Below are 115,343 nucleotides of genomic sequence, written 5' to 3'. Positions count from 1 at the left end.
GGCGGCCCGGTTGGCATATCGAGTGTTCGGCGATGTCGACCTGTTGCCTGGGCGATACCTTCGATATTCATGGCGGCGGGCCGGACCTGACTTTCCCGCATCACGAGAACGAGATCGCTCAGAGCGAGGCGGCGACGGGCAAGCCCTACGTCAACGTGTGGATGCACGCTGGCGCGGTGCGCGTCAATCAGGAGAAGATGTCCAAGTCGCTGGGCAACTTCTTCACCATTCGCGATGTATTGGAAGTGCACGATCCGGAAGTGGTCCGCTACCTGCTGGTCGCGAGCCACTATCGAAGCCCGATCAACTACGCGCCGGAGTCGCTCAGCGAGGCGCGCAAGTCGCTGGAGCGCTTCTATCATGCGCTCGATGGCGTCGAGCTGGCCCATGGAGATGTCGAAGGAGTCTACGCCGAGCGATTTTCGGCGGCGATGAACGATGATTTCAATACGCCGGAAGCACTATCGGTACTGTTCGATCTGGCCCGGGAGATCAACCGGTTGCGCGATGCCGAGCCGGCCCATGCCGGGGCGCTGGGGCAGGAGCTCAAGCGACTGGCCAGTGTGCTGGGGCTGCTTGGGCGCGAACCGGCCGAATTCCTCAAGGCGGGGGCTGCCGGTCTGCCGCTGAGTGAAGCCGAGATCGAGACGCGTATCGAGGCGCGGGCCGCGGCCAAGGGCAATCGGGATTTCGCCGAGGCCGATCGGATCCGCGACGAGCTGGCAGCATTGGGTATCGTGCTCAAGGACTCTCGCGAAGGTACCCGTTGGAGTTTCGAGGCGCCTCCGGCCTGATGCTGTCATGGCCTTGAAACGACGAACCCCGCNNGCGGGGTTCGTCGTTGAGGGCGTCATGATTCGGGAAACGGGATCATTGCCCGGCCAGGCGAGCGAGGATCGCATCGACCATCTTGGCGGAATGCGTCGCGGCCCGTTCCAGGAAGGCGTCAAAGGAGAGTTCGGACTGCTTGCCGGCGATATCCGACAGCGCCCGAATGACCACGAACGGGCACGCGAACAGATGGCAGGTCTGGGCAATCGCGGCGGCTTCCATCTCTACTGCCAGCATCTGGGGGAAATATCCGCGCACGGTGTCGACCCGTGTCGGATCGGCCATGAAGCTGTCGCCGGTACAGATCAGGCCTTCGTGGACGCGTAGATCCCCGAGGCTTTCGATGCAGGCGCGCGCGGTCTCGATCAGCCCGGGATCCGGGGCAAAGCCTGCCGGCATGCCGGGAACCTGGCCCATTTCGTAGCCGAAAGCGGTGACGTCGACATCGTGATGGCGCACCTCGCTGGAGATGACCACGTCGCCGACTTCCATGGCCGCACCGAAGCCGCCGGCAGAGCCGGTGTTGATGACGGCGTCCGGCTGGTAGTGGGTCATCAGCTGCGTTGCGCCCACCGTGGCATTGACTTTGCCGATGCCTGACTGGAGTAGTACGACCCGAAGCCCGTGGCGCTCACCGACGTGAAAAGTGCCGCCGGGATGATGTTCGATGCGGGCGTTGTCCAGATGAGAGGCGAGCAGGGCGACTTCCTGCTCCATGGCGCCAATGATACCGATAGTCTGCATGCGTTATCCGTCCTGGTCCGTCAGATCAGTGCGTAGAGTTGAGGTGTCGTCGGTGCGTCATTGTGCATCGTGAAGCTCGGCCGCTTGCAGGGTGTTCTGCAGCAAGGTGGCAACCGTCATCGGTCCGACACCGCCGGGCACCGGGGTGATCCAGCTGGCGCGCTCGGCTGCGGTGTCGAAATCGACATCGCCCACCAGGGTGCCGTCTTCCCGACGGTTGATGCCGACATCGATGACAATGGCGCCGGGCTTGACCCAGTTGCCATCGATCAGGCCGGGCTTGCCGGTAGCAACCACCAGCAGATCGGCCTGTCGGACCTTGTCTTCCAGCCCCTGAGTGAATCGATGACAGATCGTGGTGGTACAGCCGGCAAGCAGCAGTTCCAGCGCCATCGGCCGGCCGACGATATTGGAAGCGCCGACGATGGTGGCGTCCAGCCCCCGGAGCGGGATCCCGCTCTGTTCGAGCAGCGTGATGATGCCCTTGGGCGTGCAGGGGCGCAGCAGCGGCAACCGCTGCGCCAGGCGGCCCAGGTTGTACGGATGAAAGCCGTCGACATCCTTGTCCGGACGAATGCGCTCGAGCAAGGGATTGGCATCGAGATGTGCGGGTAGCGGAAGCTGTAGAAGGATGCCGTCGACGGCAGGATCGGCGTTCAGGCGATCGATCAGCGCTTCCAGGTCCTGCTGCGTCGTGGTGGTCTCGAGCCGGTGGCTGAAGGAGAGAATGCCGGCGTTCTCGCAGGCTCGGTGCTTGTGGCTGACGTAGACCTCCGAGGCCGGATCGTGGCCGATCAGTATGACGGCCAACCCCGGGCGACGCAGCCCGCGCTGGGTTCGATGTTCCACGTCGACTTTCACTCGATTGCGGATTGAGCCGGCAATGGCCTTGCCATCGATCAACTGAGCGGTCATCGACTTTCCTTTCTGAGTGCTGAGGGGGTCGGCGGAAGGCCGACTGAGGTCGGCAATTTTCGCACGCCCAGAGATGCAGTCAACGCGCGACGGGGCGTCAGTGCCATTTGCGGCATTTTTGATGCTGCGCTGCGAGATGCAATCGAGGTTAAGTGCACGTAAGGGCTTGACCCGACAGAAAGGATCCGTAGAATACGCAGCGCATCGAGGGGCTCGTAGAGTCATCGGGCACGAATGGGATCAAACGGGGTATAGCGCAGTCTGGTAGCGCGCCTGCTTTGGGAGCAGGATGTCGGGGGTTCAAATCCCTCTACCCCGACCATGATGATACCGCTCGTGTCGGTGAAAATGCAGCCGGTGTTGGAATGCGCCTATAGCTCAACCGGATAGAGCAACGGCCTTCTAAGCCGTAGGTTGCAGGTTCGAGTCCTGCTGGGCGCGCCACTCGTTACCTGGTGATGTGGTCCCGGTCGATGCGAAAATCGGTATGGTGGGTGTAGCTCAGTGGTAGAGCCCCGGATTGTGGCTCCGGTGGTCGTGGGTTCGATCCCCATCATCCACCCCATGCCGATCAGCTTTGAGAAATGGTGGGTGTAGCTCAGTGGTAGAGCCCCGGATTGTGGCTCCGGTGGTCGTGGGTTCGATCCCCATCATCCACCCCATTTCTTCCTCGGTGATAGTCCTTTCTTTTCGGTACTGCCTCCTTTTACTGCGCGTCGCCATCTCTGTCGAATGTTGTGGTTCGATGTTCGAGATGCGTGTCAGGTTAGCCTTAAGTCGATATTTATGGCTTCGGGCTTGTATTTCGTCCCGATTGGCACCATTTACCGCCCTAGTCTGCTTGCCAGTAGGCATGGGGATTCATAAAATCGCCCCCTGTTTAGAAATGAGCGCTTTGAAATGACAGTTTTGAAGCCTGGTTTTTGAGTTGCAATCACAGAACGCCCCCGTCGGTAGAGGATCATCTATGCAAGTTTCCGTTGAGACGACATCCCAGATCGAACGTCGCATCACTGTTCAGGTTCCGGCAGCCGAGGTTGACGAGGCCGTTGCTGCTCGCCTGCAAGACACCGCCAAGCGCGTTCGTCTGAATGGCTTTCGTCAAGGGAAGATCCCGATGGCGGTCGTGCGTCAGCGCTACGGTCAAGACGTGCGCAACGAAGTCGTCAGTGAGCTCATGCGTCAACACTACGTGCGGGCGATTACCGAGCAGAGCCTGAACCCTGCAGGCTATCCGTCGATCGAGCCCAAGATCGATCAGACCGGCAAGGATCTGGAGTTCGTTGCCACGCTGGAAGTCTATCCCGAGATCGAACTGAAGAGCATCGACGGTACGGTCGTGGAGCGTCCCAAGACAGAAATCACGGACGCCGATATCGACACCATGATCGAAACGCTGCGCGGTCAGCGGGCCAAGTTCCAGCCGGTTGAGCGCGCGGCGGAAAATGGCGATCAGGTCAAGATCGATTTCCAGGGATTCCTGGGCGACGAGCCGTTCGAAGGTGGCGCCGCCGAAGGGCATGAGCTCGAGCTGGGGTCCAACCGTTTCATCCCCGGCTTCGAAGAACAGCTGATCGGTGCCAAGGCTGGTGAAGAGAAGCGCATCAGCGTGACCTTCCCGGAAGATTACCAGGCCGAACATCTGGCGGGTCAGGAAGCGACCTTCAAGGTGACGGTTCATGAAGTCTCCGCCAAGGCGCTGCCGGAAGTCGATGCCGACTTCATCAAGGAATTCGGTGTGGAAGACGGCGATGCCGACAAGTTCCGTGCCGAGATCAAGAGCAACATGGAGCGCGAGGTCAAGCAGGCGGCGCAGAATCGCGTCAAGCAGCAGGCTCTCGATGCGCTGCAGAAAGCCAATGACGTCACCGTGCCCCAGTCACTGGTCGACCAGGAGACCGAGGGGCTCAAGCGTCAGGCGGCTCAGCAGTTCGGTCTTGGCGAAGACTTCGATGTCAGCCAGTTGCCCAACGAGCTGTTCGCCGACCAGGCCCGTACTCGCGTCAAGGTCGGTCTGCTGCTGGCGGAAGTCATCAAGCAACACGAGCTGGACGCCAGCGACGACGAGATCCGTGCTCGCGCCGAAGAGTTGGCATCTCAGTATCAGCAGCCCGAGCAGGCCGTCGAGCAGTACATGCAGAACGACGAGCTCAAAGGGCAGATCAAGTCGGCGGTGCTGGAAGACAAGGCCGTTGACAAGCTTCTCGAGCAGGCCCAGGTTAACGACGTCAGCATGAGCTACGAGCAAGTGCTTCAGGCGGCTCAACAGGCCGAGCAATCGGCTGAAGAAGCTGAAGAAGACGAGGCCGAGGAAAGCGATTCCAAAGCATGATGGGTGCTTGGTAAGCGAGCGGCCCGGCCGAAGCCGGGCCGCTAGTCGATGGGCCTGACAATCACCAGCTGTAAGGAAATCGCGATGCGTAACGAGTTCGACATCAGTAATGCTGGCGGCCTGGTCCCGATGGTGGTGGAGCAGAGTGCGCGCGGCGAGCGGTCGTACGATATCTACTCTCGTCTGCTCAAAGAACGTGTCATCTTCCTGGTCGGCCCGGTCGAGGACTACATGGCCAACCTGGTCGTGGCACAGCTGCTATTCCTGGAGTCCGAAAATCCTGACAAGGATATTCATCTCTATATCAACTCGCCGGGTGGTTCAGTGACGGCGGGCATGTCCATTTATGACACCATGCAGTTCATCAAGCCGGATGTCTCGACGGTCTGTATCGGCCAGGCGGCCAGCATGGGCGCGCTGTTGCTGGCTGGCGGCGCGAAGGACAAGCGCTTCTGCCTGCCGCATTCGCGCATGATGATCCACCAGCCGCTTGGGGGTTATCAGGGGCAGGCAGCGGACATCGAGATCCACACCCGTGAAATCCTGACCATTCGCCAGAAGCTGAATCGCATCCTGGCGAACCACACGGGTCAGGATATCGACAAGATCGCTCAGGACACCGACCGTGACAACTTCATGGATGGTAGTCAGGCCGTCGAATACGGCCTGATCGACGCCGTGCTGGATAAGCGTCCGGTATCCTGATAGCGTTTGAGTCAAGGTTTCACACGACGGCGTGCTGCGCCGTCGTCCTGACGAGGTACACGAATGGCCGACGGTAAAGGCAAAGACGACAACGGCAAGCTGCTGTACTGCTCGTTCTGCGGCAAGAACCAGAACGAAGTGCGCAAGCTCATCGCAGGCCCGTCTGTCTACATCTGTGACGAGTGTGTCGATCTCTGCAATGACATCATTCGCGAGGAGGTTCTGGAAGCCGACGCCGAGAGCGATGAAGACCGTCTTCCCGTACCCCGAGAGATTCGTAATACGCTCGACGACTATGTGATTGGCCAGGATCGCGCCAAGATGGTGTTGTCCGTTGCGGTCTACAATCACTACAAGCGTCTACGCAGTGGTGGCAAGAGCGACGGCATCGAGCTGGGCAAGTCCAACATCCTGCTGATTGGCCCGACGGGCAGCGGCAAGACGCTGCTGGCGGAAACGCTGGCACGCCTGCTCAATGTGCCGTTCACGATCGCAGACGCCACGACGCTCACCGAAGCGGGCTACGTGGGCGAGGATGTCGAGAACATCATCCAGAAGTTGCTGCAGAAATGTGACTACGACGTCGAGAAGGCCCAGCGCGGCATCGTCTATATCGACGAGATCGACAAGATTTCGCGCAAGTCGGACAATCCCTCCATCACGCGTGACGTGTCCGGTGAAGGCGTGCAGCAGGCGCTGCTCAAGCTGATCGAAGGGACGACGGCTTCCGTTCCACCGCAGGGCGGCCGCAAGCATCCGCAGCAGGAATTCCTGCAAGTCGACACCGGCAATATCCTGTTCATCGTCGGCGGCGCCTTCGCTGGCCTGGACAAGGTGATTCGTGACCGTGCCGAGAAGGGCGGAATTGGTTTCAATGCTGCGGTGAAGAGCAAGGAAAGCAACAAGGGTGTCGGTGATGTCCTTGCCGACGTCGAGCCCGAGGATCTCGTCAAGTTCGGATTGATTCCCGAGTTCGTCGGACGCTTGCCGGTGATCGCGACATTGACCGAGCTGACCGAAGATGCGCTGGTCCAGATCCTGACCGAGCCCAAGAACTCGCTGGTCAAGCAGTATGCGCACCTGTTCGAGATGGAAGGGGTGGAGCTGGACTTCCGTGAAGATGCCTTGCGAGCCGTGGCGCACAAGGCCATGGAACGCAAGACGGGCGCGCGTGGGCTACGTTCGATTCTGGAATCGGTACTGCTGGAGACGATGTACGACGTGCCGTCGCTCGACGGCGTTACCAAGGTCGTGATCGACAGCTCAGTCATTACCGGCGATAGCGAACCGCTGCTGATCTACTCCAAGCAGGAAGAGAGTCGTGTCGTCAATAAAGACGGGTGATCGGGACGTGTCGTTCCGTTCAGCTATCTAGCGAGGGGGCCTGATGGCCCCCTTTTTTATGGATTCGGTCTTTCAGGGATTCGCTAGTCTATCGGATGCTACTTGTATCTGGCTGATGACGCCCCCACGTACCTTTCATATTGATATTGCCGCTCTGGTGGCTCACCCATCCGAAAGTTTGTCGAGGAAATGCTGTAATGGCGCAGAGCTCTGACCAGACATTGACGCTTCCGCTCTTGCCGCTACGTGACGTGGTAGTCTATCCGCAGATGGTCATACCACTGTTCGTGGGGCGGGAAAAATCGATCCGGGCGCTGGAAACCGCGATGGAGCACGACAAGCGCGTGCTATTGGTCGCGCAGCGTGAGGCGGCTCATGACGACCCCGGTGTCGACGATCTTTTCAGTATCGGCACGGTGGCCGATATCATGCAGCTGCTCAAGCTTCCCGACGGTACGGTCAAGGTGCTTATCGAAGGGAGCTTCCGGGCCGATATCCAGGAGGTTTCGCAGGACGAGGACGGCTTCATCAGCGCGCAGGCAGTGGCGCGGGATAGTGAGCCGCTGAGCGAACGTGAGCAGGAGTCTCTGGTTCGCGTGCTGCTCAATCAGTTCGAGCAGTACGTCAAGCTGTCCAAGAAGGTGCCTGGCGAGGTTCTCTCTTCGCTGCAGGAGATCGAAGATCCCAGCCGGCTCGTCGACACGATCTGTGCGCACCTGTCATTGAAGATCGATGACAAGCAGGAGCTGCTCGAGATGGATCGTGTGCGCGATCGGGTCGAACACCTGATGGCGCTGATCGAGTCCGAGATCGATCTGCTGCAGGTCGAGAAACGCATCCGGTCGCGGGTCAAGGACCAGATGGAGAAGTCTCAGCGCGAGTACTATCTCAATGAGCAGATGAAGGCCATCCAGAAGGAGATGGGCGAGCTCGAGAACGTGCCCAACGAGGCGGAAAAGTACGAGCAGCGCATCAAGGAAGCCGGGATGCCCCAAGAAGCCGTCGACAAGGCTACTCAGGAGCTCGGCAAACTCAAGATGATGTCGCCCACCTCTGCCGAGGCGACCGTCGTCCGCTCGTATCTGGATTGGGTCCTGTCCGTGCCATGGAAAAAGCGGACTCGGGTGAAGCATGACCTGCCGCACGCTGCCAAGGTGCTGGACGAGGATCATTATGGCCTGGAAGAAGTCAAGGAACGCATTCTTGAGTATCTTGCCGTACAAAAGCGGGTCAAGAAGCTCAAGGGGCCGGTGCTGTGTCTTGTCGGCCCGCCCGGCGTAGGCAAGACATCACTGGGCCAGTCGATTGCGCGCGCCACCAACCGGCGCTACGTACGCCTGGCATTGGGTGGCGTGCGTGATGAATCCGAGATCCGCGGTCACCGGCGCACTTACATCGGCTCGCTGCCGGGTAAGCTGATTCAGCGCATGAGCAAGGCGGGAGTACGCAATCCGCTGTTCCTGCTCGATGAAGTCGACAAGATCGGCATGGATCATCGTGGAGATCCTTCCTCTGCGCTGCTGGAAGTGCTGGACCCCGAGCAGAACGACAAGTTCAACGATCATTATCTCGAGCTCGATTACGATCTGTCGGACGTGATGTTCCTCTGTACGGCCAATTCGATGAACATTCCCGGTCCGTTGCTGGACCGTATGGAAGTCATTCGTCTGCCGGGGTATACCGAGGACGAGAAGCTCGCCATCGCCAAGCGCTACCTGGTTCCCAAGCAGCTCAAGGCGAACGGGCTCAAGGAAGGCGAACTGACGTTCAGCGACGAGTCCGTGCTCGAGCTGATCCGCTATTATTCCCGCGAAGCCGGGGTGCGTGAACTCGAGCGCCAGGTCGCCAAGGTCTGCCGCAAGGTGCTTCGTGAACGTCTGGAAACGGAAAAAGGCCAGGGCGCCCAGGCCGGGCAGACTCTGTCGGCCGATGATATCGAACGCTACGCTGGCGTGCGCCGCTACAGCTATGGCCTGGCGGATCAGGAGCATCAGGTCGGCCGCGTCACCGGGCTGGCCTGGACTTCGGTCGGCGGCGAACTGCTGTACATCGAGTCTGTCGTGACGCCGGGCAAGGGGCGGGTCAACAAGACTGGCTCACTGGGCGACGTCATGAAGGAGTCCGTCAGTGCCGCTCACACCGTGGTGCGGGCGAGAGCGCGCCAGTTCGGTATCGACCCCGAGCGCTTCGAAAAGGAAGACCTGCATATCCATGTTCCCGAGGGCGCCACGCCGAAGGATGGCCCGAGCGCAGGCATCGGCATGGTAACGGCCATGGTGTCGGCCTATACCGGGCGGCCCGTACGCTGTGACGTGGCAATGACCGGCGAAGTCAATCTGCGTGGCGAAGTCATGCCGATCGGCGGGCTCAAGGAGAAATTGCTGGCTGCACGGCGCGGTGGTATAAAGACCGTACTCATACCGGAAGAGAATCGTCGGGACCTCAAAGAGGTGCCCGAGAACATCAAGAATGCATTGGACATTCGTTCGGTGAAGTGGATTGATGACGTGTTGTCAACGGCATTGACGAACCATGTCGACGACGATGACAAGCTCGCCGAAGATGTAGCTTCTTCGCAAACCAATGTCAGCACACATTGATCTCATCGATGCGTAAATTTCGTGCGCCAGGCCCGATATGACGCGGTTTTTCTGATGATCTCGATTGACAGCAGAAACTCGGCATTGCTATAAAATGCCCACTTGTTGAAATCGTGATCGCGTCTCTGATTGCGCATCGATGTCCTGTTAATTTCGTATACAGTCAAGGGGTGAAGTGTGAATAAATCCGAGCTGATTGAAGCCATTGCTGCGTCTGCCGACATTCCCAAGGCGGCTGCAACACGCGCTCTCGACGCGATGATCGAGTCCGTGTCAGACAGCCTGAAGAAGGGTGACTCTGTAGCACTGGTAGGGTTCGGGACTTTTGCGGTGAAAGAGCGCGCAGCGCGTACTGGCCGTAACCCGCAGACTGGCAAGCCGATCGAGATTAGCGCTGCCAAGGTGCCGAGCTTCAAGGCAGGCAAGGCGCTCAAAGACGCGGTGAACTGAGTTTCGCTCCGTCGCGCGGGCCGATGTTCCGGCGTCCATGGAAGACTTAGGTTTTCCAGTCGGTGAGAGTCCGCAAAACATAAGCGCATCGCCTCAGCGATGCGCTTTTTTATTGTCGTGCTGCAAGAGCGAACCTTTTGCAGAAAGGATAGCCAGTGTTCGTGCACGGATGCGCCGTGGTGGCATGGCGGTGTACGATACGCGCGCGACACATGGGTAATCGACATGCGAGGACAGCATGCTGCAACGAATTCGTGAGGGCTCCCAAGGGTGGGTGGCAAAAGTCATCGTGGGGGCCATCATCGTGACGTTCGCGCTTTTCGGCGCGGAATCCCTGGTCAGTTACTTCTCGGCAGGTAGCAACGATGCGGCGACGGTCAATGGTGAATCCATCAGTCGTCAAGCGGTCGAAACGCAAGTGCAGCGCGGTATTCGTTCGGGGCAAGTGCCGCCCGAACAGGAGCGGCAGTTTCGCGGTCAGGTGCTCGATCAGCTGATTCGTCAGCGTACGCTGGACCAATACGCGAGCGAGGGCGGGCTTCATATCTCGGATAGTCAGCTGGATCGATTGATCGTCTCGCTGCCCGAATTCCAGGATCAGGATGGTCGCTTCTCCGACGAACTATTCACCAATCGACTGGCGCAGGCCGGTTACACGCCTGCCTCCTTCCGTCGCGAACTGCGCGCAGACACGCTGCGCCGGCAGGTTCAGCAGGGGCTCGCGGCATCAGCCTTTCTGTTGCCGTCGGAAAAGGCGCGATTGGCATCGTTGCAGCAGCAGCAGCGGACGTTCCGCTATGCGGCATTGACCGCCGCGGATCTCGAACAGCCCGTCACCCCGAGCGATGCCGATCTCCAGCAGTACTATGACCAGCATCAGGATGATTTTCTTCGTCCGGAGCAGGTCAAGGTCAACTATCTGGTATTGAACCAGGAGGACGTGGCCAAGGATGTCGAGATCACCGACGAGCAGCTGCGCCAGGCCTATGAACAGGCCAAGGCCGCGGCCCCGCGTGAGGTTTCCCATATTCTGGTGACGTTCGGCGACGACCGGACCGAACAGGAAGCCCGCGACCGCATTGCCGAAGTGCAGCAGCAACTCGAGCAGGGAGCGGATTTTGCCGCGCTGGCGCGTGAGTATTCGGATGATTCCTCGTCTGCCGGCGACGGGGGCGATCTTGGCGCGATCCAGAAAGGATTCTTTGGCGACAGCTTCGATGACGCCGCGTTCTCGCTCGATCCGGGGCAGGTGTCCCAGGTCGTGCAGACTCAGTATGGCCTTCATCTCATCAAGGTGACGGGCATCGACATTCCTTCTTTCGAGGAGGATCGCGAGACGCTCGCCCGGCAAGTGAAGCTCGAGCAATCCGAGTCGCTGTTCAACGAGCGGGTGCAGAAGCTGACCGACGATGCGTATCAGGCAGACGATCTCGAGTCGGTCGCCGACGAGATGGGATTGACGGTTCAGACCAGCGACTGGTTTTCTCGGGATGCCGGTGGTGAGGGCGTACTCTCCAACCCTGATGCTGCCGCTGCTGCGTTTTCCTCGGATGTGCTAGAGGATGGCTATAACAGTGACGTCATCGAGACGGACGACCAACAACGTGTCGTGCTGCGCGTCGTGGACCATCGTGAGGCGAGCACGTTGCCGCTCGACGAGGTTCGCGACCAGGTCATGGCGGCGGTCAAGGGCGAGCAGACTCAGCAGCAGTTGCAGAAACGAGCGGAAGAGGTATTGGCGACGCTGCGCGACGGGGATGCCGTGTCGGGACTCGACTGGCAGCAGGCCGATAGCGTGACTCGCGATGCCGATAGCGTACCCGCGTCGATTCTGCAGGAAGCTTTCCGTCTTTCCCGCCCGCAGGCCGACACCGTCACCTGGGGGCAGACCGAAAGGCAGAACGGCGTTGCCATCGTCGGCCTCGAGTCTGTCACGGCAGGCGATACCAGTTCGGACGATGCGGATTTCGTGACACGCCTGGCGCAGCGGCTGCAAGCCCAGATCGCCATTCAAGGCTTGACCCAGACGTTGGAAGAAGAAGCCGACGTCGAGCGTCACTGACGCATCGAGGCAGGGCGGGGCGTTAGTCTGGGTTGACCGGCCCGTCACTACGACCTTGCCCGACTCTTGTTGCTCTCCTAGGCTGAACGGCATATCTACCGTTGGCCAGGAGGGTTTTTCATGACCGTCACCCGATACTTCGTACTGCGCGAGATCCCCCATGGATTACCGCAGCCGAATCAATTCGCTATCAAAGAAGAGGCATTATCGGATCTGGCACCTAACGAAGTGCGCATCCGCAACCACTGGCTGTCGGTCGATCCCTACATGCGCGGCCGGATGAGTGGTGTCACGACCTATGTCGAGCCCTACGCGCTTGGCGAGCCGATGTCTGGTGGCGCCGTGGGAGAAGTCATCGCCTCCCGTCATCCGCACTTTCAGCAGGGGGACCGGGTTCGGCATATGGCCGGTTGGCGGGATGTCGCTCAATTGCCCGGAGAAGAGGTCGAGCCGCTGCCGAAGTTCGACGTGCCGGAACAGGCTTACCTCGGCGTGCTGGGAATGCCGGGCATGACGGCCTGGACCGGGCTCAACCTCATTGCCGAACTACAGCCACAACAGCGCGTCCTCGTGAGCGCGGCTTCGGGCGCCGTGGGCTCGTTGGCCGTGCAGCTCGCCAAGGCGGCGGATTGCCATGTCGTCGGCGTTGCTGGCAGTCCGGCCAAGTGCGAGTGGCTGGAATCGATGGGCGTCAAGGCAGTCAACTACCGGGGCAAGGATGTCGACGCGCTGACACAGGCGCTTCACGAAGCCTCTCCCGAAGGGTATGACATCTACTACGAAAACGTGGGTGGTCCTCTGCTGGAGGCGGCGCTCGCCAATCTTCGCGATCATGCCCGCATTGCGATCTGCGGGATGATCGACCGTTACAACGCGACAGGGCCGTCGGGTGGTCCCGGCAATCTCAACCAGCTGCTGTTTCGCAAGGCGCGCATGGAAGGGTTCATCGTCGGCGAACATTGGAGTCACTATCAGACGTTCCTGGAGCAGGTGGCCCCTGAAGTCGAGCGCGAGGCGATCCGTTACCGCGAAACTGTCGTCGAGGGCCTGGAGCAGATGCCTGACGCCTTTCTGAAGCTTTTTTCGGGAGAGAACGAGGGCAAGATGCTGGTCCGCCTCCCCTGAACCCGACAACGTCAGCGATGGGGAGGGCGCCTACCGAGTGGCGCGCTCCCATTCTGCCAAAATGCTGAGCGCCTGTTCGCGATCATCGCTGCATAGCTGTCTGTCGTATTCGAATTGATGGCAGACGGCCGGACGCCGAGGATCGCCAAACAACCGGCACAGATTGTTTTCGTCCAGCTGTACGCAGCGCTCCCCGGCGGGTTTGCCGTTGGGCATGCCGGGGATGGGCGAGGTGATCGAAGGCGCGATGCAGCACGCGCCGCAGCCGGCTCGACAGCTCATCGTGTCTTCCTAATTTAGCGTCGTCGTACCGCGGCTCTCGGCGAGCGCACCCTTGTCGATCCCTTCGAATGCCTGCACCCGGATATGCGCACCGATGGATTGCGCAATCTGATTGGCCAACCAGGTCGCGATGTTTTCGACGGTCGTGGGCGCAGGCAAGATGTGACAGCGCTCTTTCGGCAACTGGAGCTGAAACTGCCCTTGGCCGGAGCGGTAGCGAACGCGCATGATCTCATCGTTGCGGCGAGGGTCGACGATATCGGCGTCGTCGACGAGATACCCGTTGTCCAGACGTTGCGCCCAGAACGCTTCTAGCTCCGGATCACGTTGGCCGTCGCGCCAGATTCTCAGGTGCGAGCGGTGACCATGGGCGATGCGCTGGCAGTTCCCCTTGTGGTGCTTGAGGCCATGGCTGTAGCTATAGATCGCGCCATCGGCCAGTTCCTCCCGCAGACGAATGCGGATCGCCTCGACGCGAGGTGGCGGTCTTTTGCTGAGCTCGTTACTGAGATGTGCTCCCAGCCGCTCCGCAGTGATTTCCCCCCACGGGAACAGCGTGAAGCCTTGGCGCGGAGCGCGCACCTCGAAGGGGAAGGGGAGTTCCGCCGCCATGTGCAGCCCTTCGCTGCACTCCTCGATCCTGACGCCCGCCGCCTGGGTTGGCACGAGCAAGGTGTGGTCTAGGCCGGCGTCGAGACGTGACTTGATCCAGGGTTTGACCTCACCGAAATCGAACAGCATGCCGTCTTCCCCCAGTTCGCCGTCGAGTTCGACATCGACGTGCCAGCTGGCGCCGCTCAGGCCGCGTTGGGGTGACCAGATCGAGGCGTCGATATTGGTCAGGTTGTTCACGAACAGGGTCATCAATCGATTCCTGCAATCTTGTGGGTCTGCAGCGACAGTCGCCATTGAGGATGGCGCATGCAGTACTCGACCGTCGCCTCCATCGGGCTGCCATCGGTAACGATGGCGCCTGGCGCGAGATCCATCGGCTGCAGAAAGAAATGGGTGAAATTCAGTCCAGCGAACGTTTCGGGGTCGACGCCGGCCTGGGGATAGACCAGCTTGAGCTCGTTGCCCCGGGTCTGGCGCAATGCCGTGTCGCCTTTCGGGCTGACGCAGATCCAGTCGATGCCGTCGGGTGCCTGAATCGTGCCATTGGTCTCGACGGCGATCTCGAACCCTCTGGCATGCATGGCGGCGATCAGCGCCGGGTCCAGTTGCAGCAGAGGTTCGCCACCGGTGAAGACCACATAACGCGTGAAGTCGCCTTGAGCAGGCGTCGGCCAGAGTTGTTCGAGATGTGAAGCCAGGCCGTCGGCATCGTTGAATTGGCCGCCATTCTGGCCATCAGTGCCGACGAAGTCGGTATCACAGAAAGTGCACTGGCTGGCGGCACGGTCCCGTTCCCGACCCGACCAGAGGTTGCAACCGGCAAAACGGCAGAAAACACTGGCGCGACCGGCTTGGGCGCCTTCCCCCTGCAGGGTGTAGAAGGCTTCTTTGACGCTATACATGCAAGTTTCCGTTCTGGGCTGTCAGACTCGACGCACTGGATGTCGACGACATTCTAGGCGTTACCTTTGGCGCCAGGTCTTGCCTGGCATCAGGTCTCGTCGCGAGATTGTCGTGAGATTCGGATATCAGCGTTTGGCATACGGCAGTGGGTCCGTCTTTCCCTGGCTGGCAAACGCAGCGAGCCGCTCTCGACAGCTGCCGCATTCGCCGCAAGCGGTGGCTTCGCCCAGGTAGCAGGTCCAGGTTTGGGCGTAATCCAGGCCCATCTCGATCCCGTCGGCAAGAATCTGCGCTTTATCGCTATGCAAATATGGGGCTTCGATCCTGACGGCCTCGAAGTTGGCGATGGCGGCCACATCGTTCATGCGTTCGACGAAAGCCGGGCGACAGTCGGGATAAAGGACGTGATCGCCGCCATGGGCGCCATAGAAACAGATCGGTGCCCCGATATTGACGGCATGACCGATCGCCAGAGACAACAGGATCATGTTGCGATTGGGGACCACGGTATCGGCCAGATTGTCCTCGGCGTAGTCAGCCTTGGGCATGGCTCGATCGCTGTCGGTCAGCGCCGAATTGCCGATCAACTGATGAATGGCACGGATATCGACGATTCGGTGCGAGACACCCAAATCGCTGCATACCTGGCGAGCGACATCGAGCTCGCGAGCATGGCGCTGACCATAGTGAAACGATAGCGCATGGACGTCATGGCCCTCGCGCAACGCTCTATGCAAGACCGTGTAGGAGTCCATGCCGCCGGAATAGATCACGACGGCCGGTCTGGACCTAGTCTGGGAAGTCGAGGATGTCATGCTGTCAACCTATAACAAGCAAGCTGTCTGGAACTTGAAGTGATGGAAGGACGGCCGACGCGGCGTACGATCACGTCGCGAAGGCGCCTCTTTCGCCGACCAGGGGGGTTAGAAAGCGTTGTCTCAGCGTCTCTCGGGACAATTCCTGGGCGAGCAGATGAATGAGCTTGCAGTGGGCTGCTTCCGGCGTCATGTCATCGCCGGACAAAATGCCGATTTCCTCGAGTATTCGACCAGCGGCGTAGGTGCCGAGATGGACGCCGCCGAAGGGGCATTGGCTGATGGCGACCAGCACCTTGCCTTCCGCGCTGGCGCGGGCCAGCACACCGAGTAGTGCTTCGTCTTCCGGCAGATTGCCGCTGCCCCAGCACTCGATCACGACGCCCCGGATGCGGTCGTCATCCAGCCATCGATCCACGTCCTGAGCACGAATGCCCGGCCACAAGGTCAGGCGAACGACCACCGGCGTCGGGCCGGTGGCCAGTTCGAAACGAGGAGCACCCTGAATGCCACTGCAGCGTGCAGCGTAAATGACCGGGGCGTGATCCACTATTTCGCCCAATAGCGGCCAATTGGGGCTTTCGAAGCCCTGAGCGTCCTGAGTGTACCATTTTCGTGTCCGGCACCCTCGCATCAGGCGATTTGCGAAACTCACGCAGACTTCTCGCAAGTCGGTTTGTGTCGCGAACATCAACGAGGCTTCCAGATTGTCGAGTGCATCGCTGCCCTCGATACCCAGTGGCTTCTGCGAACCCGTGACGATGACCGGTTTGGACAAGCCTTGAAGCTGAAATGCCAGACTGGACGCACACCAGGCGAGGGTATCGGTGCCGTGAAGCACCACGAACCCGGCATAATCCTGATATCGCTCGGTGATCAGCAGTGCCAGCGCAGCCCAGTCTGCTGGCGTGGCACTGCTGGAGTCGATCGGGCGAGGCGTCTCCCAGACCGTGTATCGGGGAAGTTTGCCCTGTCGGTCGGGCGGCAGTGTCGACAGCGCTGCCGCCATGCGGGAACCGAAATCGCCGGCGGCAACCAGGCCGCGGTCGCTGTCGCGCATGCCGATGGTGCCACCGGTGTAAATCACCAGAATAGGGAGAGGGGCTTGGTCGTTAGCTGTGAGGCACATGGCTGTCTAGAGATCGTGACCCAGGAGGACCTGACAGATCGACGAGAAGGTACGTGCTTCCGGCGGGTGGTTCAGGTCGACGCCCAATGCTCGGCTGATATTGGAGGCCGAGATGATGCCGCGGATCCTGCTGCCGCCGCTGCCGTCCGGCTCGGTAATCAACACGTGCTGATCGCCCGAAGACTTCAGCGTTTCGACCAGATCGCCGACGCTGGCATGGGAGATCTTGGCATACGAGAGCGAATGCAGCTCGCTGCGCGGGGTCTGGATCATCTCTGCGGTGACTTCGTCCCGGCCGATCTGGTGTTTCTGCATCGCCAGTGTGATGCGACGCCCGCCAATCAGTTCGCGGGCATTGACCACGCCGGTGAAATTGCCGCTGGCATTGACCAGCATCAGCAGGCGTACCCCGGCCTGCTTCATCGTTTCCAGCGCTTGCGCAATAGAGCTCCCGGTAGGCAGGGTATACGGATGACTGACGCTGAAATCTGTGACCAGCATGGTGGCGGAGCTTTCCAGCGTCACGGATTGCGTCTGGGTTACCGGCTGTACAATGCCGCTGACACCATCCAGGTTTTCCAGGGTCAGCGCCGAAAAATGGACCTTTGAAGGGTGAAGTGTGTTGGCCATCGAGAAATCTCCAGCAAGCCAAAATGTTGAAATCGAGATTGGGAGGTCAGGTCCGAAACTGGATTGAAGCGTTACAGATACTGACGTAGATCGCCGCGCACGCTGTCCAGGAAAGTGATGAAACGAGTATCGCGTTCGTCGTCCTGACGATCGATACGGCAACCCAGTTTCATGGTCTTCTGGACCAGAAGTTCGTCGTAAATGTCCAGCGTGACCTTTTTGGTGCTCTCCGCGGAGGGGGTGATATCGCCGTCTTCTAGGGTGAAGGTTTCGAAAAGTGTGGCGCGAACTCGCGTCGTGCCACCTTCGGCCAGCACGCGACGCACGAACAACCAGCCTTCGCAGGCGAAATTGTCGCCGTTTTCACGTTGACGCTGGAACACCGTGCGATAGCTCGCTCCCTCTTTCGCGGCGCGATCCGCCATGCTGCGATAGGCTTCGGTAACGCGAGACGCCATCGCACCGGTATCCGCCAGCTTGCGCAGTGCCGCCTGGTGTTCGCGCCCCAGTTGTTCCTGGCGCTGAAAACGCTGCCATAGGCGATAATTGGCATGCAGGGAGTTCGCGTCCATGTTGTCTCCGGATAGTGGCGAATAGTTCGGTGGCCTATGATCGCTTAAATGGCGGCTACCTGACCACCCACGGTTCGCCTTTCCCCACACCGGCGGAGCGAAAAAAGAAGATCAGTCAGCGCTAAAGTTTACGGATCATCGGCCGATCAGGAAATCAACATACTAAAGTGCGCCTAAATCGGCGCCTGCTGTCGTGATCGGCGTGTTACAAATTGCGCCAGGCAAAGAGAGGTTATATGGCTTCCATATCGTCACTAGGTATCGGTTCCGGACTGGATCTGAGCGGGTTGCTCGATGACCTGGAAAGCGCAGAGCAGGAAAAGCTCACGCCGATCGTCTCGCAGCAGCAGAGTTACAAGACCAAGCTGTCGGCCTTCGGTACGCTCGAAAGCTCGTTGACCGCGTTGCGCGACGCGGCAACCAAGTTGAGCGATCCCGAGACGTTTACCGCGGTCAAGAATTCGATGACCGGCGATGCCGTGACGGCCAGCACCACCGGCGATGCGGTCGCGGGTCGCTATCAGGTCAGTGTCTCGCAGCTAGCGCAGTCCCAGTCGGTAGTATCGAAGGGCTACGGGCTCGAAGACTCTCTGAAAATGTCTGGCACGCTGACTTTTAGCGTTGGAGAAGATAGCTTCAACGTAGAAGTGGCGGATGGCGACACCCTGGCGGATCTCCGCGATGCGATCAATGCTAAAAAGGGTGGGGTGAGCGCCACGATCATCAACGACGGAACGGCTTCTCGCTTAGTGCTTTCGTCAACCGAAACGGGAACTGACTCGGTGATGTCGGTTAAGTCGGCAGCCGACGGGGATGCGTTAGATCAGGCCTTTGGGTTTACAACGGCTGTCTCGACTGACGAGGCGACGGGCGAAAAGACGACGACTTTTACCGCTGCTTCCGGTGGTGCTATGGAAGAGGCCGTTAAATCGCAGAATGCTGAATTGACGGTCAACGGTATCGATATCACCAGTCAGTCCAATACGGTCGAAGATGCCCTTCAGGGCGTGACGTTCAATCTGACCTCGACCACGGAAAGCGCAGAGACGCTTAGCGTATCCAAGGATACGGCTTCGATGACGAAGGCCGTCAAAGCCTTCGTCGATGTTTACAACAGTTTCCAGAGCACCGCCGACAATCTGACCTCCTACGATTCCGAGTCGGATACCGCAGGGACACTGCTGGGCAACTCGACCATGCGCAGTATCGAATCCCGGTTGCGCAGCGTTCTCAGCTATAGCGATAGCGAGGGTACGTTCTCGATGCTGTCGGATCTCGGGATCGAGCGGCAGTTGGACGGCACGCTGGAAATCGACGACGACAAGCTCAGCGACGCCATTACGAACGACAGTGATGCCGTCAGCCAGTTTTTCTCTGGTGCCGATGGCGAGAGTGGTCTGGTCGCCAGTATCGACGACACCATGGGGTCGATCCTCGACGACGGCGGCTTGCTGCAGACTGCCACCGACGGTATCGATACCACGCTCAGCAGTCTGGATGATCGATATACCCGGATGCAGGAGTCCATCGACGCCACGGTCGAGCGTTATCGCACGCAGTTCGCCAGTCTGGATTCGCTGGTGTCACAGATGAATTCGACCAGCAGTTACTTGACTCAGCAGTTCGATGCGTTAAGTGCGCAGCTCAACCAGTAATAGGCCATGATGATGATGAATTCTCGACGAGGAGCAGGCGCCTACGCGCGGGTTGGCGTCGAGTCGGCGGTCATGTCCGCCGATCCCCACCAATTGATCGTCATGCTTTTCGATGGTGCGCAAGCAGCCATCAATAGCGCCCGTCTGCATATGCAGGATGGGAACCGTGCAGCCAAGGGGGCCGCTATCTCCAAGGCGATAGACATCGTCAATAATGGTCTGGCGGCAGCGCTGGACCATGAGCGCGGTGGGGATATCGCTGCCAATCTCGGTCAACTTTACGATTACATTGCGCGACTGCTGTTGCAGGCCAATCTGCGTGACGATATCGCCAAGCTGGATCAGGCGGCGGCATTGCTCGACGATATCGGTTCCGGCTGGCGCGAGCTTCGACATTCGTCGGCCGAATTGGCTGGAGGAGTGTGATCGTATGGCACCAGGCTCGCCAGTGATTGATCAGTATCGTCAGTTGCTTGAAGTGTCGACCCAGATGCTGGATCTGGCACGTGAGCAGCAGTGGGAGGCTCTCGTCCAGTGCGAGGCGGGCTACCTGGTGTCTTTGCAGCGTGTGAAGTCTCTGGATCATGAGCAGTCGCTGAATGGCTCGGAGCTTGAGCAAAAGCGCGATTTGCTCGAACGGATTCTGGAGCAGGATGCAGAGACTCGCCGCATGCTGGAGTCACGCCGGGAAGAGCTGAGCCATCTCATCGGAAGCTCGCGGCGGCAGCAGGCGCTGGGGCAGGCGTATCAGGCGGGACGAGGCAGTATCGCGTCGCGCCTGCGTGCGGTGCCAACCGATGAGCGACCGTGAGCGGCATCACGCCGATAATCGATACCCTGCTGCATCAGGTTCTCGGCAGGCGGGTCGACACGCCGGTTGTCAGGGATCAGCCACTGCCGGTTTCGGCGACGGCGTCGACGGATGCCATCCAGCCGGCACGTAGCGACTCGAGATTGCATCAGCAGGGCGGAGAGAGAATTGCCCTCATGCCCTCTGGCACGGGGCGTGAAGGCGTTGCTCAGCCACCGATGGCGCCAGGGTTGGCAAAGGTCTCTTCGGCCCAGTTGCACTTGAGTAACACCGCGACCGAGATTGCCGATATTCTCTCGCGCTTTCCTGCGACTCAAACCCCCTCGATTCGGCCGCTAATGTCGCTTATGGCCCATCCGGTAGAGGGGCCCGACATGCTGGCGGCGGCGCTTTCACAGAGCGTCCGGGAAAGTGGGGCTTTCTATGAGTCGCATCTGTTGCGCTGGATGTCCGGTCAATATCCTCGTGCCTCGTTGATGCGTGAGCCCCAGGCCTGGCTGAGCCTGACTTTTCGACCTTTTACGCCAACTTCTTTGCTGACGAGTTACGGTTTTCCCTTCGCCGCAAGCGATGGTCGAGCAGCGCCTCGGCCCGGCGCTTCGTCCGGGGCGATGACCGGGTCGAATACCAGCGCTCAATCCGCCCTGTCAGCGAGCGTGGGCCGTGGGGGTGATGCTCTCACCGCTTACATGGTTTCCAACCGAGGCTTGCCGTCCGTCGCGCGGAGCGGTGCTGCCGGGGAGTGGGCGCCCTCGGTGAGGGGGATGGCGGAGGAACCATCTTCGCTTTCGATGACGCGCGCCCACCAGTTATCGCAATCGCCATCGGATACGCTGCAATCGCTGGTTCGGCAACAGTTGGAACTGATCGCGGCACCCAATCTGCGCTGGGAAGGGCAGCTTTGGCCCGGCGTGTCCATGACGATGATGCTGACCGAGCTGCCGCGCGAGAGCGTTCATGACGACGCCGGCGGCTCTGCCGGTCGGTCCGAGCAAGAGGAGGGCGCCAGCGACTGGCGCGCCGAAGTTCAGGTTCGTCTGCCATCTCTGGGCGTTATCGATATCGTCTTTATGACTCGTCGCAATGCCGCGCTGCAGGTAGAGGTCAAGCCTGCCGAGGAGACAACCCGGGTTCAGCTCCGTCAGGAGTTGATACCCATGCGCGAACGGTTGGCGTCACTGGGAATGAGCGTGGAGCTGATAGTAGGAGAATCGGAGCATGAGTGACGACGATAGCGTGTCCGACTCTCGGCGACGTGCGGTCGCTCTGGCTTATAGCGGCGAACGCACGGATGCGCCACGGGTGGTTGCCAAAGGCTACGGGAATCTGGCTGATCGTATTCTCGAGCTCGCCAATCAGGAAGGGGTCTTCGTCCATGAGTCCCCTGAGCTGGTCGCTCTCCTGATGCAGGTCGACCTGGACGCCCGTATCCCTGAGTCGCTCTATCAGGTGATAGCAGAGTTGCTGGTGTGGATCGGGCAGATCGATCGCTCGATAGCATCTGCGGCAGACAAACAACGTTGATTTAGGCCTGCAGGATTCAACGATCGAGTATCTCAATGTATCCCTACGCTTTAACCCCCCTGTGTAACGTACATGTTCTTACATGTGATGTAATTTTGATATTTATCCAGTAATAACAATGTGTTATATGGGCATGGGTTCCGATATGCGAGATCAATCCGTTACTTAGATACAAATTTGGTTACGGAGCTTGATTTTTTTCATCAAAAAGTCGCAAACTAGCTCCATCATAAAGAGCTGATGTGGCCGATGGCTGCAGGCAGATGAAGCATCCGGTCAACGGGTGCCAATAAGACGATACGCAGGGAATCCAAGCATGCACTCGAATAGTCTTCTGGATGACATCCAGGATCTCAATCTTTCCTATCTTCTGCTGGTTCAGCGCCTGCTGAACGAAGATCGCGAGACGGCCATGTTTCGACTGGATCTGAATGCGGATCTGGCGGATGTCATTGGCAGGCTGTCGATCAAGCAGTTGACTCAGCTGTCGCGTAGCAACCAGTTGCTTTGCAACTTGCGCTTCACCGATGCGGACCAGCTGAATCTGTTGATTCACAATCCGCGTGCGCAAGGGCTCGAGCAGACTCATGCCTCGCTATTGATGGCGGGCGCGAGCCATGCCCGGTCTTCTGTTCAGCAGAGGAACTGAGTCATGGCAGATAAAAGTCTCGTTGCGGAAATGCTCCAGGTCCAGCTGGCAATTGAATTGATCGAGTTGGGTGCCCGCTTGCAGGTTCTCGAGACAGAGACCGACCTGAGTCGCGGCCGTTTAATCAAGCTGTACAAGGAAGTCAAGGGGATGTCACCGCCCAAGGGAATGTTGCCGTTCTCTGCTGACTGGTTCATTACATGGTTGCCGAATATCCATTCGTCGCTGTTTTACAACATCTATCGTCGCCTCAATGAAGAGTTGGGGTGCGAGCGGATGCCGGCCTTCGTCAAGGCTTACCGCCTTTATCTCGAACAGGTCGAACTCGATGGCGTGGAGCCGACTCTGGGTCTGACGCGTGCCTGGACGCTGGTGCGTTTTTTCGAGAGCGATCTGCTGCAGTTATCCCGATGCAAGGGATGTCACGGCGACTTCGTGGCACACGCGCATAGTCCCGTGCACGATTATGTCTGTGGTATCTGTCAGCCGCCGTCTCGCGCAGGCAAAACGCGCAAGGCCAAAGAAGTGGCTAAATCGGCAGGGCGTACCTTCATTCCCGTGGAGGTGCCGCTGGCTCGTCGCCTGGCGGTCTAGTCCAGCGATGTCTTCCCAAGGCGGGCCATCATGGCCCGCCTTTTTTGCCTTTGCGGTTCCCATTCCAGGCATGAGCATGATGTCGGATTCGTCGCACTATTGTCGACGAATCACGCTTTTCTGATATTTCTACCCTCAAGAGCAGAGGTCCCGCTGCCGATACAGTTATCAGGTTTGCCACGCACTGTATTCGGGAGCATTTCCGTGCTGATTCTATTGGGCTACATCATCGTTTTGGGTAGTGTGTTCGGTGGCTATGTCGCCATCGGCGGGCACCTTGGTGCCCTGGTGCAGCCTGCCGAGTTCGTCATGATCATCGGCGCTGCACTTGGGGCTTTCGTATGCGCCAATAATGGTAAGGCGATCAGGGCAACGCTGCGTTCATTCTCGAAGCTCAAGCGCACCAAGCGCTACAACAAGATGATGTACATGGAGCTGATGGCGCTTCAGTACCGGCTTCTGACCAAAGCGCGTCGCGATGGCATGCTGGCGATCGAGCGAGATATCGATTCGCCGCAGGACAGCGCCATTTTTGCGGATTATCCCAAGATTCTGTCGGATCCCATGATCATGGCATTCCTGACCGATTATCTGCGCCTGATGGTCAGTGGCAACATGGATCCGTTCGAAATCGATGCGTTGATGGAACATGAAATCGAGACCTTTCAGCATGAGGCAGAATTGCCGTCGCATTCACTCGCTGCGGTTGGTGACGGCTTGCCGGCCTTCGGGATCGTTGCTGCGGTCATGGGTGTCGTCCATGCGCTAGGGTCCGCCGACCAAGGCGCCGCCGTAATGGGACAAATGATCGCCCAGGCGCTCGTGGGAACCTTCGCCGGCATTCTGCTGGCTTACGGCTTCGTAACGCCTATTGCTCACCACATCAACCTTCAGGTAACTGAAGCGACCAAGATGCTGCAATGTATTCGCGTGACGCTGATGGCCAGCCTCAACGGCATGGCGCCGCAGTTGGCGGTCGAATTCGGTCGCAAGGCACTGTTCACAGCAGTCAGACCTTCGTTCAGTGAACTCGAGGAGCACGTGCGTTCGAGCGGTCAAACCTTGAGAAGTACGGGGACGGATAACTCATGAGTGCCGGTAGTGAACGGCGCCCCATCATCGTCAAGCGCAAGCGCGTCCGGGCAGCCGGGTATCACAGCGGTTCATGGAAAATCGCCTACGCGGATTTCATGACGGCGCTGATGGCTCTGTTCCTCGTGTTGTGGATATTGTCCACCGTCAACGATCACGAACTCGAAAGTATCGCCGAATACTTCCGTACCCCGTTGGCCGTCGCCTTGACGGGTGGGGACAAAACGACAGCGAGCACCAGTGCTATCCCGGGTGGCGGTAAAGACCCGACCAAGACCGAGGGTGAAGTGCGCCGTGTGAGCCCTCATGAGCAGACACGCCCTAGCGATGAGCAGCGTGACTTGCGCTTCCTGCGCGATCGTCTGGAACGCGTAATCCAGAATGACCCGCAGCTTCGCGAGCTGCGCTCGCAGCTGCGTATGGATTTTTCGCCGGAAGGACTGCGAGTGCAGATCGTGGACAGTGACAAGCGGCCGATGTTCGAACTCGGTAGTGATCGGCTGGAGCCCTACATGCAGAAGATACTCCGGCGGATCGCACCGGTGCTCAACGAAATGCCCAACCCGATCAGTATCAGTGGTCACACCGATAACCTCCCTTATGCCGGGGGGGAGAAGGGATACAGCAATTGGGAGCTTTCCGCCGATCGTGCCAATGCCTCGAGACGTGAGCTGGTGGCCGCCGGTCTTTCTCCCGACAAGTTGTTGAGAGTGGCGGGCATGGGGTCGCGCGTCACACTCCCGAATACTCGCCCCAGCGATGACGTCAATCGGCGTATCAGCATCGTGGTGCTGGACAACCGGGCGGCCAAGGCAATAGAACAGCAGGAACAAGCGCCGCTCTCCGAAAGCGTGCCGATGCCCGCCGAGGAAAGTGAGGTGACGGCGGCCGGGCAGATTTCAGTGGACTGACGCAAACGCGTTCACGCCCTTATTTGCGGGCTTCTATGGCAGGTGCTCATGGATATTTCAGATTTTTACGAGACATTCTTTGAAGAAGCCGAAGAGCTGCTGGCGGATATGGAGCGCCTGCTGCTGGATCTCGATGTCGACGATCCGGATGTCGAGGATCTCAACGCGATCTTTCGCGCCGCACATTCCATCAAAGGTGGCGCAGGTACCTTCGGATTTACCGTCCTGCAGGAGACGACCCACCTGCTCGAGAACTTGCTGGACCATACTCGGCGTGGCGAACTCAGTCTGCGGCGCGATATCGTCGACACGTTTCTGGAAACCAAAGATATGCTTCATGACCAATTGGATGCCTACCGTAATGGCGGCGAACCCGATGCCGAGGCGTTCGAACGGATTTCACGTGTCCTGCAGCAGATAGCGCTGGATGAGTTGGGTCAGCAGAAGGCGGTAACCAAAGCAACAGCGGAACCGGCCGCCGAACCGGCACCTGCGCCGACGCCTGAGGTCGAGGCTCCTTCGCAGCCTGCCGATGAGCAGGCGACTCAAGATGGCGCAGAGAACGCAAAGCGGCGGCTATCGATCGCTTTGATCGGCGTCAATGACAAGGATCGCGCCCTGCTAGTGGAAGAGTTGCAGCATTTCGGCACGATCGTTTCGCAGTCGGGGGATGCGCAGCGCTACCAGGTGTCTCTGGAAAGTGCCGAGTCCCAGGATGATATCGAAGCCGTTCTCTGCTTCATCATCGAGCCGGAGCAGCTGTCTATCGAAGTCGACGGCAGCACCTCTCCCGGCGCTGGTAAGGAGGCCCCGGAGGCCTCGGCTCCTGCAGAGCGCGAGCCAGCCGAGGAAGCGCCAGCGCCGGTAAGCGAATCGGCAGCACCAGCAATTCCCGAACAGACCGCCAGTTCTGAGCCAGCCAAGGGGCAGGCCGCTCCGGCTCGTGCTGCCGGCAAGTCCGGTGGCAAGAGCGCCAAGGGCAGCGAGTCCAGCACGATCCGGGTGCCGGTCGACAAGGTGGACCAGATCATCAATCTGGTCGGTGAGCTGATCATTACCCAGTCCATGCTAGAGCAGACGGCCAGCGATCTGGATATCGTTTCTCACGGCCCCTTGGTCAACGGCATGAACCTGTTGCAGCGCAACGCGCGGGATCTGCAGGAAGCGGTAATGTCGATTCGCATGATGCCTATGGACTACGTTTTCAGCCGCTTTCCTCGCCTGGTCCGGGATCTGGCCGCCAAGCTGGACAAGGACGTCGAACTGGTGACGGAAGGCAAGTCCACCGAACTCGACAAGAGTCTGATCGAGCGAATCATCGATCCCTTGACCCATCTGGTGCGCAACAGTCTGGACCACGGGCTGGAATCGCGGGAGAAGCGGAAGGCCGCCGGCAAGTCGCCGACCGGGCGCCTTACCCTTTCTGCCCAGCATCAAGGCGGCAATATTCTGATCGAAGTGATCGACGACGGTGCCGGGCTCAACCGGGACAAGATTCTGGCCAAAGCGAGATCCAACGGCCTGGCGATCAGCGATACCATGAGCGACGACGAGGTCTGGCAACTGATCTTTGCGCCAGGTTTCTCGACCGCCGAGCAGGTCAGCGATGTTTCCGGGCGTGGTGTCGGTATGGATGTCGTGAAGCGCAATATCCAGGAAATGGGCGGGCACGTCGAGATCCTGAGCAAGCCCGGCGAGGGCACGACGACGCGGATCGTGCTGCCTTTGACGCTGGCGATTCTGGACGGCATGTCCATTCGCTGCGGTCAGGAAACGTTCCTGTTGCCGCTCAATGCGGTGCTCGAATCGTTGCAGCCTCAAGCCGAGGACGTCTACTCGATGGCAGGCGACGACCAGCTCCTCAAAGTCCGCGACGAGTATTTGCCAATCATCGCGCTACACCATGCCCTGGACGTGGTCGGCGCCAAGACCGAGCTGACCGAGGCCATCGCGGTCATCGTGCAGGGCGAGGGCCGCCGTTATGCATTGCTGGTCGACGACCTGATCGGCCAGCAGCAGGTGGTGGTCAAGAACCTCGAAACCAACTATCGCAAAGTGCCGGGGATTTCCGCCGCTACCATTCTCGGCGATGGCAGCGTTGCGCTGATTCTCGATATCGCCGATCTCCATCGTCTCGATAGGCGCAAGTCGCAGCAGCGCCACGAGACGAAACGCCAATATCTACAAGAGGTATCGCAAGTATGAGTCAGCAAGCGAGCACGGGTGTCCTCGTCAATGAAGCAGCGAGCAGCGAATATCTGGTCTTCTCTCTGGGCGACGAGGAATACGCGGTCGATATCCTGAAAGTGCAGGAGATCCGCGGTTACGAGAACGTCACCCGGATTGCCAACGTGCCCGAGTTCATCAAGGGGGTGACCAACCTGCGTGGGGTCATCGTTCCCATCATCGATCTGCGACTGAAATTCCATCTCGACAAGGTCGAATACGGCGGTCAGACGGTCGTAATCGTGGTCAATGTCGACGATCGCATCGTCGGTATCGTCGTGGATGGCGTCTCGGATGTGATGAGTCTGTCGCCGGATCAGATCAAGCCGGCTCCGGAATTCGGCGTCACGCTATCATCGGATTATCTCAGTGGCATCGGCAGTCTGGACGATCGCATGCTGGTACTGGTCGACATCGAAAAGCTGCTGACTCACGAAGAAATGCAGCTCGTTGAACGTACGGCGGAAAGTGCCTGACTTTCGATACAAAGAATGCATTATCGACCGCAGCTTCGGCTGCGGTTTTGTATCCAAGGAGCTTGCATCGATTTTTTTTAAGACTCTGCCTTAATAAAGATAAAGGTAATCCATCGGCGGGCCGATAAAACCTTTGCTGCGCTCAAAATTCCGCTTCACGAGGGACGAGCGTGGCACCTATCAAGCAACTTTTCGAGCAATTCGGGTGAGATGCCATGCTGAGTTTTCGCGAATGGACGATGCGGCGGAAGTTATGGACCACGTTGGGATTGATGTGGATCGGCCTGGTCATGGTAGCGGGCTGGTCGCTTTATTCCATGCGGGAAAACCTGCTGGAGCAGCGAGTCCAGAGCCTGCAGTACTTCATCGGTAGTGCCAAGCAACTGGTCGACAATTACGTCGACCAGTCGGAACGTGGCGAATTGAGTGAAGCGGATGCCAAGCAGCAGGCGCGCAATGCCCTTGCCCATCTAGGATTTGGTGCCGACGGCTACATTTTCGTCTTCGATTCCGATCTCGAGATCGTCGAGCATCCGAGGCGCGCGGTGGGAGACAGTATGCGGGATTATCAGGATCCCAATGGTGTCTATCTCTATCGGGACATGTTAGCTGCCGCCCAGCAACCCGAAGGCGGACTCGTCTCTTATGCCTCGCGTCGCAGCGATGGCGACGCCATGTACGACAAGCTCAGCTATGCCATGCGCGTGCCGCAATGGGACTGGCAGATCGCCACGGGCGTCTACATTGATGACATCGACGCCATGCTGATCGATGGGGCCGTGGTCTATCTAGCACTCATCGCAGCAATCGGCGGCCTGCTATCTCTCATCGTCGCCTGGATCATCCGCAACGTGCTTGGCCGGCTGGGAGGCGATCCCGGACATGCCCGCAACAGCATCCAGAAGATTGCCGAGGGAGATTTTTCCCAGGCATTGGTACTCAAGACGAAAGATACCGACAGCCTGCTGTTCGCGATAGAAAGCATGCGTCAGCGACTCTCGAGAACCTTTGCCGACATCCGCTCCAGCGCTGAATGGGTCAATGTCGGTGCCGGACAGATCGCGAGCGGCAATCAGGACCTGGCAGTACGCACCGACCAGCAATCCGCGGCCATTGTCGAGACGGCCTCCAGCATGGAGCAACTGACCCAGACGGTTCGTCATAACGCCGATAACGCCGAAGCGGTGACCCGAGCCGCAGCGCAGACACGTCAGCGCGCACAACAGGGCGGCGACATGATGCGAGATATCGAAACCACGATGTCGCACATCCAGGATGGCTCGCGTCAGATGGCGGAAATCGTCGACATGATCGACAACATTGCGTTCCAGACGAACATCCTGGCACTGAACGCCTCCGTGGAGGCTGCGCGTGCCGGCTCCGCCGGGCGCGGATTCGCTGTCGTTGCCGAAGAAGTTCGCAACCTGGCCAGCCGCAGCGCAGAAGCTTCTCGAGATATACGGACGTTGATTACCGGCTCGAGCGAACAGGTGGACAGCGGTGCCACGCTGATCGAACAGGCGGCGCGCACCATGGAGGAGATTGTCTCCTCTGTGACCAGCGTCAGCGGTCTGATGGACGAGATCGCCAATGCCTCGCGCGAACAGCGTAGCGGGATCGAACAGGTCAATCAGGCGATCACGGAACTCGATCAGGTCACCAGCCAGAATGCCGCTCTGGTACAGCAGACGGCCAATGCCTCGCAGTCATTGTTGAGTCAATCGCAAAAGCTCGAATCGACGCTGGAGCAGTATCGCGTCGCAGCAACCGACATTGATCGCAATACAGAGCTGGCGCAGTGGCAACCGAACGCTCACCCAGAGCGTCATGACGCTAAACAGCTCGTGTGAGCCGTATTGCCGCGGAAGGCTCAAGAGTATTTCCAATCGGCCGATAACAATCCGCGACGACAACGTTTGATCTGCCCTTGTCTTTCGGCAGATCACGAGTGGGCATAACAACACCAGGAATGCTGTGATGCGAAACAATCAGCCTGTCACCGACCAGGAATTCGTGATAAGCGAATCGGATTACCTGATCTCGCGAACCGATCTGAAAGGCAGGATCACCTACGCCAATCCGGCTTTCGTCCGGATCAGCGGCTTCAGCCGCGAAGAGCTGATCGGTGCACCTCATAACATCGTTCGCCACCCGGACATGCCTCCGGCGGCTTTCGAGAATCTCTGGAAAACGCTGCAGAAGGGCGAGAACTGGTCTGGGGTCATCAAGAATCGTCGCAAGGACGGGTCGCATTACTGGGTTCAATCGACCGTTACTCCCATCGTCGAAGGGGGCAAGGTCGTGGGCTACACCTCGGTGCGGGTCAAGGTCACCGATAAATCGCGCCGTCTGGCGGAAAAGCACTATCCACAGCTGCTGGCGGGGCGCAAACGGGGCGTCAAGCTCGACCATGGCGAGTTGAAGCCGCGAGGAGTGCTCCCGGCGATCCGGCGTCTCAACTTGCGTTCGCTGAAAGGGCGGCTGGTTTCGATGACGGTGCTGGCGTTGGTCGTGCTGGCGGGTAGCGGTGGCGTTTCGCTGTATGCGCTGCATGAAAGTGGCCAACGATTGCAGCAGTTGACCAACGACGGGCTGGAGGATCTGGCACGTCTACAGAAGATCGATCAGTTGATGTCGAAAGGGCGAGATCTGGTCGACAAGCCGGTCAGCAATCCGATGGCGGCTGACCTGGCGCCGGTCAACAAGCAGGTCGATGCACTCATCGCCGAGCTCAACAATACCTGGGATGCCTACTATCAGGATCGTCCCGCCAACCAGACGGCGGCGGCGGAAACCTTTGCCGCCGATCTCCAGAGCTACCGGGACGATGGCCTGAAAGGCGTCATGGCGGCGCTCAACGGGGGAGATTTCTATCAATCCTACGTGGCATACAACGACGTGCTGGAGGCCAACAGCGATAAGATCAGCAGTGATCTGAATGTTCTGGTGGAAGCGAAGCGTGCGAGCGGGGCGGAGATGGCAATCAGCGCTGCCGAATCCCAGCGCACCACGATGCTCATCTTTATCTCGTTGCTGGCAGTAGGCGCCATCCTGCTGATTGCGGTGGGGTGGACGACGATACGCGCGACACTGAAGCCCGTTCGCGAAGCCCTGGAATTTTCACTGCAGATCGCTTCGGGCAATCTGGGTGCCACGTTGAAGCAACGCGGTGATGATGAGGTCGGGCGTCTAGTCGGCGCACTCAATCGCATGCGCCAGAGCCTGGGCACGATCGTGGGCGACGTCAATTCGAACGTGGCGGTTGTGGTCCCGGCCACGCGGGATATCGCCAGCGGTAACGAAGACCTCTCCTCACGTACCGAACAGCAGGCTGCTTCACTGGCGGAGACCGCGACCAGCATGGAGCAGATGACGGCGACCGTGAAACAGAATGCCGACAATGCTCGCCAAGCCAGTCAGTTGGCTGATGGCGCGACCGACACCGTACGCCGAAGCGGCGAGGTGATGGGGCAGGTCGTTGGCACCATGGATCGTATTACCGATAGCTCGCGCAAGGTCGCCGATATTATCGGCGTGATCGACTCGATCGCGTTCCAGACCAATATCCTGGCACTCAATGCCTCCGTCGAGGCGGCGAGAGCCGGCGAACAGGGTCGTGGTTTTGCCGTGGTGGCCGGCGAAGTGCGCAACCTTGCCAGCCGCAGCGCCGATGCCGCGAAGGAAATTCGCAATCTCATCGATAGTTCGACCCAGGAAGTGGGGCGCGGTGCCGACCTGGTACGTCAGGCCGAAGGATCGATCGAGGAAGTGATCAGTGCCGTGACGCGCGTCAACGATATCATCAGCGAGATCTCCGCAGCCTCCGAGGAGCAGACCAGCGGGATTCAGCAGATCAGCCAGGCGGTCACGCAAATGGATCAGGTGACCCAGCAGAACGCCGAGCGTGTGCAAATCACGGCAACCACGGCCGCCGAGTTGCGGGCCAGCGTCGAACATCTGACCTCGTCCATTGCCGTATTCCGCCTGGCGGGTAGCGGTGACGAGCGCGTGATTCGAATCGGATACTCTGCCTCCGACGCGCATGCAGACGACCGGCAGCATAAAGCCAAGCCGGCGAAACCCCTGGCCAAGCAACCAGAGGTCGGTCGTCGCGCGGTGACGGATGACAATGAGGAGTGGGAGGCATTTTGAAAACCGAGGCAGCCATGTTTTCGAGCCCCGGATCTCAGGGTGGCAACGGTGACAATGGCACAGGTTTCACGCGAGACCTCGATTTCACCTCGCGCGATTTCGAGCGGGTTCGAGACCTGATCTACCGCCGTGCCGGTATCGTCATGGCGGACAATAAGCGCGAAATGGTCTACAGCCGCCTGGCCAAACGGCTGCGGGTGCACGGCATGAATCGTTTCAGCGATTATCTGGACAGGCTCGAGCGTCGGTCAGATTCCAAGGAGTGGGAAGCCTTTACCAACGCCTTGACCACGAACCTGACAGCTTTCTTCCGTGAAGCCCATCACTTCCCGGCATTGGCCGAAGAGGTGTGTCGGCGCGGGCCCGGCATCAAAATCTGGTGTGCCGGTGCGTCTACCGGGGAAGAGCCTTATTCCCTGGCCATGACGGTGAGGGAGACGCTGGGAGCTGCAGCCTCCCAGGTCAAGATCCTGGCGACGGACATCGATACCGAAGCGCTGAATGTCGCTCGCGCCGGTATCTATCCGCTGGAAGTGGTAGAGAAGCTCGGTGAGGCCCGTTGCCGGCAATTTTTTCAGCGTGGTAGCGGGGCCCGCGCCGGCAAGGCGCGGGTGCGCCCCGAGCTGGCGGCCATGATCGATTACCGGCCGCTCAATCTGGTCACGGGAACATGGTCCATCAATGGCCCGTTCGACATCATTTTTTGCCGCAACGTCATGATTTATTTCGATAGAGAGACACAGACGAATATCCTGCGTCGCTTTGCATCCCAAATGAAACCGGATGGCTTGCTGTTTGCCGGTCACTCCGAGAATTTCTCCTTCCTGAGTCAGGCTTTTCGCTTGAGAGGCCAGACCATCTATACGTTGGCATCGCCGTCGGCGCGAACGACGCCGGACGTCTCGCGCTAGGGAGTGAAACGGTGAATCCGAAGATCAAAGTACTTTGTGTCGATGATTCGGCGCTCATTCGCGACTTGATGACCAAGATCATCGATGCCCAGCCGGACATGACCGTGGTTGCCACGGCGCCGGATCCGCTGGTAGCGCGGGACCTGATCAAGAAGCACAATCCCGACGTCCTGACTCTGGATGTCGAAATGCCGCGCATGGACGGGCTGGATTTTCTTGAGCGTCTGATGCGTTTGCGTCCGATGCCGGTGCTGATGGTTTCTTCTCTGACGCAGCGGGGTTCCGAAATCACGCTGAGGGCGTTGGAGTTGGGTGCCGTCGATTTCGTCGCCAAGCCGGAAGTCGGAATCCGCGATGGCATGCTGGAATATGCCGGCATGATCGCCGAGAAGATCCGGGCTGCCGCGCAAGCCCGGCCAAGTCGCCAAGGAGCTCTGGCCAAGCCGGCGGCACCGCGAAAGGTGTTGAAGGCTCCGATGCTCTCGAGCGAAAAGATCATCATTATCGGCGCCTCGACGGGGGGGACCGAAGCCATTCGCCAGGTCATCGAGCCATTGCCGGCGAACAGTCCCGCGGTGTTGATTACGCAACATATGCCGGGAGGCTTCACGCGCTCCTTCGCCGAGCGGCTCGATCGCCTTTGCCGGGTCACCGTCAAGGAGGCCGAAGACCGTGAGCGTGTCCTGCCCGGGCATGTCTATATCGCGCCGGGGGACTGGCACATGCGCCTGACTCGCTCGGGAGCGAACTACGTGATTGCGCTCGATGACGGGCCTCCCGTCAACCGCCACCGGCCCTCGGTCGATGTGTTGTTCCAGTCCGCCGCCGCCTGCGCTGGTCGTAATGCGCTGGGTGTCATTCTGACCGGGATGGGGCGTGACGGTGCCGCCGGGCTTCTCCAGATGCGCGAGGCCGGCGCCCATACCGTGGCCCAGGACGAGGCGAGCTGCGTGGTATTCGGCATGCCCAAGGAAGCGATCGCGCTTGGCGGAGCCACAGAGGTCATTGCACTGAATGACATTGCAGGACACCTGGTTCAGCAGATGCACTTGGCCGGACGCGCGCAGCGCGTATAAACAGGATGTTTAAAGCGAGCAGGCATGCTGCCGATAACCTCACCATGCCCGCCTAATGAAGTGAAGAGGAAAGACGATGGCTGACAAGAACATGAGCATTCTGGTAGTGGACGATTTCCCGACCATGCGTCGGATCGTCCGCAGTCTGCTCAAGGAACTCGGGTTCGAAAACGTGGAAGAGGCCGAGGATGGGCAGGAAGCGTTGACCAAGTTGCGAGCCGGTGGCTTCGAATTCGTGGTCTCCGATTGGAACATGCCCAATCTCGACGGCCTGGAGATGCTCAAGGAAATCCGTCAGGACCCGAAGCTCTCCTCGCTACCCGTGCTGATGGTGACGGCCGAAGCCAAGAAGGAAAATATCATCGCGGCTGCTCAGGCTGGCGCCAACGGCTACGTCGTCAAACCGTTCACGGCGGCGACGCTCGAGGAGAAGCTCAACAAAATTTTTGAAAAACTGGGCAAGTGACGCCTACGGAGGGTAGATCATGAGTGGTGCCACCCCTCAAGGCAGCGGTGCGGAAAGCGTGGCTTCCGACGATCTGATTCGCCGTATCGGTCACCTGACTCGCATGCTGCGCGAGAACATGCGTGAGCTGGGTCTCGATAAGGAGGTAGAGAAGGCGGCACAGGCGATTCCGGATGCTCGTGACCGGCTCAGCTACGTCGCGTCGATGACCGAACAGGCGGCAGAACGCGCACTCAATGCCATTGATCATGCCCAGCCTCTGCAGAATGCGCTCGAGAGCGAAGCGATCGCGCTCGACAAGCGTTGGGACGAGTGGTTTGCCGAACCCAAGGCGCTCGACGAGGCCAAGGCGCTGGTCAAGGACACCCGTTCCTATCTGCAGAACGTGCCCAAGCAGACCAGCGCCACCAACGCCCAACTGCTCGAGATCATGATGGCGCAGGATTTTCAGGATCTCACCGGCCAGGTCATCAAGAAGATGATGGACGTGATCCACGAGATCGAGCAGCAACTGCTCCAGGTGCTGATCGATAATGCGCCCGAGGGAACCGAGCGTCGTGAACGTACCAATCGCGTGGCCGATCAATCCGACTCGCTGCTCAACGGCCCTCAGGTCAATCCGCAGGCTGCCGATGTCGTCAGCAGCCAGGATCAGGTCGACGACCTGCTGGACAGTCTCGGGTTCTGATCTTGGCCGATAGGATCTTTCCGGCCATCGACAATGTCCAGCCTTCCGAAATAGCAGGGTGTACATCCTGCTATTTCTCCGTTTGATATTCCTTCTCTCCAAGCAGAATAGCGTCCAGGTATCCATCCCCTTTCGTGGCGGAGTGCGCGCTTGGCCGAGCAGAACGACAGCGATCAGGAAAAAACCGAACCGGCGACGCCCAGACGAATCGAGAAAGCGCGAGAAGAGGGGCAGGTCGCAAGGTCACGTGAACTCGCCACCTTCCTGTTGCTGGTCAGCGGTGTACTGGGCCTGTGGGTCATGGGCAACAATCTCTATGACGAGCTGAGCCTCGTCATGGAGCAGTCCTTCCTTTTCGATCACGGGCTGGCATTCGACAGCGCTCGGATGCTGAGCCACGTCTGGGTGCTGGGGCAGCATACGCTATTGGCGTTGCTGCCTCTGTTCCTGTTGTTCACGACCGCGGCGATCCTGGGGCCGACGATGCTGGGTGGCTGGCTGGTCTCGGCGAAATCGCTCAAGCCGCAGTTGGGTAAGCTGAACCCGTTCAAGGGTTTAAAGCGCATGTTCTCGACCCAGGCGTTGGCGGAACTGGCAAAGGCCATCGCCAAGTCGGTGCTGGTTGGTGGCGTCGGCGTGGCGTATCTTTGGTCGCAGCACGGTACGCTGCTTGGTCTCATGGAGATGCCGATCCAGCAGGCGCTGGCCACGGCGATGCGCTTGGCGGCCGTGGGCTGTGCGCTCATCGTGGCCTCTTTGATACTGGTCATCCTGATCGACGTTCCCTATCAGATATGGAGCCACAACAAGAAGCTGCGCATGAGCCGCGAGGACATTCGCCAGGAACACAAGGAGAGCGAAGGCGACCCGCACGTCAAGGGTCGCATACGTTCTCAGCAGCAGGCCATGGCGAGACGTCGGATGATGAGCAAGGTGCCGACCGCCGACGTGATCGTGACCAACCCGACGCACTATGCCGTGGCGCTGAGCTACCAGCAGGATTCCATGTCCGCCCCTCGGGTCGTTGCCAAGGGGGCCGATCACGTCGCTGCCAAGATCAGGGAACTGGGCGACGAAAATCGCATACCGCGACTGGAAGCGCCGCCGCTGGCGCGTGCGCTGTATCACCATGTCGATCTGGAACAGGAAATACCTGGCGATCTCTATACGGCGGTCGCCGAGGTCCTGGCCTGGGCCTTCCGTCTCAAACAGGTCGAAACCGACGGCGGCGATGTACCGCCAACGCCTCGCGACCTGCCCGTGCCGCCAGCGCTAGATGAAGCGGCGTCAGATTCTTCCAAGGAGAGTGAATGAACGCGCTCACCCAGTGGTTCGGTCAGCGCAAGTGGCCGGCTGACACACAGTTCAAGATCCTGGCCGGCCCTGTGCTGATCATCATGATCTTGAGCATGATGATCCTGCCGTTACCGCCATTCGCGCTCGATCTCTTTTTCACCTTCAATATCGCGCTGTCGATCATGGTGCTGCTGGTCAGCATGTTCACGGAAAAGCCGCTGGACTTCGCGGCGTTCCCGGCGGTCCTGCTGTTCTCGACGCTGCTGCGACTGTCGCTGAACGTGGCATCCACCCGTGTGGTGCTGATGGAAGGCCACGAAGGGGGCGATGCCGCGGGCAAGGTGATCGAGGCCTTCGGCGAGTTCCTGATCGGCGGCAACTTCGCCGTTGGTCTGGTGGTGTTCTTGATTCTGGTGGTGATCAACTTCATGGTCATCACCAAGGGCGCCGGGCGAATTGCCGAAGTGGGCGCGCGTTTTACTCTGGACTCCATGCCCGGCAAGCAGATGGCGATCGATGCCGACCTCAACGCCGGTCTGATCGGCGAGGAAGAGGCCCGCAGACGGCGAACCGAGATCAATCAGGAGTCGGAGTTCTACGGCTCCATGGACGGTGCCAGCAAGTTCGTCCGCGGCGATGCCATGGCGGGCCTGCTGATCATGGTGATCAACCTGATCGGCGGGTTGATGATCGGTGTGGCGCAGCATGGCCTGCCATTCGGCGAAGCCGTGAAGACCTATACATTGCTGACCGTGGGCGACGGCCTGGTCGCCCAGATTCCGGCGCTGGTGATCTCGACGGCGGCGGGCGTCACGGTGTCTCGCGTCAATACCGACCAGGACGTCGGTCAGCAGCTGTTGAGTCAGCTTTTCAATAACCCGCGGGTCATGTTCCTCGCGGCTGGCGTCATGGGGCTGCTCGGTCTGATCCCCGGCATGCCGAACGTCGTCTTCCTGCTGTTTGCCGTGATCCTGGGATCGCTGGGCTGGTGGATGTCCCGGCGCGAGCAGGTCAAGGCCGTGCGCGCGGTGGAAGAAAAGGCCCCCCCAGCGGTACAGGAAACGCCGGAGGCGAGCTGGGACGACGTGCAACTGGTCGATACCCTGGGACTGGAAGTGGGGCACCGCCTGATCCCGCTGGTAGACCAGCGCCAGCAGGGAGAACTGCTGGGACGCATCAAGAGTGTGCGCAAGAAGTTCGCCCAGGATGTCGGATTCCTGCCGTCGGTCGTCCATATTCGCGACAATCTCGAACTCAGCCCCAACACCTACGTGATCACCCTGAAAGGCGTGGAAGTCGGTCGCGCAGAGGCATTCCCGGGCAAATGGCTGGCGATCGACCCGGGCCAGGTTTCCGGAACGCTGGATGGCACCCGCACCCAGGATCCTGCATTTGGCCTGACCGCCTACTGGATCGATACGGCGCAACGGGAACGAGCCCAGATCTACGGCTATACCGTGGTGGACGCGAGTACCGTGATCGCCACGCATCTCAATCATCTGCTGCATGAAAACGCCGGCGACATGCTGGGACGCGCCGAGGTTCAGCAGCTGCTGGACAAGGTCGCGGAGCAGCAGAAATCGCTGGTGGAAGACGTCGTGCCCAAGCTGCTGGCGCTGACGACGTTGCAACGCATCCTGCAGAACCTGCTTGCCGAAGACGTCCCGATCCGCGACATGCACACGATTCTCGACGTGCTGGCGGAGTACGCGCCGCAGCAGTCGGATGCCAACGAGTTGACCGCGCTGGTGCGTGTTGCGCTGGGCCGGGCAATTACCCAACAGTGGTTCCCGGGACGAGAGCCGATGCACGTAATGGGGCTGGAGCCCCGCCTGGAGCAGGTCCTGGCGCAAGCGCTCAACAACGGCGGTGCGCTCGAACCGGGGCTGGCCGAAACGCTGATGCAGCAGACCGCCGCCGCGGTGGAGCGGCAGCAGAGCCGGGACGAGCCGACCGTATTGGTCGTTCAACACGGCCTGCGGGCGCTGCTGGCGCGTTTCTTGCGCCGCCAGATCAAGTCTCTGGTCGTGCTTTCCCAGGCTGAGATTCCCGACGATCGCACCTTGCGTGTCACCACGACCATCGGGGCATCGTCATGACTGTCGATCTCCGGTCGGTGAGAACGGGAGCCTTGTCCGCGATGCCGCGGGCGTCGTCTTTATCAAGAGCGTTTTCCCTGGCGCCGAGCGCGCGCTCAAAGGCCACCTGCATGCTAGTCGGTGCGATCGCCACCGGGGTGATGGTCTTCATGGGAGCGATCGCGCCAGTTTCGGCGGCCCAGAGCACTTGGATAGGCCAACTGCCGCGCCAGACGATCGTCGTGTCGGAGCGCCCCCTGGAAAGTGCGCCGATCACGCTGCCGCCGTCAGCGGAACAGGGCGAGATCGCGAACGTTCGCTGGGTTTTCCAGACCGATACGCCAGCGCCGACATTAAAGACCTGGCTCTGCCATGGACAGCTCTGTCTACCGCTGGTTCGAGCGCGGGGGGAAACGCAGCGCTTTGCGGGGCGAGCCGCGTCCCTTCCATTCCGGCTGCGCTTCCTGTTGCCACCGGGAGAGCATGCCAATGGCAACCGGGTAATCTCCAGCGGCCAACTGATCGTCGACTACCGTCAGTGACGCTGACAAACAGCCGAAATAGCCGCTGGAAAACTGGCAGTTTGCCGTCTTGGCTCGGCGGCCGCGAGGCATAATGGGGTATAGGTCATGCGTCCCATGACCGTAAGGTGTTTTGCACGAGGCCATTCGATGTATACCGCACAGGGCAAAATCGATCAGCATGCATTGATTGAGCAGTACATGCCGATGGTGAGACGCCACGCGCTCTCCCTCCAGGTGCGCCTACCCGCCAGCGTGGAACTCGATGATCTCGTTCAAGCCGGCATGCTCGGTCTGCTGGACGCCATGGGGCGCTATGACAATTCGCACGGCGCGAGCTTCTCGACTTATGCCAACCAGCGCATTCGCGGCGCGATGATCGATGAGCTCCGTAGTCGTGACTGGATGCCGCGCAGCGTGCGGCGAAACGCCCGGGCACTGGATCAGGCCGTGCGCCGGCTGGAGCAGCAGTTGGGACGGGCGCCGGACGAACGCGAGATCGCCCAGGAGATGGGCATATCCCGGGACGACTATCATCAATTGCTGATCGATGCCAATAATGGCTTTCTGCTGACGTACGACGAGAGCGACACCGAAAATGGCGTCGCCACGGTCGCGGAAGGCAGTCTGCCATCGCCGCTGGAGGCACTGCTCGATGCGGACAACCGTACCAACGTGATGGCGGCGATCGATGCCTTGCCGGAGCGAGAAAAGCTGTTGCTGGGGCTCTATTACCAGGAAGAGCTCAACCTGAAGGAAATCGGTGCCGTGCTCGGCGTCAGCGAATCCCGCGTCTGCCAGTTGCACAGCCAGGCGGTAGCGCGTCTGCGCAGCCGTCTGAATCACTGATCGCCTGAATCACTCATCCTCTGGGCTCCCGATCGAGATCGGGCTCTCTGCCCACGCCAGAAACACCCGGCGGCTCCCGAGCGTCTATCGAGCCCGGCATGGCAGACTTTGTCTGACTACATGTCTGACTACGTTGCCATGCAGGTTCGATAGGCGCTTTGACGTTGGCGTTGCTCAATCGGCGACGGGCGACGTTGTCGAGACAGCGCGGATATCGTCGGCGATCTGACGCGCCACGTCGTCCCACACGGCACCGAGAGTGCGCACCAGGGCAGGATAGCCGTCGTCGCTCAAGGGTTGCGTGACCGCGAAGTGGCGCTGTGCCACCAGGTCGTTGCCCTCGTGGAGCTGCCATTCCCCCGATGCCACAGCCTGGCCGTCATAGCGACCCTGGAACTGGTCGACACTGAGCGTCAGTCGTTGCGCGCTCGCTTCGCTGCGACTGGTGTTCAGCACCACGACATTCGGCAAATCCGCTGCCAGCGATTGCCGCAGACGGCGTGTCAATTGCTGCCCCAGCGACTCGGCCCACAGGTTCTGGTTGGCCGCGTTGAGTTCGATATCGCTGGTCTGCATGACGATCCCTTCCTGGTCGAGGTAGCTGGCCACCTCGACAGGACCGACCGCCAGCGTGGCCGCTTGCGGAGAAGGTTCGCTCGCCTGCTGCGGACTGTCGGCCTTCGGCAGGGTATACCGGTTGGTCGGCGTCGACTGGGAGGCGCAGCCGGCAAGCGCCGCGGCGGCGATCGCCAGCAGGACGGTGGCGCCAACTCGGCGCCAACGGGGCAGGGACGACTTCATCATTGGGGAGCCCTCGGCACGGGATCGGTTTTAACTTCACGGTCGAAAATCAGCGCGTTGGGTTTTTCGCTCAAGGTCTTGGCGACTGGCTGCAGATCCCGCGTCAGCATCTCCAGCTGCTTGAGCGTGTCATTCAATTGACGATACCCCGAAGAACCGGCAGAGAACCCATTCAGCGTGTTCTGCAGTTCCTGCAACGTGTCATTGAGGTTGCCCGGCAACTGCTGAGTCGCGGGGTCGGAGACGATGGAATTGACCGACTCGGCGATCTGGCGCACCTGTTCGAGCGTCTGCTGGGAGGTCTGCATGGTCTCGTCCAGGCGATCGAGAATCGGTTCGACCTGCAGTTCGTTGAGCTTGTCGAGCAGGTTGGAAACCTTCTGCTCGATCTGCGCGAAGCCGCCGGAAATGGTCGGGAACACCGGCTTGCCGTCGAACGTCATCGCCTCGTAGGGAGGCGCGTCGTCGCTGAAGTTGAGATCGACGAACAGCGCGCCCGTCAGCAGGTTGCCCGCCTTGAGCGTGGCTCGCAGGCCATATTCCTTGAACATGGTCTCGAAGCGGTTCCGAACCTCCTGGTCGTCGATATCCGTATTGATATCCTCGTTGCTTTCCAGGCGCTGCGGTTCGATACGAACCAATACCGGAATCGCGAACTGGGTCAACGAATCGGGTTGGGGCGCGGTGAAGTGCCAGGGAACACTGACCACGGTACCCACCCGGACACCACGATATTCGACGGGCGCGCCGCGGCTGAGCCCACGAACGGTATCGTCGACCAGCAGCACGTATTCGATGTACTGATCGTAAGTGCCTTCGCGCGCGCTCTCTTCGCTGTTGTAGAGCGTATAGGTCGCATCCTGCTTGGCGGGATTGCCACGCGTGATGTCTTCCGGCACGCCAAAGGTCACGCCACCGCTGATCAGTGTCTCGAAGGAGTCCAGATTGACGTTGACCCCTTCGGAGTCCAGCTGCACATCGATACCCGAAGAGCTCCAGAACCGCGTGGTATCGGTGACCAGACTGTCGTAGGGGGCCTGGATGAAGAGACGGTGGCGCATTTCCCGCTTGTCGGGATCGAAATCGGTACTCTCGACGCGACCGACGGTATAACCCTGATAGGTGATGGGATCCCCGGCGCTGAGCGAGTTGCCCACCTGACTCACCAGATTGATGCGTAGGCCCGGGGCGTCGGGCGGCGCGACCGGCGGCTGTTCGAGAACGTCGAAGCTGTCCTGGGATTCTTCGCTCTTGCCCGGCGCGAGCTGGATGTACGCCCCTGAAAGCACGGTGTTCAGACCGCTGATGCCTTCGCGCCCGATACGCGGCTTGACCACCCAGAAGCGCGCATCGCTGTTGAGCATGCGTGCCGCATCGTTGGACATGCGCGCAGTGATGACGGTATGCGACAGATCATCCGACAGCCGCACGGCCTCCACGTGTCCGACCTGGACATTGCGCGTCTTGATCTGTGTCTTGCCGGCCTCGATGCCCTCGGCATTCTTCATGTTCAAGGTGATCAGCGGCCCGCGGCTGGAGAAGTTGTCCCAGACCATCCAGGCGCCAATCAGGGCGGCCAGCAGCGGCACTATCCAGATCGGGGAGAGCCGCGACTGCGACACCCGTTTGGCGCGTTGCATCGAATCAGGCATCGTCGACTTCCTTGACAGGCGAATAGGGAGATTGCCGCTTGAGCGCGGCCGGCATGGGAGGCTGCATGTTGCGCGCGTCCCAGATCAGACGCGGATCGAAACTGATGGCGGCCAGCATGGTAAGGATGACCACGGCGGAAAAGGCCAGCGCCGCGGGCCCGGGCGTGATCGACAGCAGTGATCCGGCGTGTACCAGCGAGACCAGAATGGCGACCACGAAGACATCGATCATCGACCAGCGGCCGATCAGCTCGGTGATGCGGTAGAGCGTCTGGCGCTTGTGCTTGAAGCGGGATTCCCCGCTGCGCCGGACCGTGACACAAAGCCAGGCCAGCGCGAACACCTTGCCGATCGGCACCACCACGCTGGCGGTAAAGATGATCAGGGCAATGGGCCAGTCGCCATGGCCGAGAAAGATCAGCACGCCGCCGATGATGGTCGAGGGAGTCGAGTCGCCTAGCGACGTCGTGGTCATGATCGGATAGAGATTGGCCGGGATATAACACAGCGTTGCCGCAATCAGCAGGGCCCAGGTCTTCTGCAGGCTGTGCGGGCTCCGAAACCGCAACGGCTCGCCACAACGTGCACAGCGGCCACGGCCGAAGTGGCTGAGCCGGGTGACCAGCCCGCAGGTCGGGCAGCCGGTGAGATCCTGCTCGGCCGCCGACTGGCCGGGGCGACAGCCCTCCGGCGCCAGCGGCTCTCCAGCCAGCGAAAACCACATCCAATCGGTGTCGATCGAGCGAGCGGTCAGCAGCAGCAGAAGGGCGTAGACACAGAATGACCAGAACGACAGTCCTAGATCGATTGACGCCATGCCGGCGATCTTGATCAGGCTGACCAGCGTGCCGATCACGAAGACATCGGCCATCATCCACGGCCCCAGGTGCGAAAGCGCGCGCGCGATGCGGTGGCTACGCGGGAGCGGCCGACGTTGCAGCAAGCCGAGATGCAGCCAGATGACGGCGAGCAGATAGAAGGCAGGCAGCACGACGATGGTCAGCAGTACGAGAATGCCGACGAACGGTTCGTGCAACGATACCAGGCTTGCCGAGGTGTCGGTGAGCTGGATGGCGTTGCTGACGCCGCGTGCCTCGAAACTGATGAATGGAAAGCAGAGCGCGGCCACGAGCGCGATCAAGGCGCTGATGGCAAACGCGAGGCTGCGTTCGGCCGGACGAAAATGGCGATGGCTCAAGGTATGGTCACAGCGCGGGCAACTGGCTCGCTGGCCGGGTTGCAACGGCGGCAACGCGACCAGCAAGTCACATTCGTGACAAGCGCGAAGACGGCGTCGTGTACGCCGGGGCGTCAGGAAAGTCGCCTTTTCGGTGCCGTTGTCGTTGATGCCTGATGCCAAAGCAGTACCTAACACGGAAGCAGAATTGAGGAAGCGTCGCGCTGCGTAAACGGCCATCTTACTCGAATACATACGCGCATGCATGTTTATCGGCGGCCGTTTCGACGGCAATGCCGTCGCCAAAAAATACCCGATAGTTCAATCGTTTGGACACTATAGTAGGTGATGAGGGCTTTGCCGAAGAAGTACAATCACCAGCATTTCGTTTCTCTGCCGTGTTTGTCCGGCAGAATAGGAGGCGAGAAAATCGAACGTTGGCTCGTTCGTCCGCGAATCGGCGGGGTGACGCCAAGCGATGAACGCACCAAAACGAACAGGCTCGGCCGTCAGGTCGACCGGGTCTGATAGAGACGACTGATAAAGACGACTGATAGTCAAAGGGGGAGCTCGACGTGTGGATGGCGCTTGGGGCCATTGTGGCCGGTCTTGTCGTACTGGTATGGAGCGCGGATCGCTTCGTGGATGGGGCGGCTGCCACCGCTCGTCATCTCGGGCTGCCGCCGCTGTTGATTGGCATGGTGGTGATCGGCTTCGGCACCTCCGCGCCCGAACTGATGGTCTCGGCGCTGGCGGCTGTCCAGGGGAACCCCGGCCTGGCCCTGGGTAATGCCTATGGTTCCAACATCACCAACATCGCCCTGATCGCGGGGCTGGTGGCGTTGATCAGCCCATTGACCGTGCATTCCCAGGTCATTCGCCAGGAGCTGCCGGTGCTCGGCGTGATGACGTTGATTTCGCTCTGGTGTCTCTTCGATGGCGTGATCTCACGCATCGATGCCGTTATCCTGCTGTTGCTGCTGGGCGGCTTCCTGGGCTACAGCATCTGGCGCTCGCGCCGCCCGGGGACAGATACCTTGCAGACCGACGTCGAGGCCGATACCGCAGGGCAGAACATGTCGCTCAAGCGCAGCGTGACCTGGACGCTGGTCGGGCTGGTACTGCTGATCATCAGTTCGCGTTTTCTGGTGTGGGGCGCGGTATCGATCGCCGAGGCGTTCGGCGTCAGCGATCTGGTCATCGGCCTGACCGTGGTCGCCATCGGCACGTCGTTGCCGGAGCTTGCCTCTTCCATCAGCGCGGTGCGCAAGAACGAGCACGATCTGGTCATTGGCAACGTGGTCGGATCCAACCTGTTCAATACGCTGGCGGTGGTCGGGCTGGCCGGCCTGATTCAGCCCATCGGCGTCGATCCGGAAGTGCTGGTTCGGGACTGGCCCGTGATGGCCGCGCTGACCCTGGCTCTGCTGGTATTCGGCATCGGGATCAAGGGGCAGGGGCGGATCAATCGTCTGGAGGGCGCTCTGCTGCTTGCCAGTTTCGTGGCCTACACCGCATGGCTGGTCTACAGCGTGGTCGGCGCACGGTAGATGGATCGACGCTAGCGGCCTGTCTTTCAGGCGTGAGCATGCCAGGGGACCAGCCCGCCCAGCGCCTCCTGGAGAGGCGCCAGGTCGCCGCAGGAAGCGGGCGCATGGGGCTGGTGGTCGATGCGTATGCGCTCGCGGTCGGGGAACGACGCCTCGAGATGTTCGATCCAGGGGCGTTGCTCCTCGCGCCAGTTGGCGAGCCATTGACTGTCGACCTCGGCGGGCAGGCACTTGTTGATCACCACGGCGCCGACGTGCAGGCCATGGCTTTCCAGCAGCTCGCGGGTGCGTGCGGTTTCCAGCGCCGGCAAGCGTTCCGGATTGGCGACCAGGATCACCGCCGAATGCGCGGGGCAGGTCAGGTGCTCGCGGGCAGCGGCGAGGCGCCCGCGGCGTCGCATCAGCGTTTCCTGAATAGGATCGTCGACGACCTCGCCGTCGCCGAGCCACGCCTTGTAGTCGCTGCGCACCTTGCGCCGGCGTTGCATCAACCCTTCCACCCAGGCGCCCATGATCTCGGGGAGCGCCAGCAAGCGTACCGTGTGCCCGCCGGGCGCGGTGTCGAAGATCAGCCGATCGTACTTATCGCCGGTATCCAGCAACAGGCCGACCAGGGCGTCGAACAGGGCGGCTTCCTCGGTGCCGGGAGCGTGTCGTGCCAGGTCGAGCTGGCGAAACACCGCCGCGCTACGCTCGCCGCTGACCAGAGGTCGCAGTGTGGCCTTCACTTGCTCCAGGTAGCGCTGCGTTTCATGGTCGGGGTCGAGTTCGACGACATCGAGATCGGCCTGCATGCGCGTTGGCGTCGGCCCCGGCGCGCGTCCGAACAGATCGGCCAGGTTGTGCGCCGGGTCGGTGGAGACCAGCAAGGTACGCCAGCCGGCCTCCGCGCAGCTCAGCGCATAGGCGGTGGCACAGCTGGTCTTGCCGACACCGCCCTTGCCGCCGAAGAAGATGCTCTTGGCCATGGAAAACTCCTCGTTGGACATGCTTCTAGCTAACGGCTAACAGCTAACAGCAGCGGAAGCCCGCCAGGGGCGAACGCGGCATGCCCTGGCGTGTGTGCCACTCGTGGAAGCGGTCGAGCATGTGCGGGTAGAGCTCCAGGGTCATGTCGCTGACGGGATTGGGAATGCCCATCATGTCGCAGAAGCACAGCAGCATGAAGAGGTCCTCCTCATCCTGAAGCTCCCGGGCGATTTCGCGCCGGTGCGGCAAGCTCAGGACCGCGTCGTACCCCTGGATCGCGCGACGCAACCGTGATCGCCACAGGGCGATCACGGAACCGTCGTCGTCAGCGTGACTCATCGGAGCTCAGCGGTTGCTGCTGCGCGGCCGGGCCACCCTGGCGGAAGCTGCGCGACGCTTCGAGCAGAATCCACAGCGTGAATACCATGATCAGGCTGCCGAAGGTGAACAGCAGCAGGTTGCGGTCGGCATCGCCGAAGCCCGACCAGGTGAAAATCACCTGTTGTCCCATGGCCCATAAGGTCATGACCAGCAGGAACAGCATGGGAGCCAGGGTGAATACCACCGGGCGGCCCTGGCGCTTGAGCCATACCGAGACCAGCATCAGCGTAATGCCGGCCAGCAACTGGTTGCTGGTGCCGAACAACGGCCATAGCAGGTAGCCACCCGAGCCGAAGCCGTTGGGGCCTTCCGGCAGGATGACCAGCGCGGCGCTTGTGACGACGGCGATGCTGGTCGCGACGTGCTTACGAGCGATCACCGGCATGCCGTACTCGTTGCCCAGCTCGGCGATGATGTAGCGCATCAGGCGTACGGCGGTATCCAGCGTGGTAGCGGCGAAGCTCACCACGATCACCGCGATCAGGGTCGACCCCATGTGCTCGGGGATACCGAGATTGCCGGCGAGCTGCCCGGCGCCCCGCACGAACGAGCCCAGGCCGTTGGAGCCGGCCGCGGAAAAGCTCGAGTAGGTCGCGGTGAAGTCGGCGCCGGAGGCGAACAGAGTGCCCACTGCAATGATCGCGATCATTGCCAGCATGCCTTCGCCCAGGGCGCCGCCATAGCCGATCATGCGGGCGTCGGTCTCCTTGTCGAGCTGCTTGGACGTGGTGCCCGAGGCGACCAGGCCATGGAAGCCGGAGATCGCCCCGCAGGCGATGGTGATGAACAGCAGCGGGTACCAACTGATGTCCGCTTCGCTGTTGACGCTGGGTGCGGTCATTTCCGGCGCGCCGAAGAGCAGCCCCAGATACAGCAGCGCCAGGCCGACCACCAGCTGGTGCGAATTGATGTAATCGCGCGGTTGCAGCAGCTTCCAGACGGGGAGCGTCGAGGCGATGTAGACGTAGACCATCAACACCACGATCCACACCAGAAAGGCCATCGAGGTGCCGTTGAAGCCACCGACGACCGGCGCGTCAGGGCCACCGAACCAGCTCACGAGGTCGAACTGCAGCCAGGGCACTTCGCTGGCCAGCAGCACCGCACCGTACATCACGGCCAGAGCGATCACCGACGGCAGCAGCATCGAGCCCGAATGACGATAGACGCGATAGCCGATCCACACGGCGAGCGGAATCTGGATGAAGACCGACAGCACGCTGGCCGGAAAGGTAATGAACAGCTTGGCGATGACCCAGGCGAAGACCGCGTTGACCATCAACACCAGGATCAAGATGATGAACAAAAACAGCAGCTTGGCACGCTGTCCGATCAGCCGGTTGGCCAGCGTGCCGATCGAGTGGCCCTTGTGGCGGTTGGAAAGCACTACCGCCCCGAAGTCATGCACCCCGGCGGCGAATACGGTGCCCAGCACGACCCACAGGATGGCCGGCAACCAGCCCCAATAGATCGCGATGGCCGGCCCCACGATGGGCGCTGCACCAGCTACCGAGGTGAAATGGTGGCCCCAGAGAATCCACTTGTTGGTGGGGACGTAGTCGACGCCGTCACGATAGGTGTGCGCCGGGGTTTGGAAATCGGCGTCGAGTCGGTAGATGCGTTCGGCGATGAACTTCGAATAGAAGCGATAGCCCATCACGAAACACACGGCGCCAAACAGGGCGATCCAGATAGCGTTCATGCGCGTTCCTTGATTGTTATGGCGAGCGTGGAACGGACCACGCCCACATGCGTTGTTGTGGTACGTCTACCCTACCGAAGAAGAGTGGCGCGCTCCGTTAGACGAACGCATCAGGCGCGAAGGGTGTGGTGGTATTCGAGGCGTCCCGCCGGCGCGGTAGGCAAGCGATCAATGATGCGGCTGGCGATCGAACCGCAAGGCGCTCCTCAGCGCGATCTGGCCGATGATGGCAGCGGTGGCGAGCACCACGGCTGCCGCCTGCGCCGGGTTGTCTCCCAGCCCGGCAAGCCCGGTGCAGAGCGCGCCGATACCCATCTGCGCGAATCCGTAGAGACCGGCCGCCGAGCCCACGACCCGAGGATTGACGCCGACGGCCAGCGTCAACGCCGTCGGCCCGGTCATGCCTACGCCGAAGGTGAACAGCAGCATCGAGGCTTCGAGGGTGACGACCGAAGTCCAGCCGGCGAGCACGATGGTCAGCATCGATAGTCCGCCGGCCAGGCTCAGAAAGCTGGCCGACAGCATCAGTCGAACCAGCCCGACACGCTGGATGGTGCGGTTGGTGATGAAATTGCCCAGCGAAATGCTCAGGATCAGCAACGAAAGATAGTACGCCACGTGGCTTGCCGGCTTGCCCAGTTGTTCGACGAAGATGAACGGCGCCGAGGCAACGAAGGCAAACATCGCGGTGGTGACACAGCCGCCGCCGATGGCGTAACCGATGAAAGCCGGCGAGCGGATCAGCGTTCGGTACTCATGCGCCAGGTTGGGCAGGTCGACCCGGCCGCTGGGCTTCGCCGTCTCCGGCATCAGCCGCCAGACGAACAGCAGATTGCCCACGCCCATCAGGCAGAGCGCCAGCAGCACGGTACGCCAACCCAGTGTGGTAGTCAGCAGGTTGCCGATGAGCGGCGCCATGGCCGGCCCGATGGCCACGACCAGATTGAGCACGGCCAGCCGTTGCACGGCGCGGTCCGGCGCAGCGGTGTCGCGGATCATGGCGCGGCCCAGTGCCAGCCCGGCACAGCCGCCGAAGGCCTGGAAAAACCGCGCCGTGATCAGCGTTTCGACGCTTTGCGCCTGCCAGGCAACGATCCCCGCCACGCTGTAGATCAGCATGCCCAGCATCAATGCCGGTCGCCGGCCCACCGCGTCGGATAGCGGTCCGTAGAAGAGTTGACCGATCGCCAGCCCCAGAATGTAGAGGCTGATGGTCAACTGCATCTGGGCGTTGTCGGCGCTCAGCGCCTCGCCGGCAATGGGCAGTGCCGGTACGAAAATATGCATGGCCAACGTGCCGGCCAGCGTGATGAGAACCAGCATCCATAGCGCCGGCACTGCGCGCGCGGGCGTGGCTTGCGTCGTGGAGGAGGACGTCGATGTGGCGGGGTCGGTCACGAAGCGCCTCGTGAAGTGGCGGTGGTTGACGAGCTATCGAATAGCGCAGTAGCCATTAGGACCTTACGCGATTCGGCTTTGTATGACTATTTGACCAAAGCCTTGCGTCTGACTGGAGCGCCCACGTCGTCGAAGCGCTTTGCTTATCGTCGGAAGAGCCTGGTTCACGAACAGCACCCGACGCATGAAGGGACTCCGCGCGGAGCAGCAAGGGCGGGCGAGGAGAGAGGCGGGTAGGCCGATTCGATCCAGTCAGGCTGACAGATTGTCGCAGAGATGAATTCCACCGAGGCCATGACGTCGCACTCGGTAAGCCTCAAGGCTGGTCGCAAGCCCTCGCCACTGGCGACTTCCGGCACTATTGCCTAGGTTGTCTAGGGAGAAAAAGGGAAAGGTCGGCGCTGGCATGCGACATCAGGACACGGCGGCCGACGGGAACACTTTCCTTATGATGTAAAGCGATGTTAAGCATCGACGGCTGCAATGGTCGTTCGACGGGCAAACAGAACGAAGAAACATCTGTCGTTAGGGCATGAGGGAACCGCTGCCCTGAACGCTTGCGAGGAGTCAGCCATGGCGTTAGATCCTATCCTGCTTTCACGATTGCAGTTCGCTTTCGTGGTTTCTTTTCATGCGATCTTCCCGGTCTTCACGATCGGTCTCGCTTCCTACGTGGCGGTGTTGCAAGGTCTCTTCGTCGCGACGGGCAACACGGTCTGGGATCGTCTGGGCCTTTTCTGGACCAAGATCTTTGCCGTCGTCTTCGGCATGGGCGTGGTTTCCGGCATCGTCATGGCGTTTCAGTTCGGCACCAACTGGAGCAACTTTTCCCAGTTCGCCTCGAACTTCATCGGGCCGATGCTGAGCTACGAGGTCATTACCGCGTTCTTCCTGGAAGCGGGTTTCCTCGGGGTACTGCTGTTCGGGCGTCACCGCGTCTCGCCATCGGTGCATTTCTTCGCCGCCTTGATGGTCGCGGTCGGTACCTTCATCTCGGCATTCTGGATTCTGGCGACCAACAGCTGGATGCAGACGCCGCAGGGCTACGAGATTCGTGAGGGCATGGTGCATGTCACTTCCTGGGTCGAAGCCATTTTCAATCCTTCCTTCCCGTATCGCTTCACGCACATGGCGATGGCGGCATTCTTGACCGGCGGTTTCGTGGTTTGCGGCGTCAGCGCCTGGTTCCTGCTGCGGCGTCGTGACGTGGAGGCGCACAAGCGAGCGCTCTCCATGACCATGTGGCTGTTGCTGATTCTGGCCCCGCTGCAGGCCTGGGTCGGTGACGAGCACGGGCTCAACACGCTCGAGCATCAGCCGATGAAGATTGCGGCCATGGAAGGCAACTGGGAAACCCAGTCCAACGTGCCGTTGCTGCTGTTCGCGCTGCCGGATCGCGATCTCCAGGCCAACCGTGCCGAGATCGGCATTCCCAATGGCGCCAGCCTGATTCTGCGTCACGACGCCGACGGCGTGGTGCCGGGGCTCAAGGAGATTCCCGTCGAAGAGCAGCAGCCGGTGTGGATGGTGTTCTACAGCTTCCGCGTGATGGTCGCGCTGGGCATTCTGATGATCGCGTTCGCCATCGCCGGCCTGGTGCTGCGCCGGGGAGGGCGGCTGTATACGTCGCGCTGGTTCCTGCACGGTTTGCAGGGGATGAGTCTGGCGCCGTTCGTGGCAGTGCTGGCCGGCTGGTTCGTGACCGAAATCGGGCGCTCGCCGTGGCTGGTCTATGGCGTTCTTTCCTACGCCGACGCCGTCACGCCTTCGCTTTCCGGCGGAATGGTGCTGGCGACGCTGATCGGCTATCTCGCGGTTTATGCGGTGATCTTCTGGGCCGGTATCTACTACCTGTTCAAGGTCGTGCGTCAGGGGCTGGACGATCTTCGCGGCGATGAAGAAGTCCACGATGCCGATCGCCCCATGCGTCCGATGTCCGCCTCCCATGTGCCGTTCGATGGCACCACAGTGTCTTCCAGGAGTTAAGCCCATGGAAATGTACGATCTGTCGCTGATCTGGGCCGTCATCATCGCCTTTGGCGTTATCATGTACGTACTGATGGACGGTTTCGATCTGGGATTGGGGATCCTGTTCCCGTTCGCCCCGGACGAGGACGCCCGTGACGTGATGATGAACTCCGTCGCGCCGGTATGGGATGGCAACGAAACCTGGCTGGTGCTGGGCGGCGCCGGGCTCATCGCGGCCTTCCCGCTGGTCTACACCATCTTGCTGCCAGCGCTGTACCTGGGCGTCTTCCTGATGCTGGCCGGCCTGATCTTCCGCGGGGTGGCGTTCGAATTCCGCTTCAAGTCCAAGCGCACGCGCGGCTGGTGGAATGCCGCCTTCGCCGGTGGCTCCTTCGTTGCAGCGTTCGCGCAGGGCTGCGTGGTAGGTGCCTATATTCAAGGTTTCGAAACTGCCGATCGCGTCTACACCGGCGGGGCGTTCGACTGGCTGACACCGTTCTCCATTCTGACCGGTCTCGGGCTGGTGATCGGCTATACCCTGCTGGGGGCGACCTGGCTGGTGCTGAAGTCGGAAGGGCACGTTCGCGAATGGGCGCGAGGTCTGATTCCCAAGCTGCTGATCGGTGTACTGGCCGTGTTCGTCATCGTCAGCCTGTGGACCCCGTGGATCGATCCGGGCGTGTTCGATCGCTGGTTCGACCACATGCAGGTGATCTGGCTGCTGCCGTTCGCGGCGCTACTGTGTGCCGTGGGCATCTACGTGGCGACTCGTCGCCAGCGTGAAGGTCTGGCCTTCCTGCTGACACTGGGACTGTTCATCTTCACCTACCTGGGGCTGCTGGTCAGCCGCTGGCCTTACGTGATTCCGCCGGACTACACGCTCTGGGACGCCGCCTCGGCGCCGGAATCCCAGTTCTTCATCCTGATCGGCGTGCTGTTCGTGGTACCGATCGTGCTGACCTACACCGCGTGGTCCTACTGGGTGTTCCGCGGCAAGGTCCGCGTGGGTGAGGGCTACCATTGAGTGCCGCGAGGCGAACCGCAGGTCTATCACGCACGAATGCGTCACGCATGAACGCTTCACGTACGAGCGCTTCACGTGCGAGCGTTTCGAGAGAGTGGTTGAAGCAGCAAGCGGCCGGCGTCCGGCCATGGTATCGAGGCGCCGTCGGCTGCGGTCTGCTGGCGGGCCTCGCCACCCTGATCCAGATGGGCGCACTGGCCTGGGTCGTCGATGATGTCGTGTCGAACCAGGCCACGCTGGACGATGTCGCCATCGGCGTCGCGCTGATCGTGATCGCCATTGCCGCCCGTGCCCTGGCGCAATGGGGGCAGGAAGTCTGCGGTCAGGCTTGCGGCCTGCGGGTCAAGCAGCAGGTAAGGGCGCGCCTGCTGGTGCGCCTACAACAACTGGGGCCGGTGCGCCTGGCTTCCCGCCATAGCGCGGGGCTGGCCAGTCAACTGGTGGATCAGGTCGAGTCGCTGGAAGGCTACTACTCCCGCTTCCTGCCTCAGATGGTGTTGGCAGCGCTGATTCCACTGATCTATCTCGTCGTGGTGTTCTGGCTCAACTGGCTGGCGGCGATCTGGCTGTTGATCGCCGCCCCCTTGATTCCGCTGTTCATGGCGCTGATCGGCATGGGCGCCCAGCGTCTCAACGAAGCGCAGTTCCAGGCGGTCACCCGGCTTTCCGGTCATTTCCTCGATCGGGTCCGGGGGATCGCGACCCTTCAGCTCTTCGGGCTCGCCGAGCGCAGCGTCGAAGAGGTCAGCGAGGTCGCCCACGACTATCGCCGGCGCAGCCTCAAGACGCTGCGAGTGGCGTTTCTGTCATCGGCGGTGCTCGAATTCTTCGCTGCCGTGTCGGTGGCCGTCGTGGCCATCTACATCGGTCTCGGTCTGCTGGGCTACATTCAGTACGGGCCGGCCGAGCAGCTCGATCTGTTCAGCGGGCTGTTCATCCTGCTGCTGGCGCCGGAGTTCTTCCAGCCGCTGCGCACGCTCTCTCAGCACTACCACGATCGCGCCTCCGCCCTGGGGGCTGCCGAAGGGCTGGTGGCACTGCTCGAACCGGATGCAGAAGAAGAAACCGCACCTGCGGAAAGCGCCCGATCCGACGAGACGGCCAGCCGTGAACTCATTTCTAGTGCTGTCGAGCTCGTGAACGTCGAACTGCGCCATGCGGGGCGCGAGCGAATTCTCGGGCCGCTGTCGCTGCGTGTCGATTCGGGCGAAGTGGTAGCGCTGATCGGTCCATCCGGCAGCGGCAAATCCAGTCTGCTGCAGCTGATCGCCGGGTTCATCGCGCCGAGCGCGGGGGAGGTCGAGGTACGCCGCGATCCTGCCATCGCCTGGCTGGATCAGCGTCCGCTGATCATCCAGGGCACGCTGGCCGAAAATCTGCGGCTGGTCGCACCCGATGCCAGTGACGAGGCATTGCGCAGCGCCTTGACGCAGGCCGGGCTGGGCCAGTGGTTGGCATCGGCATCAAGCGGGCTCGAGACGCCGCTGGGCGAACGCGGTGTCGGGCTTTCCGGTGGCGAAGGGCAGCGGCTGGCGCTGGCCCGGGTGTTTCTCTCCCAGGCCAGGCTGGTGCTGCTGGACGAGCCGACGGCGGCGCTGGACCCGGAAACCGAACAGCACGTGATCGCGGGGCTGACGCAACTGGCGGCGAGCGGGCGGACCCTGATCGTCGCCACCCACCATCCAGCGATCATGGCGATGGCCGGTCGGGTCTTCGCGATCGAACAAGGCCGGTTGTCACGGATCGAGCGCTCGGCCGATGCGCGGGAGACGAACTCATGAAAGCACTGCTATCCCTGCGACCCTGGCTCGGCGTCCTGGTCGAGCGTCGCGGGCGCTTGCTGCTGGGGGCGCTGCTGATGCTCGCCACGCTGCTCAGCGCATTGGGGCTGCTGTCGCTCTCCGGCTGGTTCATTACCGCCACGGCAATCGCGGCGGTTAGCGCCTCGGGCTATCTGGACGTGTTCACGCCGGGGGGCGGGATTCGATTCTTCGCCGTCTCGCGCACGGTCAGTCGCTATCTGGAGCGGCTCTACAATCACGATACGATATTGCGGCTGCTGGCCGATCTGCGCGGGCGCGTGTTCGCGAGGCTGGTCACCCTGGATGCGCGCACGCTGGCACGGGCACGCGCTTCCCAGTGGCTCAACCGGCTGACGGCGGATATCGACACCCTCGACAACCTCTACCTGCGCCTGCTGGCGCCGCCGCTGGTCGCGCTAATCAGCATCCTGGCGTTCGCGGCCTTCGCGGCGGCGTTTCTGCCCATCGCGGGAATCGTCCTGCTAGCCATTCTGTTGCCGCTGGGGCTGGTTGCCACCGCCGGCTGCGCCTGGTGGGGCTGGCAAGCCAGTCATCGCCGGGTCGATCGTCAGGAGCAATTGCGTGTCCGCGCCATCGAGCAGGTCGAAGGTCTGGCGGAACTGACCAGCTACCGGGCGCTGGATGCCCACCGTGAGCTCTGGCATCGCGAAGAGCGGGCGCTGCTCGACGATCAGCGCCGACTCGGCCAGCGCACGGCCACGGGCAATCTCGTCGTCACCGTGGGAATCCAACTGGCCACGCTGGCCGTGCTGCTGCTGGGGCTCGAGGCCTTTCGTAGCGGCCAGGTGAGCGGCCCGGTCATGGTGATGCTGGCGCTGGGAACGCTCGCGGTGAGCGAGGGGCTGGGCAACCTGCCGATGGCGTTCACGCAACTGGGCGCGACGGTGAGAGCGGCGGAGCGCCTCAACGCTCAGGCCGAACTGAAGACGCCATTGACCGGCGAGCGCTTGACCTCGGGCGGCGCGGCGCCGTCGCTGGACTATCGAAACGTCGAGGTCGCCCACGGGGCGCGATTCGTGTTCAGCGGCCTGAACCTTTCCCTCGCCCCCGGCCAGCGTATCGGCATCATCGGCGCCTCGGGGATCGGCAAGTCGACGCTGGCGCAGTTGGCCGTGCGCGCCTTCGACCCGCAGGGTGGGCATGTCGAATTCGATCACCGGGATATTGCCGGGATCGCGCCCGACTCGCTGAGAGCCAGAATCGGCTATCTCACCCAGCGCAGCGAGCTGTTCCACGACACCCTGGCCGCCAACCTGCGAATGGGCGATCCGGACGCCAGCGATGCGCAGCTGTGGGATGCGCTCGAGCGCGTCGAGCTCAAGGCCTGGGCGGAGGCGCTGCCGGAAGGGCTGGAAACCTGGGTCGGCGAGCAGGGGCGTCAGCTTTCCGGCGGTCAGGCCCGCCGGGTCGCACTGGCGCGGGTGATGCTGCGCGACTCGCCGCTGGTGATCCTGGACGAACCCTTGAGCGGCCTGGACGCCGCCACCGCCGCGTCGCTCGCAAAGACACTGGACGCCTGGCTGTCCGGCCGCACGACGCTATTGCTGGGGCACGACGAAGCGGCACTGCCCCGCTGCGATCGCTACTGGCGGCTGGTGCCGGGCCAACATGGCGCACAACTCCTCGGTTAGCAGCGGCTATTCGACGACCGAAACCAGCGCGTTTTTGCGTTTACAGTAAGAATTCCGGAGCTGGTCTGAGGGGCATAAGTGAACACCAAATCTACTTTTGTATAGATTATGCGTCTACTTATTCCTTGGTCATGCTTAAAAACGTAGACATTTTGCCAATAGTGTCGACGTTATGAATGACGCTATCGTGGTGGCTTCTCAAGAACGGCATCGACGGTGCCAGGAGCCAAAGACATGTCCGCCTTCCAATGGGACGACCCTTTTCTGTTTGACCAGCAGCTCAGCGACGAAGAGCGCCAGATTCAGCAACTGGCGCGCGACTACTGTCAGGAGCGCCTGCAGCCGCGGGTGCTCAAGGCCTTCGAGAAGGATCACTTCGATCGCGAAATCCTGCGCGAGATGGGCGGGTTGGGCCTGCTGGGCGCGACGGTGGCCGAGACCTATGGCGGCGCTGGCGCCAATCACGTCGCCTACGGGCTGATCGCGAGAGAGGTCGAGCGGGTCGACTCCGGCTACCGTTCCGCCATGAGCGTGCAATCCTCGCTGGTGATGTATCCGATCGAGACCTACGGCACCGAGGCGCAGAAGCAGCGCTATCTGCCCGAGCTGGCGAGCGGCGAGATGGTGGGCTGCTTCGGCCTGACCGAGCCCAACGCGGGCTCCGACCCCGGCAGCATGCAGACCCGGGCGAAGAAGGTCGAAGGCGGCTACCGTCTCAGCGGCCAGAAGATGTGGATCACCAATAGCCCCATCGCCGATATCGCCGTGGTCTGGGCCAAATCCGATGCCCACGAGGGCAAGATCAAGGGCTTCGTGGTCGAGCGCGGTGCCGAGGGCTTCTCGACGCCGACCATTCAGGCCAAGGCGTCGTTGCGGGCCTCGGTGACCGGCGAGATCGTGCTGGATGACGTCTTCGTGCCGGAAGAGGCATTGTTGCCCGGCGCCTCCGGGCTGGGCGGACCGTTCGGGTGTCTCAACAAGGCGCGCTACGGCATTAGCTGGGGCACCATGGGCGCGGCGGAATTCTGCTGGCATGCAGCGCGTCAGTACACGCTGGATCGCCAGCAATTCGGGCGTCCGCTGGCAGCGACTCAGCTGGTCCAGCTCAAGCTGGCGGACATGCAGACCGAAATCGCCCTGGGCCTGCAGGCCTGTCTGCGGGTCGGCCGCCTGCTGGACGATGGCCAGGCGACGCCGGAGATGATCTCGCTGATCAAGCGCAATCACTGCGGCAAGGCGCTCGACATCGCCCGCGTCGCGCGGGACATGCACGGCGGCAACGGCATCTCGCTGGAATTTGGCGTGATCCGCCACATGATCAACCTGGAGACGGTCAACACCTACGAGGGCACGCATGATGTCCACGCTCTGATCCTGGGCCGCGCCCAGACCGGCATCCAGGCGTTCGGGTGAGCGCGATGAGCGACGTCACCCAGCCGCTGGCCGGGCTCAAGGTGCTGGATCTCTCGCGGGTGCTGGCCGGCCCGTGGTGTACGCAGCAGCTGGCGGATCTCGGCGCCGAAGTGGTCAAGATCGAAAGGCCAGGGCAGGGCGACGACACCCGCGCCTGGGGGCCGCCGTGGCTGGAAGATGCAGAGCCGGAATCGACGCCGGGCACGGGGCAGCAGACGAAAGCCTCCGCCTATTTCCTCAGCGCCAACCGCGGCAAGCGCTCGGTCGCCATCGATCTTTCGACGGCCGAGGGGCAGGAGCTGGTCCGTCGACTGGCAACGAAGGCCGACGTGGTGATCGAGAACTTCAAGGTTGGCGGGCTGGCCGCCTACGGGCTCGATTACGCCAGCCTCAAAAGGCTCAAGCCGGAGCTGGTCTACTGTTCGATCACCGGCTTCGGTCAGGACGGCCCCTACGCCGGCCGCGCTGGTTACGACTTCCTGATCCAGGGCATGGGCGGTTTGATGAGCCTGACCGGCGAACCCGTTGATCGCGGCGGCGAGCCGATGAAGGTGGGCGTCGCGATCACCGATATCTTCACCGGGCTCTACGCCGCCAACGCGATTCTCGCGGCGCTGCGCCGACGGGATGCCACCGGCGAGGGCGGTTATATCGACATGGCGCTGCTGGACGTTCAGGTCGGCGTGCTCGCCAACCAGGCGCTCAACTATCTGACCAGCGGGCAGACGCCGCAGCGCATGGGCAACGCGCATCCCAACATCGTGCCGTATCAGGCCTTTGCCGCGTCGGATGGCCACCTCATCGTCACCGTGGGCAACGACACCCAGTTCCGGCATCTTTGCGAGGCGCTGGGCGAGAGCGAGTGGGCGACGGACCCGCGCTTCGCCACCAATGCCCAGCGGGTCGCCCACCGCGAGCTTCTCGTCACGCGCTTGAGCGAACGCCTGATCGCCAGGCCGAGGGACGAGTGGCTCGCGCTGCTGGAAGCCCACGGCGTGCCTTGCGGCCCCATCAATACGCTGGATCAGGTGTTCGACGATCCGCAGGTGCGCCACCGGGAGATGGTGGTGGAGCGCACCATGAGCGATGGACACCCTGCGCGGCTGGTCGCCAACCCGATCACGCTGGACGGTCAGCGGATGACCTCACCGCATTCGCCGCCGCGCCTGGGCGAGCACACCGAGGGCGTGCTGAGCGATTGGCTGGCGCTGGATGCCGAGGCATTGGCGGATCTGCGTCGCACCGGCGCGATTGGCTGAGCGGGAAGGGCTCCGGGCCGCTTGAATCCAGAAACGCTTGAACCCGGAGACGTTTAAAACCAGAGACGTTTAAACCCAGCCCTGTTCCTGCAACCGCTCCCGGATGATCGGCACCGGCGTCATCAGATGTTCCCGCATCAGCACACTGGCAGCGGAGGCGTCGCGAGCCAGGATCGTGTCCAGCAGCGCCTGATGTTCGCGCTGCTTCTCGGCGAGCGCCTGCTCGGAAAAGACGGTCTGGCGCAGCCACAGGTGGCGATAGCGCTGGGCCTGATCGAATAGTGCCGCGCGGGACTGCAGCAGCGGCAGGCAGCCGCACCCCGCCACCATGGCATCGTGCAGTGCCTGATGGCGCGCATCCCAGCGTTCGAGCATCTCGTCGGCGTCCTGCACCCGGGTAACCTTGGCCAGGGTATGGGTACGTGCCAGCACTGTCGCTTCCCATTCGTCATCGCCGCGTTCGATGGCGAGCCGAATCAGCAACCCTTCCAGTTCCGCCCGCGCGTCGTAGATCGCTTCCAGCTCGGAAATCGACATCGGCGCCACCCGATAGCCCCGCTGGCTGATGCCGGTGACCAGGCGTTCGCCGATCAGCCGCGTCAACGCCTCGCGCAAGGGGCCGACACCGGTGTCATAGCGGGCCTTGAGCCGGCTCATCAGCAGCTTTTCCTGCGGCGCGTAGAGGCCGCGGATGATGTCCGCCTTCAGGCGATGATAGACATCGAGCGCGGTGGGGGAACGGTCGGAAATCGCGGTCATGTCTTGGGCCATGTCGGAATCGATCAGTGTGTCATTCAGGTCTGTCGATATTGAATAAAAATATCGACGTCTATGTCGAGACAAAAGGCACTCGACGAGAGGCGCATTGTGATGGGCCGGACCGCCGACCAGACTGGCAAGGAAGACTTCGACGTTGCCACGGCTAGGCGAATGGTTCGTCGTGAGAGACGCTCGCGTCGTTCTCGATCGGGAGACGTTGGCGGCGAAGCGTCGTTCTCGATCACGAAATAGGCCCGATCAAGGCACGTTCGCGACGAAGCGTTTGCGATAGAAGCGTTTGCGATAGAAGAGAGATCCGTCATGCCGCTGACCACACCGCACCAGATCGAGCAGCATATCGCCAGAATCATGGCGTTCTATCACCCGCGCTGTATCGACCCTCAGGCGGGGTTTTATCATTACCTCACCGACGACGGGCATCTCTACAACCGCCACCATCGGCATCTCGTCTCCAGCGCCGGCTACGTGATCCTCTATGCCCGCTACGCCATGCACACTGGCGACCCCGAATACCTGGCGTGGGCGCGGCACGGGCTGAAGTTTCTGGAAGAGAGCCATTACCAGACCCGAACCCAGGGCTACGCCTGGACGCTGGACAACGGCAAACCCGACGACACCACCCAGCACTGCTACGGTCTGGCCTCGGTCATGCTGGCCTACGCCACGGCCCTGAAGGCAGGCGTTACCGAAGCCCGAGCCGGGCTCGACCGCGTGCATGCATTACAGACCCGGCGGTTTTTCGAGCCCCATCGGCAATTGTACGCCGCCGAAGCGGACGACCATTGGCGGCTGACCGGCTACCGGGGCCAGAGCGCCAACCTGCGCAACTGCGAAGCGCTGATCTGCGCCTTCGACGCGACCGGGGATGCCGCCTTTCTGGAACGGGCGCTGACCATCGCGCGGACGCTGTGGCACAAGCTCGCGCCGATGGGCGATGGCTGGCTCTGGGAGCATTACGACCGCGATTGGCACCCTGATTTCGATTACCACCGCGACCAGCCCGACGACCTGTTTCGCCCCTGGGGGTTCCAGATCGGGCATCAGACCACCTGGGCCAGGCTGATGGTAGTGCTTTCGCGCCATTGCCCGAGGGAGAGCTGGTTGATTTCCACCGCCAAGCGTCTGTTCATCGAAGCGGTCGAGAAGGGGTGGGATGCCCGATACGACGGGCTGGTCTACGGCGTGAATTTCAACCGCCAGTTTCTCAATCGCGACAAGGTGTACTGGGTGCAGGCCGAAAGCCTGGTCGCCGCGGCGATGCTTGGCGACCTGACGGGCGAAGCCCGCTACTGGCGCTGGTACGACAAGATCGCCAATTACTGCTGGCAGCACATGATCGATCACGAGCACGGCGCCTGGTATCGGATCCTGACGCCGGACAACCGTCGCTATTCCAGAGAGAAGAGCCCGGCGCCCAAGACCGACCACCAGACCCTCGGCGCCTGTTGCGATATTTTGCCGATCATGCGTCGCCAGCACGGCGAGCGGCAGGCAGCGTCATCGGTCTGACGTGTCGGAGACCGCTTCGGTGGACGACGCTTTCGACGCCAGAAGCGCGGCCCGTTCATCGTCGAGCCGATGGCGGATGTTGGTCCAGGCCGAAAAGGTGCTGAGGTAGGACTCCCCGGTCAGGTGCTCCAGGAAGTCGCTCTTGCTGAGTCTATCCATGACCGGCCCTTTCACCTCCGCCAGATGCAGCGTGACCTGCGAATCCTTCAGGCGGGCATTGATCGCCTCCAGACTTTCCAGCGCCGAGGCATCGATCAGGTTCACCGCCGAGCAGATCAGCACCAGATGCTTCAGGTTGGCGCGATCGGCCAGCAGGCCGTAGACGGTATCCTCGAGATAGCGGGCGTTGGCGAAGTAGAGGCTTTCGTCGACGCGCAGCAGGGCGATCTCGTCGTCGACTTCCGCCTCGTGGCGCTGGATGTTGCGGAAATGCTCCGTGCCCGGCAGGCGGCCGACTTCCGCCGTGTGCGGCCGGCTGGTGCGATAGAGATAGAGCGCCAGCGACACGCCGACACCGGCCATGACGCCGGCTTCCACGCCCTCGACGAACGTCAGCACGATCGTGATCAGCATCGCGGCGAAGTCGCTGCGGGAATAGTGCCAGGTCCGCTTCAGGCCGGGCAGGTCGACCAGCGTCATCGCCGAAACGATGATGCTGGCCGCCAGAGTCGCGATAGGCAGGTAGGCGATCAGCGAGGTCAGAAACAGGATCACCAACCCGACGCCCAGCGCCGCGAATGCCCCCGCGGCCGGCGTGCGGGCGCCCGAATCGAAGTTGATCACCGTGCGCGACAGGCTGCCCGTCACCGGCATGCCGGAGGTGAAGGCCGCCGCGAGGTTGGCAGTGCCGAGGCCCACCAGCTCCTGATCCGGCGAGATGCGCTCGCGCCGGCGCGCCGCCAGCATCTGCGCCAGCGAGACCGACTCGATGAACCCCACCACGCTGATCAGGAACGCAGGCAGCAGCAGGTCGCGCAGCAGGCCCGGATCGAACGATGGCAGGCTCAGCGGCGGCAGGTGAGCGGGGATGTGGCCGACGACATCCACCCCGAGCGCCGGCAGATCCAGCGACCAGGAAATCAGCGTCGTGATCGCGACCGCCATGACCGGCCCCAGGCGCACGATGAACGTCGCCACGCCGGCACGCAGCCCCATCTTCCGCAACACGGGGCCGGCCCGGCGCATGAGCAGCAGGAACACCAGCGCCGAGGCGCCCAGTATCAGAGTCGGCCAATGGACATCGTTCAGGTGGGTCAACAGATGGGCCAACTGATCGATCAGCGTGAACCCCGAACCGCCGACGCCGATCAGACTGGCGAACTGGCTGGCGGCGATCAGCACGCCGGAAGCCGTGAGCAGGCCGGAAACCACCGGGTGACTGAGGAAATTGGCGAAGAAACCGAGCTTCAGCAGGCCCATGACGGCCAGCACCAGACCCGACAGCATGGCAAGCGTCGTCGCGGCCTGGCTGTAAGCCGCCGTACCGCTGGCGAACAGCGGCGAGAGCGCGGCGGCCGTCATCAGCGAAACGATCGCCATCGGCCCCACGGCCAACGTCCGGCTAGTCCCGAAGATCGAGTAGAGAATCAGTGGCAGCATGCTGGCGTAGAGGCCGGTAATCGCCGGCAGCCCGGCGAGAATGGCATAGGCCAGCGCCTGAGGGATCACCATCAGCGTGACGATGAGGGATGCCACCAGATCCTCGTTGAGGAGATGGCGGTTGTAATAGGGCGCCCAACTGATGATCGGAAAATAACGTGCCAGACGGGCACGGAAATGGATCTGCTCTCGGGTATCGGTTCCCCTCAGTCGGCGCCAAAGGCTCATCGTGCTATGTAACTCCCTTGCATAAGCTTATCGTTCGAAACGATAAATGGTGCGCTTCAAGGCTGGCGCATGCAAGTCGGACGCATCAAGCCGCAGAAGGGGGGCCGGTCGGCCGCGCTCCACGCGCCGTCAGGCGGTCTGGATGGCCCGCGCCCGCTCATAGAGTTTCCTGGCGCTATCGATGGCAAAGCGTTCATGTCGATCCAGTTCCAGCATGGGGCCGGTCAGGCTGCCGTAAGATTCGGCGACATCCCGGATTTCCTGAGCGTAGCGTTGCAGCAGATGTTCCAGGTTCATGTTGATCATCATGATTTCCAGCTCGAACTCCTGCTGCAGAAGCTGGTAGTGGCTGCGTTCGTCGTCATTGCCAGCCTTTGCAACTCTAACGCGAAGCGTATCGTTCACGAGATTTTGCGTCGTCTTGAGTTTGGGAATCAGATCGTGAACGAGGTCTCGGGCGAATAGCTTGCCGTCAGTGCTCAGTGGGGAGTGGTCTTGCAAAATAGGCATACTTGAAATGGCCGTTTGGGTCAGGGCAGGCTAGGCGCTGCAAGATGAGCGCCGTATGCCAGCGAATATCGGTCTGTTCTGCGGAAACTTGTGCGCTTCTGACGCACCACACATGAGACGCACCGCGCATGAAACGCTACCCAGGCATCGAGACGCCAGAGCAATGGAAGCCTGGCCGGCGGGCGTTTGAAGAAGGGCAGCGCGGTCATGCCGAAGCGTCGACCAACCCTCTTCCCAGATCTCCGGAAAAATGGCCGGAAAACGCCTCGGCAATCCGCAACACCTCCTCCGCCGGAATCTGCCGGATGACATCACCGGTCTCCTTGTCCACCACCTTGGTGATGACACGGCTGTCGAACTCGCTCAGCTCGAAGCGCAGGCCATACTGCCGCATGACTTCGTTGAGCTCATCGACCCGGTCGGCCAGCTGGCCGCTGAAGACAGACGCTGAATCGGCAACAGGGGAATCGCCATGCTGTTCGAGCGTCGGCTTCGGCATTCGCTCCGTGTCGTTGAGCAGAATGTCGAGCCGCTGCTGGGATGAGCTGTTCGATGACAGGTTCAGATGGAGTGTCGCCATATCGACGGGGTTAGGCATGACTATCTTCCTCGAAGGATCAAACCAGAATGTCGGAATACCGCGCTGATGCTATGAACGCCATACATGATGGCACCGGCTTCCCCTGATACCGGCGGCTTATTCGAACCACCCGTCGGGAAGCGACTTCGCCATCGTCAATCGCCTGCAAACCAGCACTATTGATACCTTCGAGCGTGCCGATGCAGTTTGCCATCACCCCTCGCGTGCCGGCTCAGAGACGGGTGAGCCAGCGATAATCTGCCCAGCCGGCGAAGCCTGGAAGGCTGACGACACTGATTCCTAGAGTTATCGACAGTAAAGAGGAATTCTGAAGTGAGGAAGGAGGCCTAGCGCATATAAAAAGAGGATAGAGCGCTGAATCGGCAGGTGCGTACTGTTTATTGGAATTGATGTGATTTAATTAAAATTAAAATTTTCCAATGCTGAAGTGTCGGATTCGATGAGATCCAATGCCTCATAGGTATAACGCTTTTGAGCCTTCACCGCCCGGGCATAGAGTTCATGCAGCGTGTGGTATTCACCCGGCATTTGCTGGTTCGATCCCGTGGCTTCGAATTTCGTCATCAGCGACTTGGCATCGTCGACGAGCCGCTGCAGCTCTGCCAACACGAATTCGTAGTCTTCTATTGTCATTGATGCTACCTGGAAACGGCGAGTTTGGGCGCATGAAACCATGCAGAAGCGCCAGCCATTGGCCTGATTAAAGAAGTGTTTTGTCGTTTGATCGGCAGTCGAGAGCAGAAGACAAAAGGGCGGCTCGCGCCGGCCTTTGAGTGCTAATTAAACTTCGCCTGGCGAATCACTGCAGTAGAGACAGAATGCCTTGCGGAACCTGGTTGGCCTGGGCCAGAACCGAGGTGCCAGCCTGCTGCAGGATCTGCTCACGAGTCATGTTGGAGACTTCTGTCGCATAGTCGGCGTCCATGATCCGAGAGCGGGCTTCGCTGAGATTGAGGGTATTGGCACCAAGGTTATCGATAGCGCTACCTAGGCGATTTTCTGTTGCGCCCAGCAGGCTGCGCTTGTCGTCGACGCGAGCAATGGCGCGGTCCAGGGTTGCAAGCGGGTCTTTCGGCGTCTTGATACGTAAATCTTCATCACTTTGGGTCAAGACAATTTGGGTGCGAACTGCGCCGCCAGTTTGTTCCAGGCTGGCGTCTGTCACGGCGGAGAAAGACATCTGATGATAGATGACGAGATCACCACTACCGCTCTCGGTGCGAATTAGTGTACCGAAGTTCAAGTCGTCGTTAACGAGCGTTGCTTGAGTATAGGTACCGTCGTCATTTTGCTCGAGATTCATGACGTAGCCGTCCTCATCGGTACTGAGTACGTCATCGTAGGTGTTCTGCGATGTCTGGTAGTCCACCTGAACGTTCGAAGGATCAAGCGTAATGACTGACTTCCCATCGACCGTGTCGACTACATCGAAGGTGGCTGCCGAGCTGCCCGCATCGTAGCTCGCGTCGACGTTGATATTGCTCTTGCTGCTTGCGATAACGGAGACTTCCGCCTGTCGATACTGATACTCACCGCCGCTCGAGGTTTCGATGTAGAGACCTTGTCCACCTGGCAGGAAAGTGTTTTTCTCCAATAGCCGCGTGCCGCCACTGGTATCGACATCACTGCCATAATTGATAGTTGCGCTATCAGGAATCACGATGTGCTCTACAGCGGTTAGACTGCCTTCGGCAACAGGAAGCGGCTCATCACCATCTGCGCCTCGGTCGCTATAAATCGTATTATTCTGAGCCTTCACGACGGAAGATCCGTCGGGGTTCATGGTAACGGTTGCGAGTTGATATAACGCATTCCCGTCGCCATCCATGGTCTGCAAATAATAGTTGTCGTTGGACTCGACTAATGTACCCGAAGTCGAAGTGTCGTCGGCATCAAGGAACGTGGCTCGAGACGCATCGAAGCTAACACGAGCCTGGTCCTCGAACAGCGATGTGCCACCTCCAATAGTGATGTCGTTATGGTTCTCGGCGGTATAATGTGTCGCATCCAGCCGGTTGTAATAATAATAAGCGGGTGCACCGTCTTCCACGCGAGTCAGGTAAAGCCCCTCGAACTCGCGGCTATCGTTTCGGACAAGGTCGGTAGTGCTGGTGTCTACTGATGACCCATTGATGAGGAAAGTCAGATCAGTCGAGACCTGGGCATCAGCTGCTGGCTTCAGCTCCATATTGCGAGCGGTACCCATCAAGGTGTCGAGAGGCTGCGGATTTCCCTCGACGCCATAGACGGTGAAGTCGGTCAGCCCCAGTTCATCCACGCTGAAACCCGGCGGAGAGAGGTCGACACCCAGCGTCTCGTCATCATTGGCACCAACCTGAAGCTGGACGTTGCCAGCCGAGCCATCCAGGAGCGATAAACCATTGAAATTCGACTGCTGCGCGAGGCGATCGATTTCTTTCAGATTGAGGTTGATCTCGGCTTGCACCGCATCGTGGTCGGCCACGCTCAAGGTGTCGCTCAACCCTTGAACCGTTAGCTCACGAATGCGCTGAAGACGATCGTTCACTTCGCTCAAGGCATCCTGAGCCGTCTGCGACAGTGACACACCGTCGTTGGCATTGCGCATCGCCTGCTGCTGGCCCTTGACTTGGGACGTCATGCGGTTACCGATCGCCTGCCCAGCGGCATCATCCTTGGCACCGTTGACGCGCAGGCCAGAAGCCAGACGCTCTAGCGAGGTAGAAAGCCCATTCGAAGCTCGCCCTTGATTCTGCTGGGCCCTGAGGGCAAGAAGATTGGTATTGATGACCGACATGGCGAGAACCAGCTCCGGGAAAATAGGGAGGCGTTCTGACTTTATCGGCCGCGCGGCGGTGTTCTTTAGCGCACAGTAGCTTCACGAGCCGGCCCGGCTTGCTCCTGCCAAATAGGCGGTCGCAGTAGCTTCTATTCGAGAGAATGACGTGGCGGTTTCTCGCACATCATGGTCCGCAATACTTTCCATGCGGTAGCCACGCCTGATGAAAATATTAGTGACTGGCGGAGCGGGCTTCATCGGTAGCGCGCTGGTTCGGCATCTTCTCGCGGAGACATCGCACTCGGTCGTCAATATCGACAAGCTGGGCTATGCGGCGCATCCGGAAGCGTCACTCGCTCACCACGGCCAAGCGCGGTATCGCTTCGAAAAAGTCGATATCACCGATCGCCCCGCGCTGGAAGCGGTTTTCGAGCGGCATGAACCGGATGCCGTCATGCACCTGGCGGCAGAAACCCATGTCGACCGTTCCATTGACGATCCGATGCCGTTCGTCCATGCCAACATGCTGGGCACAGCAACGCTGCTGGAGGTCGTGCGCCACTACTGGCGTGGGTTGAGCGGTGTACGACGTCAGAGCTTCCGCTTTCATCATGTTTCCACTGACGAAGTCTTCGGTGATCTTGGCGAGGATCGGCAGGCGCGCTTCGATGAGGGTTCCGCCTATGCGCCCAGTTCGCCGTACTCAGCCAGCAAGGCCGGCGCGGACCATCTCGTCAGGGCCTGGTATCGCACCTACGGGTTGCCGGTCATCGTCTCCAACTGCTCCAACAACTACGGTCCCTATCAGTACCCGGAGAAGCTCATCCCGTTGATGATTCTCTCTGCGCTGCACGGTCGGCCGATGCCTGTCTATGGCAGTGGCCAGCAGATCCGGGACTGGCTGTACGTCGAAGATCACGCTCACGCGTTGACGACTATCGTCACGCGGGGCGTGGTCGGGGAAACCTATAACGTAGGTGGCGGTAACGAGCTGACCAATCTCGATGTCGTAAGGGCGATCTGTGCCCTCTTGGAGCAGCTCGCCCCCGACAAGCCCCATGGAGTCGATACCTACGACTCTCTCATTCGATTCGTGACCGACCGTCCCGGACATGACGAGCGCTATGCCATCGATGCCAGCAAGATCCGGCGAGAGCTGGGATGGCAGCCACGGGAAAGTTTCGAACACGGACTGAGAAAGACAGTGGCCTGGTATCTCGCCAATCGACATTGGTCCGGCGCATCGACGCTCGAGCAAAACGCTGCGGGTCGTCTCGGAGTATCGGCATGAAGGGCTACAAGGGCATTGTGCTGGCCGGAGGCACCGGTAGCCGGCTGCACCCCATCACCATGGGGGTTTCCAAACAGCTGCTGCCGATCTACGACAAGCCGATGATCTACTACCCGCTTTCGGTTCTCATGCTGGCAGGGATTCGAGAGATCCTCATCATTACCACGCCCCAGGATCAGGAGAGCTTCAAACGCCTGTTGGGGGAGGGCGATCGCTTCGGTGTCGAACTGAGCTATGCGGTCCAGGCCAGCCCGGATGGGCTGGCACAGGCATTTCTGATCGGTGAAAAGTTCATAGCTATCAAATTGCCTGTCTGGAGGAGATCGCATGGCGTAACGGCTGGCTGCATGAAGAGCAGCTCTTGGAAGCCGCCAGACAATTTTCCAAGAACGGTTACGGTCGTTATTTACGGAGCCTGTCTACCTTATGATTCCCTATACTCGCCCTTATCTGCCAGCCCGTGAACGGCTGGATAAATATATAGACGGTATCTACGAACGCCAATGGCTCACCAATAACGGCCAGCTGGTGCAGGAACTGACTGCCAGACTGGAAACGTATCTGGGCGTAGAAAACCTGCTATTGGTCTCGAACGGTACGCTTGCTCTGCAAATCGCTTATCGGGCGCTCGGTATCTCCGAACGCGCCCATTATGAACGGGTAGAGGCGATCACGACGCCTTTCACATTTGTGGCAACGGCTAGCTCATTGAAATGGGAAGGCGTCGAGCCAGTTTTCGTGGATATTGATTCGGCGACATGGTGCCTTGATCCGGCTAATATTGAATCGGCGATAACTCCTGCAACAAGGGCTATTGTGCCCACTCATGTGTTTGGCAATGCTTGCTATATAGAGAAGATAAATGAGATTGCTCTGCGTAATAATTTGAAGGTTGTATATGATGGTGCTCACTCCTTTGGAGTGACTTATAAAGGGGATAGCATTCTCAAATATGGAGATGCCGCAACTTTGAGCTTCCATGCTACGAAGCTTTTTCACTCTATTGAAGGTGGAGCCATTGTTTTTAAAGAGCGCAAGCACTATGAAGCGGCTCGAAAAATGATTAATTTTGGTATAACGGGGCCGGAAAATATTGATTGCCTTGGAATTAACGCTAAGATGAACGAGTTTCAGGCTGCTATGGGACTCTCTGTTTTAGATGAGTTGGAGGAGAATTTGGGTCTTAGAAGCAAAGTGTGGTCAAATTACGAATCAAAGCTGGCTGATAAGTTGGTAACCCAGAAAAAAAATGTTAACTGTAGCAATAATTGCTCATACTTCCCTATACTGCTTAGTGATTCACATGAGCTTGAATTGGTACAGACATCTCTTCAGTCTAAAGCAATTTTTGCCAGACGTTACTTTTATCCATCTATTAACAAAAGTATTTTTATGGATGTGGAAAATGATTGCGAAGTTTCAGAAAATATTGCAAGCCGTATTCTTTGTCTACCCTTGTATAGCGATCTGGATCACTTTTCGCAACGCTCAATCATAGACTGTGTTCTGTCACAGATAGATCGGAAAATTGAAGCTAAGGTCTAAGGTGCCACTTTGATTTTGCTGATACCGAACATCTTGGTTCTGCTTTTGATAGTGGCTGGGCTTTTTTAAGTCGCGTTGGCTTAGGTTTTATATGAAAAAAATTTTGTTGATTTTTACCGGTTTTAACCAGCGGGCTGCTATTGCCTTCCTGAGATGTGCAGCGAAAAGCAAAGTAAATTTCCGTATTGTTTCTTGTGGTGATGATGATCCGATAAATACAACGACTTACTTGGATAGGATTATATATCGTAGGCGTCATAAGGGCTTAGATATAGAACTTATGAGAGGAATAAGGGAGGCCGTTTTACGACAAGATGGGCTTTGTAAGATAGTCTTACTGCCCACCTCAGAGTACCTGAATCGATTTTTACTTCAAAATAGGGGGGAGCTGGAAGAGCTTGGATATATTATTCCTTTAGTAGATAGGATTCTTTATGAGTCATTATCTGACAAAGAGTCCTTTTCGCAGATATGCCGGTCGTTTAATATTGAAGTTCCCAAGGAAATGTCTGTATATAAGTTGGGGTCGACTTTTGTTGCTAAGCCGAGGACATATCGTGAATCTTTATCGGCAAAGCCAATTTCTCCCGTCCTTGTAAACTCAGAAGAAAAAAGGAAAGAGTTTTTTGATAATTACAATTTAGATAGTTTTTATTTTCAGGAATATTTGATAGGAGAGAGTGTTTATCTTCTCTACTACTTTGCTCGTGGTCAGGTTTTGAAATTTTCCCAGAAAAACATTCTCCAGCAACCAGATGGTAAATCAATTTTAGCGGCAGAGCCATCAACCTTTCATATGAGCGAATATTCAAAAATTTACGAAAAAATGTTATTGGATCTGGGTTTCCAAGGATTGGTTATGGTAGAAGTTAAATTGAACGAGTCAGGTTGTTATATGATTGAGGCTAACCCTAGACTTTGGGGACCTTCTCAGCTTTTGGTGGATAATAATGTAGGTTTTTTTGAGGCATTCATACAGGATTGGTGTGGTGCATATAGTTTTTATAAGCCGCGGGATTATGCCTGTAAGCAAAAAAAATACTTTTGGTTTGGTGGTTTATGTCAAACTCTTCGAGAAAATAAGTTTCCTGTTAGGTGCGCTACAGGTCAATCTGAAAAGATGTTTGAAGTTAATGATTGGATGAAGTTTGATATTTACTCTCGGAAAGATTCCGTTGGGATTTTTTTAAAGGAATTGCTGTGATGTATGTAAAAAACCTTAAAACTCTATATATGCTTGCAAGTAAACATTCGCAGTATCAAGCGCTGCCAACCGCACTTGGAGCGTTGTTAGGGGAGTTGCCTAAAACGACGAAGTTTGATAGGGAAAGGTTGAGTTTTATTGCTGAAAATGTTCCGTTGGAGAAAGCTGTAGTCCTGGATATCGGTGGCAATACTGGATATTTTTCATTTGAAAGCCTTAGTCTTGGTGCTAGGCATGTTGATTATGTCGAAGGAGATTCGGCTCACGCTGAATTTGTATCAGTAGCTGGCCGATACTTGGAGCTAGAAGAACGCATCAATATTTTTAATAATTATTATGATTTTGATCAGAGTTTGAAAAAACGGTATGACGTGTCATATCTGATGAATGTCGTACATCATTTTGGCGACGATTATGGTGACCCTAAGTCAGATATATCCAAGGCTAAGAAATTAATGTTGTCTAATTTGAATAGTTTGTCTAAGTGCTCTCAATATTTGGTTTTCCAGATGGGATTCTGCTGGAAAGGTGAAAGAAGTTCTCCTCTCTTTGAGTTAGGTTTAAAGTCAGAGATGATTGGTTTTATTAAAGCCGGGGTAGAAGAATTTTGGGAGGTTGAAAAAATTGGTGTTGCAGAAAAAGTAAATAATAAAGTTGTTTATAGAGATTGCAGTAATGAAAATATTGCTCGTGATGACTCTCTAGGCGAGTTTTTAAACCGACCGATTTTTATTCTAAAGTCTAAAGTCCAGCAAAATATTTCATAGTTGGCCGGTGTTAACTTGGCCGCTACCAGTGTTAGGAGCTTCTGTGTTATGTGTGGTGCTTTCTATTGTCTGATTTCGTTGAATGCTTCCTCTTGACAGGGCTGATGCTGGTCGAGACAGCGTCCCTGAATTTGTCTTTGACGCTTTCGATGAATCAATGCCTATGAGATCTCTGATTCATACTGCTTACGGATGTTCTTGGGACGGGCTTTGGAGCCGTCTCCATGCTGCGCTGGACCTGGTCAATCCAGCTCTCGATCTCAGAGACAGTGAGGCCATACTGGCGATCCACTTCAGCAGCCGTAGTCTTGCAATTGAACATTCCCATGACTACGGCGGCTTTACGCTTGGGGGGCCATCATTTGATGGAGTTGTCATCGTTTATTCTGTTTTTCTGATAAAAGAACTCTCTAATCTGTGCAGCTATGGAGGCAATCATTTTAAAGCACTTTTAGTTTAGAAGCGAGCTAATAAAGACGGAAGTTAGATAGCTCTTTTTTGGAAGGGTTATGGCAAGGAGCCTGAGGCGTTAAGTGCTGTCTGGTTGCTCTGATGCAATTGATTGGCAGTAGCTGGTCTATAAGATTCGCTACTGCCCTTGAATAATGAAATTGATGTTCTGCTTTGTGTTCTTAATTAATTTGGTGCATGAGGTTTTTTTAGTGGGCTAATGTATTCATCAACTTGTATGGTGCCAAGTGAGCGGTTAATCGTTTCCAGCCTTTGGTGGAGTTGAGCAATTGGTCCATGTAAAGATAGCATTTTTTGGCAAAAGTCTTTTTCGATATTTAGGCGCCGTTCTTCCAGTAGGTTTTCATTAGTCATGATAAACTTGTGAAGCAGGTTGAGATTATGAATGCTGTTGTCAAAATCTCTTTGCAATTCTTCTGTCTGGTTTCTTGATGTGTTCGCGCTATATGAGCCGATATGGCCACGTCGATAAACTGACATAACTTCAGGCGTGTAGAGGTAAGGTTTTTCTCCACAAAGGGCTTCAATAAAAAAATCACCATAGCCAGGTCTTCTCTCTTCCATGAATTGTTGCAGTGATGCATGGCAGCTTTGCCTGAGAAAATACGAAGCAGTGGGTGCAAATTGGTTTTTTAATTTGTAAGTTAGCTGCGGTGAAAGCAATGAGAGTTTGTCACCGTAGCTGCAAAAAAGATCGGTTCGCCCTGATTCCTCGAAATATATTATCGCAGGGTGGACGCATAGGTTGACATCGTACCGCTCTAGAAGATCAAACTGGATTTGCAGTTTATCTTCATTTATCCAGTAATCGTCGCCTTCGCAATAGGCGATGTATTCACCGCGCAGCAGTGAAAAGTGCTCTGTCCGAGGAATATCTTGGGAATAATGGTTAAAAGACGCGATATAGGCGTCCACTATCTCTGGATAGCGCTGCTGGTAACCTTTGACGATATCGCTAGTGCCGTCTGTCGATGCATCGTCGTACACTACAACCTTGAAGGGAAAACTCGTCTTCTGGCCAAGGATTCCTTTCATGGCCTGATCTAGATAGGGGGCATGATTGAACGTCGGTACGACGACCGTCACTTGTATATCGACTGGTTCCCAATTGGCCATGATGACTTCCTGCGGAGGGGCCAGGCTTGAGCCGTGTTGCTGTTCTGTCGTCATGAGATTTTTCCGCTCTTTTTAGCGTTCAGCTTTGAGTTGAAAAGTTGCTGGCCGTAGTGATCGAGCAGTGCCTTCATCTGTTTGTCGTTGCCGCCGTTGTAGTTTTCGGAGAATAAGCTCATTTCCAGGCTACCGGGGAGTTCCAGGATTCTGACCGAGTCGGTTGCTGGATGAAATTCCTTGCCCGCCAAGCGTGCCATGAAGTAGAGCCACATGTCGTCTGCCGTCGGGCAAAGCGACATGAATAGTTCATCGTTCGTTACATCAGAATGAAAACTGTTCGGCGGATACAACACGCCCCCTATGCCGGTGGGAAAGTTCAATGGATGGGGTCGTAAATCCTTTCGTATTTCACGTTGCCACCGGTTGTAGGGAAGTGGTTCACCTGAAGCTGATAGTACTATTCGGTGCAGGCGATGTCCGGGTATCTTTCCTGAGCTTTTATGCGCGGAAACCAGTTCTTCCAGCCAGTACGTCGAGTAATATGTGTCGTCGTCAGCCGTGACAATGTAGGCATTGGGGAATTGTTCCAGAGCCGGAATGATCTTTTTGTAGGACCTTATGTCTCGGCAGAATCTGATATCCAGGCTTTGTTTTTCGAATGCAAGGATATCTTTGCTTAGTGCCGAGCGATCCTGTTCCGCGATCCATAGAATGATGCGATCCGGCTTGACGGTCTGGGAAAGAAGGCTCTCAAGTGCCACCGGCAGATAATCGTAGCGGCGGGGGTAGGAGGTCAGCGAGACAATCAATTCGCCTTTCAGGCCATGCTGTCTAGACTCCTTGGGCTGATTGACCGCTATCATCGACTTGATGACTTGCTGCCAGTGGGTGACCGGCGCGGATGGTTTGATCTGAGGTGCCTTGCGGTTAAGCACTTCGAGGGCATTGGTGAAGGACTGACGATCATCTTCCGGAGATGCCTCAAGCAGATCTGAAGGCACTTGCGTGTGAATTAGCTGGCGCAGGCTCCATGATAGCTTTGTCCTTGCGCCTTCCTCGAATGTGTTTCTTCTAGACGCCGAGGGGATGAAGATCAATTCCATGGACGTGAGATTTTCGGAAAACCGATCACGATCAGATGATGTCGGTCTGGAAGACATCAGGTTGAGCGTTCGATGTAATGTAAGCCCGCAAGATCTCATTATCTCGGTCAGACGGATGGGGTCCTTTTGTCGTGGATCTGTGAGATCGAGTTTGACCAAGACTACCAAGGTTTCAGAGAGCGTCCGGCTGCCGTTTGTCAGTATGGCATCGACATCGAAGCTTGCATCCAGGGCTAGAATGTCAAAACTCTCGAGGCCTTCGATGCTGTCCAGCGCGATGCTGGGGATAGTCAAGTTTTCGATATCACCGATAGGCGAGACGTTGGGCGCAGTGATGCCCCCGGCTTCATCATCATCCTGATACAGCACGGTTGGTGATCCATCCCCCAGGGTTACCTGAGGAAAGTACTGAATTGCCTGGTTCTCCAGCAGGCGTGAATGTCCCAGTAGCCGCGAAGCGGGATCGAACAGCAGAGCGACGATTTGTCCACTGTCGGGCAGCAAATCGACATCGCTTCGCGAGACCAAGATCCCGCCATTATCGAGAATGGTGATTGGTGAACCGAGATCCTCGTCGAGTTCGGCGGGATGGCGCAGGGGCTTTGGCAGCCGAAAAGATTGTTTCTCTCCCTCGAACCATGCCTGTCCTGACTGATTGAATGTTAAAGCAGTAGGTGCGCTTCCTTGGCAGTGGCGCGTCCATATGCCGCGCAGAGCCTTGTGTAGGAATCGGCCGAAGCGTGGCGCATCGCAAATCGGAGACTGCTCTAGATAAGTTCGCAACGAGGCACGAATCACGGCCAGGCTGGGCAAGTCGGCGGCCAGCTCGATGGCACGCTGCCGGTATTCATCCCAACTGCTGACGACCAGCTCCTGCATGCCCGCGTTGGTCAGGTGCGTCGCGGAGTGTCGCCCGGCAAAGGTTGGGCCGGGCAGCGTGACAACGGGCACACCCATCAACAGGGCTTCGCAAGTGGTCAGGCCGCCGGAGTAGGGCCATGTGTCGAGCGCGATATCGACTCTGTTGTAGCTCTCGAGAAGTTGCTGGTGTCTCGACGGCCCTTCCAGTAGCACTCTATCGCGGGCTATGCCTTGGCTCTCGAGCGTATTCAGGATGCGTTCGCATACGTCAGGACTGCTGTACTGACCACCTTTCAGGAACAGGCGGCTTTGCGGGAGCAGCTTGAGCAGCTCGGCCCACTCTTTCAGCAAGGTATCGTTTACCTTGGCAGGGTTATTGAAACAGCCGAAAGTCACATGGCCATTCTTGAGCGCCGGCAGGGAGGTTATCGATGGCTTGTAGGACGGAGGCTGATAGCAGACGTAGTCATCGGGTAGGCGGATGAGCTTTTCCGTGTATTGGTCGTCTACACCGACAGGGGTTTCGATACTGTCGCTCAGGAAGTAGTCGAACGCAGGAGTCCCCATGCTGCTAATCTGCATGCCGACCCATTTGACGATGATCGGGGCAGGCTTCATGTCCATGGTCGGGAGACGGCTGTGTCCTCCATGCCCAGCCAGGTCGATCAGGATATCGATGCCGTCCTCGGCGATCTTCGCCGCGAGTTGCTGGTGATCCAGGTGATAGACGGGCTTCCAGTGGCACACCTTTCTGATGCTTTCGGCAATCGGATCGTCCGATTCGCTATCAGTATAGGCATGTAGCTCGATATCTTTCGGGAGGTGCTCGAGCGCGCTACTGATCATCCAGCCGACCGGGTGAGCTCGCAGGTTGCCGGAAACCAGCCCTACCTTGATCGTTCGATTTTCAAACAAGTCCGTCCGGGTATGCTCGAAGACGTGCGGCGGAGTGAAAAGCTCGGTCCACTCGCGGGATTTTTGTAGGATGCTCTCTGCTGAAGCCTGTGGATCATAATGTAGAGTGAGGACTTCGTTGGAGTAGGCTTGCGAATAGCCCGGGCTGAGGCGCTGGGCTTCACGATAATACCACTCGGCATTTTTGAAGTCCGCCATGTCCTTGTGATAGTTGCCGAGAGTATTGAGTACTGACGGGTTTTGCGGCTTCAATGCTTTCAGCTGATTTAATGCATCTAGCCCTTCTTGGAACCGGAAGTTAAGTGATAAAATGATGCTCCGGATCGGCAGAATTTCTTCTATAGGATGCCCCAATTCCTCAGCGTCTGATAAATAATTCTCTGCCTTTGAATACGCTCCCATCTGATAGAGCATCTCAGCCATATTGAAATGAGCCCTCGCATTCCTAGGGTCGAGCTCAATACTTTGTGCCTGCAGTCTATGCGCTCGGTCTTTTTCTCCTATCATGAAACACGCTCGTGACAAAGCCGTGAGGAGTAGAGGGTCTTCCGGCGCGATCTCGTAGGCTATCTCCAGCGTATCTTTGGCGCGAGCAAGATGCCCAGTTTGCAGTTGGCAATTGCCCAACGCTTTCCACGCAAAAACATCCTCGGGGTACTTCTCAACCAAACGCTCGGCCTCTTCTCCGGCGAGCTTGTACTTTCCTTGGCGATAGAGATCCATGAATCGCTTTTGAAGAGGCGATGGGACATGAGGATGCTGGCTCATAAGAATCAGTTTTCCGGCCTAGTGCTATTGGGATTACGCTAGTTTCCTAGAATTGATGTCGTTTAAAGCGCCGAATAGTTGGCACTCTAGGCCCTTTATTGCGAGGTGTTGAGATAAAACAAGGCCGGCATCATGCCGGCCTTGTTTCCTACTCAGTATTAAGCTTACTGAAGCAGCGACAACACGCTCTGCGGTGTCTGGTTAGCCTGGGCCAGAACCGAGGTGCCAGCCTGCTGCAGGATGTTGGCACGCGTCATGTTGGAAACTTCTTCAGCATAGTCGGCATCTTCGATGCGCGAGCGGGCTGCCGACAGGTTGGTAGAAGTAGTGGTGATGTTATCAATAGCAGTCTCGAAGCGGTTCTGAACCGCACCCAGGTTGCTGCGCTCAGTGTCAATTGCGTTGAGCTTAGCATCGATGATAGCCAAGGCGTTGGATTCGCCAGAAGCCGTAGCCATCACGTCGAAACCTTTTGCTGCTTCGGTGCGTGCTACACCGTTAACGCTGGCAAGGCTGCTTCCTGCTGTTCCTGTAGAGCTGTACATGTTCCAGCCACTATTGGCAGCACTGGAAGCACCGTCAGCGGTAGATTTGCTGATGCTGATACCGATAGTTTCTCCATCTTTCGCGCCAACTTGGATCGAGAAGGATGTGCTGGCGGAAGAACCGAAGACTTTTGTTCCGTTGAAAGACGTTTGGGTGGTAACGCGATTGATCTCTTCCAGACGCTGGTTGACTTCCTTCTGGATGGAGTCAATGTCCTGGGCAGTGTTGGTGCCGTTCTGGGCCTGGACGGTCAGCTCACGAATACGCTGCAGGTTGTCGTTGATCTGGTCCATCGCGCCTTCAGCAGTCTGGGCCAGAGAGATACCGTCGTTGGCATTACGGCTAGCCTGGTTCAGGCCAGTGATGGTGGAGCTCATGCGGTTGGCAATGGCCTGGCCGGCAGCGTCGTCCTTGGCGCTGTTGATACGCAGGCCGGAAGAGAGGCGCTCCATGGCGGTCTGCAGATTGCTCTGAGACTTGTTCAGGTTGTTCTGACCGATCAACGCTGTGATGTTGGTATTGATAACTGCCATTGTCGTATTCCTTTCTCACTTTGAGAGGGCAATTTGGGCCTGATCCGCTGCGCGATGGCAGGTGGTGCCGGATCCTGCTGCAACGGCCCCGTGGCCGTTACCCCTGTTATCGGCGCTACTCAATTTTGCTTTAGGCCCATTTGAGAAATTTTTGATGTGCGTGTGCGCAGTATGGATTCGGCCTTCGAGAAGTGCCTGGCTGCCCGGCGTGAAGCGGGGCGCAGGAGGCCCCTTCGATAGCACTGCCTTCGGCCACGCCCCGTGTGGTAGGCGCAATGCCGGCGCCGAACTTATAGCGGGCTGGCGCCGAACGATAGTGATGTGCCGCCTCATCTTATGGCGCTCGGCTCCGGCGGCATTCGATCGCCGGGAACCTGCCGGCTTCCGTAATGATGCTTCGTGGTGCGTCGTTGAATTCAGAGTCGATACAACTGCTGGCGGGCATTGATGGCCCGTAGAACCTCGAGCGGGCTGGAGGGGCGGGCGGCGGATGCGCCAACGGTTTTCCCTCCGCCCCGCCTGGGCTTGATGGCCGAGGCGGAATGAGATTCACTGGCCTGCCTGAACGGGGGCGGCTTTGATGATTTTTGAGGCGAGTTTGGCTAGACTAGGCTGGCTCTTTGGATAGTCATCGATTATTTTTCAGCAGCAAATTATTCATTCCGTTCTACGCTAGTCACAACTATTTATTAATCAGGCTTGTTGCGGCCCGTTTCGGGTCATTTTTCAGGATCCCAATTAATTATTATGCCTCGCACGATGGATGAACGTGAAAAACTCCGTAAGTTTCGTGAACTCGATGATGCTTTTGCCCAGGCGCTCCGTGATCTCGACGGTGGGTCTCGATCCGGTCGATCGGTAGAAGCGGAGCCGGAAAATACGCTTCCGGCGTTCGAGGAACGCCTGCACAGCCTGATGGCCGAGTACGCGTTGAGCCAGAGCTGTGTGCATGAAATGCTGAGCACGTTACTGGAGTACAAGAGAATTCGATAAGTCTCATTATCCGGGCGAGATGGCTTGTTTCGATGACGGCGGGTCGGTTTTAAACTGATTTTTAACTCTTTCTGAGGCTGCCAAGGCGCTCAGTGTCTCTACTGGTGCATGTCTTGTTATCGATAGGGTCATCAAGCCGGATTGTCTGCCGTCAGGATATTAACGGAAAACGAGAGATAACGGCGTTGAGGTAAGACCTGCGCAGCATCAGGTGGCTCTCTGTTCTACCCGCGCTACTGAATTCGTGGTGAAGAAACCATCGAGAAGTCGCTTTGCTGTCATGCGCCAGGGATGCGGTGAAGCCAAGGCAGCGGCGGTGGTGGCTCCAGGCGCTGCGATGGTTCCATACAGCGAATGGCGCTTGCCGCTCGGGCATCGGGGCCAGCGAACCATCGAAAGCCGTCCCCGGTAAGATCCCGATATTATTCTGCTGACAAGTTATCGAGGGTTCATTAACCTCGCTGCCTACCGGAAGCGCGTGAACCCGGTGGGCGCGCGGTTTGTGGTGATCTGGTGATGAACGGTCAATGACGCCGCATTTGCGGCGTTTTCAATTTGTGAGGTAACGGCATGGGTTGGGATTGCCCCAAGAGTCTCTGGCGGCTGGGGTTTGCATTGGTGTTGGTGTACGCCGCGCTGGGTATCGCGGCACATCCGCTGAAAGACGTCATCGAGCCTTACATGGCGTTTCTAGGGCTGGTTTCCCTGCTGATTTTTGGGGGTTGGCGCCGAAGGAGCGCTGCCCTGGGATTGCTGGTTGCGATCTGCCTGGTGCAGCTCCTCAGTTGGTGGCTTGCCATCGCTGATCATCCGCAGTGGGCCAGGCCCAACCCGGATACCGAGCGGATGGCGAAGCTTTTCATCTTCATTGCCATTGCCTGGTGGCTGCGTGGGAGTCTCCGCCATGTTTTCTGGGTCTGGGGGCTGGCGCTCCTGGCGTTCCTGCTGACGACGGTGATCTTCCCCGAAGGGCGTGATTCATGGGCCGCTGGCCTGCAGGGCGAGCGCGTCGGCTTTGGCATCCAGAACAATCAGCATGCCTCGATGTTGTTTGGGGTCGCGCTGATTGGGCTCATGGCCTTTGCCAGGCGTTTCTGCTGGTCCGGCGGGCTTCGATGGGGGCGTGCATGCCTCTGGCTGGGGCTGACGCTGATGACACTGGTGGGGATTCTGTTCGGTCAGACTCGAGCCGTCTGGCTGGCGCTGCTGGTGTCCTCGGTCGTTGCATTGGCAGTGGTCGGATGGTACGCCAGGAAGCGTTACCAGGTCCGTCTATGGAACCGAACGACGATTTCCATTGGCGTTGTTCTCGTAGTGGCTGGCGGGATCGTCGCCGCTTCGTTCGGGCATGTGCTGACTGACCGGGTGTTCACCGAGGATCAGGTCATCGCGCAGCTGCTCTCCGGGAAGCTGGATACGCTCCCCTATACCAGCATCGGTATTCGGATTCATTCCTGGGTCGCGGCTACGCACTGGATCGCTGAAAGACCGTGGCTGGGATGGGGTAGCAATGGGCGCGAGCTGGTCATCGAACACACGCCGTGGCTTCCCGAGTTCGTGAAAGCGCACTTCGGTCATTTGCATAATTTCCTGCTGGAGACACTGGTCAATTATGGCGTGCTCGGCTTGGCGGTGATGGGCGCGCTGGTGGCATGGGTCGCTGTCATCAGCTGGAAAGCCTGGAAACGGGGCGACATGCCCAACGATGTGGCGTTGTTTGCGCTGGCTTTCTTCTTTTACTGGCTGGTGGTCAATCAGTTCGAGTCCTATCTCTCCTTCTGGACGGGCATCTACGTGCACAACCTGATCGTGGCGGGACTCCTCACACTGTACTGGCGTTCGCCAGGCGATGCGGGTTATGTCGGCCAAAACCGATTACCATGAGGCCTAGGCTTTGGAAACACTGCATAAATGCCTACGCAGGCGAATCGCTGCGTTGCGCGGTGCTAGGAATCCTCACCTATACCCCATAGGCTCCGGTTCCTGCGCTCCGTGCGCCTTGCGCTTCATCCTGCTCGCCGATTTATTCAGCGTTTCCCTCTGTCTGAAATGGGCATCAAGCGCGGATAGCCGCGCTTTTTACACGCTGATTGCATACGACGGTTGAAGGGATAGCAATGCGAATCACGATTTTCGGTACCGGATATGTGGGCCTGGTGACCGGCGCCTGCCTGGCTGATGCCGGCCATGAAGTCATGTGCATGGATATCGACGAGGGGAAGGTCGCGCGCCTCAAGCAGGGCGAGATTCCGATCTATGAACCCGGGTTGGAAACGTTGGTCATCGAGAACGTCGGCCAGCAGCGTCTATCGTTCACGACCGATGCGGCGGAGGCGGTGGCGTTCGGCACGTTGCAGTTCATTGCGGTGGGCACGCCGCCCGATGAAGATGGCAGTGCCGATCTGCAGTATGTGCTGGCGGTCGCCAGAACCATTGGTCAGTACATGGATGATTATAAGGTCGTGATCGACAAGTCCACGGTGCCGGTCGGTACGGCGGACCGCGTTCATGAAGCCATCGCCAGCACCCTGACCGAGCGTGGCGCCAAGCTGGACTTCGATGTCTGCTCGAATCCGGAGTTTCTCAAGGAAGGCGCAGCCATCGAGGACTTCACCCATGGCGCGCGTATCGTCGTGGGCACCGAGTCGGATCGGGTCAAGTCGTTGATGCGGGAGTGTTATGCCCCGTACAACCGCCGCGTCGAGAAGCTGATGTTCATGGACGTGCGCAGCGCGGAGCTGACCAAGTACGCCGCCAACGCCATGCTGGCGACCAAGATCAGTTTCATGAACGAGATCGCCAACCTGGCCGAGCGGTTGGGAGCGGATATCGAACAGGTTCGCCGTGGCATCGGCAGCGATCCGCGAATCGGCTACCACTTCATCTATCCCGGCTGCGGGTACGGCGGCTCCTGCTTCCCGAAGGACGTTCAGGCGCTGGCGCGGACGGCCAGCCAGATCGGTTACGACCCGCAACTGCTCAATGCCGTCGAAGCCGTCAACGACCGCCAGAAGGCGACCCTGTTCAGCAAGCTGAGCCAGGCATTCGATGGGCAACTGGAAGGCAAGACGGTGGCGGTCTGGGGGCTGGCCTTCAAACCCAACACCGATGACATGCGCGAAGCTCCCAGCCGCCATCTGATGGAGGCGCTCTGGGCGGCCGGCGCCAAGGTTCAGGCGTACGACCCGGAAGCCATGGAAGAGTGTCGTCGCATCTACGGTGAACGGGACGACCTGACGCTGGCCGATGGGCGCGACGCGGCGTTGAACGGTGCCGATGCCCTGGTGATCTGCACGGAGTGGAAGTCCTTCCGCACGGTGAATTTCGCCCATCTGCAGCGCACGCTGAAGACGCCTGTGATCGTGGACGGGCGCAACCTGTTCGAGCCGGCACAAGTTCGCGCGGCGGGGCTGCTCTACTTCGCGGTGGGGCGGGGCGATTCGCTGCAGGTCGGTCAGCGCAAGGCCCACTGAAGCCGGATTGCATCGGGCCCGGCACGTTCAGGCATGAACTCGAGAGAGCCCGGTACCATTTGGTATCGGGCTTTTTTGTCGCTAGGCTCGATAGCGTCGAACGATCTTCCACTACAGCAAAGCCAAGGATGTGCCCATGCTGATTCCCGTTGTCCTGGCCGGCGGTTCCGGCTCTCGCCTGTGGCCGATGTCGCGGGCGAGCCATCCCAAACAGTTCCTTCGGATCACGGGCGCGCGCAGCATGCTGGTGGAAACGCTGGCGCGCTTCGAGCCTCTGGATGTCGCGGAGCCGATCGTCGTCTGCCAGGAGGCGCACCGCTTTCTGGTGGCCGAGCAGTTGCGCGAAGCGGGCCGGTCGGCGGATATCCTGCTCGAGCCGGCGATGCGCAACACCGCACCGGCCATCGCGCTGGCCGCGTTGCAGGCCATGAGCCGTGATCCGGATGCGCTGATGCTGGTATTGCCGGCCGATCACGCGATCGCCAGCCCCGAGGCGCTGATCCAGGCGATGGCGCCGGCGCAGGCAGCGGCCAGGCAGGGCAAGCTGGTGACGTTCGGCGTGACGCCGACCCGTGCGGAGACCGGCTACGGTTATATCGAGATAGGCATCGAGACCGGTATCGACATCGAGCCAGACGAAGCTTCCGGCGCCGACGCGATACCGATCCGGCGCTTCGTCGAAAAGCCCGACGCAAAGACCGCGCAGGCGTATGTCGCCAGCGGCCGTTACCTGTGGAACAGCGGCATGTTTCTGATGCGAGCGGATCGCTACCTGCAGGAACTCGAGCAGCAGCGCCCGGCAATGCGGGAGGCGGTCACGAATGCCTGGGAGGGGCGCCAGGCCGATCTCGATTTCCTGCGGATTGCGGCTGAGCCCTTCATCGCCTGTGACGCCGAGTCGATCGACTGCGCGGTGATGGAGAATACCGCGGACGCCAGCGTGGTTGCGCTCGATGCCGGCTGGTCGGATGTCGGCTCCTGGCAGTCGTTGTGGGAAATCTCTCCGAAGGATGGTAACGACAACGTGCTTCGCGGTGATGTAATCGCCGAAGACGTGAACGGCTGCCTGCTTCACAGCGACAGCCGCCTGGTGGCGGCGGTCGGTATACGCGATCTGATGGTGATCGAGACGCCGGATGCGGTGATGGTCGCGCATCGGGACGCCGCGCAGGCGGTCAAGGTCATCGCGGAGAGGCTCAAGCGCCAGAATCGCCCCGAATGGGATCAGCATCGCCGTGTTCATCGCCCCTGGGGCAGCTATGACGGCGTGCATGCCGCCGAGCGTTATCAGGTCAAGCATATCCGGGTGACGCCCGGCGGCCGGCTGTCACTCCAGAAGCATCTCCATCGTGCCGAGCACTGGATCGTGGTACGCGGCACCGCCCGGGTGACGCGTGGCGAGGAGATATTCCTGCTGGAAGAGAACCAGTCGACGTATATCCCCCTGGGCGTGGTTCATCGCCTCGAGAACCCCGGCAAGATCGAGCTGGAGTTGATCGAGGTGCAGAGCGGCAGCTATCTCGGCGAAGACGATATCGAGCGCTTCGACGACGCCTATCATCGCGATTGAGCGCCACTTGAGTGCCACTTGATGGCTACTTGAATGTTAGAATGCTAGTTGAACGTCAGGATCGAGACTCAGGAATTCGGCTGGCCGTCGGCGTCATTGGGTAGCGCGTTGTCGCCCATGGCTTCCGCCAGCGGCGGCTGAGGTTCGTTGCCGCCGTTGCGCATTGGCATCTGCAGACGCACGGTGGGGAGATACTCCGGGTAGTGCCGGCAGATGAAATCGATCAGCCCTTCATGGATCGCGCAGCGCAGGTCGAACGTGTTGGGCCCGCCGGTGGCGCTGACCAGCACACGCAGCTGCTTGTTGCGCTCGGTCATCTCCAGTGTCTGCACGACGCAGACGCGGCGGTTCCACAACGGCGAGGCTTCCGCCAGACGTTGCGCTTCCTCTCTCAGCGGCTCCATGGGCAAGTGGTAATCCGCGTACAGGATGACCGTTCCGATGAGGTCCTTGTCGCGGCGTGTCCAGTTCTCGAACGCGTGGTCGACGAAATAGGTGATCGGCAGGACCAGCCGCCGCCAGTCCCACAATCTCACGACGACATAGGTGAGCGTCAGCTCCTCCACCCAGCCCCATTCGCCTTCGACGATCACCGCGTCGTTCAGCTGCACCGGCTGCGTCAGCGCGATCTGGATGCCGGCGATCAGGTTACCCAGCACCTTCTGCGCGGCAAAGCCCAGTACCACACCGAGAATGCCTGCCGAGGCCAGAATGCTGGTGCCGAGCTGGCGGACTTTCTCGAACACCATCATCATCGAGGCGACGGCCAGAACGATGATGATGAAGTTGATCAACTTGCGCAGCACGGTGATCTGGGTATGCACCTTGCGTGCGATAGCGTCCTCCTCGTCACCGAAGCGGTAGCGTTCGCTCAGCGCTCGCTCGCTGATGTTGACGCCGTGGATCAGTATGCCTGCGATGCTGGCGATGAGGATCAGGCTGGCGAGGTTGTGCAGCGCCGTGTCGAGGCGTACCGAGGTGACGAAAATCGGGAACAACGAGAACAGTACGAAGATGGGTATCAGTACTGCCAGGCACCTCACCATGAACGGCACCAGGAAGCGTTCCAGCATCGACTTGCGCCGGCCGGCCCAGCGATCCATGACCCTGACGAGACGTCGTGACATTCGCACCAGCAGCCATACACCCAGCAGCGCCGCGCAGAAGTGCGCCGCCGTCATGATCAGCGAGTGACCCTGCACGGCTGGCGGAATCAGGAAATACGCCGCGCCAAACAATCCGTATGTCCACAGGACGCCAACCAGCGGTGGGTGGACGGCGATCGCCGTCGTGCTCATCAGGTGCAGACGACTGTCGTTGAGCCTTCGCAGGCGGAAGTGAATGTACTTGAGCAGCCCATGGGCGACGATGGTCGCGCCGATGATGGCCGCTGCCATGATCCAGAACGGCAGCGCATCAAGCCACTGCACGATCAGGGTATTGATAAACGCTGCATTGGTAACCGATGCATTCATGAATGAGCCTGTTGATGACGAGGATCGATTCATTCAAGCGTAGGCGGTTTGGATACAACTTTCGTCGCGGCAGGCAGTTTTGTTCGAGAGCCTTCGCGGCTCGCAGGCAAACGCGCCCGCCCGGTGGCCGAGCGAGCGCGTGGGGCAGGTTACGGTTACTGGGAAAGCCCGATCTGGCGCGAGATGTCTTCGATCTGGGCGATCTGGTCGTTGACGAACGTGGTGAAGGCTTCGCCATGCATCTCGAAGGGCATCAGGCCGTTCTGCGTCATGACGCCTTTCCACTCGTCGCTCGCGTACAGCGTGTCGATGGTGTCGACCCACCACTCATAGGCGTCTTCGGAGACGTCCGCCGGCATGTAGAACCCGCGCCAGTTGGGGGCGATCGTATCGATGCCCTGTTCGCGTGCCGTCGGCCACTGGTGCAGTTTGCCGGGGAGGCGCTCTTCGGAGAGGATCGCCAGGGGGCGCAGGTCGCCGGACTCGATGAAGCTGACCACCTCCGAAATGTCGCCGGTGAAGGCGTCCACATGGCCGCCCAGGGTCTGGGTCACCGCCTCGCCGCCGCCGTTGTAGCCCAGGTAGGCGATGCGGGCCAGATCATCGACGCCGGCCTCGTTGGCGGTCATCAGCAGCTTCAGGTGATCCCAGCCGCCGGAAGCGGTACCGCCAGTGAAGGTCAGCGCGCGCGGATCTTCCTTGAGCGCTGCCATGACCTCGTTGAGCGACTGATAGGGAGAGTCGGCGGCGACCGCAATCACGCCGTAGTCCGCTCCCAGCGTGCCGATCCAGTTGACCATGCCGGCGTTCATTCCCGGGAACTGGCCGCGTGCCAGGCCTGTCGTGGTCACGGTGCTGGCGGCGACGATCAGATTCTCCTGTCCGGCGCGCTTCTGGACCACGTGGGAGAAGCCGACGCCGCCGCTGGCACCCGGCATGTTGGTGGTCTGCACGTTGCCGTCGACCAGACCGAGATCGCCGAGCACCCGGCCGACGGAGCGGCAGGTGAAGTCCCAGCCGCCGCCGGGATTGGCCGGGGCGATGCAGTCTACCTTGCCGCTCTGCTCGAAGGCCTGGGAAGTGCTGGCGGCGCTCAAGAGCAGGCCGCCGGCGATCAGCGTTTTCAGGCTACGTGGGGTCATGGCGTGTTCCTCTTCGTGTTGTTATCGAGCTGCGCTTTCGCTCGTTGCTCGTTGCCTTCTGGCCGCTGCTCACGATCGATCGACAGCGAACATGGCGCAGCGGTGTGTCTCGAGAGGACTCTAGCGAGCGGCGTCGGCGGGAAAAATTGGCATTTGAACAAGCGAGCCTTCGCGCTTTTCGAAGGGTTTACACCTTCGTCGTAACACCAGCGGAAGCCGAGTTGCGGGCGTCTTCGGCATCGACATCGGCATCGGCGTCAGTATCAGTATCGGGGCCGGGATCGCGCGAACTGGCGCCGGCGAGGTGCTCGACCATCTGGCGGGCGATCAGCGGCAGGGCCTCCAGATCGCGGACGCCGATGACCAGTTCCCGTTCCGCCCACTCGTCGATCAGTGGAATCGTCGCCAGCGACAGGCTTTCCCGATAGGCGGCGACGGCGCGGGCCGGGAGAATGCCGATGCCCATGCCGCGATCGATCATCCGGCAGATGCCTTCGAAGCTGCGTACCTGGATGCGCATCCGCAGCGGCTGCGCCAGACGTTGGGAATCCTGGTGCAACAGGGCGTGAAGCGAGGAGTCCTGCTCCAGGCCGATGAAGTCGTAATCCAGCGTCTCGGCGAAGGCGAGGCTCTGGCGAGTGGCCAGCGGGTGATCCCGGGCCGTGACCAGGACCAGCCGATCCCGGCGATAGGGGTGGATCGACAACCCTTCGGCGGGGATATGGGCGGAGAAGATGCCGATATCGGTGAGGCCGTCGCGCACCGCCGCGATGATCTCGTGACTCAATCGCTCCTGCATGTCGATGCGAATCTGCGGATAGCGCGCGGTGAAATCGCTCAGGTCATCGGGAAGGAATTCGATCACCGCCGAGGTGTTGGCATGCAGTCGCACGTGGCCCCGGATCCCCACGCTGTACTCGCTCAAGTCGGCGTTGAGGTGATCGAGGCTATCGAGCATGTGGCGCGCGTGATGGAGCAGGGCGTGGCCGGCGGGCGTCAGCTCGACGCCGCGCGGGCGCCGGTAGAGCAGTGTCGTCGAAAGCTGTGTCTCCAGATCGCTGATCCGCTTGCTGACCGCCGCCAGCGCCAGATGTTCGCGCTCGGCCGCGCGGGTCAGGCTTCGCGAATCGGCAATCGCGACGAATAGCTTGAGGGTAACGAAGTCGAGTCGTTTCATGACGATAGGCATCAGGTCGGAGCGTTTGACGCCCCCACTGTAGCGTTCGCCACTGACGAAGCCTAGCTTGACGATCGCCTAATTGTTGCCGCGCGCCGGCTGGGTCAACCTCTGACCATTGATAGAAGACACATCATTAGCGATGCCCCGACATCGTTGGACATTCACGGAGGAGAGCGACATGGCGACCAGCGACGACAAGGCGGTCAGCAACAATGCGCAGGCGCTGGCAGGACTCAAGGTGGTGGAGCTGGGCCAGCTGATCGCGGGGCCTTTCGCCAGCAAGTTGCTGGGAGAATTCGGCGCGGACGTGGTCAAGATCGAGCCGCCGGGAACGGGCGATCCGCTGCGCAAGTGGCGCGTGCTCAAGGACGACACCTCGCTGTGGTGGCACGTTCAGACCCGCAATAAGCGCTCGCTGGCACTCGATCTGCGCTCCGAGGAGGGCCAGGAGGTCGTGCGGCGTCTGGTCGACGAGGCGGACATCGTGATCGAGAACTTCCGCCCCGGTACCCTCGAGAAGTGGGGCCTGGGGTGGGAGACGCTGAGCGAACGCAATCCCGGCCTGATCATGGTGCGTATCTCAGGCTACGGCCAGACTGGCCCCTATCGCGATCGCCCGGGATTCGGCGTCATCGGCGAGGCGATGGGCGGCCTGCGCTATCTTTCCGGCCACCCGGACCAGCCCTCCGTGCGGGTGGGCATCAGCATCGGCGATTCGCTGTCCGCGCTGTACGGCGTGATCGGCGCCTTGCTGGCGTTGCAGGAGCGTCATCGTAGCGGGCAGGGGCAGTATATCGATGTCGCGCTCTACGAATCGGTGTTCGCGATGATGGAGAGCCTGATTCCCGAATACGACGGCGCCGACGTGATCCGCGAGCCCAGCGGTAGTGCCTTGCCGGGCATCACGCCCTCCAATGCGTATCCCTGTGCTTGTAAAGAGAGTGCGGGCGGCGAGTACGTCCTGATCGCCGGCAACGGCGACAGCATCTTCAAGCGGTTGATGACGGCGATCGGCCGCCAGGATTTCGCCGACGATCCGCGCTTCGCCCACAACGATGGCCGCAGCCGCCATGCCGAACTGATCGACGGGGCGATCGCGGACTGGACTCGGCAGCACGAGCGCGACTACGTGCTCGACGTGCTGGAGAGCGCCCACGTGCCGGTGGGCTATCCCTATACGGCAAAAGACATAGTCGCCGATCCGCACTACTTGGCGCGGGAGATGATCGAGACCATTCGGCTGGGTGATGGTGAATCGCTCAAGGTGCCTGGCGTGCTGCCCAAGCTGAGCCGCACGCCGGGGCGGATCGAGGGTGGCGGCCCAGCGTTGGGGCAGCATACCCAGGATGTGCTCGATGAACTGGGTATCGACCGCGAAACCCAGACGAAAATGCGCGAAAGAGGAGTGATCTGATGACCGATTCGATGATTGATTCGATGACCGGGACGAACACCCAACCCGGCGTCACCATCAATGATGTGGCGCCGCGAGACGGCCTGCAGATCGAATCTCGCTTCGTGCCGACGGAAGAGAAGATTCGGCTGATCGATGCGCTGTCCCGTACCGGACTGGCCAAGATCGAGGCGACCTCGTTCACCTCGCCCAAGGCGATTCCCAACCTGCGTGACGCCGAAGAGGTCATGCGCGGGATCGAGCGCGTGCAGGGGGTCGACTATGTCGTGCTGGTGCCCAACGAGAAGGGGGCCGAACGCGCGCTGGCCTGCGGCGTCGACGAGATCAATCTGGTGCTGTCGGCCAGCGACAGCCATGGTCGCGCCAACCTGCGCATGACGGCGGAACAGTCGCTCGAACGCTTCGCCAATATTCTCGAGATCACCAAGGGTAGCGAGGTGTTCGTCAACGCCTCGATCTCGACGGCCTTTGGCTGCCCGTTCGAGGGCGATGTACCGTTCAAGCGAGTGCTTTCGATCACCGAAAAGCTGCTGGCGCTGGGCGTGCAGGGAATCTCTCTCTGCGATACCACCGGCATGGCTAACCCGCGCCAGGTCGCCGATCTCTGCCGCGAGACGCTGAGCCGCTGGCCGTGGCTGCCGGTGACGATTCATCTGCACAACACGCGCGGCATGGGGCTGGCCAATGCGCTGGTGGCGTGGCAGAACGGCATTACCCGGTTCGACGCCTCGCTGGGCGGCCTGGGGGGCTGTCCGTACGCGCCCGGCGCCACCGGCAACGTCTGCACCGAAGATCTGGTTCACATGTTCGCGCAGATGGGCGTCGATACCGGCGTGGATCTCGAACGGCTGATCGCCGCCGCGGAGCTGCTGCCGGCGATGATCGGCCACGACGTGCCGGGCCAAGTGGTCAAGGCCGGCACCTCGGACCGGCGCTATCCGCTGCCGGATTCCGCTCGAGCGTAAGCCGACTGGTGCAGTCTCGACTAGTGACAACCACAACGGGTGCGCAGTCTCAACTGGTGTGGTGATAGCCTCAACGGGTGTGCAGCCTCGACGGGTGCGTAGTCTCTCAACAATAGCCTCGACGGGCGATTACGCCGCTACCGCATCGCGGTCGTGAACCAGGCGCCCGTTGGCCCAGGTTGCCGCGACCGTGCGGTCGTCGCCCAGCATCATCATCGCGAACAGGCGCTCCGACAGGGTCTTGGTCTGCGACAGGCGGCGCGCCATCAACGGCGTGGATTCAGGGTCGAGAACGACGATATCCGCCTCGAACCCCGCCTGCAGGCTGCCGATCCTGTCATCCAGGTGCAATGCCCGCGCGTTGCCGAGGGTGAGACGGTAGAACCCTTGCCAGCCGGTCAGCGCCTGGCCGAGTAGGGCTCCTACCTGATAGGCGCCCTGCAGAGTGCCGAACCCCGAGAGCGAGGTGCCGCCGCCGACATCGCTGGCCAGCGACGTCGCGAGCCCCGCGTCCCGACACGCCAGCCGGTCCATCAACCCGCTGCCCAGAAACAGGTTCGAGGTCGGGCAGAAGGCGACGTTGGCGCCACGCTGGGCCAGCCGGGCGCGCTGATCGTCGTTCAGGTGAATGCCGTGGGCGAAGGTGCTGCGCGGCCCGACCAGATCGTACCGCTCGTAGACATCGAGATAGTCCCGGCTTTCCGGGAACAGCTCTGCCACCCAGGCGACTTCGCCGCGATTTTCCGACAGATGCGTCTGCAGATAGAGATCCGAGGCGTTGCGCAGCACGCCGCCGACGGCGTCGAGCTGCTCGCGGGTGGAGGTCGGCGCGAAACGTGGCGTCAGGGTGTAGCTAAGCCGATCGCGGCCGTGCCAGTCGGCGATCAGGCGTTCGCTGTCGCGTACGCCGCCCAGCGTGTCGTCGGTCAACGCCTCCGGGGCGTGGCGATCCATCAGCACCTTGCCGGCGATCATGCGTAGCTGGCGACGCTGGGCGGCGCTGAAGAAGCTGTCGACCGACACCGGATGCGAGGAACAGAACACCTGAGCGGTCGTGGTGCCGACGCGCAGCATCTCGTCGAGGAACCGCTCGGCGCCGGCCTGGGCATAAGCGGCGTCGGCAAACCGGCATTCGGCGGGGAAGGTGTAGTCGTTGAGCCAGTCGAGCAGCTGGCGGCCGTAGGACGCCATGATGTCGAGCTGCACGTAATGCACGTGGCTGTCGATGAAGCCCGGCATCATCAGTTTGTCGCGGTAATCGACGATCTCGATGCCCGCCGGCAGCCGGTCGGCCAGCGTCTCGAAATGGTCGACGGCCTGGATATGGCCATCGACGATCCAGATCGCGCCATCCTCGAGATAACGCGTGGTATCGGGCAGCGGCGTCGCCTCCTCGCCGGGATCGCCGAGGCAGGTGAACAGGGGGCCGCGGAGCAGGCGTTGGTGCGTGTTCATGATCTCTACCTATGATTTTCGACCGAAGATTCCCGGTCGTGTCGCTCAGTGTCGAGCGGCTGAAAAGGTGTGACGCAGGGTTTCCGGTGCGATGCCGCGCTGCGCCGACTTGTTCGAGGGTCGGGGCTGGGCCAGCAGTTCGGCGGCGACGCTGATCGCGATCTCCCGCGGGCGTTTGGTTTCGGTCGTGCCCAGGCCGATCGGGCAGCGAACCCGAGCCAGCGCGGCGTCGTCGAACCCGGCGGCGGTGAGCCGCGAGCGGAAGCTGGCCCATTTGCTCTTCGAGCCGATCATGCCGATGGAGCTCAACGCCTCGCGACCCGGGTTTTCAGGCGATAGCAACGCCGCGATCAGATCGCGGTCCTGAGCGTGATCGTGGGTCATTATCAGCACATGGCTGGCGAGTGGAATGGCCGCGACGGCCCGTGCCACACCTTCGGCATCCGGTGATAGCCGCATGGGCCGCACGCGGGCGGGATAGCCTTCATGGTCATGGTCATGCTCATGCTCGTCCTGAAGCGGAAACGCCTCGGCCCGGCTGTCGTACCAGTTGATGCGCCAGGGTAACGGCGCGAGCAGTTCCACCAGCGCCTGGCCGACATGCCCCGCGCCGAACAGTGTCAGGTGGCTTTCGGCGCCGACGAAGACTTCGATCAGCACATGCACGAATCCGCCGCAGCACTGTCCGGAGCGCCCACCCAGCGGGAACGCTTCGAGATAGGTGCCGGACGAGACGGGCGTCGTTGCCAGATGCTGGCGGGCGATCTCGATCACCTGCTGTTCGAAGTGGCCGCCGCCCAGGGTGTCAATCACGTCCCTCGGCGTGACGACCAGCTTGGCACCGGGCTCTCGCGGGGTCGAGCCGGCGGCGCCGACCACGCTGGCCAGCGCATGGGGCGTCCCGCTCTCCTGCAGCCGATGCAGCGCGGCGTGCCAGCTTTCGTGCTGATCCCGGGCTTCGAGAGAGCCGCCAGCGCTCATCGCGACGCTCCGGCGTTCGGATCCTTGGTTCGCAGTGCTTCGGCTCGCAGCGCTTCGGCCGCCATCAGCACGCGTTCCGGCGTGGCGGGGGTGTCCAGCGGCGGGCTGACACGATAGTCGGCAAGGCTCGACAGGGCGTCGCGCAGTGCCGACCACACCGAGATGCCGAGCATGAACGGCGGCTCGCCCACGGCCTTGGAGCGATAGAGGCTGGCCTGGGAGTTGGGATGGCCTTCGAGCAGTTCGACGTTGAAGATCGGCGGCAGGTCACCGAAGGTCGGGATCTTGTAGGTGGCGGGGCCGTCGGTGAGCAGGCGGCCCGCGTCGTTCCACTTCAATTCTTCGCTGGTCAGCCAGCCCATGCCCTGAATGAAACCGCCCTCGACCTGGCCCAGATCGATCGCCGGATTGAGCGAGTCGCCGACGTCGTGAAGGATATCGACGCGCTCGACGCGGTATTCGCCGCTCAGCGTATCGACACTCACTTCGCTGACCGAGGCGCCGTAGGCGAAGTAGTAGAACGGCCGGCCCTGACCGCTATCGCGATCGTAGTGAATCAGCGGGGTGGAATAGAAGCCGGTCGCCGACAGCGAGACCCGGCCGAGATAGGCGGCCTGGATCAGTTCTCCCCACGATACCGCGGGCGTCACCGCGCCGACGTCGGAGACGAGTTGCCCATTCTCGAGGCGCAGCCCTTCGCGATCCAACTGATAGTGCTCGGCGGCGAAGTCGAGCAGGCGCTGGCGGATCTGGGTCGCGGCATCGCGCGCGGCCATGCCGTTCAGGTCCGCGCCGCTGGAGGCCGCCGTGGGCGAGGTGTTGGGCACCTTGTCGGTGCGCGTGGCGCTGATTCGCACCGATTCGAAGTCGATACCGAGTTCCCGGGCGACGACCTGGCACACCTTGGTGTGAAGCCCCTGGCCCATCTCGGTGCCGCCGTGATTGATCATCACGCTGCCGTCGGTATAGACGTGAAGCAGGGCGCCGGCCTGGTTGAGATGCTTGGCGGTGAACGAGATGCCGAACTTGACCGGCGTCAGCGCCAGCCCGCGCTTGATCACGGCGCTGTGGCGATTGAAGGCACGAATCTCCTCCCGCCGCTGCCAGTAATCGCTGCTGCGTTCCAGCCGCTCGATGATCTCCACCATCAGTGGATGCTGGTCGACGTGCTGGCCGTAGTGGGTGGTGTCGCGACCGCTGCGATAGAGGTTGCGCTTGCGCACGGTCAACGGATCTTCGCCGATGTGGCGGGCGATATCGTCCATCGCCCGCTCGACGATCATCATGCCCTGGGGGCCGCCGAAGCCGCGAAACGCCGTGTTCGATGCCGTATGGGTGCGGGCGCGATGGCCGGTCACCCGCGCGGCGCCCAGCGAGTAGGCGTTGTCGGCATGGAACATGGCGCGGTCGACCACCGCTTCGGAGAGATCCGGCGAATGGCCGCAGTCGCCGATCAGGGTCATCTCGCCGCCGATGATCACGCCGCCGTCGTCGAAACCCAGCCTATAACGGTTGTGGAACGGGTGACGCTTGCCGGTGGCGCGGGTGTCGTCGGCACGCGGCAGGCGCAGGCGGATCGCCCGCCCGGTGCGGCGTGCCAGCAGTGCCGCCATGCAGGCCCACGGCGCGGCCTGGGTTTCCTTGCCGCCGAAACCGCCGCCCATGCGCCGGTTCTCCACCGTCACGGCATGAAACGGAATGTCGAGCACCTCGGCGACCAGCTTCTGGGCCTCGCTGGGGTGCTGGTTGGAGGTATAGACGGTGACGCCTTCGTCTTCGCCGGGCACGACCAGACAGGCCTGGCCTTCCAGGTAGAAATGTTCCTGACCGCCGACGAACTGCTCCGCCTCGAGCACGTGGGGCGCGCTTTCCAGCGCCTGCTGCCAGTCGCCGCTGACCTGCACGTGCGTCGGGCGCACGAACTCGCCGGCGTCGGCGGCGGCAACCGGATCGAACCGGGGCGGCAGTGGCTCGATCTCCACGACCGCGGCCTTCACCGCGCGGCGCGCTTCGAGATAGCTGGTGGCGGCAACGGCGAACAGCGGCTGGCCGACGTAGCTCACTTCCTCGTCGGCGAACATCGGATCGCCGGGGAAGACCGGGCCGATATCGCGATGCCCCGGGATGTGCTGCGCGGTGATGACGTCGATGACGCCGGGCATTTCCCGCACCGCGCCGAGATCGAGCCGCGTCACCCGGCCGTGGGCCACCTCGCTCAAACCCACCATGGCGTGTAGTGTGCCGTGCGGCGCCGGCAGGTCGTCGATGTAGCGGGCGCGTCCGGTGACGTGCTTGATGCCGCTTTCGTGGGCCTGGGCGTGGTTGACGTCATGTCGCTTCGGGCTCGGTGAGACGGTATCGCGCGCTACCGGTTCGTCGCCTTCGAGGCGGCCGATCTCTCCGTCAGTGACCGTCGATTCGGATTCGATCCGAGGCGCCAGCGAGGGTTCGGTCATCGGCGCTTGCTGCGTCTGGTCCGCTCCGGCCGTGGCGCGCGAATCCATGGTTTGCAAATCCGCGGCACGCGAAGCATTGAAGACCCGCTTAGTGAGCGTACGCATCGAGAGTGACCTCCTGCATGGGCGTGGTCGAATCGGTATTGGCGAGCGTCAACCGCCAGCGTTCCAGCAGATTGGTGGCCGCAGTCAGGCGATAGTCGCGGGAGCCGCGGGCGTCGCTCATCGGCGCAAGCGACTCGCGCAGTGCCTGCTTGGCGGCATCGAAGGTCTCTGCGTCGGGTTTCCGGCCTTCCAGCGCGGCCTCGACGGCAGTCACTCGCAGCGGTATCGCTGCCATGCCGCCGTAGGCGACACGCACGTCGGTCGGAACGCCGTCTTTCAGTCGCCAGCGGAACGCCCCCAGCAAAGTCGAGATATCGTCTTCACGCCGCTTGGAAAGCTTCCAGACGCGTTGCTCGAGATCGGCTTGCGGCTTTGGTAGATAGATGGCAGCGACGCATTCGCCCGGTTCGAGCGCGGTCTGCTTGTAATCCAGGAAGAACGATGCGAGCGGCAATTCGCGCACGCCTTCGGGGCCGGCCAGCCGCAGCCTGGCATCCAGCGTCAGCAGCACGGGCGGGGTATCGCCGATCGGCGAGGCGTTGGCGATGTTGCCGCCCACGGTGCCTCGGTTACGGATCTGGGCCGAGCCCAGCCGGGTCAGCAGATGCGCGAACGCCGGATAGTGTTCGGCCAGCAGCGGCTCCCACTCCCGGTAAGTGACCGCCGCGCCGATCCACCAGCCGTCGGCGGTTTCCTCGATCTGGCGCAGTTCCTTGACCTGGCGCAGATCGATCAGAGTCTCGAAATGCTTGAGCCGCTGGGTGACCTCGAGCCAGAGATCGGTGGCGCCAGCCACCAGCCGGGCGTCGGGGTGACGCTGCATCGTGTCTATCAGGTTGGACAGCGTTGACGGAGTGAGATAGCGCGCCTGGCTCTTGCTGTCCTGGCTCTTTCTGTTCTGATTCTTGCTGTCCTGACTCGTGCTATCCACTAACGGCGCCAGATGGCGGATCTCGCGTTCGAGTTCGGGATCATCGGCCCAGGGCGGGCGAGTGTCGGGGCGCTCGCCCATGCTCAGGGCGGCGTCTCGAATGGGCCGGTAACCGGTGCAGCGGCACAGGTTGCCGCCCAGGGCCGCTTCCAGGCGATGGTCGTCCAGCGGCTTCCGTGGCGCCGGTGTGGCGCGCTGCTGTTCGTGCAGCGCGAACAGCGACATGACGATGCCGGGGGTACAGAATCCGCATTGGCTGCCGTGGCAGGCGACCATCGAGGCTTGCGACGGGTGCAGCGCGTCACCGCGAGCGAGACCTTCGACGGTGATCAGGTGCGTGCCCTGAAGCTGATGCGCAGGCGTTATGCAGGCGTTGACGGTGCGGTAAACGAGCGGCTGCCGGTCATCTTCCGGGGCGGCGATGGCGACGGTGCAGGCGCCGCAGTCGCCGGAAGCGCAACCTTCCTTGGTGCCGCAGTGCGAAAGCGGTCCGCGCAGCAGTTCGAGCACGCTCGTGTCGGGCGCGGCGGCCACGCGTTGACGTTGGCCGTTGAGAAAGAATTCGATCATCGGAGGTCTGCCGTTGTCATTGTACGGGTCGCCATTCGACGCCGGGACGAAGACCGGCGACCTTGCAGGGAAATCCTGACCGATCGGTCAGCTTTTGTCAGCCTCTTTGATTCTGCCGCTCTTGGCAAGCTCTCTTTTCGCGACCTGGCAGGGCGCCGTCGGCAGACAATCGTCTGGATTCAGCATAGCATCGGCGTCGGTTATCTTGTGGCGAGGAAATGGCCAGGCGACCGCGGGTCTCCGTTCAAGCGTTTTATGGTCATTTCCAATGAACGACGAATAACGCAGCAACGCGGTTCACGCTGAAACGTCAACGGATCCTAAGGAGCCCAGGTGGGCAATCACAATCTTCCCGAAGCCACGGTTCGGGAGCGCAACGAACAGCGCATTTTCGATGCGGCGGAGAGTGTATTCGCCCGGCATGGCTACCGTGGTGCGAGCATTCAGGCGATTGCGTCGGCGGCCGGCATTCCGAAGTCGAACGTTCTGTATTACGTCGGCAGCAAGCGGCGGCTCTACATTACGCTGCTGGAGCGCACGATGTGGCGCTGGAACGAGATGCTGAGCGATGTCAGCGCCGACGATGATCCGGCGGAGGTGCTGGAGGCTTTCATTCGCAGCAAGATGCGCCTGAGCCAGACCCACCCGCAGAGCTCGCGACTGTTCGCGAGCGAGATACTTCAAGGGGCGCCGTTTCTGAAGGAATCGCTCTTCGGCACCATGCGGGAATGGGTGGAATCCCGTACCCAGGTTTTCCGCGAGTGGGCGGAGCGAGGGTTGATGGATCCGGTGGACCCGGTGTGGCTGATTTTCCTGATCTGGTCGGCGACGCAGCACTACGCCGACTTCGAAACGCAGATCGTCGGCATCACTCAACGCGAAGCGCTCGACGCCGAAGATTTTCGGTCGGCCAGCGACTTCCTGTGTCAAGTCATCTTGAAAGGCTGCGGCGTCCGCCGGCGTGATGCATCGACACTGTGATCGGCGCGTGAATGTATCGTGCGGGGGGCCGCGGATGGCTATTCGGCATTGCCGATGACGAGGATCATCAGTACGGAAAGAGTGGAATGACAAGAAGAGTGATAAATCAAGAAAGCGCAAAGCCAGGAACTGGAGCAAACGCGGGAAAGCAGGAGAGAGTCGAAGCGGGAAAGCAGGAGAGAGTCGAAGCGAAACCGGTGAAAGCGAAATCGATGCAAGGTGAATGGGTAGATCACCGTTCGATCCGAAATCGGAAGCGAGTCCATTCGCACTCAACTTCCTGTCGAGTCTCAACCTTGAGGGCCGGCAACGTCCTGTTGCACTGCGGTCGATCCCTGGATGCTGTCCCTAGTCGCATTCCGTGCGAACTCGGATCATCCCTGAAGGTGCGTCCTTGCTGCAGCGGCATCCTGCCATCCGCAGTTTATACGAGGTTCGATCCATAAAGCGAATAGGAAATTTTAAGAGAAACATTAAGTTACAAAGAAATACGTTCAATTTCCGATTTTCTGAACAGCCTTTTTCGAGCTTTCTACAAGCCCTTGTTTCCAGACTAAAATCGCGAATCGAACGCGACGCTCCGGATGAGCGCAATGACGGTCTTTCCCGCTTCCAGTTGCATTTCGTCACAAGCCTGGCGGGTGAGCCGGGCGCGTAGCCGCTGCCGGCCCACACGCAGCCGCACTTCGCTGGCACTCGGTGCCTGGGGCGATGGCTCGATCGCCTCGATCACGGCACTGAGACCGTTGCGATAACTCGTCCCCTCGGGCATGACATGGGCAAGCGCCACATCGCGCACGCCGACGCGCAGGCGTATCGGCGTGCCGGGCGGCTGTTCGATTGCCGGAATGCGCAGCGTCTGGCCATCGTCGAGGGCGACCCGTGTCAGCGAATAGTGGCTGTCATGGTCGACCACCTTGGCGCTGAGGCGTGTGGCGGCGTCGAAGCCGCCCAGCCGGTCGGTCAGATCCAGCCGCATCATCAGCTCGTCCAGCTGACCATGAGCCGTCAGGCGCCCCTGCTCGACGAGAGCCAAGTGATCGGCTATCGCCGAAATCTCCGCGGTGTCGTGACTGACGTAGACCACCGGAATGTCGATTTCCCGGGTCAGGCGGACGAGATAGCGCAACAGCTCCTGCTTGCGCTCGCCATCCAGCCCGGTCAGCGGTTCGTCCATCAATAGCAGACGAGGCTGGGTCAATAGCGCTCTGCCGATAGCGACGCGCCGCGCCTCGCCGCCGGAAAGGGTGCCCGGCAGACGTTCCAGAAGATGCTCGATGCCCAGCAGCGATACCAGGTCATCGAAACGCGGACGAGCGCTCGGCGGCATGCCATAGGTGAGATTGCTGCGGACCCGATAGTGCGGAAACAGCCGCGCCTCCTGAAACACGACGCCCAGCTGACGCTTGTGGATCGGCACGTGAGTGCGATTCGCGATGTCGGTCAGGGTGCGCTCGCCGAGCCGGACGCGACCGGCATCGGGACGGTCGAGACCGGCAATCAGCCTCAGCAGGCTGGTCTTGCCGCTGCCCGACTGGCCGAACAGGGCCGTCACGCCGCTGGCCGGCACCGAAAGCGAGATATCCAGGGCGAAGTCCCCCAAGCGCTTCTGCACGTGGCATTCCAGGGCATCGGCGCTGCTCATCGGTCGCGTTCCTCGAGGCGAAGCCTGGCACGGCGGGCCAACCATTCCGACGCGATCAGCGAGAGCATGGCGATCACGATCGACAGCACGCAGAGTCTGGCGGCAGCGGCTTCCTTGCCCGGCGTCTGGATCAGGGTGTAGAGCGCCAGCGGCAGGGTGCGGGTTTCGCCCGGGATGTTCGAGGCAAAGGTGATGGTGGCGCCGAATTCCGAGAGCGCGCGTGCGAACGCCAGTACTGTGCCGGTCAGCAACCCCGGTATTGCCAGCGGCAGCGTGATCGTGAACAGCACTCGCCATCGATTGGCGCCCAGCGTACCTGCGGCGGCTTCCAGCTTGGGATCGACGGCCTCGAGCGAGAGCCTGACCGCGCGGACCAGCAGTGGAAACGCCATCACGCCACCAGCGACGGCGGCGCCTTGCCAGGTGAAAGGGAGCGAGAAGCCGAATCCCTGATACAGCCACTGGCCCAGCCAGCCGTTGCGCCCCAGCGAGAGCAGCAGCAGATAGCCCACCACCACCGGTGGCAGAACCAGCGGCAGATGCAGCAGGCCGTCGAGCAGCGCCTTGCCGCGAAATTCGTGACGCGCCAGCAGCCAGGCGACGGCGATGCCGGGGATCAGGATCCAGCCGACAGCGCTGCCGGCGATCTTCAGGCTGAGCACGATCGCCTGCCATTCGGCGTCGGAGAGCGCCATCGCCTCAACTAGCATCCAGGCCTCGGGTCTCAGTTGGCGTCGACGGGCGTAAAGCCGTAGCGGGAGAAGATCGCCAGAGCGTCATCGCCGGCCAGCCATTGACGGAACGCGTCGGTCGCGTCGCTCGGTGCCGGATTCACCACGGCGAGCGGATAGGTGATGGGGTCGTGGCTGTCGTCAGGGAAGACGCCGATTTCCCTGACTCGGTCGCTCGCCTTGGCATCGGTTTCGTAGACGATTCCGAGCGGCGCTTCGTCGCGTTCGACCAGCGCCATCGCGGCGCGCACGTTGTCGCCGTTGGCCAGTCGCGGTTCGAGGGCGTCCCATTCACCGATCGACTGCAGTGCCTGTTTGGCATAGAGGCCGGCCGGTACGTGGCTGGTTTCGCCCACCGACAGCCGCTCGCCGTCGCCGAGCCGAGAGGCGATGGTGATATCACCGCCCGGCGTGAAATCCGCGATGTCACCGGCGGCGGGGGCGATCAGCACCAGCCGGTTGCGAAGCAGATCCACGCGCTCGTCGACCGGCACGTTCTGCTTCTCGAGCCAGTCCATCCACTGTTCGTTGGCGGAAACGTAGATATCGGCGGGCGCGCCATTGGCAATCTGGCGCGCGAGCGTCGAAGACGAGGCGTAGATCGGGACGATGTCGACGTCGTGATCGGATTCGTAGGATCGGATCGCCTCGTCCATGGCATCGGTCATCGATGCGGCGGCGTAGACCTGAACCGGCTCGTTGTCGGCATGAGCGGCAAGCGGCATTGAGAGCACCAGCGCCAGAAAGCAGAAGGACGTTTTGCGGACCGATGAAGTCACGATTTTCTCGCTCACGTTTTTTCGCTATGTATGAATGGAAATAACGGGAAATCACTATAGCCGTCGGTGTCGCGACGGTCGAGGAAAAATCGGGCGGCACGGCGCTCAATCGGGTTCGGAGTCCGAATCCGGCTTCGACTCGGCAAGCGGAGGCGGCTCGGCCTGGTGGCGGGTAGCGAGGCTGTCCAGCAGGGCTCGGCCGCTGGCATGTTCCGTCAGGTCCGCGGCCAGCTGGCGGTAGTGGCAGATGATCTCTCGGCCCAGGTCGGTCAGCGTGGCGCCACCGCGCTGGGTGCCGCCGGTGGCGGTATTGACCACCGGCGCTGCCAAGTGGCGGTTCATGGTATCGAGCAGTTGCCAGGCCTTCTTGTAGCTCAGACGCATCTCGCGACACGCCGCCGCGATCGAGCCGTGTCGCTCGATCGCTTCCAGCAGGTCGATCTTGCCGGGGCCGATCACGATCTCCTTGTCGGCGACCAGGCGAATCTGAAGGCGTGGCGTGGGGTGGTGCGTACGGGTCATGGCGATATACCTGGCATGCGAAGCGGCCTTTCTGGCGTGAGCCGAAGGTTGTAGCACAGGATAGCCACGCTCTCAGCCATCGTGACCCCATCCGGCCCGTCAGGTCGACGTCACGACCGTGGCGGGGCGCGCGAACCGCCAGCGTAGCCAGTCGATCACGACGAACACGGCAAGGCTGGCACCCATGACCGGCAGCGCGTACCCCAGCGCGATGGCGATAACGGCAACCGTCAGCTTCGCTCGCGTGCCGAGGCCACGGTAGATCGCCGTGAAAGCTTGCGGCGCGTTGGTGCTGGTGGAGGCGGCGCCGGCAAGAGACGGGCGGCGTCGCCACCACATCAGGTAGCCCCAGCACACCAATGTCGCGAGGCCCGTGGCGAAGGCGACCAGGACCAGCTGGTTGGGCAGCCCGAACAGTATGCCCATGTGCAGATCGATGCCCCAGCGGGTCAGCTTGGCGGCGAGCGGAAAGGTGGCGAAATCGGCCCGATTGGTGACGGCAAACGTTTGCGGATCGAGCGCCACCTGATCGACCTGGGTCGGCCATTCCCTGGCCACTTCACGAATGGCCCAGGCCTGATGCGGTGACGGCGGGGGCACGATTTCGACGCTGTCGGCGTCGATGCCGGCGGCTCTTGCCGCGCTCAAGGCGTGATCGAAGTCGCCAGGCGACAGCGGCGAGGGCTGCGCCATGTTCATCCCGGCATGTTCGGCAGCCGCATGATGCGCTGCATGCGGATCTGCGCCCCGCTTCGAGTCGGAATGCGAGGCTGCAAGCTCGGTGGAGACAGCGGGTGTCCCCCAGCCCCAGGCATGACGCAGCTGAGCGATGTTGCCGCCGGCCCACTGCGACCAGGTCAGCCCCGTCGCCGAGAAGAACAGCAGGCCGATCAGCGCCACGATGCCCAGCGTGGCATGACGTCGGCGCAACCGTGGCCGGCCTGCTGCCTGTCGTGTGATTCGGCACTGGCGCCACCACAGGAAGGCGCCGCTGAGTGCGGCGATCCATAACCAGGAGGCCGCCAGCTCACTGTAGAGTCGGCCGATATTCCCCAGCAGCAGGCTGCGGTGGAACTGATCGATGACGGTGCGTAGCGGTAGTATGCCGCTGGTCCCGTAGACCGGCATGTCGCCGCGAATCTCCAGCGTGACCGGGTCGACGAACAGCGCCCGGTGTTCGGAGGGGCCGAATGCTTCGCCATCGAACATCACTCGAGTGGTCGTTCCCGGCTCTGGCGCAGGGCGAACGGCGGCGGGTGAGGCAGCGATGCCAGCAATATGCTGGGCGGCTTCGATCTGGTGTGACAGCGGTTGGGATTCGCCGCGACTCTGGGTGGTCAGGGCGTCTTGATAGAGCCAGTTTTCGAGCTGCGGCGTCAGCGCATAGGCAATGCCGGAAAGCGCGGCGACGAGCAGAAAGGGGCCGACGAACAGGCCGACGTAAAAATGAAGGCGAGTGATCAACGCAATCCACGAGGGAGGCTGGCGGCGGCCGGTCGCCGACGAGACGGTATCCATGGATGAACTCCGAACCTGAATGATTTTCAGCATGAGCCCCGGCCGAAGGCCAGGAGCACGTATGACGCCGGCAATGCAGCCTCGGGAGGCGGCATTCGCGGCGGCAGGAGACGGAAAGGACTTCAGGCGCGGGGCGGCGCGCGGGAGGCGTAGCGGGGATAGGCCGCTGTGATGGAGGGCAAGACCACGACGGCGGGCGGATGGAAGGTCGCTGGCGGTGGCGCCGACGGCGGCAGCACTTGCGGGAGCTCGAGCCCCGGCGCGTGCAGGAAGAGTTCGCAGTAGCCACACGCGGCCATGTCGAAATGGTGGAGAATATGGACCTCATCCACCGCCTGTGGCTGGCCGTGGGCGTGAGGTTCGGCGTCGCCATGACGGGGCATTTCCGCCATGGTGCCGACCGGCATTTCCTTCAGCCGCTGCATCTGGCTGATCAGCGGCCCCGTGAACGCCAGCAGCATGGCGAACAGCGCGAGCGCGGTCAGCGGGCGATACCAGCGGTGCCAGAAAGATGTCATATCCGTTCCAGGACGACGTCGTCAGGCCGCGACTCTACCCGTTGAGGGTTTGGCCGCCAATTGTCGCTGGCGGGGTGTGTGATTATGTCGCACCGAGGGTGAGCTGCTCCGGCTGCTGGTCTTCGCCGATGAGGGCCCGCTCGTGCTGCAGAAGCCAGCGCTTGCGATCGAGCCCGCCAGCGTAGCCGGTCAGCTTGCCGTTGGCGCCGATGACACGGTGGCAGGGCACGACAAGACATAGCGGGTTGCGCCCGTTCGCCGCGCCGACGGCCCTCACCGCGCGTGGCGCGCCGATGGCGACGGCGATTTCCCGATAGCTGCACGTCTGGCCGTAGGGAACGCTCTGCAGGGCTTGCCACACGCTCAGCTGGAAATCGGTACCGCGTGGTGCCAGAGGCAGGTCGAACGTCGTCAGCTCGCCCAGGAAATAACGCTCCAGCTGGCTGGCGCAGCGCGCCGTGAGGGCATTGCCGCGCTCGACCACGTTCGGGCTGCTCGAAAAGGCGAGCCAGGTGAGGCCGTGATCGGTCGCCCGTATCTCGATGGGGCCGAGCGGGACTGTCTCGGGCGGTCGATAGATCTGGACGTAGTCGTCGTGACGCAGCGGCAGGCGCGAATCACTCAATGGCGAGAAGGTGTTCATATCACTCGATTCCACAGTTGTAGCGTGAGGTAGCTGCGCCAGGGCGAGGCGGCGGCGAGATCCAGCGGTGTCGTCAGGGCCGCGAGCGCACGGCGCACGCCGACATCGCCATCCAGCCAGATATCCGGGTTTCCGTTGCCGCGAAAGTCGGCGACGTTGGCCGTCCAGGGGCCGATTCCCTTGAGCGAGCGCCACTGCTGGGGATCGTCGTCGATCTCGCTGCCGGCGTAGGCGACAGCCAGGCGGCGCACGGTGTCCCGACGGCTGCCGGGGAGCTTCAGAAAACCCAGCTCGCTAGCGGCGATGGCTTCTGCGGTGGGGAAACGACGGCGGCCCTCCTCATCGCTTTCACCGAGCCGGTCGACGAGCTGCTGGATCAACCGGTTGGCGGCGGCCATCGACACCTGCTGGCCGAGTACCGCGCGGATACCTGCCTCGAAGACATCCCATGATCCCGGCAAGCGCAATCCTTCTGCCAGTGGAAGCGCTGGAACGGATTGGCGCAGATGGGCCTCGATGGTCTGTGTGTCGGCGTCCAGATCCAGCATTCTCCGAATCCGACGAACGATCGCATGGAGATCGCCCAGTTCGCTCAACACCAGGGTGACGTCGAACTGATGACGCCTGGCGTCGTGGCGGGCTTCGAAGTGTCCCGTCGTCGTGCCATGGCGGATCGTGCGGCCCAGCATGTGTTCGCCCACCCATTCGAGCCCCTCGATGGCATGCAGCGCATGAAAATGGCGTAGCCGTTCCCACTGGTAGGGCGGGCGGTAGGCCAGCTTGAGCGTCAAGGCGGCGCTTTTTCGGCTTCGGCGGCGGCGAATCTCGGTAGGCGTCAGCGCCATCTGGCGTTTGAAGGCGTCGTTGAAGCGGCGCAGGCTCGAAAATCCGCTGGCATGGGCGACCTCGACCACCGGCAGCGTGGTTTCGTGAAGCAGCTTCTTGGCGAACAGGCACTGGCGGTAGAGTGCGTAGGCCTTGGGAGATACGCCGAAGCGGCGCTGGAACAGTTGGCGCAGGTAGCGCTCGCCGATGCCCAGTCTCTCGCAAAGCCGTGCGACGTTGCCGCCCTGGAGGGCGCCGCTGTCGATCAACTGAATCGCTCGGGTCAGCGTGGTTCGGGAACCCATCCAGGCGGGCGAATCCGGCGCGCTGTCCGGCCGGCAGCGCAGGCAGGGGCGAAAACCGGCGTTGGCGGCGGCGACCGCCGACTCGAAGTAGCGCACGTGCCGTTCCTGCGGGAGCGTCGCCGGGCAGACGGGGCGACAGAAGATGCCGGTGGTGCTGACGGCGATGAAGAAGCGGCCGTCGAAACGGGCATCGCGCGCCAGTCGCGCACTCCGGCATTGCTGAGGGTCGAGCATGGCATGCGTCCTGGTCGTCGTCGCGAGCTCATTCGTCTTCTCGAGCCCATTCGTCTTGGGCTCATTCGTATCGGGCTTATTCGTATCGGGCTTATTATAGTGCGCGGCCATGGGGCGACTGGCCGGATCCGGCACTGAATGCCCGTGCCGAACATAGCGGCGAACGCCGGTGCGAAGATCGGCCACTGGGCGGTGCATCAATAGGGTGGCGCATCAATAGGGCGGTGCATCAGCGAAAGGTGAAGATTACCGTCAGGATACTCCCTCCCGCGAGGCGAATTTCGCTAAGCTGTCGGCTCGTGCAGGATCGCATTTCATGGATAGTGAGGAGGCTTGATGAAATCCGTATCGGTCGGCGGGCTGGCAGTCGCCAACGACGCGCCCTTTACCCTGTTTGGTGGCGTCAACGTGCTGGAGGATCTGGACAGTACACTCGCGGCGTGCGAGGCCTATGTCGAGGTGACGCAGAAGCTCGGCATTCCCTTCGTGTTCAAGGCTTCCTTCGACAAGGCCAATCGCTCGTCGATCCACTCCTTCCGGGGCGTCGGGCTCGACGAGGGGTTGAAGATCTTCGAGGCGGTCAAGCACAAGTTCGGCGTGCCGGTCATCACCGATGTGCACGAGGTCGACCAGGCGCAAGCCGTGGCCGAAGTGGCGGATGTGATCCAGTTGCCGGCGTTCCTGGCCCGTCAGACCGATCTGGTCGTCGCCATGGCGAAGACGGGCAAGCCGATCAACATCAAGAAGCCGCAGTTCCTGAGCCCGGGCCAGGTCAAGAATATCGTCGACAAGTGTGCCGAAGCGGGTAACGAGCAGGTCATCCTGTGCGAGCGCGGCAGTTGCTTCGGCTATGACAATCTCGTCGTCGACATGCTGGGCTTCCGTGAAATGATGGACGTCAGCGGTAACGCGCCGGTGATTTTCGACGTCACGCACAGTCTGCAACGCCGTGATCCGACCAGTGAAGCCTCCGGCGGTCGGCGCCGCCAGGTCCTGGAGCTGGCGCGCTCCGGAATGGCAGTCGGTCTGGCCGGACTCTTTCTCGAAGCGCATCCCGATCCCGACAATGCCCGCTGCGATGGCCCCAGTGCGCTGCCGCTGGACAAGCTCGAACCCTTCCTGGCCCAGATCAAGGCGGTCGACGATCTGGTCAAGAGCCTGCCCCGGCTCGAGATCGACTGATGGCATCTCGGGATCGAATGATGGCGCGTCCGGATCGTCGTGCCCAGATCGAGCTGGTGCTGTTCGATGTCGATGGCGTGCTGACCGATGGCACGCTGCTGATCGGCCCGGAAGGAGAAGCGCTGAAACCGTTCAACGTGCGTGACGGCGTCGCGGTTGGCCTGCTGCGCCAGCACGGGATCAAGAGCGGCGTGCTCTCGGCCAAATCGAGCCAGCCCTTGATCACGCGAGCCACACAGCTCGGCATGGACGTGATCAAGATTGGCTTCAGCCACAAGCTCGAGGCCATTCGCCAGATTGCCGAGGAGGAGGGTATCGCCGCGGATCGCATTGCTTTCGCGGGAGACGACATCATCGATATTCCGGTGATGCGGGACGTCGCCACGGCCTACGCGCCGGCCGATGCGCACCCTCTGGTCATCGAGGCGGCCGATCATGTGATGAAGGCGAACGGCGGGCGTGGTGTCGCGCGTGAAATTGCCGAAGACCTGCTCTCGGCACGTGGTCTCGATCTGCACCAGATGTACGCCCACCTGCTGGGAGACGATGACGCGCTGCGCCGCATGGTTCAGTAGGCATGTCGGCTCGATGGGCCGGTCACCGCTCGCTTCGGGGCGGTGGCCGGCAATGTCACAGCCCGAAGAGTTGCACGATGGGAGGCAGCACGAATGCCGTGACCAGCCCCGAAAGCCCCATCGCCAGCCCGGAAAAGGCGCCGGCCACTGCGCCGACGGAGGCGAAGCAGTAGGCGGTGCCGAAACCGTGGGCCGCCAACCCCATCGAGTATCCCTGAATGGTCGGGTCGGTGACCCGGGTCAACCGGAATATCCAGGGGCCGACGATGCAGCCCACGACGCCGGTCAACAGCACCAGACCCGCGGTCAGCGAAGGGATGCCGCCCAGCTTTTCGGCGATGCCCATGGCGATGGGCGAGGTCACCGATTTCGGTGCCAGCGAAAGCACCGTCTCGGTGTCGGCGCCCAGGATCATGGCGATGCCGACGGCGGAAACGACCGCGGTGGCGATGCCGGCCATCGTGCCGATGGCGATGGGCCACAACATGCGGCGCACGCGCTCGCGGTGGTCGTAGAGCGGAATGGCCAGCGCGACCGTGGCTGGCCCCAGCAGAAAGTGCAGGAACTGGGCGCCGGCGAAATAGGTGGGATAGTCCGTGCCGGTCACCAGCAAAAAGCCGATCAGCAGCGCAATGGCGACGATGACGGGATGAAGAAGTGGCGTTCCGCCCGCCCAGCGGTTGATTCTGGTGGCGGCGATGAAGGCCAGCAAGGTCGCCAGCAGATGCAGAAGCGGGCTGGCGGAAAGGTAGACCCATGCCTGCTCGAGACCGAGGCCGTTCATGCGTCGTGCTCCTTGGCAGGTGTTCTTTTTCGGGCGAGGCGCTGCAGTGTCTGGCTGGTCACCAGAATCGTTACCGACGTCGATACGATCAGCGTAATGATCAAGACCCAGATTTCTCGACTGATCAGGCCGAAATGCTGGATGAGCCCTACGCCGGCGGGTACGAACAGCAGCGTCAGGTATTTGAGCAGGCCTTCGCCCATGGTCCGTAGGCTTCCCGGCACACTGCCTCGGATCATCAAGCCGATCAGCAGAATCAGCATGCCCAGGACCGGCCCGGGAACGGGAAGGGTGAAAGCGCGGCTGATGACTTCTCCCAGAAACTGACAGCCGAGCAGAATGCTCATTCCGATAATCAATGACATCTCGTCACCTTAGACTTTGGTCTAGATTTCGAGGCATTGTACCACCAGCAGGAGACGAGACTTGCCATGCCGATGCCGAGCGGATCCAGCCGGCATGTATGCGCATAAAAAAATGGCCATCGGACAAAATCCGATGGCCATTCTCATGTTTGGTCGGAGCGACAGGATTCGAACCTGCGACCTCTGCAACCCCATTGCAGCGCGCTACCAAGCTGCGCCACGCTCCGGTTTCTGCCGGCCTGTCCGTGACAGTCCCTGCGAAACGCTGCGTATACTACCTTGCAGTTCGATAAATGAAAAGCGCTTCTTAAGGCTTTTTTTTCAATCGCTTGCGAAAGCCTACCGATGCCGCTGCCAAGCGGAACCCCAGACCGTCATCGAAGCGCGCTGGCGTGAGAGTGTTGTCCCGATGCCAGCGGGGCTGTCGATCCGACTGGGCTGTTATAGCCACAGCAGCTTGATCAATCCAAGGCAGATCAGCGTGACCAGGATCGTGCCGGTGAGATTGAGGAAGAAGCCGGCGCGAATCATCGACTGGATATTCATGTGGCCCGTCGCGAAGACGATGGCGTTGGGCGGCGTGGCCACCGGCATCATGAAGGCGCAGCTGGCGGCAATCGCGGCCGGCACGGTGATCAGTAACGGGTCGACGCCGAGTGACATGGCCAGTGCACCGAGTAGCGGCAGGAATGCTGCTGCGGTCGCTGTGTTCGAGGTCAGTTCGGTGAGGAAGATGATGACCAGGACGATGGCGCCGATCAGCAAGATGAGCGGCAACGTGCCGAAGACATTGAGCTGATTGGCGATCCAGTCCGCCAGGCCGGAGCCGCTGATGGTGCTGGCCAGGGCCAGGCCGCCGCCGAACAGTAGCAGAATGCCCCAAGGTAGGTCTTTGGCATCTTCCCACAGCAGCAGTGGACGATACCGCTCGTTGCCGCTGGGAATCAGAAAGAGCGCGACACCCGCGAGCAGCGCGACCGAGGTGTCGGACAGCCATTCGATTCCCCAGTCGTTCAGGAGAGGCCGCGTTACCCAGGCCAGGGCGGCGAGCAGGAAGACGATCCCGACTCGTGCTTCCGCCGGGCTCAGCTTGCCAAGCTTGGCAAGCTCGTCGCCGATGACATTGCCGCTACCGTCGTCGAGCCGGAGCTTGAAGCCGCCGCGAGTCAGCCACCACCAGGCCACGGCCATCATCGCAATGCTCACCGGCAGACCGACGACCATCCACTGCGCAAAGCCCAGTTCGATATTCTGCTCGCTGGAGAGATAGCCTGCGAGAATGGCATTGGGAGGGGTGCCGATGAGCGTGGCGATGCCGCCGATACTGGCCGAGTAGGCGATGGCCAGCAGCAGTGCGGTGGCATAGCGCTTTACCTCGCCGGAGTCGGCGTTGGCAAAGAGGGAAACCACCGACATGCCGATGGGCAGCATCATGATGGCAGTGGCGGTGTTGGAGACCCACATGCTGATGAAGCCGGTTGCCAGCATGAAGCCGGCGATCTGTTGCTTGGGTTTCTGGCCGACGACGTTCAGAATGCGCAGCGCAATTCGACGATGCAGATTCCAGCGTTGCATGGCGATGCCCAGTAAAAAGCCGCCCAGGAACAGGAAGATCGTCGGGTTGGCATAACTGGCGGCGGTGCCCTTGAGGTCGGCAATGCCGAGGGCGGGTGCCAACGGGATGGGGAGTAGCGAGGTGGCCGGGATCGGAATGGCCTCGGTGGCCCACCAGGTCGCCAGCAGCAGGGCGAGCCCGACGCAGTGCCAGGCAGCGGGTTCCATACCGGCGGGTGCTGGCATGACTTGCGTCACGATGACCCAGATGGGGCCGAGAATGAGGCCGATTCGGGCGGCTATCGAGGGTGCGCTTGGCGCTTGATCTGCGGTGTCCGTCACGTGACGTCCTTTTTCGAGAGGCTTGAACCTTTTCTATTCTACTTAAGACGTAGAGCGTCCTGAGAGGACCGCGAATTAGCCTTTGGTCTAATGTGGGGCCGTGGGCGGGATACTTGTATGGGGCCGTGGGCGGGATACTTGCCCTCTGATCGCGCTCGTGCGCGACGGCTTGTTTATCGAACTCGCCATTGAATTTTCCAGTAAAGAGCAGGTCCATGACGACATCTCTGCATTCCCTCATCGCGCCTCTCGTGGCGCTGTCCCGTAAAGCCGGTGAAGCGATCGAGGCGATCGGGCGAGACGCCTTCGATACTCAGCGCAAGGCGGATGACAGCCCGGTAACGGCTGCCGACCTGGCGGCTCATCAGGTGATCGTGCGGGAGTTGCCATCGATCGGTTGTCGCGATTGGCCGATTCTGTCCGAGGAGTCGGCCTCGATTCCCTGGTCGGAGCGCCGGAACTGGGCCACTTACTGGCTGGTCGATCCGCTGGACGGCACCAAAGAATTCATTCGCGGTTCGGATCAGTACACCGTCAACATTGCCTTGGTCGATCAGAACCGGCCTGTGCTTGGCGTCGTCGAGAAACCCCGCACTGGCGAGGTCTGGATCGGTGAGCCGACTCGGGGAGCCTGGTATCAGGCTGATTTCGATGAGCCCTGGCAAGCCTTGCAGGTGCGCGATTCCCTGCCGTTGCGTCTGGTGGTCAGCCGTTTTCATCGCGGCGCGAGCACCCGCCGCCTGATCGAGTCGCTGCCCGATGTCGAAGTCGAGGAGTTGGGGAGTTCGCTCAAGTGTTGTCGTGTGGCCGAAGGGCTTGCGGATCTCTACCCCCGGTTCGGCCCTACCAGCGAGTGGGATACCGCCGCGGCTCAAGCCGTCGTTGAAGGGGCCGGCGGTCATCTCGTGGACTGCGAAGCCTGGAAACCGCTGCGTTACAACACTCAGGACAGCTTGCTGAACCCGGCCTTCGTGGCATGCGCGTCCCTGGACGGAGCCTGGCGACCTTTCTGGGCACGCTGAGTCAACGCCAGTCCGGGATCGAGAAAGTAGGTGTGTCCTGTGGATGCTGTTACCCTGCGGGTCGCGCCGAAATGGCAATAGCTCCTAGCAATCCATATATCACCAGAAGGCGGCTTCTCTTTCATGTCGTTGTCTCTTGCGGCGGGGCTTTCCGCCCTCGCCATCCTGATCATTGTCTCGCTCGCTGCTTATGCCTGGCGTCTGTGGCGCGAGGTCGAGCGGCGAAAAGCGTTTCGGGCTGCCGAAATCGCCCGCGCCAATCAAAACTGTATCGATAGCTTGAGTGCCCTGTCGCAGGCCATGGTCGAGCGCCAGGTGGACATGGTAGAGGGGGCGTTACGCTGCAAGGTGCTGCTCGATATCATCGATAATCGACTGGTGGAGCGTGATGCGTGGCGGGTGCTCGGCGAGGTGCAGTCCGAGGCGGAATCCCTGCACACGCACCAGGCGCGTCGCGAGTTGTCACCACGAGAACGCCATCGTGAGGATCTTGTTCGTGAGGAGATCGCTCAGCGACACGACGGCAGGCTCCATCTCGCAGCGATCGAAATCCAGGCCTTTTGTCAGGATTGGACGCAAGCCATCAGCGCCAGCTCAAGAAAATAGGCAGCCTTTCGTTGTCGAGAAGGAAGAAGGCGAGAGGTGTTGCATCATTCGTCGAGCGGAGAAAAGGGTCTAGCCTGTCTTGCTGAAGGATAGGGTCAGAAACGTGAAGTTTTTGCCAATCCCCTTTGCCAATCTTGGAAATGGTGCTAAAACAGAACAGTGTTTCCCGACACGGGTTTGCATCTCGGGCTGGAATCGATAATGCTGTTGTGGAGCTGCAAAGAAAAGGGACAATGGGAACATTGACCACTGCTCAAGTCGACGCGCATGGCGGTCGCCGAGAGATTTCTTTGTCGTTGGGGAAGGAACATCTTTCTCTTGACGAATTCGGCTTCTATACTCGAAGCCGCTGGGTAACGCCCGTTACGACTAGCGCTGTGTTAAGAAGGAGTCTTACATGAAAAAATCAACGACTGGCTTGCTACTGGGTTCTGCTCTGGTAGTCGGTCTTTCTGGCTGTGCCAGTTCCGGTATGGAATCTACTGGCAGCTCGTCCGACCAGGCTTGGTATCAGTCTCCGTTCGTCTGCGGCATTGCCGGCGGTCTGATCGGTGGTGGTGTCGGTTACGCTACTAGCAGCGATTCCGATGAAGACACTGGTGCCGCGATTGGTGGTGTGGCTGGCGCGACTGCCGGCGCGCTGCTGTGTGCCGACTACTCTTCGGACGTCATGGACAGCGATGGCGACGGTGTGCCCGACGATCGCGACCAGTGCCCGAACACGCCGGCTGGCGTAGCGGTTGATGCCGTTGGCTGCCCGCTCGACACCGACGGTGACGGCGTGCCGGACTACATGGATCAGTGCCCGGGAACGCCGGCCGGTGTTGAAGTCAACGCCCAGGGCTGCCCGCTGGATTCCGATGGTGACGGCGTGCCGGACTATCAGGACCAGTGCCCGGATACCCCGGCTGGTGCCGAAGTCAACTCCTTGGGCTGCGTGGAAGATCTCGTCCTGCGTGACGTCAACTTCGAGTTCGACTCCGCTCAGCTGACGGCCAACGCCGAAGCTATCCTGGATGGCGTATCCGAGAAGCTGATGACCAACGACCAGCTGCGCATTCGTCTTGAAGGCCACACCGACTCCGTCGGTCCTGCTGCCTACAACAAGGAACTGTCCCAGCGTCGTGCCGATTCCGTGAAATCCTACCTGGTCAACAAGGGTTTCTCCGCGGATAACATCACCACTATCGGTTACGGTGAAGAGCAGCCGGTTGCCAGCAACGACACCGCTGAAGGCCGTGCTCAGAACCGTCGCGTCGAACTGGGTGAGTGGGAATAAGTTTTATCCCGACACGCTGTTCACGTGATCATGAGGGCGCCTTCGGGCGCCCTCATTGTTTGTGGCCTTGGAACGTCTTCCAGACCTGCTTGCCATCGGTCACGAGTCGCTGCCCATGGATGGCAAAGTGCCTTTCCCGCTGCTAGTCTACTTCCCCCACGATCACCGATAGAGATCGTAAGGTCATGTCTCACGCGCATCCACTGGCCTGCCCGTATGCAGACCTGCCGCGAAGGAGATGTTCCTGCCTATTAATCGAGTTCATGTGATCCTTGGTGTGGACCACCACTGAGCGTAAGGATGTTTTCATGCCCATTGTGACGCTGCCTGATGGCAGTCAGAGAAGCTTTGAAGAGCCTATTACCGTCATGCAACTGGCCGAGTCCATCGGGCCCGGGCTCGCCAAGGCGTGTGTTGCCGGCAAGATAGACGGCGTTGAAGTCGACGTAGCTGACATCATCGATCATGACGCCGAAGTGGCTATCTTGACCGCCCGCGATGAGGAAGGGGTGGCCATCATTCGCCATTCCTGTGCTCATTTGCTGGGACACGCGATCAAGCAGTTGTACCCGAGCGCCAAGATGGCGATCGGTCCGGTCATCGACGATGGCTTCTACTATGACGTCGACTTCGGAGAATCCATTTCTTCGGAAGATCTGGAAGCCATAGAAGCGCGAATGAAGTCGTTGATCGACCAGGAGTACGACGTCGTTCGGGAGTACGTCGATCGGGCAAAGGCGCTCTCGACATTTGCGTCGAGGGAAGAGCCATACAAGCGCGAGATCGTCGAAGGTATTCCTGAAGGAGAGAAGATTCGTCTCTACCATCACCAGGAATACATCGATATGTGCCGCGGGCCTCACGTACCCAATACACGGCACCTCAAGGCATTCAAGCTGACCAAGCTGGCTGGAGCCTACTGGCGTGGTGATGCGTCGAAGCCCATGTTGACGCGAATCTACGGCACGGCGTGGGCTGACAAGAAATCCCTCAAGGCATATCTGCTGCGCCTCGAGGAAGCCGAGAAGCGTGATCACCGTAAACTGGCACGGCGATTCGACTTCTTCCACATGCAGGAAGAAGCGCCCGGCATGGTGTTCTGGCATCCCCGTGGCTGGACGCTATGGCAGATTGTCGAGCAGTACATGCGCGGCGTGTACAAGCGCAGCGGGTATCAGGAGATCAAGTGCCCGCAGATCATGGATGTGTCGCTCTGGAAAAAATCCGGGCACTGGGACAATTACGCGGAGAACATGTTCTTCACTGAGTCGGAAAAGCGTGAATATGCGCTGAAGCCGATGAATTGCCCGGGGCATGTACAGGTCTTCAATTCCGGATTGCGCAGCTACCGCGAACTGCCGATTCGCTATGGGGAGTTCGGTGGTTGTCATCGCAACGAGCCTTCTGGCGCGCTACACGGTATCATGCGGGTCCGGGCCTTCACGCAGGATGACGGTCACGTCTTCTGTACCGAAGGGCAGATAGAGTCCGAAGTGACGGCGTTCCACCGTCAGGCACTTCAGGTTTATGGCGACTTCGGTTTCGAGGACATCGCCGTGAAGATCGCGCTGCGGCCTGACAAGCGCCTCGGCAGCGATGAAACGTGGGATCGTGCCGAAGGTGCGCTGAGGGCTGCGTTGGGCAACTGCGATGTTCAGTGGCAGGAGCTGCCGGGCGAAGGGGCGTTCTACGGGCCCAAGATCGAGTATCACATGAAGGACTGCCTGGGCCGGGAGTGGCAGGTCGGTACCATGCAGGTCGATTTCATGATGCCCAGTCGTCTGGGGGCGCAGTACGTCGCCGAGGACGGATCCCGCCAGACGCCCGTGATGTTGCATCGGGCGATCGTGGGGTCGATGGAGCGTTTCATCGGCATCCTGATCGAACATTACGCCGGGGCCTTGCCTTTATGGCTCTCTCCGGTCCAAGCTGTAGTGCTCAATATCACGGATGCTCAGCGTGATTATGCCGAAAATCTCTCCAAAAGCTTGCGTGAAGCGGGTTTCCGGGTCGAGTCGGACTTGAGGAATGAGAAAATCGGCTTTAAAATTCGCGAGCATACGCTGCAGAAGATTCCTTATCTGCTGGTTGTCGGCGATAAGGAAGTCGAATCGGGTGCCGTTGCAGTGCGTACTCGATCCGGCGAGGATCTGGGTTCCCTGTCCGTCGATGATCTGAAAGGACATCTTCAACAGGCCGGCCAACCGGGTCAGCACTGAGCAGCAACGTTAATCGCCAGATGGAGATCTAACGATCAAGCGTAATAATCAGCGCGGGCGCCCTCAGGAAAAGCGCGCGCCCATAAACGACCGTATTCGTGCAGACGAAGTTCGCCTTATCGATG

At 60.4% G+C, this 115,343-nt stretch carries 99 protein-coding genes, 5 tRNA genes and 1 pseudogene (2 of these 105 only partly in view); 61 read left to right on the top strand and 44 right to left on the bottom strand.

What is annotated here, in order from left to right; translation table 11 throughout:
• Window positions 1–794: the 3' portion of a cysteine--tRNA ligase gene (cysS, locus tag DOM32_RS08090; protein ID WP_170835837.1), read on the top strand. Its footprint begins 598 nt before the window's first position; 794 of the gene's 1,392 nt are visible here — the last part of the coding sequence; its start codon lies beyond the left edge, outside the window; its stop codon occupies window positions 792–794.
• 76 nt (window positions 795–870) lie between these two features.
• Here the strand turns inward: cysS and mtnN are convergent, their stop codons facing one another.
• Together mtnN and folD are read right to left on the bottom strand one after the other, a co-directional pair.
• Window positions 871–1,575 (bottom strand): 5'-methylthioadenosine/S-adenosylhomocysteine nucleosidase, encoded by a 705-nt coding sequence (mtnN, locus tag DOM32_RS08085; RefSeq protein WP_110633070.1) that lies wholly within the window; start codon window positions 1,573–1,575, stop codon window positions 871–873.
• 57 nt (window positions 1,576–1,632) lie between these two features.
• Window positions 1,633–2,490, bottom strand: coding sequence for a bifunctional methylenetetrahydrofolate dehydrogenase/methenyltetrahydrofolate cyclohydrolase FolD (gene folD / locus DOM32_RS08080; RefSeq protein WP_110633067.1), 858 nt, complete (start codon window positions 2,488–2,490; stop codon window positions 1,633–1,635).
• Between the two features lie 245 nt (window positions 2,491–2,735).
• On the opposite strand from folD, the gene DOM32_RS08075 reads away from it, so the two are divergent.
• The 11 genes from DOM32_RS08075 (at window position 2,736) to DOM32_RS08025 (ending at window position 13,108) form a co-directional block, all read left to right on the top strand.
• Window positions 2,736–2,812, top strand: a tRNA-Pro gene (locus tag DOM32_RS08075).
• A gap of 45 nt (window positions 2,813–2,857) precedes the next feature.
• A tRNA-Arg gene (locus DOM32_RS08070) sits at window positions 2,858–2,934 on the top strand.
• 46 nt (window positions 2,935–2,980) lie between these two features.
• Window positions 2,981–3,055 (top strand) — tRNA-His (locus DOM32_RS08065).
• A gap of 22 nt (window positions 3,056–3,077) precedes the next feature.
• A tRNA-His gene (locus DOM32_RS08060) sits at window positions 3,078–3,152 on the top strand.
• 305 nt (window positions 3,153–3,457) lie between these two features.
• The gene (gene tig, locus DOM32_RS08055; RefSeq protein ID WP_110633064.1) at window positions 3,458–4,822 is read left to right on the top strand and encodes a trigger factor; all 1,365 of its coding nucleotides are present in this window, start codon (window positions 3,458–3,460) and stop codon (window positions 4,820–4,822) included.
• 84 nt (window positions 4,823–4,906) lie between these two features.
• Window positions 4,907–5,527 (top strand): ATP-dependent Clp endopeptidase proteolytic subunit ClpP, encoded by a 621-nt coding sequence (gene clpP / locus DOM32_RS08050; RefSeq protein WP_071230174.1) that lies wholly within the window; start codon window positions 4,907–4,909, stop codon window positions 5,525–5,527.
• A gap of 63 nt (window positions 5,528–5,590) precedes the next feature.
• A complete protein-coding gene (gene clpX / locus DOM32_RS08045) occupies window positions 5,591–6,871 on the top strand; it encodes an ATP-dependent Clp protease ATP-binding subunit ClpX (protein ID WP_110633061.1) in 1,281 nt (426 codons plus the stop codon).
• Window positions 6,872–7,068: 197 nt separating this feature from the next.
• Complete coding sequence (gene lon / locus DOM32_RS08040; protein WP_110633059.1) at window positions 7,069–9,471, top strand: endopeptidase La; 2,403 nt, start codon at window positions 7,069–7,071, stop codon at window positions 9,469–9,471.
• Window positions 9,472–9,648: 177 nt separating this feature from the next.
• Window positions 9,649–9,921 carry a nucleoid-associated protein HU-beta gene (hupB, locus tag DOM32_RS08035; protein WP_071230177.1) on the top strand — a complete coding sequence of 91 codons (273 nt, stop codon included), beginning with the start codon at window positions 9,649–9,651 and terminating at the stop codon, window positions 9,919–9,921.
• A 238-nt stretch (window positions 9,922–10,159) separates the two neighbouring features.
• Window positions 10,160–11,983 carry a SurA N-terminal domain-containing protein gene (locus DOM32_RS08030; RefSeq protein WP_110633056.1) on the top strand — a complete coding sequence of 608 codons (1,824 nt, stop codon included), beginning with the start codon at window positions 10,160–10,162 and terminating at the stop codon, window positions 11,981–11,983.
• A 120-nt stretch (window positions 11,984–12,103) separates the two neighbouring features.
• Window positions 12,104–13,108, top strand: a complete 1,005-nt coding sequence (locus tag DOM32_RS08025; RefSeq protein ID WP_110633054.1) for an NADP-dependent oxidoreductase — start codon at window positions 12,104–12,106, stop codon at window positions 13,106–13,108.
• A 30-nt stretch (window positions 13,109–13,138) separates the two neighbouring features.
• Here DOM32_RS08025 and DOM32_RS08020 read toward each other — a convergent pair whose 3' ends face one another.
• The 7 genes from DOM32_RS08020 to DOM32_RS07990 all read right to left on the bottom strand — a co-directional run bounded on the left by DOM32_RS08020 (window position 13,139) and on the right by DOM32_RS07990 (window position 18,054).
• Window positions 13,139–13,390, bottom strand: a complete 252-nt coding sequence (locus tag DOM32_RS08020) for a YkgJ family cysteine cluster protein (protein ID WP_110633051.1) — start codon at window positions 13,388–13,390, stop codon at window positions 13,139–13,141.
• A 9-nt stretch (window positions 13,391–13,399) separates the two neighbouring features.
• Window positions 13,400–14,254: a 6-carboxytetrahydropterin synthase gene (locus tag DOM32_RS08015; protein WP_110633047.1), complete on the bottom strand. Its 855-nt coding sequence runs from the start codon at window positions 14,252–14,254 to the stop codon at window positions 13,400–13,402.
• Window positions 14,254–14,907, bottom strand: coding sequence for a 7-carboxy-7-deazaguanine synthase (gene queE, locus DOM32_RS08010; RefSeq protein ID WP_110633044.1), 654 nt, complete (start codon window positions 14,905–14,907; stop codon window positions 14,254–14,256). Before queE ends, DOM32_RS08015 begins: the two co-directional genes overlap by 1 nt.
• A gap of 126 nt (window positions 14,908–15,033) precedes the next feature.
• Complete coding sequence (queC, locus tag DOM32_RS08005) at window positions 15,034–15,723, bottom strand: 7-cyano-7-deazaguanine synthase QueC (protein WP_110633041.1); 690 nt, start codon at window positions 15,721–15,723, stop codon at window positions 15,034–15,036.
• 70 nt (window positions 15,724–15,793) lie between these two features.
• A complete protein-coding gene (locus DOM32_RS08000) occupies window positions 15,794–16,852 on the bottom strand; it encodes an asparaginase (protein WP_110633038.1) in 1,059 nt (352 codons plus the stop codon).
• A gap of 6 nt (window positions 16,853–16,858) precedes the next feature.
• A complete protein-coding gene (locus tag DOM32_RS07995) occupies window positions 16,859–17,482 on the bottom strand; it encodes a CBS domain-containing protein (RefSeq protein ID WP_110633035.1) in 624 nt (207 codons plus the stop codon).
• 71 nt (window positions 17,483–17,553) lie between these two features.
• Entirely contained in the window at window positions 17,554–18,054 is a 501-nt protein-coding gene (locus DOM32_RS07990) for a hypothetical protein (RefSeq protein WP_110633032.1), read from the bottom strand.
• Between the two features lie 287 nt (window positions 18,055–18,341).
• Between DOM32_RS07990 and fliD the strand changes: the two genes are divergently transcribed.
• From fliD to DOM32_RS07885, 21 genes are all read left to right on the top strand, one after another.
• Window positions 18,342–19,709, top strand: coding sequence for a flagellar filament capping protein FliD (gene fliD / locus DOM32_RS07985; protein WP_244179854.1), 1,368 nt, complete (start codon window positions 18,342–18,344; stop codon window positions 19,707–19,709).
• A 15-nt stretch (window positions 19,710–19,724) separates the two neighbouring features.
• Window positions 19,725–20,135, top strand: coding sequence for a flagellar export chaperone FliS (gene fliS / locus DOM32_RS07980; RefSeq protein ID WP_110633408.1), 411 nt, complete (start codon window positions 19,725–19,727; stop codon window positions 20,133–20,135).
• A 4-nt stretch (window positions 20,136–20,139) separates the two neighbouring features.
• Window positions 20,140–20,520: a flagellar protein FliT gene (gene fliT, locus DOM32_RS07975; RefSeq protein ID WP_110633026.1), complete on the top strand. Its 381-nt coding sequence runs from the start codon at window positions 20,140–20,142 to the stop codon at window positions 20,518–20,520.
• Window positions 20,517–21,746 carry a flagellar hook-length control protein FliK gene (locus DOM32_RS07970; RefSeq protein WP_110633023.1) on the top strand — a complete coding sequence of 410 codons (1,230 nt, stop codon included), beginning with the start codon at window positions 20,517–20,519 and terminating at the stop codon, window positions 21,744–21,746. The genes fliT and DOM32_RS07970 overlap by 4 nt, the downstream gene beginning before the upstream one ends.
• Window positions 21,739–22,044, top strand: coding sequence for an EscU/YscU/HrcU family type III secretion system export apparatus switch protein (locus DOM32_RS07965; RefSeq protein WP_110633021.1), 306 nt, complete (start codon window positions 21,739–21,741; stop codon window positions 22,042–22,044). Before DOM32_RS07970 ends, DOM32_RS07965 begins: the two co-directional genes overlap by 8 nt.
• A 316-nt stretch (window positions 22,045–22,360) precedes the next feature.
• A complete protein-coding gene (gene flhD / locus DOM32_RS07960) occupies window positions 22,361–22,693 on the top strand; it encodes a flagellar transcriptional regulator FlhD (protein ID WP_071230193.1) in 333 nt (110 codons plus the stop codon).
• 3 nt (window positions 22,694–22,696) lie between these two features.
• Window positions 22,697–23,287, top strand: a complete 591-nt coding sequence (gene flhC / locus DOM32_RS07955; protein ID WP_071230194.1) for a flagellar transcriptional regulator FlhC — start codon at window positions 22,697–22,699, stop codon at window positions 23,285–23,287.
• A 204-nt stretch (window positions 23,288–23,491) separates the two neighbouring features.
• Window positions 23,492–24,379, top strand: a complete 888-nt coding sequence (motA, locus tag DOM32_RS07950) for a flagellar motor stator protein MotA (RefSeq protein WP_110633018.1) — start codon at window positions 23,492–23,494, stop codon at window positions 24,377–24,379.
• Complete coding sequence (motB, locus tag DOM32_RS07945; RefSeq protein ID WP_110633015.1) at window positions 24,376–25,290, top strand: flagellar motor protein MotB; 915 nt, start codon at window positions 24,376–24,378, stop codon at window positions 25,288–25,290. Before motA ends, motB begins: the two co-directional genes overlap by 4 nt.
• Window positions 25,291–25,338: 48 nt before the next feature.
• Entirely contained in the window at window positions 25,339–27,495 is a 2,157-nt protein-coding gene (gene cheA, locus DOM32_RS07940; RefSeq protein ID WP_110633011.1) for a chemotaxis protein CheA, read from the top strand.
• Window positions 27,492–27,992 carry a chemotaxis protein CheW gene (locus tag DOM32_RS07935; RefSeq protein ID WP_110633008.1) on the top strand — a complete coding sequence of 167 codons (501 nt, stop codon included), beginning with the start codon at window positions 27,492–27,494 and terminating at the stop codon, window positions 27,990–27,992. The genes cheA and DOM32_RS07935 overlap by 4 nt, the downstream gene beginning before the upstream one ends.
• A 215-nt stretch (window positions 27,993–28,207) precedes the next feature.
• Window positions 28,208–29,842: a methyl-accepting chemotaxis protein gene (locus DOM32_RS07930; protein WP_110633005.1), complete on the top strand. Its 1,635-nt coding sequence runs from the start codon at window positions 28,208–28,210 to the stop codon at window positions 29,840–29,842.
• Between the two features lie 127 nt (window positions 29,843–29,969).
• A complete protein-coding gene (locus DOM32_RS18240) occupies window positions 29,970–32,144 on the top strand; it encodes a methyl-accepting chemotaxis protein (protein ID WP_110633002.1) in 2,175 nt (724 codons plus the stop codon).
• A 14-nt stretch (window positions 32,145–32,158) separates the two neighbouring features.
• Entirely contained in the window at window positions 32,159–33,055 is an 897-nt protein-coding gene (locus DOM32_RS07920; protein ID WP_110632999.1) for a CheR family methyltransferase, read from the top strand.
• An 11-nt stretch (window positions 33,056–33,066) separates the two neighbouring features.
• Window positions 33,067–34,131 (top strand): protein-glutamate methylesterase/protein-glutamine glutaminase, encoded by a 1,065-nt coding sequence (locus DOM32_RS07915; RefSeq protein WP_110632996.1) that lies wholly within the window; start codon window positions 33,067–33,069, stop codon window positions 34,129–34,131.
• A gap of 76 nt (window positions 34,132–34,207) precedes the next feature.
• Window positions 34,208–34,597 (top strand): chemotaxis response regulator CheY, encoded by a 390-nt coding sequence (gene cheY / locus DOM32_RS07910; protein ID WP_071230202.1) that lies wholly within the window; start codon window positions 34,208–34,210, stop codon window positions 34,595–34,597.
• Between the two features lie 19 nt (window positions 34,598–34,616).
• Window positions 34,617–35,285 (top strand): protein phosphatase CheZ, encoded by a 669-nt coding sequence (gene cheZ / locus DOM32_RS07905; protein ID WP_110632994.1) that lies wholly within the window; start codon window positions 34,617–34,619, stop codon window positions 35,283–35,285.
• A 150-nt stretch (window positions 35,286–35,435) separates the two neighbouring features.
• Window positions 35,436–36,599 carry a flagellar biosynthesis protein FlhB gene (gene flhB / locus DOM32_RS07900; protein ID WP_110632991.1) on the top strand — a complete coding sequence of 388 codons (1,164 nt, stop codon included), beginning with the start codon at window positions 35,436–35,438 and terminating at the stop codon, window positions 36,597–36,599.
• The gene (gene flhA, locus DOM32_RS07895; RefSeq protein ID WP_110632989.1) at window positions 36,596–38,680 is read left to right on the top strand and encodes a flagellar biosynthesis protein FlhA; all 2,085 of its coding nucleotides are present in this window, start codon (window positions 36,596–36,598) and stop codon (window positions 38,678–38,680) included. Before flhB ends, flhA begins: the two co-directional genes overlap by 4 nt.
• A 110-nt stretch (window positions 38,681–38,790) precedes the next feature.
• Window positions 38,791–39,201 (top strand): flagellar protein FlhE, encoded by a 411-nt coding sequence (locus DOM32_RS07890; protein ID WP_157957041.1) that lies wholly within the window; start codon window positions 38,791–38,793, stop codon window positions 39,199–39,201.
• Window positions 39,202–39,330: 129 nt separating this feature from the next.
• Window positions 39,331–40,029, top strand: coding sequence for an RNA polymerase sigma factor FliA (locus tag DOM32_RS07885; protein WP_110632983.1), 699 nt, complete (start codon window positions 39,331–39,333; stop codon window positions 40,027–40,029).
• 174 nt (window positions 40,030–40,203) lie between these two features.
• On the opposite strand, the gene DOM32_RS07880 is transcribed toward DOM32_RS07885, so the two are convergent.
• The 3 genes from DOM32_RS07880 to DOM32_RS07870 are packed head-to-tail and all read right to left on the bottom strand — an operon-like array spanning window position 40,204 to window position 43,842.
• Window positions 40,204–40,833, bottom strand: a complete 630-nt coding sequence (locus DOM32_RS07880; RefSeq protein ID WP_244179853.1) for a PqiC family protein — start codon at window positions 40,831–40,833, stop codon at window positions 40,204–40,206.
• Window positions 40,830–42,482, bottom strand: coding sequence for an intermembrane transport protein PqiB (gene pqiB / locus DOM32_RS07875; protein WP_110632980.1), 1,653 nt, complete (start codon window positions 42,480–42,482; stop codon window positions 40,830–40,832). Before pqiB ends, DOM32_RS07880 begins: the two co-directional genes overlap by 4 nt.
• Complete coding sequence (locus DOM32_RS07870) at window positions 42,475–43,842, bottom strand: PqiA/YebS family transporter subunit (RefSeq protein ID WP_416221226.1); 1,368 nt, start codon at window positions 43,840–43,842, stop codon at window positions 42,475–42,477. The genes pqiB and DOM32_RS07870 overlap by 8 nt, the downstream gene beginning before the upstream one ends.
• 398 nt (window positions 43,843–44,240) lie before the next feature.
• On the opposite strand from DOM32_RS07870, the gene DOM32_RS07865 reads away from it, so the two are divergent.
• The gene (locus DOM32_RS07865; RefSeq protein ID WP_208625345.1) at window positions 44,241–45,209 is read left to right on the top strand and encodes a calcium/sodium antiporter; all 969 of its coding nucleotides are present in this window, start codon (window positions 44,241–44,243) and stop codon (window positions 45,207–45,209) included.
• A gap of 26 nt (window positions 45,210–45,235) precedes the next feature.
• Here DOM32_RS07865 and DOM32_RS07860 read toward each other — a convergent pair whose 3' ends face one another.
• The 4 genes from DOM32_RS07860 to DOM32_RS07845 all read right to left on the bottom strand — a co-directional run bounded on the left by DOM32_RS07860 (window position 45,236) and on the right by DOM32_RS07845 (window position 49,659).
• Window positions 45,236–46,177: an ArsA family ATPase gene (locus tag DOM32_RS07860; protein WP_157957040.1), complete on the bottom strand. Its 942-nt coding sequence runs from the start codon at window positions 46,175–46,177 to the stop codon at window positions 45,236–45,238.
• Window positions 46,178–46,220: 43 nt separating this feature from the next.
• Entirely contained in the window at window positions 46,221–46,517 is a 297-nt protein-coding gene (locus tag DOM32_RS07855) for a cory-CC-star protein (protein ID WP_110632968.1), read from the bottom strand.
• Window positions 46,504–48,261 (bottom strand): carbon starvation CstA family protein, encoded by a 1,758-nt coding sequence (locus DOM32_RS07850; protein ID WP_110632965.1) that lies wholly within the window; start codon window positions 48,259–48,261, stop codon window positions 46,504–46,506. The genes DOM32_RS07855 and DOM32_RS07850 overlap by 14 nt, the downstream gene beginning before the upstream one ends.
• Window positions 48,262–48,429: 168 nt before the next feature.
• Window positions 48,430–49,659 (bottom strand): multidrug effflux MFS transporter, encoded by a 1,230-nt coding sequence (locus DOM32_RS07845; protein ID WP_208625338.1) that lies wholly within the window; start codon window positions 49,657–49,659, stop codon window positions 48,430–48,432.
• A 573-nt stretch (window positions 49,660–50,232) separates the two neighbouring features.
• Between DOM32_RS07845 and DOM32_RS07840 the strand changes: the two genes are divergently transcribed.
• The 6 genes from DOM32_RS07840 (at window position 50,233) to DOM32_RS07815 (ending at window position 58,777) form a co-directional block, all read left to right on the top strand.
• Window positions 50,233–51,645 (top strand): cytochrome ubiquinol oxidase subunit I, encoded by a 1,413-nt coding sequence (locus DOM32_RS07840; protein ID WP_110632962.1) that lies wholly within the window; start codon window positions 50,233–50,235, stop codon window positions 51,643–51,645.
• Between the two features lie 4 nt (window positions 51,646–51,649).
• Window positions 51,650–52,651, top strand: coding sequence for a cytochrome d ubiquinol oxidase subunit II (cydB, locus tag DOM32_RS07835; RefSeq protein ID WP_110632959.1), 1,002 nt, complete (start codon window positions 51,650–51,652; stop codon window positions 52,649–52,651).
• Window positions 52,652–52,749: 98 nt separating this feature from the next.
• Complete coding sequence (cydD, locus tag DOM32_RS07830; protein ID WP_244179852.1) at window positions 52,750–54,432, top strand: thiol reductant ABC exporter subunit CydD; 1,683 nt, start codon at window positions 52,750–52,752, stop codon at window positions 54,430–54,432.
• Complete coding sequence (cydC, locus tag DOM32_RS07825; RefSeq protein WP_110632953.1) at window positions 54,429–56,105, top strand: thiol reductant ABC exporter subunit CydC; 1,677 nt, start codon at window positions 54,429–54,431, stop codon at window positions 56,103–56,105. Before cydD ends, cydC begins: the two co-directional genes overlap by 4 nt.
• A gap of 234 nt (window positions 56,106–56,339) precedes the next feature.
• Window positions 56,340–57,518, top strand: coding sequence for an acyl-CoA dehydrogenase (locus DOM32_RS07820; RefSeq protein WP_110632950.1), 1,179 nt, complete (start codon window positions 56,340–56,342; stop codon window positions 57,516–57,518).
• Window positions 57,519–57,523: 5 nt separating this feature from the next.
• A complete protein-coding gene (locus DOM32_RS07815; RefSeq protein ID WP_110632946.1) occupies window positions 57,524–58,777 on the top strand; it encodes a CaiB/BaiF CoA transferase family protein in 1,254 nt (417 codons plus the stop codon).
• Between the two features lie 69 nt (window positions 58,778–58,846).
• Here the strand turns inward: DOM32_RS07815 and csiR are convergent, their stop codons facing one another.
• Complete coding sequence (gene csiR, locus DOM32_RS07810; protein ID WP_420876616.1) at window positions 58,847–59,548, bottom strand: DNA-binding transcriptional regulator CsiR; 702 nt, start codon at window positions 59,546–59,548, stop codon at window positions 58,847–58,849.
• Between the two features lie 309 nt (window positions 59,549–59,857).
• Here csiR and DOM32_RS07805 point away from each other — a divergent pair, with 309 nt between their 5' ends.
• Window positions 59,858–61,066, top strand: a complete 1,209-nt coding sequence (locus DOM32_RS07805; protein WP_110632943.1) for an AGE family epimerase/isomerase — start codon at window positions 59,858–59,860, stop codon at window positions 61,064–61,066.
• On the opposite strand, the gene DOM32_RS07800 is transcribed toward DOM32_RS07805, so the two are convergent.
• From DOM32_RS07800 to DOM32_RS18235, 5 genes are all read right to left on the bottom strand, one after another.
• Complete coding sequence (locus tag DOM32_RS07800) at window positions 61,055–62,893, bottom strand: SulP family inorganic anion transporter (RefSeq protein WP_110632939.1); 1,839 nt, start codon at window positions 62,891–62,893, stop codon at window positions 61,055–61,057. The genes DOM32_RS07805 and DOM32_RS07800 overlap by 12 nt on opposite strands.
• Window positions 62,894–63,022: 129 nt before the next feature.
• Window positions 63,023–63,298 carry a hypothetical protein gene (locus DOM32_RS07795; RefSeq protein WP_110632936.1) on the bottom strand — a complete coding sequence of 92 codons (276 nt, stop codon included), beginning with the start codon at window positions 63,296–63,298 and terminating at the stop codon, window positions 63,023–63,025.
• 310 nt (window positions 63,299–63,608) lie between these two features.
• On the bottom strand, window positions 63,609–64,001 hold the full coding sequence (locus tag DOM32_RS07790) for a flagellar protein FlaG (protein WP_244179851.1): 393 nt from the start codon (window positions 63,999–64,001) through the stop codon (window positions 63,609–63,611).
• 399 nt (window positions 64,002–64,400) lie between these two features.
• A complete protein-coding gene (locus DOM32_RS07785) occupies window positions 64,401–64,637 on the bottom strand; it encodes a hypothetical protein (protein WP_157957039.1) in 237 nt (78 codons plus the stop codon).
• 166 nt (window positions 64,638–64,803) lie between these two features.
• Entirely contained in the window at window positions 64,804–66,780 is a 1,977-nt protein-coding gene (locus DOM32_RS18235) for a flagellin N-terminal helical domain-containing protein (protein ID WP_110632930.1), read from the bottom strand.
• A 205-nt stretch (window positions 66,781–66,985) separates the two neighbouring features.
• On the opposite strand from DOM32_RS18235, the gene rfbB reads away from it, so the two are divergent.
• From rfbB to DOM32_RS18425, 6 genes and pseudogenes are all read left to right on the top strand, one after another.
• Window positions 66,986–68,053 carry a dTDP-glucose 4,6-dehydratase gene (rfbB, locus tag DOM32_RS07775; RefSeq protein WP_110632927.1) on the top strand — a complete coding sequence of 356 codons (1,068 nt, stop codon included), beginning with the start codon at window positions 66,986–66,988 and terminating at the stop codon, window positions 68,051–68,053.
• A pseudogene (locus tag DOM32_RS07770) lies at window positions 68,050–68,349 on the top strand (sugar phosphate nucleotidyltransferase); the annotation flags it as partial. The gene rfbB and the pseudogene DOM32_RS07770, both read left to right, overlap by 4 nt.
• Window positions 68,350–68,479: 130 nt before the next feature.
• Window positions 68,480–69,598: a DegT/DnrJ/EryC1/StrS family aminotransferase gene (locus tag DOM32_RS07765; RefSeq protein WP_110632924.1), complete on the top strand. Its 1,119-nt coding sequence runs from the start codon at window positions 68,480–68,482 to the stop codon at window positions 69,596–69,598.
• Window positions 69,599–69,689: 91 nt separating this feature from the next.
• Window positions 69,690–70,802: a hypothetical protein gene (locus DOM32_RS17740; protein WP_157957038.1), complete on the top strand. Its 1,113-nt coding sequence runs from the start codon at window positions 69,690–69,692 to the stop codon at window positions 70,800–70,802.
• On the top strand, window positions 70,802–71,569 hold the full coding sequence (locus DOM32_RS17735; RefSeq protein ID WP_157957037.1) for a class I SAM-dependent methyltransferase: 768 nt from the start codon (window positions 70,802–70,804) through the stop codon (window positions 71,567–71,569). Before DOM32_RS17740 ends, DOM32_RS17735 begins: the two co-directional genes overlap by 1 nt.
• A gap of 82 nt (window positions 71,570–71,651) precedes the next feature.
• On the top strand, window positions 71,652–72,029 hold the full coding sequence (locus tag DOM32_RS18425) for a hypothetical protein (RefSeq protein ID WP_157957036.1): 378 nt from the start codon (window positions 71,652–71,654) through the stop codon (window positions 72,027–72,029).
• A gap of 176 nt (window positions 72,030–72,205) precedes the next feature.
• Here the strand turns inward: DOM32_RS18425 and DOM32_RS07760 are convergent, their stop codons facing one another.
• From DOM32_RS07760 to DOM32_RS07750, 3 genes are all read right to left on the bottom strand, one after another.
• A complete protein-coding gene (locus DOM32_RS07760; RefSeq protein ID WP_110632921.1) occupies window positions 72,206–73,210 on the bottom strand; it encodes a glycosyltransferase family 2 protein in 1,005 nt (334 codons plus the stop codon).
• Window positions 73,207–76,755 carry an O-linked N-acetylglucosamine transferase family protein gene (locus DOM32_RS07755; RefSeq protein WP_208625337.1) on the bottom strand — a complete coding sequence of 1,183 codons (3,549 nt, stop codon included), beginning with the start codon at window positions 76,753–76,755 and terminating at the stop codon, window positions 73,207–73,209. The genes DOM32_RS07760 and DOM32_RS07755 overlap by 4 nt, the downstream gene beginning before the upstream one ends.
• 209 nt (window positions 76,756–76,964) lie before the next feature.
• Entirely contained in the window at window positions 76,965–77,879 is a 915-nt protein-coding gene (locus DOM32_RS07750) for a flagellin N-terminal helical domain-containing protein (RefSeq protein WP_110632915.1), read from the bottom strand.
• 759 nt (window positions 77,880–78,638) lie between these two features.
• On the opposite strand from DOM32_RS07750, the gene DOM32_RS07745 reads away from it, so the two are divergent.
• The 4 genes from DOM32_RS07745 (at window position 78,639) to DOM32_RS07730 (ending at window position 83,915) form a co-directional block, all read left to right on the top strand.
• Window positions 78,639–78,872, top strand: a complete 234-nt coding sequence (locus DOM32_RS07745; protein ID WP_071230112.1) for a hypothetical protein — start codon at window positions 78,639–78,641, stop codon at window positions 78,870–78,872.
• Window positions 78,873–79,442: 570 nt separating this feature from the next.
• Complete coding sequence (locus DOM32_RS07740) at window positions 79,443–80,756, top strand: O-antigen ligase family protein (protein WP_244179850.1); 1,314 nt, start codon at window positions 79,443–79,445, stop codon at window positions 80,754–80,756.
• 233 nt (window positions 80,757–80,989) lie between these two features.
• Window positions 80,990–82,345, top strand: a complete 1,356-nt coding sequence (locus DOM32_RS07735; protein WP_110632912.1) for a UDP-glucose dehydrogenase family protein — start codon at window positions 80,990–80,992, stop codon at window positions 82,343–82,345.
• A gap of 136 nt (window positions 82,346–82,481) precedes the next feature.
• Window positions 82,482–83,915, top strand: a complete 1,434-nt coding sequence (locus DOM32_RS07730) for a mannose-1-phosphate guanylyltransferase/mannose-6-phosphate isomerase (RefSeq protein WP_110632908.1) — start codon at window positions 82,482–82,484, stop codon at window positions 83,913–83,915.
• A 68-nt stretch (window positions 83,916–83,983) separates the two neighbouring features.
• On the opposite strand, the gene DOM32_RS07725 is transcribed toward DOM32_RS07730, so the two are convergent.
• The 3 genes from DOM32_RS07725 to DOM32_RS07715 all read right to left on the bottom strand — a co-directional run bounded on the left by DOM32_RS07725 (window position 83,984) and on the right by DOM32_RS07715 (window position 87,709).
• Window positions 83,984–85,390 (bottom strand): mechanosensitive ion channel family protein, encoded by a 1,407-nt coding sequence (locus DOM32_RS07725; RefSeq protein WP_110632905.1) that lies wholly within the window; start codon window positions 85,388–85,390, stop codon window positions 83,984–83,986.
• 155 nt (window positions 85,391–85,545) lie between these two features.
• The gene (locus DOM32_RS07720; protein WP_110632902.1) at window positions 85,546–86,532 is read right to left on the bottom strand and encodes a Bug family tripartite tricarboxylate transporter substrate binding protein; all 987 of its coding nucleotides are present in this window, start codon (window positions 86,530–86,532) and stop codon (window positions 85,546–85,548) included.
• A 187-nt stretch (window positions 86,533–86,719) separates the two neighbouring features.
• Window positions 86,720–87,709 carry a LysR family transcriptional regulator gene (locus DOM32_RS07715; protein WP_110633386.1) on the bottom strand — a complete coding sequence of 330 codons (990 nt, stop codon included), beginning with the start codon at window positions 87,707–87,709 and terminating at the stop codon, window positions 86,720–86,722.
• A gap of 181 nt (window positions 87,710–87,890) precedes the next feature.
• Between DOM32_RS07715 and DOM32_RS07710 the strand changes: the two genes are divergently transcribed.
• Together DOM32_RS07710 and DOM32_RS07705 are read left to right on the top strand one after the other, a co-directional pair.
• Complete coding sequence (locus DOM32_RS07710) at window positions 87,891–89,126, top strand: CaiB/BaiF CoA transferase family protein (protein WP_110632899.1); 1,236 nt, start codon at window positions 87,891–87,893, stop codon at window positions 89,124–89,126.
• A complete protein-coding gene (locus tag DOM32_RS07705) occupies window positions 89,126–90,091 on the top strand; it encodes a hydroxymethylglutaryl-CoA lyase (protein WP_244179849.1) in 966 nt (321 codons plus the stop codon). Before DOM32_RS07710 ends, DOM32_RS07705 begins: the two co-directional genes overlap by 1 nt.
• A gap of 129 nt (window positions 90,092–90,220) precedes the next feature.
• Here the strand turns inward: DOM32_RS07705 and guaD are convergent, their stop codons facing one another.
• From guaD to xdhA, 4 genes are read right to left on the bottom strand one after another with little or no spacing between them, the layout of a single operon-like run.
• A complete protein-coding gene (guaD, locus tag DOM32_RS07700) occupies window positions 90,221–91,546 on the bottom strand; it encodes a guanine deaminase (RefSeq protein WP_110632896.1) in 1,326 nt (441 codons plus the stop codon).
• A 45-nt stretch (window positions 91,547–91,591) separates the two neighbouring features.
• Window positions 91,592–92,527 (bottom strand): xanthine dehydrogenase accessory protein XdhC, encoded by a 936-nt coding sequence (gene xdhC, locus DOM32_RS07695; RefSeq protein ID WP_110632893.1) that lies wholly within the window; start codon window positions 92,525–92,527, stop codon window positions 91,592–91,594.
• Complete coding sequence (xdhB, locus tag DOM32_RS07690; RefSeq protein ID WP_420876615.1) at window positions 92,524–95,088, bottom strand: xanthine dehydrogenase molybdopterin binding subunit; 2,565 nt, start codon at window positions 95,086–95,088, stop codon at window positions 92,524–92,526. The genes xdhC and xdhB overlap by 4 nt, the downstream gene beginning before the upstream one ends.
• A complete protein-coding gene (gene xdhA / locus DOM32_RS07685; RefSeq protein WP_110632890.1) occupies window positions 95,072–96,589 on the bottom strand; it encodes a xanthine dehydrogenase small subunit in 1,518 nt (505 codons plus the stop codon). The genes xdhB and xdhA overlap by 17 nt, the downstream gene beginning before the upstream one ends.
• A gap of 333 nt (window positions 96,590–96,922) precedes the next feature.
• On the opposite strand from xdhA, the gene DOM32_RS07680 reads away from it, so the two are divergent.
• Window positions 96,923–97,570 carry a TetR family transcriptional regulator C-terminal domain-containing protein gene (locus DOM32_RS07680; RefSeq protein WP_110632887.1) on the top strand — a complete coding sequence of 216 codons (648 nt, stop codon included), beginning with the start codon at window positions 96,923–96,925 and terminating at the stop codon, window positions 97,568–97,570.
• A 553-nt stretch (window positions 97,571–98,123) separates the two neighbouring features.
• Here DOM32_RS07680 and modC read toward each other — a convergent pair.
• From modC to DOM32_RS07635, 8 genes are all read right to left on the bottom strand, one after another.
• On the bottom strand, window positions 98,124–99,215 hold the full coding sequence (gene modC / locus DOM32_RS07670; RefSeq protein WP_110632881.1) for a molybdenum ABC transporter ATP-binding protein: 1,092 nt from the start codon (window positions 99,213–99,215) through the stop codon (window positions 98,124–98,126).
• Window positions 99,212–99,925, bottom strand: a complete 714-nt coding sequence (gene modB / locus DOM32_RS07665) for a molybdate ABC transporter permease subunit (protein ID WP_244179848.1) — start codon at window positions 99,923–99,925, stop codon at window positions 99,212–99,214. Before modB ends, modC begins: the two co-directional genes overlap by 4 nt.
• 14 nt (window positions 99,926–99,939) lie before the next feature.
• Window positions 99,940–100,725 carry a molybdate ABC transporter substrate-binding protein gene (gene modA / locus DOM32_RS07660; protein ID WP_244179847.1) on the bottom strand — a complete coding sequence of 262 codons (786 nt, stop codon included), beginning with the start codon at window positions 100,723–100,725 and terminating at the stop codon, window positions 99,940–99,942.
• A gap of 105 nt (window positions 100,726–100,830) precedes the next feature.
• Window positions 100,831–101,247, bottom strand: a complete 417-nt coding sequence (locus DOM32_RS07655) for a winged helix-turn-helix domain-containing protein (protein WP_110632875.1) — start codon at window positions 101,245–101,247, stop codon at window positions 100,831–100,833.
• A gap of 99 nt (window positions 101,248–101,346) precedes the next feature.
• The gene (locus DOM32_RS07650; RefSeq protein ID WP_110632872.1) at window positions 101,347–102,765 is read right to left on the bottom strand and encodes a PepSY-associated TM helix domain-containing protein; all 1,419 of its coding nucleotides are present in this window, start codon (window positions 102,763–102,765) and stop codon (window positions 101,347–101,349) included.
• 122 nt (window positions 102,766–102,887) lie between these two features.
• Complete coding sequence (locus DOM32_RS07645; protein ID WP_110632859.1) at window positions 102,888–103,283, bottom strand: DUF2946 domain-containing protein; 396 nt, start codon at window positions 103,281–103,283, stop codon at window positions 102,888–102,890.
• An 82-nt stretch (window positions 103,284–103,365) separates the two neighbouring features.
• Window positions 103,366–103,926: a methylated-DNA--[protein]-cysteine S-methyltransferase gene (locus DOM32_RS18230; RefSeq protein ID WP_110632856.1), complete on the bottom strand. Its 561-nt coding sequence runs from the start codon at window positions 103,924–103,926 to the stop codon at window positions 103,366–103,368.
• The gene (locus tag DOM32_RS07635; protein ID WP_110633374.1) at window positions 103,923–105,290 is read right to left on the bottom strand and encodes an AlkA N-terminal domain-containing protein; all 1,368 of its coding nucleotides are present in this window, start codon (window positions 105,288–105,290) and stop codon (window positions 103,923–103,925) included. The genes DOM32_RS18230 and DOM32_RS07635 overlap by 4 nt, the downstream gene beginning before the upstream one ends.
• A gap of 336 nt (window positions 105,291–105,626) precedes the next feature.
• On the opposite strand from DOM32_RS07635, the gene kdsA reads away from it, so the two are divergent.
• Complete coding sequence (gene kdsA / locus DOM32_RS07630) at window positions 105,627–106,472, top strand: 3-deoxy-8-phosphooctulonate synthase (RefSeq protein ID WP_110632854.1); 846 nt, start codon at window positions 105,627–105,629, stop codon at window positions 106,470–106,472.
• A complete protein-coding gene (locus DOM32_RS07625; RefSeq protein WP_208625336.1) occupies window positions 106,472–107,047 on the top strand; it encodes a KdsC family phosphatase in 576 nt (191 codons plus the stop codon). Before kdsA ends, DOM32_RS07625 begins: the two co-directional genes overlap by 1 nt.
• 55 nt (window positions 107,048–107,102) lie before the next feature.
• Here the strand turns inward: DOM32_RS07625 and DOM32_RS07620 are convergent, their stop codons facing one another.
• The 4 genes from DOM32_RS07620 to DOM32_RS07605 form a co-directional block, all read right to left on the bottom strand.
• Window positions 107,103–107,831: an LrgB family protein gene (locus tag DOM32_RS07620; RefSeq protein ID WP_110632851.1), complete on the bottom strand. Its 729-nt coding sequence runs from the start codon at window positions 107,829–107,831 to the stop codon at window positions 107,103–107,105.
• Entirely contained in the window at window positions 107,828–108,196 is a 369-nt protein-coding gene (locus tag DOM32_RS07615; RefSeq protein WP_110632848.1) for a CidA/LrgA family protein, read from the bottom strand. The genes DOM32_RS07620 and DOM32_RS07615 overlap by 4 nt, the downstream gene beginning before the upstream one ends.
• Before the next feature lie 150 nt (window positions 108,197–108,346).
• Window positions 108,347–108,423, bottom strand: a tRNA-Pro gene (locus tag DOM32_RS07610).
• 214 nt (window positions 108,424–108,637) lie between these two features.
• The gene (locus DOM32_RS07605) at window positions 108,638–110,092 is read right to left on the bottom strand and encodes an SLC13 family permease (protein ID WP_110632845.1); all 1,455 of its coding nucleotides are present in this window, start codon (window positions 110,090–110,092) and stop codon (window positions 108,638–108,640) included.
• Window positions 110,093–110,307: 215 nt separating this feature from the next.
• On the opposite strand from DOM32_RS07605, the gene cysQ reads away from it, so the two are divergent.
• From cysQ to infC, 5 genes are all read left to right on the top strand, one after another.
• Complete coding sequence (gene cysQ / locus DOM32_RS07600) at window positions 110,308–111,114, top strand: 3'(2'),5'-bisphosphate nucleotidase CysQ (protein ID WP_110632842.1); 807 nt, start codon at window positions 110,308–110,310, stop codon at window positions 111,112–111,114.
• 123 nt (window positions 111,115–111,237) lie between these two features.
• On the top strand, window positions 111,238–111,720 hold the full coding sequence (locus tag DOM32_RS07595; RefSeq protein WP_110632839.1) for a DUF2489 domain-containing protein: 483 nt from the start codon (window positions 111,238–111,240) through the stop codon (window positions 111,718–111,720).
• 397 nt (window positions 111,721–112,117) lie between these two features.
• Window positions 112,118–112,999 (top strand): OmpA family protein, encoded by an 882-nt coding sequence (locus tag DOM32_RS07590; RefSeq protein ID WP_110632836.1) that lies wholly within the window; start codon window positions 112,118–112,120, stop codon window positions 112,997–112,999.
• 308 nt (window positions 113,000–113,307) lie between these two features.
• Window positions 113,308–115,218 carry a threonine--tRNA ligase gene (gene thrS / locus DOM32_RS07585; protein WP_110632833.1) on the top strand — a complete coding sequence of 637 codons (1,911 nt, stop codon included), beginning with the start codon at window positions 113,308–113,310 and terminating at the stop codon, window positions 115,216–115,218.
• Window positions 115,219–115,252: 34 nt separating this feature from the next.
• On the top strand, window positions 115,253–115,343 hold the 5' end (the start) of the coding sequence (gene infC, locus DOM32_RS07580; RefSeq protein ID WP_083387150.1) for a translation initiation factor IF-3. 449 nt of this gene lie beyond the right edge of the window; only the first 91 of its 540 coding nucleotides appear in the window; the start codon lies at window positions 115,253–115,255; its stop codon lies beyond the right edge, outside the window.

Source organism: Salinicola salarius, assembly GCF_003206135.1.
GTDB lineage: Bacteria > Pseudomonadota > Gammaproteobacteria > Pseudomonadales > Halomonadaceae > Salinicola > Salinicola salarius.
This window is presented reverse-complemented; position numbering and strand designations above follow the sequence as displayed.

Bases quoted from the DNA above. Each gene is read 5' to 3' on its own strand.
- DOM32_RS07710 (WP_110632899.1), top strand. From the start codon at position 87,891: ATGGCGACCAGCGACGACAAGGCGGTCAGCAACAATGCGCAGGCGCTG.
- DOM32_RS07815 (WP_110632946.1), top strand. From the start codon at position 57,524: ATGAGCGACGTCACCCAGCCGCTGGCCGGGCTCAAGGTGCTGGATCTC.
- DOM32_RS07820 (WP_110632950.1), top strand. From the start codon at position 56,340: ATGTCCGCCTTCCAATGGGACGACCCTTTTCTGTTTGACCAGCAGCTC.
- csiR (WP_420876616.1), bottom strand. From the start codon at position 59,548: ATGGCCCAAGACATGACCGCGATTTCCGACCGTTCCCCCACCGCGCTC.
- DOM32_RS07790 (WP_244179851.1), bottom strand. From the start codon at position 64,001: ATGCCTAACCCCGTCGATATGGCGACACTCCATCTGAACCTGTCATCG.
- DOM32_RS08025 (WP_110633054.1), top strand. From the start codon at position 12,104: ATGACCGTCACCCGATACTTCGTACTGCGCGAGATCCCCCATGGATTA.
- DOM32_RS07800 (WP_110632939.1), bottom strand. From the start codon at position 62,893: ATGAGCCTTTGGCGCCGACTGAGGGGAACCGATACCCGAGAGCAGATC.
- DOM32_RS07750 (WP_110632915.1), bottom strand. From the start codon at position 77,879: ATGGCAGTTATCAATACCAACATCACAGCGTTGATCGGTCAGAACAAC.
- DOM32_RS07920 (WP_110632999.1), top strand. From the start codon at position 32,159: ATGTTTTCGAGCCCCGGATCTCAGGGTGGCAACGGTGACAATGGCACA.
- DOM32_RS07935 (WP_110633008.1), top strand. From the start codon at position 27,492: ATGAGTCAGCAAGCGAGCACGGGTGTCCTCGTCAATGAAGCAGCGAGC.
- clpP (WP_071230174.1), top strand. From the start codon at position 4,907: ATGCGTAACGAGTTCGACATCAGTAATGCTGGCGGCCTGGTCCCGATG.
- DOM32_RS07655 (WP_110632875.1), bottom strand. From the start codon at position 101,247: ATGACCCGTACGCACCACCCCACGCCACGCCTTCAGATTCGCCTGGTC.
- DOM32_RS07720 (WP_110632902.1), bottom strand. From the start codon at position 86,532: ATGACCCCACGTAGCCTGAAAACGCTGATCGCCGGCGGCCTGCTCTTG.
- folD (WP_110633067.1), bottom strand. From the start codon at position 2,490: ATGACCGCTCAGTTGATCGATGGCAAGGCCATTGCCGGCTCAATCCGC.
- DOM32_RS07730 (WP_110632908.1), top strand. From the start codon at position 82,482: ATGCTGATTCCCGTTGTCCTGGCCGGCGGTTCCGGCTCTCGCCTGTGG.
- DOM32_RS07650 (WP_110632872.1), bottom strand. From the start codon at position 102,765: ATGGATACCGTCTCGTCGGCGACCGGCCGCCGCCAGCCTCCCTCGTGG.
- mtnN (WP_110633070.1), bottom strand. From the start codon at position 1,575: ATGCAGACTATCGGTATCATTGGCGCCATGGAGCAGGAAGTCGCCCTG.
- DOM32_RS07890 (WP_157957041.1), top strand. From the start codon at position 38,791: ATGCTAGTCGGTGCGATCGCCACCGGGGTGATGGTCTTCATGGGAGCG.
- DOM32_RS17740 (WP_157957038.1), top strand. From the start codon at position 69,690: ATGAAAAAAATTTTGTTGATTTTTACCGGTTTTAACCAGCGGGCTGCT.
- DOM32_RS07625 (WP_208625336.1), top strand. From the start codon at position 106,472: ATGGCATCTCGGGATCGAATGATGGCGCGTCCGGATCGTCGTGCCCAG.
- fliS (WP_110633408.1), top strand. From the start codon at position 19,725: ATGAATTCTCGACGAGGAGCAGGCGCCTACGCGCGGGTTGGCGTCGAG.
- DOM32_RS07595 (WP_110632839.1), top strand. From the start codon at position 111,238: ATGTCGTTGTCTCTTGCGGCGGGGCTTTCCGCCCTCGCCATCCTGATC.
- cydB (WP_110632959.1), top strand. From the start codon at position 51,650: ATGGAAATGTACGATCTGTCGCTGATCTGGGCCGTCATCATCGCCTTT.
- DOM32_RS07765 (WP_110632924.1), top strand. From the start codon at position 68,480: ATGATTCCCTATACTCGCCCTTATCTGCCAGCCCGTGAACGGCTGGAT.
- guaD (WP_110632896.1), bottom strand. From the start codon at position 91,546: ATGAACACGCACCAACGCCTGCTCCGCGGCCCCCTGTTCACCTGCCTC.
- cheY (WP_071230202.1), top strand. From the start codon at position 34,208: ATGGCTGACAAGAACATGAGCATTCTGGTAGTGGACGATTTCCCGACC.
- DOM32_RS18230 (WP_110632856.1), bottom strand. From the start codon at position 103,926: ATGAACACCTTCTCGCCATTGAGTGATTCGCGCCTGCCGCTGCGTCAC.
- flhD (WP_071230193.1), top strand. From the start codon at position 22,361: ATGCACTCGAATAGTCTTCTGGATGACATCCAGGATCTCAATCTTTCC.
- cydC (WP_110632953.1), top strand. From the start codon at position 54,429: ATGAAAGCACTGCTATCCCTGCGACCCTGGCTCGGCGTCCTGGTCGAG.
- clpX (WP_110633061.1), top strand. From the start codon at position 5,591: ATGGCCGACGGTAAAGGCAAAGACGACAACGGCAAGCTGCTGTACTGC.
- DOM32_RS07805 (WP_110632943.1), top strand. From the start codon at position 59,858: ATGCCGCTGACCACACCGCACCAGATCGAGCAGCATATCGCCAGAATC.
- lon (WP_110633059.1), top strand. From the start codon at position 7,069: ATGGCGCAGAGCTCTGACCAGACATTGACGCTTCCGCTCTTGCCGCTA.
- DOM32_RS07785 (WP_157957039.1), bottom strand. From the start codon at position 64,637: ATGACAATAGAAGACTACGAATTCGTGTTGGCAGAGCTGCAGCGGCTC.
- DOM32_RS07635 (WP_110633374.1), bottom strand. From the start codon at position 105,290: ATGCTCGACCCTCAGCAATGCCGGAGTGCGCGACTGGCGCGCGATGCC.
- DOM32_RS07620 (WP_110632851.1), bottom strand. From the start codon at position 107,831: ATGAACGGCCTCGGTCTCGAGCAGGCATGGGTCTACCTTTCCGCCAGC.
- DOM32_RS07615 (WP_110632848.1), bottom strand. From the start codon at position 108,196: ATGTCATTGATTATCGGAATGAGCATTCTGCTCGGCTGTCAGTTTCTG.
- DOM32_RS07965 (WP_110633021.1), top strand. From the start codon at position 21,739: ATGAGTGACGACGATAGCGTGTCCGACTCTCGGCGACGTGCGGTCGCT.
- DOM32_RS08030 (WP_110633056.1), top strand. From the start codon at position 10,160: ATGCTGCAACGAATTCGTGAGGGCTCCCAAGGGTGGGTGGCAAAAGTC.
- DOM32_RS08015 (WP_110633047.1), bottom strand. From the start codon at position 14,254: ATGACCCTGTTCGTGAACAACCTGACCAATATCGACGCCTCGATCTGG.
- DOM32_RS07855 (WP_110632968.1), bottom strand. From the start codon at position 46,517: ATGAGTCACGCTGACGACGACGGTTCCGTGATCGCCCTGTGGCGATCA.
- DOM32_RS17735 (WP_157957037.1), top strand. From the start codon at position 70,802: ATGTATGTAAAAAACCTTAAAACTCTATATATGCTTGCAAGTAAACAT.
- DOM32_RS18235 (WP_110632930.1), bottom strand. From the start codon at position 66,780: ATGTCGGTCATCAATACCAATCTTCTTGCCCTCAGGGCCCAGCAGAAT.
- DOM32_RS18240 (WP_110633002.1), top strand. From the start codon at position 29,970: ATGCGAAACAATCAGCCTGTCACCGACCAGGAATTCGTGATAAGCGAA.
- motB (WP_110633015.1), top strand. From the start codon at position 24,376: ATGAGTGCCGGTAGTGAACGGCGCCCCATCATCGTCAAGCGCAAGCGC.
- DOM32_RS07885 (WP_110632983.1), top strand. From the start codon at position 39,331: ATGTATACCGCACAGGGCAAAATCGATCAGCATGCATTGATTGAGCAG.
- pqiB (WP_110632980.1), bottom strand. From the start codon at position 42,482: ATGCCTGATTCGATGCAACGCGCCAAACGGGTGTCGCAGTCGCGGCTC.
- rfbB (WP_110632927.1), top strand. From the start codon at position 66,986: ATGAAAATATTAGTGACTGGCGGAGCGGGCTTCATCGGTAGCGCGCTG.
- DOM32_RS07880 (WP_244179853.1), bottom strand. From the start codon at position 40,833: ATGATGAAGTCGTCCCTGCCCCGTTGGCGCCGAGTTGGCGCCACCGTC.
- DOM32_RS07760 (WP_110632921.1), bottom strand. From the start codon at position 73,210: ATGACGACAGAACAGCAACACGGCTCAAGCCTGGCCCCTCCGCAGGAA.
- xdhA (WP_110632890.1), bottom strand. From the start codon at position 96,589: ATGATCGAATTCTTTCTCAACGGCCAACGTCAACGCGTGGCCGCCGCG.
- DOM32_RS07990 (WP_110633032.1), bottom strand. From the start codon at position 18,054: ATGGACGCGAACTCCCTGCATGCCAATTATCGCCTATGGCAGCGTTTT.
- DOM32_RS07725 (WP_110632905.1), bottom strand. From the start codon at position 85,390: ATGAATGCATCGGTTACCAATGCAGCGTTTATCAATACCCTGATCGTG.
- kdsA (WP_110632854.1), top strand. From the start codon at position 105,627: ATGAAATCCGTATCGGTCGGCGGGCTGGCAGTCGCCAACGACGCGCCC.
- DOM32_RS07850 (WP_110632965.1), bottom strand. From the start codon at position 48,261: ATGAACGCTATCTGGATCGCCCTGTTTGGCGCCGTGTGTTTCGTGATG.
- DOM32_RS08000 (WP_110633038.1), bottom strand. From the start codon at position 16,852: ATGTGCCTCACAGCTAACGACCAAGCCCCTCTCCCTATTCTGGTGATT.
- DOM32_RS07645 (WP_110632859.1), bottom strand. From the start codon at position 103,283: ATGACATCTTTCTGGCACCGCTGGTATCGCCCGCTGACCGCGCTCGCG.
- queE (WP_110633044.1), bottom strand. From the start codon at position 14,907: ATGTATAGCGTCAAAGAAGCCTTCTACACCCTGCAGGGGGAAGGCGCC.
- cysQ (WP_110632842.1), top strand. From the start codon at position 110,308: ATGACGACATCTCTGCATTCCCTCATCGCGCCTCTCGTGGCGCTGTCC.
- xdhC (WP_110632893.1), bottom strand. From the start codon at position 92,527: ATGAGCGCTGGCGGCTCTCTCGAAGCCCGGGATCAGCACGAAAGCTGG.
- DOM32_RS07735 (WP_110632912.1), top strand. From the start codon at position 80,990: ATGCGAATCACGATTTTCGGTACCGGATATGTGGGCCTGGTGACCGGC.
- DOM32_RS07740 (WP_244179850.1), top strand. From the start codon at position 79,443: ATGGGTTGGGATTGCCCCAAGAGTCTCTGGCGGCTGGGGTTTGCATTG.
- flhA (WP_110632989.1), top strand. From the start codon at position 36,596: ATGAACGCGCTCACCCAGTGGTTCGGTCAGCGCAAGTGGCCGGCTGAC.
- xdhB (WP_420876615.1), bottom strand. From the start codon at position 95,088: ATGCGTACGCTCACTAAGCGGGTCTTCAATGCTTCGCGTGCCGCGGAT.
- DOM32_RS07715 (WP_110633386.1), bottom strand. From the start codon at position 87,709: ATGAAACGACTCGACTTCGTTACCCTCAAGCTATTCGTCGCGATTGCC.
- DOM32_RS07590 (WP_110632836.1), top strand. From the start codon at position 112,118: ATGAAAAAATCAACGACTGGCTTGCTACTGGGTTCTGCTCTGGTAGTC.
- modB (WP_244179848.1), bottom strand. From the start codon at position 99,925: ATGCTAGTTGAGGCGATGGCGCTCTCCGACGCCGAATGGCAGGCGATC.
- DOM32_RS07705 (WP_244179849.1), top strand. From the start codon at position 89,126: ATGACCGATTCGATGATTGATTCGATGACCGGGACGAACACCCAACCC.
- DOM32_RS07745 (WP_071230112.1), top strand. From the start codon at position 78,639: ATGGATGAACGTGAAAAACTCCGTAAGTTTCGTGAACTCGATGATGCT.
- DOM32_RS08020 (WP_110633051.1), bottom strand. From the start codon at position 13,390: ATGAGCTGTCGAGCCGGCTGCGGCGCGTGCTGCATCGCGCCTTCGATC.
- DOM32_RS18425 (WP_157957036.1), top strand. From the start codon at position 71,652: ATGCTTCCTCTTGACAGGGCTGATGCTGGTCGAGACAGCGTCCCTGAA.
- cheZ (WP_110632994.1), top strand. From the start codon at position 34,617: ATGAGTGGTGCCACCCCTCAAGGCAGCGGTGCGGAAAGCGTGGCTTCC.
- queC (WP_110633041.1), bottom strand. From the start codon at position 15,723: ATGACATCCTCGACTTCCCAGACTAGGTCCAGACCGGCCGTCGTGATC.
- DOM32_RS07840 (WP_110632962.1), top strand. From the start codon at position 50,233: ATGGCGTTAGATCCTATCCTGCTTTCACGATTGCAGTTCGCTTTCGTG.
- cheA (WP_110633011.1), top strand. From the start codon at position 25,339: ATGGATATTTCAGATTTTTACGAGACATTCTTTGAAGAAGCCGAAGAG.
- DOM32_RS07995 (WP_110633035.1), bottom strand. From the start codon at position 17,482: ATGGCCAACACACTTCACCCTTCAAAGGTCCATTTTTCGGCGCTGACC.
- tig (WP_110633064.1), top strand. From the start codon at position 3,458: ATGCAAGTTTCCGTTGAGACGACATCCCAGATCGAACGTCGCATCACT.
- DOM32_RS07755 (WP_208625337.1), bottom strand. From the start codon at position 76,755: ATGGATCTCTATCGCCAAGGAAAGTACAAGCTCGCCGGAGAAGAGGCC.
- DOM32_RS07860 (WP_157957040.1), bottom strand. From the start codon at position 46,177: ATGGCCAAGAGCATCTTCTTCGGCGGCAAGGGCGGTGTCGGCAAGACC.
- DOM32_RS07865 (WP_208625345.1), top strand. From the start codon at position 44,241: ATGGCGCTTGGGGCCATTGTGGCCGGTCTTGTCGTACTGGTATGGAGC.
- thrS (WP_110632833.1), top strand. From the start codon at position 113,308: ATGCCCATTGTGACGCTGCCTGATGGCAGTCAGAGAAGCTTTGAAGAG.
- modC (WP_110632881.1), bottom strand. From the start codon at position 99,215: ATGAGCAGCGCCGATGCCCTGGAATGCCACGTGCAGAAGCGCTTGGGG.
- flhC (WP_071230194.1), top strand. From the start codon at position 22,697: ATGGCAGATAAAAGTCTCGTTGCGGAAATGCTCCAGGTCCAGCTGGCA.
- DOM32_RS07930 (WP_110633005.1), top strand. From the start codon at position 28,208: ATGCTGAGTTTTCGCGAATGGACGATGCGGCGGAAGTTATGGACCACG.
- fliT (WP_110633026.1), top strand. From the start codon at position 20,140: ATGGCACCAGGCTCGCCAGTGATTGATCAGTATCGTCAGTTGCTTGAA.